We start from the raw sequence: 115,343 nt of genomic DNA, 5'->3' as shown, positions 1-115,343 counted from the left end.
CTTCACCTACCACGATATCTTCAATAAGGACAAAGCGGAAGTTGCCGAGTTAAAAGCGAGATATGAGGCAGGTTCTGTCGGTGACGTGGAGGTGAAAGAGAGCCTGGCCAAGTCCCTCAACTTGTTTCTGGATCCCATTAGAGAAAAACGAAAGCAGCTTGAGGGTGAGAAGGGGCTTGTCGAAGAGGTGATTTATAAAGGAACCCTGAAAATGCAGGAAGTGGCGGAGAAGACCGTAGAAGAGATGCGCTCTGCCATGGGGCTGACAGGCGGATGGAAAAAGATCAGCCGCATTGCCAGAGACCGTATGGAGAAGGCAAAAAAAGAGCTGCTCGCCTCTTGAAGGGGTGCTGGCGGATTCGGATTTCACCGGCTTTGGGGGCAAAATGCGTGAGCTGAATTGACCTCAAAGCCGACGAAGTACGCCGGCGATCTTCAGCACTCAATTTTTTCATTCTAATTCAGAAAGGAAGTCATCCGATTTGAGTTTTCCGTTCACTAATTGATGAGGCCGGGAGCTTTCACTCTTCTCCACCGGGCTAAAACTTGTCCAACAGAGCGCCAGTGTAGATTTTTCGAAACTACATGGCCGGCCTATGCTCTTCAATCCTTTATCCTGAGTCGGTCTGCAAGGAGTGGTGACCCGGTTTTGGAGTTCGCCGGTCAGAGCGTCTCGACCAAATGGTCACCTGCTAACCAATCGGGGAAGCAGTCTCAGTGTTGTCGATGCTGAAGGTTTTCTAGCGGCATTTCTTAGATAAATTAGTCGAGATACCGTCTTCTCCGTACTCTAGTCTTGGTTTATTAGAGTTGGGGATATCCTGCTAGGGCAGGTGCTGGCTAGCGCCGGTTTTGGATCGATAACGAGCGTATTTCAAGATTGGGGGGTGGATCTACGAAAGCTCCCAAGGCACTCTTTTAGCACCCCAAGGTTTTGAGGCGCATCCGAGCTAAAATCCTGAGCCATCGAGGCGAGTTTTTTTGTCCCCGATACACAAGCGGTATCGGGGCAGAGAAGAGTAAGATTGATATCGGCTATTTAAGCTTCAAACTCCTTGTCTTTACCGCAGCACTTTTTGTACTTTTGTCCGCTGCCGCATGGGCAGGGGTCGTTGCGGCCAGTCTTGGGTCCTATTACAACCGGCTCAAGCTTTTCCTGAGGTTGAGCTTCCTGTCTCGATTCGGAAAGGGGTTCCTCTTGCGCCTGCGGCAGCGGTGCTTCGTCGACGAAAGAGCGCTCTCTTTCCATGCGCAGAGATGCGATCAGTCTTTCGATTGCAGCGGCATCACGGGGCATCATCTCAAACCTGAAGAGGTCATGGGCGACTTGGCTTCGCAAGTTTTTCCCAAACTCGTCGAATAGTTTGAATCCTTCGTGTTTGAACTCAAGAAGAGGATCTCGCTGGCCGAATGAGCGCAGGTTGACGTCTGTTCTCAAATGATCCATAGACAAAAGATGTTCAATCCACAGCTGGTCGATTTTGCGAATCATGATGTTGCGTACAGCTTCGCTGATCTGGTCATCCTGATTGAGGATAAGCCCTTCCGCTGATTGAGGAATGACAATTTTTTGCTTCTCATGCTCAATCTTTTGGGTGAAGGCGCTGGCGATTTTTTCATTGGCGATGTTTTCGATCTCTTCGATCTCAAGTGCTACATCATCAAAATCCTTAGGATTGAATGAGAGAGGAATCTTCTCCATCAACGCATCGCAAAAACCTTTGGCATCCCATTGGGCGCTGTCGCTCCTGTTCATGAAATACTGTTCTGCTGTCTGAGTGACAACAGTATCGAGGATCTCCTTGGCCAGGTGGATCGGATTTTCGGTCTCTAAGATTTCATTGCGGAAGGCGTAAATCTCCTGCCTCTGCTTATTCATGACGTCGTCATATTCCAGAGTGTGCTTACGGATCGTATAGTTGCGCTGCTCGACCCGTTTTTGCGCCGTTTCTATTGAACGGTTGAGCATTCCGGCAGAGATCGGCTCGCCCTCGGGCGGGCGGAATTTTTGGAGCAGAGCCGTCATCCTCGGCGAGGAGAAAAGGCGCAGCAAAGGATCTTCGAATGAAATATAGAACTTGGTCGTTCCGGGGTCGCCTTGTCTTGCGCAACGTCCACGCAGCTGCCTGTCGATCCTTCTGGATTGGTGCCTTGTGGTGCCAAGAACGTGGAGACCACCTTTTGCGGCGACGCCTTCGCCTAATTTAATGTCGGTGCCTCGGCCTGCCATGTTGGTGGCGATGGTGATAGCCCCTTCTTTTCCTGCTTCTGCGACAATTTCAGCTTCTCTTTCGTGCTGTTTGGCGTTCAGTACAGTGTGCGGGAGATTGTTTTGTTTAAAGATGCGGGACAGTTTTTCCGAGGCGCTTACCGAATCGGTGCCTATCAGGATAGGGCGCCCTTTCTCGTGTACGTCTTTGACCTCTTTAAGGATGGCGTTGTATTTCTCCCTTTCGGACATATAGATTTCATCGTTGAAATCATCTCTTAGCCCTTTCTTATGGGTCGGTATTTCAAGAACGTCAAGCTTGTAGATCTGCTTAAACTCGTTCGCTTCCGTCATGGCCGTTCCTGTCATGCCCGCAATCTTCTCATACATACGGAAGAAGTTTTGCAGGGTGATGGTGGCGTATGTTTGGGTTTCGCGCTGGATGGGAACACCCTCTTTTGCCTCAATCGCCTGGTGGAGTCCATCCGAGAAACGTCTGCCGGGTTGAGGTCTGCCTGTATTTTCGTCGATGATGACGATCTTGCTTTCTTGGACGATGTAGTCGACGTCGCGTTCCATCAGTAAGTGGGCGCGGAAGAGCTGCCGCAGGTTGTGCGCTCTCTCTTTTCGCTTAAGATCCTCTTCTTGCAGTTTCAGCTTCGCTTCCACTTTGGCGTTGTCGTCAAGATCAGGATCCAGGTCAATTTTGTGGTACTCATCTCCCAGATCAAGCATCACGAAGTCGTCTGCGCTTCCTTCACCGCCAGCGAAGGAATTCCAGGCATTGATGCCTTTGTCGGTCAGTTCGAAGTCGTTGCTTTTTTCATCGATGATCAGGTACAGCTCGGAGAGAAACTCCTTGCGCTCTTCTTTATTTTGCTCGGCATAAAAATAGAGATCCCATTTATCAAGGGCAGCCCTCAAGTCGGGGTTCTCCTTGACGCGCTTGACAATCTTGTTGCGCGGTGTTCCCTTATTGACCAGCCACAAGTTCTTAAGAGCGGCGTCTTTTTCCGGAGAGCTCTCAAATTTTTTTGCGGCCTCGCTGCTCTCGTCTTCTTCCGAACCGAGATCCTCCTTGAGGATTTTGAAGGCATCGCTTGCAAGCTTGGTTAAAAAATCGCGCTGTTTGCGCACCAAGTTATGAACACCCTCTTTCAGTGTGTCATACATTTGCCGGCTTACGGGGGCCGGTCCGGAGATGATAAGGGGAGTTCTCGCTTCGTCGATCAAAATGCTGTCGACTTCATCGATGATTGCAAAGTAGAAGCCGCGCTGCACCTTTTGATCTTTGGTCGTGGCCATGGAATTGTCTCTTAAGTAGTCGAAGCCAAATTCCGAGGCGGTGCCATAGACCACATCGTTTTTATAAACCTCTTGCCTTTCGTCCATCGGGATTTCGTTTGTCAAAGCGCCCGTGGTTATCCCAAGCCACCTCAGGATAGAACCGACCCATTGGCAGTCCCTTTTGGCGAGGTAATCGTTGACTGTAACCAGATGGACAGGCTTGCCCGTCAACGCGTTTAAATAGAGGGGAAGAGTTGCTGTCAGGGTTTTTCCTTCGCCTGTCTGCATCTCTGAAATGGTGCCTTTATGCAGGGCGATGGCGCCGATCAGCTGAACGTCATAGGGCACCATGTCCCACTTCTGATCATATCCTGAAACGTGAACTTGCGTGCCTGCCAGGCGGCGGCATACGTTTTTCACGACAGCATAGGCTTCCGGCAGGATGTCATCCAAGGTTTCGCCCGCTTTAAGACGAGACTTGAATTCCTCGGTTTTAGCTTTTATTTCGCTGTCGCTTAAGTTCTTAAGCTTTTCTTCTTCGACTGCGATCTGTTCGACAATATGTCGATATTTTCTGATAAGTCTGTCGTGGGCTGAACCGAAGAGATATTTTAAAAATCCAAACATATGATGATCACGGGTGAAGTTGCTGGAAATAAATTTTATTCAATACGGGGCTTTTACAGCAACTTGTGTTTCCGTAAAAGATGAGAGAACTTCTCTTGCCTACCGCCAGCTTCCTTCATAATAGTGGATGGCAGCCGTCTCTGGATGGATATATTTCTTGTAGGCTGAATGACCCAATTTAAATTCGTTGGCTGTCAGCGGATAGAAAAAAGTGGTGGGAAAGATGATATCGTAAGTGACAGGATCCTGTTGAAGGTATTTAAAAAACTCGGAGGTAAAATAGGCAGGGCCGGAAAGATCTGTCGGTTCTCTGGAAACAGAAGATTCAAAATTCGATTTCAAATGATCGATCAGCTGCTTGATCAGCGGGTGTTTAGCCTTGGCTGCGATGAGTCCGCTGGCGATCATCGGAGGGGGCGCCAAAAGGGCCGGCTCGGTTCCAAGCAGTAAATCCACCTTTTCTGAGGCGAGCTCAAAAAATGAAGGGTTCAGGCATTCAAAATCGGTGTCGGCATAGAGACCGCCAAACTGATAGAGGATCTCATAGCGCAAAATGTCTCCCTTGACACCGAAATTCGAAGCTTTTTGGTAGAGCTCAGCGTTGCTGAGTATAATGGATTCCACTTCCTTGTCAGTCCACAGCCTGTACTCCCATCCCTGCCAATTTGTCCATGTCCGCATCCACTGAACGTATTTTTTCGGCACCGGCGATCCCACCCAAATTTGATGGATAATTTTAGGGAAACCGCTTGCCTTGTCCTGAGAACCCTCTCTGTCATAGAGTGCTTTAAGCTGCTGAAGCCTTTCGATGAAAAGCGGGCTCTCTTTTTTGTGGAGCAAACGTTGAAAGAAACGTTTGTCTAAATTGTAGCGGTGATAAGAACTTATAAAATCGGGGTTTGGCCAAGGTGCGTCCAAAGCGGAAACCGATGAGATGAGGCTAAGAAGAAGTAAGGTGAGAGCCAAAGCAGGGGCAATAAGGCGTCTTGCCCCTGCTTTTCTAAGAAGTCGGTTCATAGCAGATCGCGGCATGGATCATTCATCGACTTGATCAAAGAAGGAGAGGCCCTTAAGCCACTCTCCGGACCAATAGTGGAGCGCCACCGTCTCATCCCGGATGAGCTTGTTTTGCTCTTTTTGCTTCAGCTTGAATTCCGCTTTTGTGATGGGATAGAAATATGTCGGCGTGAATACGATGTCAATGGTGTCTTCATGACACGAATCGTAGTATTCTAAGAATTGCTTAGACAGGAATCCGGGGCCTGTCGCGTTGATGATGTCACCAAGGCTCATGGATTCTTTCAAGTTCTGAAGCTCTTGCAGCATGCGCTGCAGTAAGGGGTGTCCTGGTTTGGAGCCTATCAGGGCATTGCAGATGTGCAGCTTGGGGCATCCTTTAAGGGTTTCGATCCCGGCAAAAAAATCGTACTGCTCGGCTGCCCAGTCAAAGAAGGCAGGGCAGAAACACTCAAAATCGGTATCCACATAAACGCCTCCGAACTGATAGAGAATTTCGTAGCGGAGGATATCGGATTTGGCGCCGAGGTTTTTGACTTTTTGGTAAATGCCGGGATTGACCAATGTAATCTTGGCCACTTCGGCCTCTGTCCACAGCTTGTATTCCCATCCATGCCACTTCATCCACGTCTTCATGATCTTTTCGAATTTTTTAGGCACGGGGCTTCCCAGCCAAATTTGATGGACAACCTTGGGAATCGACAAGGCTGGATAGATGGGCGTCAGGTTATTGTTATAAAGAGTCTCTGTCAGCTTAAGCAGCTTGCCGCTTTGCGAATGGGGGGTTCTGACGTAGTGGTTGTAGATACCAACATCGATTCCATAGCGATGGATGGAAGGGACAAAATCAGCGAGATAGGGCGGGTTGGAGCACTGTTTTGCCGTAAGAAAATGGGAGGAGAAGAGGAGTAGCAGCAGGAGACAGCGGAAAGAGGATGAAATCATAATAAAATTCCTTTTTAACGCCTACTTTTAAGAAGTTTGTGAATTATTCACAACGCTAAAAAGGATCAAACGTCTTTAAGAGCCTGTGCCAATTTGGCACAGGCTCTTAGTGCATTTAGTTTTGAAGAACTAACTTCTCGATGTTTTGCAAGGAGAGGTATACCTCTCTTCCTGTTCTTCTATCCAGGTGCTGAAGCTGACGTGTTCCTTCACTCATAGGCATGCAGCGGCCAAGCTCATTCCATTTGTCAAAGATTTCCTCATGGTTTGAAGCTCCATCGCTAGCGGCGGCAAAGTTAGTTCCTAGCTCGGTCCAGAACCGGTGGATGTAGGACACCCCCCATAGTTTGGCCATTTTAAGAGAAGGCGGGGCCACAAGAGGTTGGATGTTTTCAAGGTTCTTTTTAAATACAGCGTCGTTCTCGATGCTGCGGACGATGTTTTCGAAAGCCTTTAAAAGATTGTGAGGGACTCTTTCTTTGGCCAAGCTGAGAGCGTCTTCCTTTCCTTTGAAAATTTTCCGTTCGGCGTTCATTTTAGCCCATTCATAGGTGTGCATGGCGCAGTCGTAGCCTCCGTTCGTGGTGATGAAGGGGCTGAATGCCTCCAGTTTCAGGAAAGTTGCTTTTTCGGGAGGGCTGTTTTCATTTATCCAGTCAGGTGAGTCGACAAGTCCGAAAAGAAGGTGTCCTTTGCCTGAGGGCCCAAGACCCCTGAGGAAGTCGATACCCTTGTGTAAGGAACCGGCCGCGTTCATGGGACCTCTTCCTTGAAAATGACTGGAGATTCTGTCTCCGCATTTGGAGGCGCGTTCTAAAAATTTGTAGAGGACTTGTTCTTTGTCTTCGATGACAAACGAGCCGCTGCTGTGCCCTTGTCCCATTTTAATGGCGATGCTCATTAAAAACCAAGACAGCCTGATGATCACATGATCACTTCCCAGAGGGTGTTGATCAGGAGAGTGTAATTCACCCTGAAGTACATGTTGATAGATCTCTTTTCCTTCCTGAATCATTTTCCGCACACGGCCTATAGGCAGATTGGGGCCGATCAAAACAAGATAGGCGTCCAGCCGGTTAATCGTATCTGCGTGGGTGAGGGAGGAAAAGGGTCTAATGGCGGGAATATCGGCAAGCTCTGGCGGCCTTTTCTGCAGAAGCTCTTCAAAAAAATTTCTTTGGGTCGAGACTAAAGAGGATAGTTCCATAATGGTTTCATCAACCCATACTGCATTCTCTCCATTCAATGATCTTGAGATCTCTTCTCCGCTTTCCTCAAGTCCCAAGTGGAGGTTGAATAAATTTTGAAAGCTATCGACGTATTCTGTAACCGCTTCTTGGTTTAGGTTCTCGAGGTCGATGTTTGCCTGAGTTTTGATGATTGACTCTTTAGCGGCCGAGAAGGTGAAAACGAGGGCGTCGATGACTTTCGTTGACTCTTCCGAAGTGAGTTTTGTCCCTTGCGGAGCTAAAACGAGCTGATGCTCGGTATCTGCTTTTAACGTCGCTCCCTGTTGACGCGATATCAGCTGAATGTTGTTGTGGATAATTTTTTCCACACACTCATCGCGAGATTCCTTGCCGAAGTCTACCTCTTCCAGCTTTATTGCCTCGCTGAGTTTAAAAAGAGCTTCCATATCTTCGAATTGCTTGAGGGTGCTTTCGTAGATTCGGCTCGTGATGGCGAGCTCTTTTTTCATCAGTTGATCGATTGCAGTAAAACGATGGAGAATCTCCTCTTCTTGATTGCCAAAAACAGTCGCCAATTTGGTTTTCCAGTTGTGCAGGCCGGTGATGGAGAAACTGATAGTCCTAAAGGTTTCCCTCGCCAGTTTGATGAGTGCAAGATTGGCGGGGCTTTGTCTTTGCTCGGGTGGCAGCTGCCGGTAGATGCCGATGATGTTATGATAGAGCTCTTCCGCTTTCTCGATTTCCTGGCTGTAGAAGGCGATCACCTTGTCGAAATTTTGGGTAGTGTAAGCTCCGGAAGACCATTTGTAACCGGGAATGTTTTCGACTGTTTTTTGGACGGGGGCTTCTTCGTAGCCGGTGAGCGTCCGGAGGAGAGCTCTGGCTCTGACGGTAGGTTGCAGATTTTCCCATTTTCGCAGTGTGGCAAGATCTTGAAAGTGAGCATTAATCACTTTCAGCTCATGGGTGATAGTCGCCATCGCATCGTTATAGGCTGCCGGCCTTCCTGCTGCCGTTTCAAGAAGTTGGCCACTCTCTTGAGGTTTATTGGCTGTATTAAAAAAACTAAACATAAAACACCTTTAAAATAGGATTGATTAATATATATACTGAACGATCATACAACTTTAAATTGTTTGTGTCAATTTTGTTTTGATTTTTGGTCGTTTCAGCCGGTTTTGGCGGTTGCCGGTTTTGGCGGTTTGGCAGCCGGCGGGATTTGGCAGGAAATCGGGAGAAGAGTATAGTTTTTGCAAGAATTGACCCTGAAGGAAGGAGGAATTTCATGAGATCGTCAAACCCGACCTTGCCCGATGATCTGTACTACGGATCGAGAGTGTATGGTGGCGAAAGAATGACAGTGCAGGGGGTGATCTTCAAAACGCTGATCTCACTTCTGCTCGTGATGCTCACTGCCGGTTATACATGGCTTAAATTTTCCGAGACCGGAAACCCCGCAGCGGTGACTCCCTGGATGATCGGTGGAGCGATTGTCGGATTTGTCCTGTCGCTTGCCACGGTGTTCAAAAAAGAGTGGGCTCCCATTACAGCACCTCTATACGCTTTGGCAGAAGGCCTTTTTATCGGAGGCATCTCGGCCATTTTTGAGCAATCCTATTCGGGAATTGTCTTTCAGGCTGCCTGCTTAACATTCGGAACCCTCTTTGCCATGCTCATGGCCTACCAGTCGGGACTGATCCGAGTGACTGAGACGTTTAAGATGATTGTTGTCGCAGCGACAGGAGGCATCGCCCTTGTCTATCTGATCGGCATCGTCTTGTCATTCTTTGGCGTTGGCATGCAGTTTATTTTCGGCAGCGGTCCTTTTGGAATCTTGTTCAGTATCTTTGTAGTCGGCGTCGCCGCCTTCAACTTGGTGATGGACTTTGACTTCATTGAGAAAGGGAGTGCGATGGGTGCGCCCAAATATATGGAGTGGTACGGAAGCTTTGCGCTGATGGTCACCTTGGTTTGGCTTTATATTGAGTTTTTGAGGCTCCTCGCCAAGCTGCGCGACAACCGCTAAATTTTATTCAGGGGCTGCCTTGCCAAGAGGTTGCCCCATTTTGCAGAGCACTTCAAGCCCTTCTTCAGTTCCTTGAAGAAGATCTTTTTCGATAAGCAGCGTGCCCCTTTTGAAGAGAAGGGCGACAGCAGATCCCCCAAATGAAAAATATCCTTTCTCGTCCCCTTTTTCGACGGGCTTTCCAGGAGAAAAGGTGCTGACGACTTTGCCAACAAAAGTAGCGCCGATTTCAACGAGCAGTACTTGTTGAAAAGCGGTTGTTTCAATTTTTGTGACGTAGCGTTTGTTCTCGAAGAGGATATTGATGTTTTGACGCACGGCGAAGGGGTTTACTGAAAACAACGGACCATTGATGAGCTTGGGGCTTTCGGCCACTCCCGAGACCGGAAAATGGAAACGGTGATAGTCGACGGGGCACAGCCTTCCAAGAACCAGGGCGCCCCCCTCATATTCTTTAGCCAGAGCTTCATCGTTCAGGAAACTTTTCAGGTCAAACTGCTTTCCCTTCACGATGAAATTTTTCTCTTCCGATATGTTGGAGTAGAAAAGGAAACGTCCGTCGGCCGGTATGATCGCGACATTGTCGCCTTCGCTGATGGGGCGCGCTTCTTTTTTTAGTTTTCTGGTGAAAAAATCGTTGAAGGATTGAAATTCTTGCGGTGCCTTTTCAAACTCAGTGGTGTTGACGCCGTATTTGTCGATAAACGCGGTTACCTTTCCCTTGCTCAAAGCGGAGGACTGCAAGCAGCCATAGAGTGTCGAAAAGAGGGGGATTTTGGAAACGAGGTTCTGGATGAAAGAGCCCGCCTTGGATCCTCCGTAGAGAAAAGAGATCGCTCGTTCTCCAAAAACCTCTTCCTTTTCTCTTTTTCCCGTCTCGCGGTTGATGTAGAAAATCGGCGTCATAAAATTTTGGCTTGCTTTTTAGATTTTTTAAAATGAATACCATTTGTTATATTGTTTTGTTAATAAACTTTCAATTTTTTTATGGAATTTACGCATCAAGCCTACCAACCCGGTGAAACAGTAGCCGCTATCGCGACTCCTCCTGGAGAGGGAGGAGTGGCCATGATCCGCATTTCAGGCCAGCAGGCTTTCGATGTGGCTGAAAGAGTCTTTTCTGGACCGGTCAAAAATTACCGATCTCACACCGCCCATTTTGGCTATATCAAAGACGGGGCAGGATCCCGTGTCGATGAGGTGCTGCTACTGCCTATGAAAGGTCCAAGGTCCTTTACGGGAGAGGATACTGTCGAAATTTTTTGCCACGGCGGCAGTTTAATCACCAAAAAAGTTCTTGAAGTTGTCTTGAAGGCGGGAGCCAGAGCGGCAAGCCCCGGAGAGTTCACATTCAAAGCGTTCATGAATGGTAAAGTCGACCTCACTCAGGCCGAAGCGATTCAGGAACTCATCATGGCAAAAAATGAGAGGGCTCTCAATTCCGCCGAAAACCAGCTTCAGGGCCGTCTTTCGGAACGGGTGCGCGAGTTTGAGAGAGAGTTGATCCGCGTTTATGCCATTTTGGAAGCATGGGTTGACTTTCCTGACGAGGGACTGGAATTTGCCCCGATGGAGGAAGTAATTAACGATTTGGAAACCATCGCTTCCGCGATGGACCGCCTGATCGCAACCTACCATGACGGACGGATCATCCATGAAGGGGTTTCACTCTGTCTTATCGGCAGCCCCAATGCCGGTAAATCCTCTCTTTTAAATGCCCTTCTCGGAAAGGATCGGGCGATCGTTTCCGATATTCCCGGAACGACAAGAGATGTTCTGGAAGATCATATGCGCCTTGCAGGCCTTAACATCAAGCTGGTGGATACGGCCGGTATTCGCGAAGCCGTCGAAGCGATCGAAAAAGAGGGGATTCGTCGCACCCATTCGGCAATAGACGACGCCGACGTGATTTTGTACGTACTTGACGCAACGCTTGGGCATAGCGCTTTGGATGCTGAACTGTGCAAAAAACTCTCCGGAAGGAAGGTGATCGCGGTTTGGAATAAAGTCGACCTGCCTCATCCTCCCATCGAAACAGATTGGTTTTCCCACAATGTCCGGGTCTCTGCGCAAAGGGGGGAGGGGATCGACACCCTGACGGAAATGATCGGCACAGTGGTGTTTGAGCGGGGAGCGCCGTCCAAAGAAGAGGTTGTCCTCACCTCCGTCCGGCATAAAGAGGCGCTTGACGAGGCAAGAGAGTCACTTGAGAAGGTGGTGCTGGGGCTTAAAGGCGGGGTGTCACCGGAATTCATCGCGTTTGACATGCGGCAGTCTTTAAGTTCGCTCGGCCGCATCATCGGGTTGAATGTCACCGAAGATATGCTGACGAAAATATTTTCAACGTTCTGCATCGGAAAATGATGGATAAAAAAAGAAAAGCCGCTGCCATCGCCAAGATTTTAAACCGCTGCTTTCCTGATCCTGAAATCCCTCTCAAACATAGTGATCCCTTTACTTTACTGATCGCCACCCTGCTTTCAGCTCAGGCGACAGATGCGGCGGTCAACAAAGTGACGCCCCGTCTTTTTCAGAGAGCCCCCACCCCTTTTAAGATGGCCGAGCTTGAAGAGGCGGAGGTTCGGGAGTTGATCCGCACAATCGGTCTTTTCAATACGAAAGCCAAAGCGATAGTCAAACTTTCCAGGATGCTTGTGGATGGATGGGGTGGAGAGGTCCCTTCAACTTTTGAAGAACTGGAGTCTCTGCCCGGAGTTGGTCATAAGACAGCCTCCGTGGTCATGTGTCAGGCTTTTCATAAGCCAGCCTTTCCGGTGGACACGCATATTCATCGCCTGGCCAAAAGGTGGGGGTTAAGCCGAGGAAAAGATGTTAAGGAGACAGAAGTGGACTTAAAGGCTGTTTTTCCCAAAAGTAAATGGGCGAAACTGCATTTGCAAATGATCTATTTTGGACGGACCTTTTGCAAGGCCAGAAATCATCTGGCGGAGGAGTGTCCGATTTGCACGTTTCTTAAAAGTGACTCTAATTAAACTAAAATTTTAAAAAAAGGTTTTTATGATTTGCGACTTTAATTTTTCATATGATGAAGTATCTTTCGGAACGAGAGCCTCCCTGGCGGTTTGTCATGTAGTCAACATTCCTGTACAGGTGATTATGACGATTGTCAATGTTGCGAAAGCGAGTTTTCTAGCCCTTGCCGCTACGTTGACCTTATTCCAGTCTGAAATTTTCATGGCTGAGATTAGATTGAGTACTTTTAGTTGGGTATCGAATTTGGCGAATATTCCTCTTTCGGTTTTTGGCTTTTTTGCTCCAGTGAATGCGGCCAAGTTGCAAGTTCATTCGATTTCTCTTTTTTCTAGTATCTTGTCTTAGAGACTGTCTCTTAACTCTGCCGTTTTATGAGGCCTGGCTCTATACCGAAAGTGTCTCAAAACTTGGGATTTTGGCTTTGAGAAAGCCTCGAGATTGAATGATCGTAAGCCACCTCATATTTCTAATATTAGGTGGCTTACGATCATTCAATCGCGAGAGCTTTCTCTTTGCCAAAAACCAAATTTTGAGACACTTTCGGTATATTAAATCCCTTTAAGTGAAAGGGTGATGAGTTCAGCCAGGCCTATTCCCTGATGGGTCTCCATCACCTTCTGAACTGCTTTGCTCGCCATACTCTGGTTATACCCTAAATTGATCAGTCCTGAGATGGCATCCTGGATGATGATTTCATCGGGAGATCCTTTCTTGATCTGGAAATGGGAGGGGTCTATTCCGTAGAGAGACGGGAGTTTGTCCCGAATTTCCAAAAAGAGCCTCTCCGCCGTCTTTTTGCCGATGCCCGGGACGCGGCAGATTTTTTTGATGTCTTCGTTTTTTACGGCATCGACAAATTCATGATAATTCATATGGCCGATCAGGCTGATCGCTGTTTTGGGGCCGATCCCCGAGACATTGAGCAGAACTTCAAAAAGCTCCTTCTCACCCTCTGTGACAAATCCGAAAAGCTGCTGGGACTGTTCCCTAACGATAAAGGAGGTGTAGAGCAGAGCTTCCGATCCTTTGGGGGGCAGTCTAGAGATGGCGTTTGCCGGGATATAGATCTGGTAGCCCACGCCGCCCGTTTCCAAGACAGCATAGACGGAGGAGATATGAGTGACGGTTCCTTTGATGTAGGCGTACATGAGAAGTCCTTTTTACAATAAATGGGATACAACCGTGCTTTTAAAATGCATCCGGTTGGCATGGCATATGGCGATGCTGAGCGCATCGGCGGCATCTTCCGGCGTCGGAAGTTTGTCCAGTTTTAAAATCTTCTGCGTCATACCCTGAACCTGTTCTTTGGAAGCACGCCCGGTTCCGGTAATCGATTTTTTAGCAACCGTTGGCGCGTACTCGACCACTTCGATACCTCGCATCCGTGCCGCTACAATAATAGAGCCCCTCGCCATTCCCAGCTTGAGAGCGCTTGAAGGGTTGATTTTCACAAATTGCGTCTCAATGGCCAGGGCTATAGGTTGGAACGTGTCCAGGAGATGAGAGACCCCATTGAAAATGAGAAGGTATTTATCGTGCAGGGAGAGCGAGGCTTTCGGTCTTATGCACCCAAAGTCAACAGCCTCCATTCCCCTTTCTGTAAGATGGATCACCCCATAGCCGGTGACTTGTGTCCCTGGATCTATCCCTAAGATGACGGTGCTTTTTTTTTCTCTGTTCATCTAGTACTAATCAAAGAAGTTGGACTTCATCTTGGGATGAGGAGGGTTGTAATCAAAGAGGTTTTTATAAGGATTTTGCTTCGTAGGCTCTTCTTTTGAAGGCTCTTCTTTTGCCTTATCCTGTTCGGGTTCTTTGATCTCTTCGGAAATTACGGGCTTGGCGAGATTGATCTCAAGCGGCAGGATCTCCTTTTGCGGAGGATCTTGAAGCAAGCTGGTCGGCTGGGTGATACCGACCGGGGCACCCATGACCGATCCTAAGTTTGAAAGAAGGTTTTGGAATTGGTCAAACTTCTCTTTTTGCTGTCTAAGAGTCCTGTTTTGCTCTTCCAGCTTAAGGCAAGCCTCATGCATTTTGAAATATTTTGTCTCCCACTCCTTCACACGCGATTCAAAGGAGAAGGTGATTTCCTTCAGTTTGCTTTCGATCGCCTCACGCTCATGGGTATTGGCCTCATGCTCTTTCTGCAATTTCGTGAGACGGCTTTCATAATCTTTGATTCCCGCCTGAAGTGATTCGAGCTCTTTTTTATTCGTCTCAAGCGATTCGTTCAAAAGCGTCGCCTCCCTGACTTTTTTGCCAAGGTGCTGCTGTGCGTGCTGCGCTTTTGCTTCGCTCTCGTCGTATTTTCTCTTAAGCTCGCGGAGCTCGTCGTCCTGGGCTTTTTTCTCAAGCCCCATCCTCGACAGAGAGCCTCGCAACTCTTCAATGGCCTTGATTTTTTCGAGCACCTCCGACTGCACCTGCTCCAGTTCACGCTGTTTGTCTATCAACTCTTTCTGAAGGAACGAGGTGGCTTGCGCGCTCTTTTCGAGATCACGCCCTTTGGCGTCATGTTGATATTTCATCTCCTGCAATTGCTCTTGCAGGGCGGAAATAACCTGGGTTTTTTCCCGAAGCTCGCTTTCTATGAGTTCAGCCCGTGCTTGCTCTTCTTCTTTTTGCTTGGTCTCGTGCCTTATCATTTCCTGGGCAAGCCTGAGCTCTTCGGCAAGGCAGCCCTTCTCTTTGGATAGATCTAGGCTAAAAGCCTCTTTCTCCTGCAAAGCTTCCAATGACTTGGTAAGTTCTTCTTGCAAGTTATGAAGCTCCATCGCAAGAGAAGCCTGGTTTTCGCTTCGAGAGAGGATTTCTTGCTCTAAAGACTGGATTCGATTCTCGTGAAGCTGTCTTTCCTCTAAAGTTTTATTGAGGTTATTCTCGGCCTCTTCTTTCAATTCTTTGAGAATTTTGATTTCGGAGTATACTTCCTTGTGCTGCAGCACTTCATCGCGATACGCTTCGATTTCGCTTTGCAGTTTTTCGATCAGGCGGTCTTTTTCCTGGGTCGCCGATTCAAGGTTCTCTTTCGCTGAAATCGCCTGGGCTACACGCTCCTTTAGTTCCTTGAATTGGCCCTCGAGAAGCATCCTTTCCTCTTCAGCCTCTTTGAAATCTTGAAGAGCACGCATCTGTTCTTTTGTACAACGTGTGTTTTCTTCTTGCGCTTTTGCCCATTCCGCATTGGTTCGGGAGAGCTCCTGTTTGATCTCCTCGTTTTCCCCGGCAAGCTCCAACCCCTCTTTTTTAAGGCGCTCCACTTCCTGTTGTTTGAAGTCCAGACGGTTTTTGAAATCCTCGACTTCTTTGACTAAAGAAGATTGCTGACGCGCTATTCTCTCCTTCTCATTTTTCAAGGCATCGAGTTCGCCCTGCTGAGAATGCAGCTGCGAGAGTTTTTCATCCCTCTCTTTGGTAAGAGAGTGTACTCTTTCGGCTAAGTCCCTGTTTTGATCAATAAGGGAGTTGTTTTCCTCTTTCAACGACTGGATGGAGGAGGAGGCGTGTTCCAATTCTGTTTTGACCGCTTTCATCTCTTGGGCGATCTGTTCCTTTTCCTGATGGGCCTCTTGCAGGGCATTTTTGATTTCGCTTAAGCTTGCTGAAGAGTCTCTTAAGGTTCGTCTCGTTTCGTCGAGCAGAGACTGGGAGGTCTGAAGCTCCTCTTCTAGATTTTTCGTTTCCAGTTGAGCTTCTTCGTTTCTTTCCCTTAAGAACTGGATGGCCCGCTCGAGCTGTTCGCTATGCTTTTTCTTTTCCTCAAGCGACGCTTCCTGCTTTTCGACTTGGTGTCTGGACGCTTGGAGCTCTTCGTTTAAATGCTTGAGTTCTTGTTCTAGATGCTTGATTGTGTCTTGCGCTTTCTGAAAGCTAATCTGATAATCTTTGAAAGTCAGGAGCTGCTTTTCTCTCAGCGAGAGAAGATCCAGATATTTTTCGAGCCTCTGCTTGAGCCGCTCTTCTTGGTTTTTGGCCTCTTTGAGCTGGAGGTGTAGCTGTTGATTTTCGCTTTGCGCTTGTGAGGTGTTGGTGGATGATTTAGAGGCTTCCAAAAGCTTTTCTTTCAAAAAAGCGCTATCCCTTTCCAGAATGGCGTTTTTGGATAAAGTCTCTTCCAGCCTTCTTCGTTGGGCATCGAGCTCTTCTTTGCCGGATTGGATCAAGTTTTTTAAGAATGTCTCGTGTCCGCGGAGTAAGCCGGCTTCCGCTTCCGATTCAGCCAGCTTTTTTTTCATTCTTTCAAGGCGTCTTTTAAGGTCGAGGCAGATCTCTTTTAAGGATATTTTGGTCTCGGGGCGATCGGATGTGGTTGGAGAGCTCTTTTGGTGGATGGCTTTTTCCTTGAGCAGGAGGACCTTTTGTTTTTCTTCCTCAAGATCTCTGGGAGAATGTGCGGTGGGGTTTTTGGGTTCGCCGGACAAGACAATACTCCTCTTTAATCAGCTTCTCTTGGGGACTCTGCCGAAAATTCCAGTTTAGATCAAGCAGAACCCTAAGAGGGTGTTTACAAATTCCGAATCCGGTAACAGTCTCTTAAATTGCCTGCAAAGGGCATAAAAATTTTGCGGATTTTTAGCAAGCGAATCAAGCGATTTCAGTTTTAAGACAGGCCATAAGGCGCGAAAGATATTTCTATTTCCTGAAATATCTTTCGCGCCTTATGGCCAAATCAAAAAGTGAAGCACCCCTACTTGAGTTTTAGTAAAAGCTCTTAAGGTACTTCCTTGAATCTTTCTGTAATCGGTTATCGGTTTCCGGGTATTCCGCCGCCACCTTTGTTTTTATTAAAAACAAGAGGTTTGGATTTGATGAACGTCCTTTCTAATTCGGCAAGGTCTTCGCCTTCTTGAGCCTCATGCATCACGGCAACCGCGAAGGCTTCAGGGTTCTCTCTGATGCGCTCATAAATATCACGATGAGCTTCTAGATGTTTGGGGTTGTTGATGATGTGCACATGTTGGCTGATCCGGCGGCTTATCGGCTGTGTGGTCAGTCCAATCTGGTGTTTTGTCGGGGCTGCATTAGCGCTCGCTGCCTGATTCTCTTGGTCTAACGCGGGGAGCTTGCCATCTTCGAGTATGGAGTAGATAACTCGTTTTTTGTGTTTTGTAGGGCTGCCGCCGAAGTCGACGCGCACGCCTTTGCCCGCCCTTTGAAAGCGGTATCTTTTGCTCGGTGTTTTGAAAACGGGGTTGCTTATAACGTTTGCGGCAACTTTGCTGACGCGGGATACGCCAAAGGATCCACCGCCGCCCCGATTGCTGTTGTAGCCCTTTTTAAAAGTATTCAGACGTTTGATGTGAAACTTTTCCCTATCCCCAAGTTTTACGTCCGGGCTGACAACTTCCAGTACGGATAATTTAAAATCATCAGGTTTTTTTCGGATGTCATCAAGAAAGGAGTTTGTTTTTTTTCCGCTATTGATATCGGTGTGGTATTTGTAGATGCGTTCTCTAAGGGTTGTTGTCGCCCCGATAAGCCTTTGCTCCGACTTTGTCGAGTGGAACATGTAAACTGCCCTTTTCATCTTTTTAACGCCGGGACTCATCAGGACTTTGATTCTTTGGGTGCCGTCTTTCATGGTTTCACATTGAACGGGATAGGTCCTGACAGCGTTGATCGGTTGCATAGTCTGTGTCTTCCTGCGGAGAGTGAATAGTTTGAAGAGTATTCAATAAAATGTTTGCTTGAAAAACAAGTTCGATTTTTGGTCTAATTTATAGATCAGATATATTAAAAAGGCTATAAAAAAGCGCTTAATGGAGATCAAGGTGACAGAAGAACCGCGCAACATCATTATCCGCATGCCAAACTGGATCGGCGATCTGGTGATGGCGACTCCTTTACTCAGTGACCTCCGCAATCGATTTCCTAAAGCGGAATTGACCGTGATGTGTCAGTCCAATCTCTCTCCGCTTTTAAGGCAGGACACCGATGTAGATCAGGTATTGAGCTTTACCAAAAAGCAGAAATGGGTTCATTCAGATTCAGCCGATATTTCAAGATCGCTTAAGCTGGGCGGTTTCGATGTGGGCATTTTGACGACCAATTCTTTCTCCTCTGCCTGGTGGTTTTTTCGGGGTAATGTACGCCGTCGCATAGGCTTTGGTGGAAATTTCAGATCCCTTTTGCTCACAGACAAGGTTTCAGAGCCGGTTAACAAAGAAATTGAACATCAGGTGGTGACTTATAAAAGGTTGCTTGCGCCTTTGGGCATCGGCATATCGGAGACTAAGCCACGGCTTCACTTGGATCCAGAAGAGGTGGGAGCGGCCAAAGAAAGGCTCAGAAAGTGGGGAGTGGTATTGGGGAAAACCCCTCTTATAGGCATCAATCCCGGTGCGGCCTATGGTTCGGCAAAATGCTGGCTGCCGGAGCGGTTCAGGGATGTCACGCAAAAGTTGATGGAAGATCCCGACTGTTTTGTCCTCTATTTTGGTGACAGCTCGACTTCGAAACTTGTCAACGACATATGCTCGGGGATGCCGCAGCGGGTGATCAATTTAGCCGGGAAAACTACTCTGGCGGAGCTCGTTGCCACCCTTTCTCTTTGCTCTGTTTTGCTAACCAATGACAGCGGTCCGATGCATATGGCCGCAGCCCTCAATATCCCTCTAGTGGCTCTTTTTGGATCCACCAACCCGGTAAAAACAGGTCCTTTTGGTATCGGTCAGGTGATTCATAAGCAGGTTTCTTGCTCCCCCTGTTACCGAAGGGTCTGTCCGATCGATTTTCGCTGCATGACTTCCATTGGTGTAAACGAGGTCTATGAGGCGGTGAGAAAGCAGCTCGCGGTCAAGCTTAAATGATAGAACCGATTGCAAATATGTCAGGGGAGATGGATGAAGTGGCGGATGACAGGCTGCAGAGAGCTCAAGAAAAGCTTGAAAGAATGGGGCAAACCCATCTTCTGAAGTGGTGGAGCAAGTTGCCTTCAGTGGCTCAAGACGCCCTTCTTCAGCAGGTTGAAGATATTGATATTCCACTCTTGAAGAGACAGCAGGCGCAACTTGCCGCGGTGACCCTTCCGGTGCAGAGGTCGATACAACCGCTCAAATCAGTCTTAAGAAGTGGCGATCCCAAGCTTAAACAGGAGGGTAGGAAGGCTCTATCAGAGGGTAAGGTGGGGGCTCTTATCGTGGCCGGAGGGCAGGGCACGAGGCTCGGTTTCGATCATCCCAAAGGAATGTACCAGGTGACTGCGGCAAGGAGGAAATCACTCTTCCAGCTGCTTGCCGAAAAAACAAAGGCATGCGGGATGATGGTGAATCGAGAGCTTCCTCTTTCGATTATGACCTCCAAGGAAAATGAAGCTGAAACCAAGCGTTACTTCCACAATAATCATTTATTTGAACTCTCAGAAAGTCAGATCGGTTTTTTTACCCAAAACAGTCTTCCCCTTCTTGATACCCAGGGGCGTCTTTTCCTTGAAGAGAAAGGAAGAATTGCATTCGGCCCGGACGGGAACGGATCGGCGCTTAACTGTTTTGCCAAATCGCCTCTTTACAAGGCCTGGAAGGAGAGTGGAGTGAGGTATGTCGTCTTTTCATTGATCGACAACCCCCTGGCCGATCCTTATGACATGGAGTTGGTTGGCAGGGCCATGCAGACGGGGGCCGACGTTGTCATCAAGGCGGTTGAAAGAAGCGGAACGGAAGAGAAGGTGGGCATCCTGGCCGAGGTGGACGGCAAGGTGGGGGTGATCGAGTACACTGAATTTCCTAAAGACCTATGGAATCAAAAGGGAAAGGACAGGGCTCTGCTGTACAATTTTGCCAATATCAGTCTCTTTTGCCTTAGCATGGAATTTATTAAAAAGGCGGGAGAGGATCTTTTTGAGAAAATGCCCCTCCACAAGGCGTTTAAGGCCGTTCCCTATTTGGATTCGTTTGGGGGCGTTGTGAAACCGAACCACCCGTTTGCCTGGAAATTCGAGCGCTTTATATTTGACTTTCTCCCCTTCGCAGAAAATGTAGAGATTGTCGTATACCCTCGGTCCGTTTGCTTTAGCCCTTTAAAAAATGCAGAAGGAGAGGCCAGCCCCGAGACGGTAAAACAAGATCTCACATCCCTTGATCGGAGTGTTCTTCGTAACCTTTTTGGGGAGGAGCCTCCTCAGGAAATTGTCGAGATCGCACAGGATTTTTACTATCCCACAAGCGATCTTCTCGAGCGGTTCAAGGGATCTAAACTTCCTCCCTCTCCTTACTTAGATGGTTATAAATATTTATAATTGAGTTTTTGATTATCATTTACTATAATGTATTATTTTAGTGAAGGATTCTTTGTATGAGCATAACTAACTCTTTCGATTCATTTTCCGTGCTGCGAGCTATTCCGAGCGGAAAGCCCCCCAAGCAGGAAGGTGGTCGAATCAGGGACTATAAGGGGATGAAAGGAGATGGAAACTGCCATCTGTATGCGCTCAAGTTGGCGACAGGTTTTCAGGCTGAGCTAACTGCCAGTTCCAAAGGCAACATCACAAACCATCGCCGGAAAATCACTGAACTGGACGACATATGGTGGAAGAGGCAGACAACAATCAATTTGATCAAGTTAAGCTTTCAGTTCATAGGGGGGTCATTCGATACTAAAGATCATATTCTGGATAACTCCCAGTCGCTGTTGCAGCTTCTTGTGCAGGAAGAGAGCAAACAAAAGATGCGTCAGGGCACTACCGCGGTCGCTGTCGACTTCTTCAATAAATATCGGGCAAGCTCTGTAATCAATATACTGGATTTTAAACAGGATCTAGAGAAAGAAGAGCGCATCGGCAACCACAGCCAATTCCTGTTAGCCGAGAGGCTCCCGCTAGGCGCGAAATTTGTGCAACTGAAAACAACGTATAACGCGATATGCCCGATCGACATCGGTTCCCAGAGAGGACGCTATCATGCTCTGCACAATGTCTTCACCGATCATTTAAATGACCTGTTCAAGATGCAGCCCTGTCAATGGATGCCAAACGAGTCCATCGAAAGGCTTGCAGACATTATCAGGGAGAAAGGGACTGTTGTTGTCGGTGCCATTTTGGGAGCGGAACATGCCCTGAGGCCGCCTCATTCGTTAGAAGGTATAGAGTTCGATGAGTATGCTGTGGCGGGGTGGACCGAGTCGACTTATCAGGAGCGGGAGGGTGTTTCCGGCCATTCCATTGTTCTTGTGGGAGTCTCTCAAGGCTACGTTATCTTTGTCGATCCGGCAATTCCATGCCGGGCTAATGAAAAAAGGAAGGCATATGCTATTCCTTACTCCATTTTTTGCAATAAGGTTACAAGCACTCTTGGTTTTAAGATACCGGTGGATAAAATCACAAAGTATCCCGAGCAGCACTATCTCTTAGCTCCCACACCAGCCCAAATGGTCTGATTGATGTTCCATCAAGATGCTTTTGGCATATGCCGAAAGCATCTCACAACTTAAATTTCGAGAGATTTTCCCAGGTCAATTGAGCAGCAAGGCATCCCTATTTGAGCTGAGCCTTAAGGATAGTCGGGATCTTCGACCAATGCCATATCCACCTTGACAGGCGGGACGGTGTTGACCTTGGAGTACATTTTGTTGTACATGCTCTTAGGATTGGTACTCAGATCCCAAGCGAAAACTTTATAGGTGTTGATGGCCGGGCGGGGTGCGAATGCTACCTCCTTCCCTGTTTTTAGAGCCTCTCTTGCCAATTCCGTCCTTTCCAAATCCTGAGAGTGGAGTTTTTTTGCCATCAGGGCCGCATGCGATGTGCTCATGAAGAGGGGGAGGGCGGCAAGAAGAACTAGATATGGCTGCCTCTCAAGGAGCGCCTCCAGCGCTTTTTTTCTGCCCATCAGCGAAGCGGCCAGAAAGAGGATCATAAAAAGAGAGGAGTAAAACGCGGTCCGCGGCTGCTCGAATTTGGGAAATATCAAGATGGGGAGCGCGGAGACGGCCGAGAGGCCTATCCAGATGAGAGTGCTTTCCCGTGCCCCCTCCGCCTTATCGTTGTCGAAACTTCGCAGGGCCGTCTTGAGTATGGCTAAGGCGAAGACAAAGACAAGAGTGTCTGCGCTGAAAATCTTGCTTATGAAACGGGACACGCGAAAGATAGTATCTGAAAAGCTTAATCCCTCCACCAGGCTTTGCCTCTCCGCGTTGCCGGGCGCCATGCTTAGAATGAGAAATCCAATGAAAAGACCCGCCGCAGCCGGTAGAACTTTACCAAAAAAGGCGATCTTATGCCGGATGCTGGGGATGACGGAAACGATCAGCAAAAAGGTCAGAAGGGAGAGAGCTGCCTGTTCCTGGAAATTGCCGACAATGAGCCCTAAGAAAAAGGCACTGATAGCCGCCACAAAATGCGGATCTTCATCCCTCGCCCCGGTTATGAATGGGCGTAAAATACTGTAAATCAATAAAAGTAGAAAAAACGCCGGCCAAAGGTAGACCACGGCCCCGGAAGTCCAAAAGACAGTCTGCCCGATGATGGGAAGGCAAAACCACAGCAGGGAAAGCATGATGAGATATAAGAAGAGATCCGCTCGCTTGCATTCGATCTTTTCTTTCTGTGTCAGAAGCAGGCAGAGACAGGCCAAAGAGATAAACATGAAGGCTGAAATGGATTGGAAAACAGCTCTTGGCATATCTCCTGAGAGAGCCAAGCCTCCGATGGCGTATCCTAAAACTCTTCCGGACCAGTTATTGTACCACGACATGACGTGATGAAAAAGAGAGTGGGTATCCAGGTAACTGGTCAGGATATCGTAGTCATCGGCCGCCATGGGCTGCCAGAGCGCTGTCATGAGGATGAAGAGGGCGGAAGCCATTAAAGCCAAAGAGCCAAGGATAATCCAGATTTTTTTATTTCCATCCATGTTACCGGCACCTTAATTTTTGATTGCACTCCAGCATAAAAAGAGGCTGTAATTATTTCAACGCAAGGTGCAGAGTTTCAGATCTCTCTCTGATTATTGCTGTCCAGTCACGCTTCTACGCCTGAAGCAGTAAATTCCTCCTGTTTTCTCGCGGAGTTTAAGTGAAAGAGAGTCAGTTGGATATACAAGTGCCGATGAGCGGATGCCTCTAAGATAATTGAGCAGTCGGCATCTTTCTGCTATAACAGTAACCATATATACCGAAAGCCTATCAAAATTTGGCATGGGGGCTTTGCGAAAGCCCACAAGACTGTAATTCACCTATATTCCAATCCAGGTGACTTGCAATTTATCAATCGCGAGAGCTTTCTCTTTGCCAAAACTAAAATTTCGAGACACTTTCGGTATACATCAGGGTACTTAATTTATTTCTCATGCTAAGGAATTTTTATTCATGAAGGTTGCATATCTCGGAACAGGCGCCTGGGGGTTTTGCCTGGCTTCATTAATTGCCGCTAAAGGGCACACGGTCATCTCTTGGACCACCAAGAAGGAGCTGGCCGACAGGCTTGAGCTGACAAGAGAGCATGAGTCTTTGCCGGGACACAGATCTGAGGGCGATATGCGCTTTACAGTCGATTTGGAAGAGGCGCTCGAAGGAGCTGACATTATCGTTGAATCGGTTACCTCAGGAGGAGTGCGTCCTGTGTTTGAAAAGGTACGCACCCTTGGGATGCCAAACTGCCCGGTGATCATCACCTCCAAAGGGATTGAGCAGAAGACGGGTTTGATATTGCCTGAAGTGGTGGTGGAAGTGCTGGGCGACAAAGCCCGGGATCTCATCGGGGTCATGAGCGGACCTTCCTTTGCCCACGACGTGATCCGCAAGCTTCCCACTTCAGTTGTGGGCACAGGATACAGCCCTAACGCGATCAAAGCCGTTTTGGATCTTTTTACTACGCAGAATTTTCGCGTCTATCCCAATAGCGATATCGTAGGGGTGTGCTATGGCGGAGCTCTGAAGAATATCGTGGCGATAGCTTGCGGCATATCGGAAGGTTTAGCCTTAGGTATGAGCTCAAGCGCTGCCCTGATGACAAGAGGGCTGCACGAAATCAGAAAGTTATCCCAAGCCTATGGGGCAAAGCAGGAGACTCTTTATGGTCTTTCAGGGATGGGAGATCTCTGTCTGACCTCATCCTCTTTGCTGAGCCGCAATTTTAGGTTCGGTCATATGCTGGCGCAAGGCCTTTCCGGAAAGGAGGCTAAAGAGAAAATCGGTATGGTTGTGGAAGGGGCATACTCTTGCGTGTCCGCGCTGGAGCTTAGCAAAAAGGCCGAAGTTGCCATGCCCATTACCGAAATGGTCTCTAAAATTATCTATGAAGACCTGGATCCGAAAGCGGCGGCGATGGAGCTGATGCAAAGAACGATCAAGGAAGAGCATCTATAAAATTGCAGAGAAGTTCATGAAAGTAGCGACTTCAAAAGAGATGGCACACCTGGAATCTTTGAGCTATGAACGAGGGTTCAAAGAGGATGAGTTCATGCATCGTGCCGGAGTCGGCGTGGCGGATTTGGCAGTCAAATTTTCTGCTGAATGGAGAACGGTAAAACAAATTCTTATCTTAGCAGGCAGAGGAAACAATGCCGGAGACGCCTATGTCGCCGGAAAAGTCCTTTTGCAAAAGGGATTTAAAGTGTCGGCGTGGCTTGATCGGAATGCCAAAGAGTCACCTCTCTGTCAAAAGAACAGGGAATCCTTTACCTCGGCCGGAGGTCAACTGATTGACGCCAGGGTTTGCAAGGAGCCTGATTTTGATGAAGGAATAATTATCGATGCCATTTTTGGCACCGGTTTAAATAGGGCTCCTGAAGAGCCTTACGCATCGATGATCGCTTGGGCAAATAGATCCCGTTGCCCGATTCTCTCTGTAGACATCCCTTCAGGGCTTTCAGGGGATACGGGGGAAGTGTTTGGCGAGGCGGTGAGAGCAAAAGCGACGGCGGCTCTTGGTCTTGCCAAGTTAGGCTTTTTTCTTAAAAGAGGCTGGGATCATGTAGGAGAGATCCATCTAGTGGATTTCGGCCTGCCGAAGGATGTAACGGACAGTTTCGTAACTCCCTTCACCCTTTATGAGAGAGAAAAAAGCTTGGAAGCCCTACCTTTCGTGCGCAGAGGAAGGCACAAGTATGAAGCCGGTGCTGTTTTTGGGTTTGCCGGATCGCCCGGTATGCCGGGAGCGGCAATTTTAGCGTCGCTTGCCTCGTTGAGAACCGGAGCGGGAATCGTCCGCCTCTACCATCCCCAAGAGATGGCGACGGAGCTCGCGGCGAGTCCTTATGAGTTGATTAAAGTTGCATATTCCGAGAATCCTCTGGAAGTTCTTGAAGCAGGCCTTAAGCGTGCCGACAGCGCCTTTATCGGTCCCGGAATAGGCAGGAGCCAAAAGACCGGTGAGATTATTCAGTATCTGATGGGGATTATTAATTGCCCCGCCGTTATCGATGCCGATGCGCTTTACGCTCTTGCCATGACAGATTTTTCGTTTACCACTCCCGTCGTTCTAACGCCTCACTTGGGAGAGATGAACCGACTTTTACATTCTCATGCAACGGAAGTGTCGGTTGACTTTCTCAAACAGTGCTCAGACTATGCCATGAGAAAAAATGCCGTCGTGGTGCTGAAGGGGGGGCCGAGCTTTATCATCAGTCCCGCAGGAAAAATCTGGATCAATACGACCGGAGATCCGGGAATGGCGACAGCCGGCAGCGGCGATGTGCTCTCGGGTATGATTGCCGCCTTGATGGCAGCCGGACTTCCTCCGCTTCAGTCGGCTCTTGCAGGTGTTTGCATTCACGGTTGGGCGGGAGAAATAGCTTCAAAGGAGCTGTCGCCCTATTTTATGCTGGCCAGCGATATCATAGAACGCTTCTCTTCCATTTTTCTGTTGAAGAAGGATGGTTGAGAGGTTGAAGGAAATTAGGCGGACTTGTTGTCGACTTTATTTCTTAAGAAACTTTCGTAGCCTCCGAGATAATCCTCAGGCACGGTTTCGCCCTTATTCTCCCAGGAAAAGCGGAGCTTTTTAAATGTTTTACCCTTCCAAAGGGTCTGTCCCATGTAAGTGCCGCCGATTTTTACTTCGATTCTGCTTTGGAAGTCGATTCCCTCGGTTTTTGTAAGAATGTACCCTAGGAGGGATTGCTTGACAAAGAAGTGCATGCCGCTTTCGAAGAGGATTTTCTTCTCTTTGAACCTTCCCCGGATTTCGCCTTTGACCGCATCGCCAAGCACAATGACGGCACCGCCTGTTATGCTTTTTGATGGCTGCCAGAAGCCTTGCTGCTTTCTTAGTTTGATCGTAAATTCACCGTCGTCACCGACTCTGAATTCCTCTATGGAGCCTTGTGGAAGCCTATTAAGTAACGCGGGATAGAGGATGGAGAGCTCCTGGCAGTTGGTTTTTTCCCTGATTGCCGTGATGATATTTTGCATTAGGGATTGATACGGGGAGATCGTTTCTGGCTCGGTCCTTAGGGTCGTTTCTGTGTTGTCCGGTTCCTTCAGGGGCGGTTCGAGATCTTCGACGGAGAAGTAGTTCTCAAAGCACTCGGTTTCAATTTTTTTTAATAGGTCCATGACCCGGTTAAAGGCGACTTGCACTTTTGCCGATTCACTCTCCAGCCTCTCTTCTGTTTTGAGAAGTTCACTCTCAGCGCTCCGTTTGTCTCTGCGCAACTCCCGGATGGATTGGAGAAAGGTGGTCTCACACTCTTCCCTCTCATACGATCCAAGAAACGTATCGTCAACCGTGTCGATTGGAAAATCAGGATCCATCTCAGCGATCTCCTGCACTTCCGGTCTTATAGGCTCAGGAGTCGGGGTGTAGATGAAGCTGAGAAATCTGGACATGTAAGATCTTGGCTTTGCCTGCTCAATTTTGATGCTGATCAGATCTTTGGCTTTATCGACAATCTGGTCTTTCTCGGCTTGTCTTGCATCAATCTTTTCTTGGATCGAGCTGATGCGTGCTTTCAGTTCCAAGATTCTTGATTTTGCAGCAGCTTTATGCAGAGTCGTTTCTTTAAGATTGAGTCTTGACCGTGTAAGCTCTTGGGTTACATCGGCGATACGCTGCATTTTTTTGTTGTAGGCCTCTGAAATGCGTTTGGCAGCGGCATCAAAGTTTTTTCTGTAACTTGCGGAGAAGAAATACCTGATGTTGTTCCAGATTTTGAGGGCAAAAATCCGTATTCTGTCGATCAGGTAGAAGAGGAGCCCGATTTGGTCGCTTTCATCCTTGAGAATATCGTCAGAGAGGATAAGTTCTTTTTCGGGATTCTCAATCGCTTCATGCAGGGTTTTGACCAGTTTCGGGTAGAAGAAATGGTCGTTGTTGTGAAAATAATGTTCTATCGATGTGTTCAAGTTGATCATAAAGCGTTGACTAAATTAAAAATAATCTCGCGCATTTTATATCCATTTTTTGATTTAATCAACTTAATTCAATAAAATCCAGCACCGTTTTTAGTTTTGAATAAGAGAGAGTCTGGGGCCTGAAGTCGTATGATTTGTTTGCTCCATTGGTTTATATCCTTCGAAAAATAATCAGCATATTCATCCAATTTGGTGTACCCTATGGAGCAGCAAAGTATACTGGCTTGAGTTTGTGGGCTGTCCCTAACTGTGTCCCATTGTACGGATCTCCGGCGGATGCGCGCTGACCAGCGGGGAGCAGGGGAGTAGGTTTTATTAGAATTTAAATTTTGATTTTGTCTCATCCGCCCCGGGTGAATTGATGTTTTGATGAGGGGCGGCATTTATTGAAAATTACGGAGGAAGACTGCTGTGACAACGATTATTTTGTTAACCTTGTCAAATATCTTCATGACTTTTGCATGGTATGGCCATCTTAAATACCGCAGCACTCCCCTCTTGATTGCTGTTTTAGCCAGCTGGGGAATCGCATTTTTCGAATACTGTTTTCAGGTTCCGGCCAACCGCATTGGAAGCTACGAGTTCACTACCGCCCAGCTGAAAACTATGCAAGAGATCATCACACTGGTCGTTTTTTGTTTTTTTTCCTATTTTTACCTGCACGAGCCTCTTAAGGTCAATCATTTGATCGGCTTTGTCTTCATCGTTCTGGCTGCTTTTTTCATATTCAAATCGTGAACTTGCGGCAACCCCGGTGAGGCTCCTTCCTTCCGGCTATGCAAGGCAGCAGAGATGTTGCCTTTATCTCCATGCCTGAGGCACCTTGGCATCGGCTTCGCTGAGAAAATCTCTTTCGATCAACTGCTCAGCCAAGGGGATGAATTCCACCAGTTCTTCCTCAAACCCCTGTTTTGAAAATTCTTTTTTAACTTCATCTAAAGTTTTAAATGTCGCCTGGCTGCCTGTTTTATTCTTTTTTATAAACTCGTCGTAAAATAGATCTTTCAATTCATCATCCGGCGCAATCACGGTTGCTTTGATGCGGGAGGGGAGAGCACCCCGGAGCACAAATTGGTCGTTTTCTATCGTTTTTCCTTCAAGATAAAGCGAGCGGAACTGCTGGGCGAAGGGAGCTGCTAGTTGACTGACGATTTGATCTTTATTTTCTAAGGGGATGTTCATCTGCTTTAAAGCTGCGCGGATCATGGTCTCGGCAAACTTATTCAGATTCTCCTCGGTTTTAATCTCGTTGATGCCCCCGGCTGGTAAATAATTGATATCAAGCTCGCGATAATTCAGACTGAATCCTTTATGTTTGTCGTTCTCACTCTCGGCCCTAAACACCACGGCCCGATCGCAAAGCAGTGCTAGTCTTTCCTTTAGCTCGAACTGTGCATCGGTGGATAAATCGTTGGGCATCGCCAGCGCGGAAACGACTTTTTGAACCCCTGAGTTAAAATCGGTTTGCATCGCCTGCATCTGCGGATTGATGGTGATGAATTTTTTTAAGCCTGCCCATACTTGCTGCTCATTTTTCAAGATATGTCCCGCCTTACCTTTATTGAAGATAGTTGCTGCCTGGCTTTTGAATTCCACCTCCTTGGGCAGTCCTAAAATGACGGCGCCATAGCGGAATTCCGGTTCGGTGGAGATGAAGGCCCCAAAGCCTGACTGGGCCTGCGAAGCCTCGATGCCAGTCTTGGCAATGGATGCGGCTGCGCTTGCGCCCGTGGCGTGATAGTATTGAGAAAGCACGACCGCTTCTCCTTTGTCCAAAGCCTCATTGCGTTCAATCTGCCTTTTTTTGATCGATTGCAATTTGTCCAGGCCGAGCTGGATGAGCGAATGCGCATCGAACTGATCGCCTTTCAAATTAAATTGAGGGGGCAGCTTATCAAGGCCGAGTTCTTTTAACTTACTGAGGGGCTCATCAGTGATAGAGTCCACGTCTAATGTCGCATCACCCCAGAAACCTTTCCTTACAATCTTTAGCTGACCATCTCTTAGAGCTATGTCTCCACCCATTTTGAAGTAATTTTTGATTTGTTCCTCGGTTTGATTCAAGACAACAGTGTCTTTTACCTTAGCAACCATCTCCTCGACAGCCATATCGATTAGCTGATCTTTCATATCGGGATTTTCCAAGAGAATTTTTTTTATCATGATATATTGCAGCGACGGAGGAGAGGCATTTAAAATATCTTGGAGCGAAAGGGACGACAGATCGGACGCATCGTTCAATGCTGTTAATTTCGCGATTGCACTATCGGCTGCTTTCTCTATATGATCAATTTTAGCTTTAACGATCCCTTTTTCCCCTTCGAGTTCACTGACATTCTCACCCAATTGCTGGTAGAATGTTTTGGCGGTTGCTGATTTAACATCTCCCATGTTTTCCCAATGCTCAAGAAGCTGGCTCATCGAAGACATCTGCTCAAGCCCCATATTGCCGGACACAAGGACCATCAATTCCCGAATCTCATTCTTCCACTGGCTAACCTGAGGAGAGGGATGAGTGTCGCGGTTCAATTTATTGAGCATATTCTGCAGTTTGACAAGCTGGAAGGGCTGGCTGAACAAACTTACATTGGCCTTCATTTCCGCGATGAAGTTTCCGACGGAGTAGACTGCTCCAGGAAGATCTTTCAGTGGATCTTGAGAACCTTTGTGCAAATAGTAATTTTCCCCTTCGAAATAGGCGTCCAATTCTCCACTTTGAACAGCTACGTGCCTGCCTGACTCGGTAAACCCTCCCTGAACGTAGAACATGAGGGGATTTCTTTCTTTGGTAAACGAGGGACCTTTTTGAGGTTCTAAAACTCCATTGCCTTTATCTCTCATCCCTTCGGGATGAGCGATCATGTCCGCATCCATGAATTCTTTCTCTAGCAGCTGAATTGCTTTTTGAAAATCTTCTGCGCTGTCCGGACCGTTGAAATAGAGAAGAAGTTTTGGTTCGCAAGGGTCTTGTACCACGGTCAGGTCGGATTTCCTTTTGATTGTGTCGGAAGCGACAATCTTACCGTTGATATAAGGCATCGATTCCAAGGCCTTTAAAGTACGATCTAAAGTGGACTGGAATTCATCTGCCTTAGGGTTTAAGAAAAGCTTCCACTGCTGCTTGGCGTCTTCCGGCTTAGCAATGTAGGTGCTTGGTACATCCCCTTTCTGAAAAAAGGTCCACATGCCGGAGGTGTGGGCACTCACGGCATGTTTTTCAAATGTCTGATTGGCCGCTGTCTTGAAGTCCGGATCATAGACGCCCTTTCTTTCCTCGCCAAGCCTCGTGAGGATGAGCCCTAAGTCTTTTTCTTTGGAGATGTCACTTACCCAAGCTTTGATGTCTTCTACTCCCGTGCCCAGACGGGCGGCGACTTGGCCGTCGATTTTAGCTTCGAGATTCTGTAGAAAGGAGCTCCCTTCATTCTGCTTTGCAGCCGAAACCATAAAATCTAAAAGGATATCGGCCGCCTTTTCATTGGAGACCTCCAAAGCTTTTGCCATCTCCTCTAAAGTGGGATTGGAGAGACCTGAGATTTTTTCTACAAGATGGGGATCAGCGGTTTTGTCCGCCTTCATGAGAGACACAATGTCAGGAAGATTTTCCAAAATGGCCCGAGAGTAGGCTTGGCCTAGATAGTATCCTCGTACGGACGTCATCGATTTTCCTAAATAGCTGGCAAGCTCCTGAGGGGTAGGATCATTTCCTGTCCGTACCTTCAGAGCTATTTTTGCATTGTTCATATCAGACCTATCGATCCGATCGATCGCGGTCTGGATTTTGACTTTGTCTGCGGCAGAGGCCTCGGCCAGTTTAGATTTGAGATCCAAAAGACGCGCCTGCTGATTGACGTAAAAACCAACTAATCTTGCTTTAGTGTCATCAGGATCGGTCGGCAAAATTTCCGCCGATGTTCCCGTGACAGGAACATCTCTAGGAGGTTTCTCTTCAACTTCTGCGCTTCCATCGGCAGCATGGGACACCCTTTGTTCAACCAAAAGCGCGTTTTGGTGGGAGCTGATATCGATCGGAACTTCCGGTGGTGTGTTGTCCGGTGGGGTAAGCTCAGTGCTCGTTTCGTCGGAGTCTTTATGCGAAGGCCTAGTGACAGGTGGTGTAGTGTCTGGTGTGGTAAGCGCATTACTTGCCACATTGGATACTTTGCTTGAAGATGCATTAACAGGTGCTGTTGCTTGATTAATTGCGCTGTTCTTTTCTACACAGACTCTGACTACCTGACGGCCACTGATCCAATTGCGCACTCTTTTTGAAATCAGCGCAAGTCCGCCAGAAGCTAGTGTGCAGGCAAATCCGAGCAAGATCCCTTTGATTCTCTCCCCTGAAAAAAGGGAGAGACGGCGCTCCATTTTCTCAATCGCCTTATACTCTCTTCCTTCGATAAGATACGTTTTTTGGGAAGATACCGGAGTATGTTTCCAGCCCAGATTTTCACTGTAGTCCGCTTGGTGTGAGTTGTAATAACTCTGATCGATCAGATTGCCATTTTTCGAAAAAACATCCATGTTTCCTCCAAAAAAATAAATGATTGAATATTGATTTTAGTGATTAATTAAATTATAGCAGTGGGTTTGTATAAATTATTGATAATTTATGATAAAGATGTGGCTTTTGAAAGGGTAAGGTTGTCTATAGGAATGACTAAGAGACTGCTGGGGCGGGTATCGAAATGGGGCCAAAATAATCCCCAAACCGAAGAAATCCGAGTCCGCTAGACAGTCTCTCAAAGCTTTGATGCCAAATTATGATAGGCTCTCGGCATAGACGAAAGCGATTAGCTTTCTTTGATTTTTTGCTCCAAGAATTTCTCGTAGCCGCCGGGGTAGGAGCTGTCGATGAACTGGCCGTTTTGCTCCCAGTCCTTTTTGATGACCGAGAATGTCTTGGTGTTCCACTGCGTCTGGCCGAGGTAGGTTCCTCCCATACGGATGTCTGTTCGTGAGCCGTAGAGTATCCCGTCAAAAGTCGGGGCAATGTAGCCGAGCACAGGAACTTTGACAAATGTGTTGAATCCCTTCGTGAAAAGGATACTGTTCTCCTCGAGCTTTCCGGAAATTTTTCCATCGGTTTCATAGCCCATCAGAAGAACCGCGCCTCCCTTGGGATTGTTTTCGGGCATCCACAGGGGGTAGGTTTCTTTCAATTTCAGCGTGAAATGGCCTTGATCGTCACAAGTCCATCCTTCGAGGGCATCTTCTGGCAACCTTTTCAGCAGCAATGAAAAAAGTGTTCCTAAATCTTTGCATGCGGCTTTCCCGACGATATCTTGCGTTATGGCGGCGAGCTTTATCTCTTGGGGAGTCAGCTCCTTTGCCGGCTGAGGGGTGCTATCGACAATCTCTTCTTCGATCGAAGGAATTTCCATATCTTCATCGGAGAAGAAATTTTCCAGTTTTTTTTCTTCGATTGCCTGCACTGCATCGACCAAGCTCTTCAACTCTTTCTGCAAGAGGGCGTTGATTTCGGCGAGCTTGCCTTCGGCTTTAAGAAGTTCAGCATTTTTGATCCCGATGCCCTCTTTGCCATTTTTTATGGAGGCAATCAGAGGAGAGGCGCTAAACTCTTCGTTTTCGTAAAGGGAGATGACCTCTTCATCGATGCTGTCTAGGGGGAATTCGGCATCCTGAGCTTGGATCTCGATTGCTTCAGGCTCCACTTTTTCTTGCTGGTTGATTTGGAAAAGGTTTGTAAAGAAATTCTTTATCTGTTCACCCTTCGTGGGCTGGTGTTCTTTTTTCTCTTTCAAAATCTTTGCCTGTTGAACGACGAGATTTTTGGCATCGATTTTCTCTTGCAGAGAGGTCTGGTCCCTCTCCAGCTCTTGCCTTAAGATGCTGACCCTGGGGGCCAGAGCAGCACGTTTGTTTTTGAGCGCGAGAATGTTGGCCTGCTTGGCCATAATCGTATTCGATAGAGTCGAGATCGCACCGAGTTTTTCGGAGTAGGCCTTCTGGATTTTTTGAACGGCCTGCTGGTACCCTTCACGATAGCTGGTTGAAAAAAAACATTTTACATTATTGACGAACTTCTTGAAGAGGATCTGGATTTGTTGGATGATTTTAAATAAGAAGTTGCTATCGTCAAGGGATTTGCTGATAAAATTGTCGGGAATTTCGATCGGCTGGTCCGGGTTTGCCATGACCTCATCGATCTTTTGCTTCATTTCCGGGTAGTAGTAATGGCTATTTTGCTGATAACGTTGTTCAATGATGTGGGCGTCAGAAAAGCTCATCTTTTTACCTAGTATATATCTTTAATGTACGAAATTTTAGCATGAATCTTGTTAAGGCAGAATTAAGATGTATTTAAATCATTGTAAATTTTGTAACTATGTTAATTTTAAGTGCCTTGCCGATTGACAAAAGCAGGGGGGTTTTATGCGTATTTTAATCATCAGCACCTTCTTTCCTCCGCAAAACTCCATCGCCTCCCTAAGACCCTATTCATTCGCCAAATTTTGGAGCGAAAGGGGCCATCAAGTGGAGGTTCTCACCACTGAAAAGATCAATGAACCCAAACCGCTCGATTACCCTCTCGATTTTGCCACTCTAATTGAAGCGCCTTTACCTGTTTTTTTTAACCGGTGGAAAAGGAACTATCACGACGGAATTACCGCTCCTTCCACCCCTTCTCGCGGCCTGAAATCGTTTTTGAAGAAGGGGATTGATTATCTCCGGTTTCAAAAAGGGGTCATGAACGCTTGTCGGATGCCGGATATCGCTGATCTATGGGCTATTAAAGCTTATCCTTTAGTGAAAAGGAGGGAAACCTACGACGTGGTGCTTTCGTCTTGCGGGCCCTATGCGACTCACCTGATTGCCTGGCGGTTAAAGAGGGCAGGGGCTGCGAGGTTCTGGGTTGCCGATTACAGAGACACCTGGAGCGATAACTACATCTATCCGGGTGTTTTTCCCTTCAGCAAGGTAGAGCAGGTTCTTGAGAGAAAAATGCTGCTTGATGCTGACCTTATCACCACCATCAGCGATCCTTTTGCCGACGCACTTGGCAAAAAGCACGGTAAAGAGAAGACGATTACGGTCGAAAACGGCTTTGACGGGACTGATTTGGCCAGCTTGCCGGCAGGTCCTTTCTTCCCTCAAGATGGCAAGCTCCGGATTGTGCACACCGGCTCGATTTACATGGGTAAAAGAGACCCCACCCCCCTTTTAAGAGCGATTCGCCTTGTGGCAGATGAAAACCCCGCTCTTTTAGAGAGGCTGGAAGTGCTGTTTTACGGCCAGCGAAATGCCGATCTCGCTCTCAAAATTGAGCAGTTTGGCGTGGACCGCTGGGTGCGTCTTGCGGGGTTCATCAGTAGGACAGAATCGCTAGTCGCTCAGCGTGACGCGGACTTTCTGCTCTTTCTTCCCTGGAGCGACGCTTCGGTGGAAGGGGTGCTTACGGGGAAGCTTTTTGAGTATCTCTACTCCAAAACGCCCATTATTTCTGCCGGAACCTGTCCCTTAGATTCTGCCGAGAAGAGGATACTTGCTCTGAATGCCGGGGAGGTCGTAAAAGGGGAGGCCGCCCTGGCCGCATTTTTAACCCGATCTCTTAAGAAGGAGAAAATTCCTAAAGTCGAGCTCGGCGATGAGGCCCTTAAGCGCTTTTCAAGAAAAGAGATCGCCTGTACATTGCTCTCTATCATATCCCGGAAAATGAAGGAAAAGTCATGAACGTGCGTGGCAAAACCGGTTCTGTCGCGGTCATCATCGTGACCCATAACAGCGAGCGGTTCATCTATAAAGCATGGGAGAGTCTGGAAAAACAGACGAAAAAAGCAGACAAGATCGTCATTGTCGACAGTGGCTCGAAAGACAAGCAGTACCTCGCACCTTTCGGACAAAAGGAGAATGGGCGGCTTATCCTCGCGGGGGATGATATCGGGTTTTGCAAGGGAAACAACATCGGCTACCAAGCCCTCGCACCTGAGTATGACTATATCCTCCTTTTAAACCCCGATGCTTTTCTTTTTCCGGATTTTATTGAGAAGGCTGTCTCTTTCATGGAAGAGGAGAGCAATAAAAAATGCGGGGCTGTAAGCGGGACGCTGCTCGGCTACGATATTGATCAAGACAAGCCGACAGGTAGGTATGATTCTACGGGCATTTTCCGCTCGTTGTGGGGTAGCTACGGGGATCGGGGGCAGGGCAAAAGAGTGGGTGAGAGCTCCTTGAATGGAGTGGAGGAAGTGCCTGCCATCTGCGGCGCGTTGATGTTCCTAAGGGCTGAAGCCCTTGCCGGATTAGGACAGAAGCGTGAGATATTTGACGAATCGTTTTTCATGTATAAAGAGGACATCGATTTAAGTTTTCGTCTGCGAAGGAAGGGCTGGTCGATTCTCTTTAACCCGAAGCTTTCGGCCTATCATTGCCGCGGGTGGAATCCCGACCGCAGCAAAATGCCCAGACAATTCCGGCTCTGTTCGGCCGTGAACGAGATGAGGATCAACTGGCGGATGCGCTCCCCTCTCGGAGTTGCCTATTCCTCATGCAAATATTTATTCGTTAAAATGCTGGATCTGTGATGAGCTGGTCGCAAGTCTTAGACTCTCCTTCGATGAAAGCGTGCCTATGGCTGATCGTCCCCCTTTTTTTTCTTCCCAAAGTCAATTTGATCTCTATGGGCGGTACGGAGACGGCCGGGGTGCGTGTCGATGATATTCTGCTCTTTGGCTTCTCTCTTTTCTTCCTTTTTGCTTCTTTGAGCCTGAGGAAGCCTTTACATAAAATAGAAAAGGCTCTTTTTGCACTGATTGCCCTGTCTTTGCTCTCCTTTGCCTTTAACAGGCTTTTATTGATCCTGGATGAGATTAACGTGACCTCCAGCATCCTTTACGCACTCCGTCCCCTGGAATACTTCCTCTTTTTTTATATCGGTCAGATGGCCTTTGGCCGCCTCTCGCTTTCTCTGGTCATGCTTCTGTTCCTAGGCTGGAACGCCGTGATCATGACTCTGCAGTGGTTGGGGTTGATGCCTGCTGTCTCCGTGGATGGGTTCATGTATGTTTCCGGAAGGATTCCTGGCATCGCCTCTTTTCCCTCCGAGATGGGAGCGCTTCTAAACCTGCTGTTTTGCTATTTTCTCTTCAGCGGATACATCGATGAAAGGAAAGAGGGGATCTTGAAAGAGAGCCTTCCCTACGCCCTGTTTTTTAGTATTGGAGCTTTGGTGCTTTGGACCGCTTCAAGGGCCTCTTTGGTCGCCCATGTGGTGGCCTTCATCTTTTACCTGAAATATTGTGGCAAAAGCCGGAAAATGGCCCAGGTTTCTTTAGGGATGCTCCTGCTGGCGATCGGTGGGGGGGTTTTGGTGGTTATCCTTCCTCACATCGATGAGCTCTATGAGAGGAGTTTCGCCCTATTTTCCTGGGATAACCTCGATTTGATTGAGGAGGTCTGGCACCGTATTGAAACCAGCTATAACCCTCTTGGAAACGAAACAGTCGAATATGACGATGGGTATGACATGAGCTGGTGGATGCGTATCCATAAGTGGTGCTACGCCCTCAAAGTCTTTGTCCTAAATCCCGAGTGCTACCTGCAGGGCATAGGACCGGGCTTTGCTTCTGCCGGACTCGATGGAGGGCTTCTCAGAATCTTTGTGGAGCTGGGGTTTATCGGAACTTTCCTTTACGCGATTTTCTTCAAGGAGATGATGAATCTCTCCCCTTATGTGAAATGGATGGTGGTTGTCCTCTTGATGAATATGGTCTTTTTTGATGCGCATCTGGCCTACAAGCCGATGAGTCTTATCTTTTTTTCAGCCGGCTATGCCCTCGTGGAAAAAGAGGAGAGGCTCCTTTCGCTCGCGCCTGCAGCAGTACTTTAAGATTTTTTTGCAGAGAGAATCTCTATGATTTTCCCGGCTGCCTTTCCATCACCGTAGAGGTTCTTCGACCAGTCTCTCTCTTTGCCGATCCCTCTCCTGATCGCTATCGGAATTGCTTCCCTTGACAGCGGCACGAGTTCATTGAACCCCTCCTTGATAAGCTCAACCCACTCAGTTTCGGTGCGCAGGGTGAAACAGGGCGTTTTGAGCAGGTACGCCTCTTTTTGCACGCCTCCGGAGTCAGTGGCGATGGCGATGGCATTTTTTTGCAGTGCCAGCATGTCGAGGTAGCCAACCGGATTGACGAAGCGGATTTTTCTTTGTAGAGAATCGATCAGCCCATATTGGGTGAGCAGCTTCAGTGATCTTGGATGGATCGGCATGATAACCTCCATCTCCGAAGAAAGTGAGGCGAGGCCCTCCATGATTTCTTCAAGGATGGATTGATTGTCGGTGTTTTCCTGGCGATGGACGGTGGCTAGGATGTAGTTTTTCTTTTTCAGCCCCAAAGTGGTCATGACAGAAGATTGCTCGTCGGCCTTCTTTTCATAGTGATACAAAGCATCGGCCATAATATCTCCGGTCAGAAAAAGCCGCTTGTCATCGATCCCTTCATTTTTAAGCTGTCTTAGGGAAGCCTCTGTCGGTGCGAAAAGCCATTCCGCAAGATGGTCGACAGCAACCCTGTTGATCTCTTCGGGCATGGAGCGGTTGAAAGACCGCAGTCCTGCCTCGACGTGGGCGCAAGGAATCAAAAGCTTTGAAGCGGTCAAAGCTCCGGCCAGAGTCGAATTGGTGTCTCCGAAGACCAGCACAAGGTCCGGCTTTTCAATGAGAAGGGGTTCTTCGAGCGCTTCGATCATGCGTCCCGTCATCTTGCTTGCGGAAAGTCCTCCAACGCCCAAGTTATAGTCCGGCTTTTTGATCGAAAGCTCTTCGAAAAAGATGTCCGACATATTTTTGTCAAAATGCTGCCCGGTGTGGATGATGACCTCTTCCAACGGCAGAGCGGCCTTCATTTTCTCAATCGCCAAGCTTGTCATGGCTGCTTTGATAAATTGCGGCCTTGCTCCGACAATGGTAGCGATTTTGATTTTGCTAGCGCGCATGAACCATTTCTTCCTTAGGTGCATTTTCTCGCTCTCTTAATAGTGCGCCTTCCAGTAGATACTCTTCGCCGGTGCCGGGACATTTAGCTGAGAGGGTCTCACCTTGAGGCGTTTTAAGAGGGAGGGGGAGTTTGTAGCCGGCGCGGCTCATCCATCCTGTCTGTTTTGCCGGGTTTCCCACCACGAGGGCGTAAGGGGGAACATCTTTTGTGACGACCGCTCCGGCTCCCACGAATGAGAAGCGCCCGATAGTGATTCCGCATATAATGGTGCTGTTAGCTCCGATCGTCGCCCCTTGTTTAATCACTGTCGGCTTGAACTCATTTTTTCTTGGAATGGGGCTTCTTGGGTTGATGACGTTGGTGAAGACCGCACTCGGCCCAATGAATACGTCCTCTTCAACTGTGACGCCTGTATAGATACTGACGTTATTTTGGATTTTGACTCCCGAGCCGATCGATACCGCCGGGCTGACGACGACGTTTTGTCCGATCGAGCAGCGGTCGCCGATCGTTGCACCTTTCATGATATGACTGAAGTGCCATATTTTGGTGTCGTGGCCGACTGTGGCTGTATCATCAACGCATGCGCTTTCATGGGCGAAATACGAAGGTTTGGCAAAAGAGAAGACAGGCAGTTTTTTGGGATGAAATTTCTCTCCGGAAGATTCCAGCGAAAGTTGGGCGGCTTCCAACACCTTCAAAACTCTAAGTCCTTCGATACCATCTGTTTTTGGGGAAATTCTCTCTTGGCAGCAATTTAGGAAGTGCTGGCATTCGGCCTTAAGAGGCTCTCCTAAGGCTAAGGGGATAAACTCGGGCTGGGAAGAGTTCACTTCCGGAATGGACCCCTGGCTCCAGCGGACATAGTTGCGGAACACTGCCAGCTTTTCATCAATGGGTTTTGTATCGTCGAAGACTGCCATGCCGTGGGATCCTATCACAACCAGCTTTTGCTCTTTAAATGGATGGAGCCAGCTGACATAGATATGGGCTTTGAGTTCTTGGTCGAAGGTCATGGTCGTCATCGTCGTATCGGCAACGCCTTGGGATATATAATTGCCTCCGGTGCAGCGCACCTCTTCGGGCAGTCTGTTGCCGGCAAGGGACAAAATGACAGAAATGTCGTGGGGGGCAAAATTCCACAGAGCATTCTCCTCTGTGCGGAAAGCGCCGAGGTTGAGTCTGTTGGACGCTATGTACTGCAGTTTACCGAGCTCGCCTCTTCCGACCATCTCTTCCAACTTGTGGATCGCGGGATGATATTGGAGGATATGGCCCACCATGAGGATTTTACCTCTCTCCTGAGCCAACCTGATGAGCTCCTCTCCTTCCTGGACATTCATGCAGATCGGTTTTTCGACAAAAACATCTTTTCCGCACATGAGCGCCTCTTTGGCGATCTGGAAGTGCATGAGGGCTGGGGCTGCTATGGCAACCTTGTCGATAGCCGGATCGTGCATGACAGAATGAAGACTTGCCGTCATGCGCACTCCCGGATATTGAGACTGATAGGAGTCTAGCAATTTTTCGTTGGCGTCGCAGAGTGTGTGGAGGACGCCAAGTGAGTGGAAATTGCGGAGCAGGTTTTTTCCCCAGCGACCGCCACCGATCAATGCGAGAGAGGGTTTTAGATTTTCGTTCATAATGCTGCCTTTTAGCGTAAGGACATGAAGGGGGAGACTGCTTCTTTAACGGCTGTTGTGATCAAGAGCTGGTCTTTTTCTGTGAGATAGGGATGCATTGGTATGCTAAGTACTTCCTGAGCCGCTTTTTCAGAGACGGGGAATGAGCCTTTACCATAGCCAAGGGAGGAGAACACCGGCTGTTCATGAAGGCATTTGGGATAGTAGATGGCTGTCGGAACTCCTCTTTCCTTGAGCGCTTTGGCAACTTCTTCTCTTGCCGATACCCTGAAAGTGTACTGAGCGAAGACGTGGGTGTTTCCAGGCATGATGCGCGGGGTGCTAACAAATTCTTCCAGAAGCCGGTTATACCTCTCGCCAAGCTGTTGCCTTGCCTCGACTTCCTTTTGAAAATGCGGAAATTTGGCAAGGAGGATAGCTGCCTGCATGGTGTCGAGACGCCCATTCAAGCCAAGATAAGGATGGTGGTGCCGCACCTCCCCTCCGTGTGTTCTGATCGCGCGCATTTTAGCCGCGAGTTGGTCGTCCGAAGTAAACAGGGCGCCGCCATCGCCATAGCAGCCGAAGGGTTTTGCCGGGAAAAAGCTCGTTGAGCCGATCAGGGTTGCCGAGCAGGACATCGTTTGATTATTCTTAGCTCCGAAGCTCTGGGCTGCATCTTCAATAATGGGGATGCCGTGTTCTTCGGCGATCGGATTGATGCGGCTGTAGTCGGCCATCTGGCCAAAGAGGTTAACTGTGATGATGGCTTTGGTCTTTTTCGTGATAGCTCTTTTCAGCTTTTCAGGATCGATATTGTAGCTGTCGCTTTCGATATCGACAAATACAGGTTTGGCGCCGACAAGGGGAATCACCTCCGCTGTCGAAATCCAGGTGAATGGCACCGTGATCACCTCGTCTCCCGGACCGACTCCGAGAGCCATGAGGGCAATCATCAAACTGCATGTGCCGCTGGATACGCCGATGCAGTGTTTTGCCCCTACATAGGCGGCAAGCTGCTTTTCTAATTCGGCAACTTCTTCGCCCATAATGAAAGCGCCTTTGTCCAGCACTTTGTGAATAGCCTGGTCTATTTCTTGTTTGTGGAGGCGATAGGGGGTTTTGATATCGATGAATTCCATGATGTGATCCTTATCTTTCAAGCCGGATGAACGAGCTTATGCTGGGGAAAAAAATTGCGGGTATCGACGATGGGTACGCTGAGTGAGAGAATTTCTTCTTTGGGAAAAACGCTGTGGGCGGTCGACAACAAGAAACAGTCATAATCCCTTGAGAGCTCCTGGCTTGTCCTTCCTTCGAGCTCTTTATACTCGCGGTTGGCTCCGATCGAAGGGATATACGGGTCGTGGTATTCGCAACGGGCGCCCTTGCTCTCCAAAAGCCTGATGAGCTCAAGGCTGGGGCTTTCCCTCATGTCATCGACATCGGCCTTATAGGAGAGGCCTAGCACTAAAATTTTGGATCCCTTCAGAGGCTTGCAGTAGAAGTTCAGGCAATCTTGCACTTTAGAGACCACATATTTCGGCATGGAGCGGTTGATCTCTCCTGCAAGCTCAATGAAACGGGTACGGATGCCAAACTCCTTGGCTTTCCACGTCAGGTAGAAAGGGTCGATCGGGATGCAGTGTCCGCCAAGCCCGGGGCCGGGCCAGAAGGGCATAAATCCGAAAGGTTTGGTTCCCGCTGCACGGATGACTTCAAAGACATCGATTTGCATGGGTTCGCAGATGACTTTAAGCTCGTTGACCAAGGCGATGTTGACGCTGCGGAATATATTTTCAAAAAGCTTGGCTAGCTCGGCAACTTGCGTGGAAGAGACAGGGACGACATGTTCGATAGCCTGGGAGTAGAGAGCAACGGAGAGAGACAGGCTCTCCTCGTCGACAGCGCCGACAAGCTTGGGGATGCTCTTGGTGGAATAATTTTTGTTGCCGGGGTCTTCACGCTCGGGGCTGAAACAGAGGTACAGGTCTTTGCCCACTTTCAGAGAGCTTTTTGATTCAAGGATTGGCCTGACGATCTCTTCTGTGGTGCCGGGCCAGGTGGTGCTCTCTAAAGAGACCAAAGTTCCGGGTTTCAGATGGGGGGCAATTGTTTCGGTCGTTGTCTTGATGTATTGAAGATCGGGTTCTAAGTGATGGTCCAAGGGGGTCGGAACGCAGATGATGACAGCATCGCACTCTTGGATTCTTGAAAAATCATCGGTTGCCTGGAAGGAACCGTCCCCGACGAATCGGGCTAGCCTGCCGTGATTGATGTGCTTGATGTAGCTCTGTTTTTGATTGATGGAGTGGACTTTCTTTTTGTCGATATCAAAGCCGATCACCTGAAATTTTTCTTCGGAAAAGGTGAGTGCAAGGGGAAGGCCGACATAGCCGAGGCCGATAATCCCGATGCGGGCTTTTCTTTGTTTGATGTTGTCGATTGTAAGCGGCATATCTGCTAGTCCCGTTTCAGGGGTCAGACTGTAGCAAATGGGGAGCTGTCTGACAAGAAATATCGATTGAAACTTTATACCGCGATTGAGCTCAAGCCCCTGAAGGGGTCTATTTGACCCATTTATAGAGAGTGTTGTCCCTATTGAAACGCCAGAAGATTTCCTTTTGCATTATTTAAATTCAATTTTTCATCATCTATTGACTTCGGTCTGCCCCTTTATTTGACAGCAGAGAGCTAACATGGCATTGTCGGCCTGTGTCTTATATAGACAGGAGAAGAACCATCAAAAATCTGCTTGTTTTTATCTTCTTTGCTCTCTGCTTCCCATCGGGTCTGCTGCCTCATGAGGCTACCATCTGCCTGAACATGATTGTCAAGGATGAGAAGGCGGTGATCGAGCGCTGTCTCGCCTCCGTAAAACCGTTGATTAATTACTGGGTGATCGTAGATACCGGCTCAACGGATGGAACACAGGAGCTGATCCAGAAGATCATGGCAGACATCCCGGGGGAGCTTCACGAGAGGAAATGGGTAAACTTCGGCCATAACCGCAACGAAGCCCTGCAGCTTGCCAAAGACAAGGGCGACTATGTTTTAATCATCGATGCCGATGAGACGCTCGTGTATGAATCGTCATTCAAACTCCCGTCGCTTACCAAAGATTTCTACTATATAGAGACTCGGCTGTCCGGGACAAAATATGGACGCACACAGCTGATTAGAAATAGTTTGAAGTGGGAATGGAGAGGGGTGCTTCATGAGGCCCTTTACTCGAACGAGGCCAAAAGCTCCTCGACGTTTGCGGGGCTTGCCAACATCCCAAGAAACGACGGGGCGCGCTCGAAAGATCCTGATAAATTCAAAAAAGATGCGCTCCTTCTTGAGGAAGCGCTCCAAAAAGAGCCCGGTAACACGCGCTATGCTTTCTACCTAGCTCAAAGCTACCGCGACGCCGGTGATGATGAAAAAGCGCTTGCTGCCTACGAAAATCGCCTCTTGATGGGCGGATGGAAGTCGGAGATTTTTTGGTCCCTTTTGCAGGTCGCACTCTTGAAAGAGAGGCTGAATAGACCTCCAGAAGAGGTGGTCGCTGCATTCAAAAAGGCCTATCTCTATCAACCCTCAAGAGCTGAACCACTCTACAGACTAGCTAATTATCAGCGCAGGCAGGAAAACTGGAAGGAGGCATATGAGGCGGCAGCGCTCGGCTTAAACATCAAGGAGTCGAAAGATCTGCTTTTTGTGGAGAGTTGGATTTACGATTATGGCCTTTTGCTTGAGTTTTCGATCGCCTCCTACTGGGTCGGAATGTATCACGAATCCAAACTCTCATCCGAGATGCTTCTTGCCAAGAGTTCTCTGCCGGCACATGTCCGCGACCGCATCAAGAAAAATCTCGTGTGGATTAACGGTAAATTAGACGAGCTGGTCCAACGAACTAAGCAACGCTACAGGGAAGAGTCAATCGAGTCTCCGGCAGCTTTGCGGGCTTTGCCTTAAAGTTAACTGAAAGTGTCTCAAAAATTTGGCTTTCTCAAGGCCTTCATGCCAAATTTTGAGACGCTTTCGGCATATTGCAATTAACAGGCGCCTTGCCTAGAGTTGTTGCTTATACCGAAAGTATCTCAAAATTTGGGGTTTTGACTTTGAGAAAGTCTCAGGATTGAAAGATTACAAGTCACCTCATATTTTTAATATTAGGTGACTTGTAATCTTTCAATCTTGGGGAGCTTTCTCTTTGTCAAAAACCAAATTTTGAGACGCTTTCGTTATAGAGTTTGTTGACGGATGCGGATTACGCCTGTTTTGACCGCTCTTCGTTTAGTTTCTCCGTCAGAAATAATTGTGTTTTAAGGATTGACTGCCGTGCACGTCCTTTTCATTCCCTCCTGGTACCCCCAGAAAGAAGATCCGCTCCTTGGCATCTTTTTTAAAGAACAGGCTCTTGCCATGATGAAGCTTGGAACGGAAGTGGGAGTGATCTATCCTGAAGTTAGACCTCTTAAAAACTTAAGCTTGAGACTGCTTGCCAATAACCGGTTCCAAAAAAGCGAAGGGGTGGAAGAGAGCATTCAAACAACCCGCCTCCATGGATGGAACCTCTTTCCCCGAATCGGCAAATTACAGATGTCGGCTTGGATATCCTATGCGGAATTTGCCCTCAAGAGTTATGTCAAGAGGTGGGGTAAACCCGACATCCTCCACGCCCATAGTTTTCTCTGGGGAGGGATCGCCGCGGCATCGCTTTCAAAGAGGTGGGGTATTCCGTTTGTTGTCACCGAGCACAGAAATCACTTCGTCGATAGGATTGCGCTCGATGCGGAGATTAAAGCATGCTGGACCTATTCCCCCATGAAGAGGGCATTTCATGCCGCTTCAAAAGTAGTCGGGGTCTCCACGCCCCTGACGTCTGTTCTTCAGGAATATTTGGAAGATGCGTCTCGCTTCTTGACGATTCCGAATTCGGTGGACACCGACTTTTTTAAGCCTCGTGATGAAGTGGAAAAAGAAGGCTTTCAGCTCATCACAGTCGCCCAGTTGGAAGAGAGAAAAAACCTCCCCATGCTTCTCCGCTCGTTTCATCGTTTTTTAAGCCAAGAGAAGAGAGCTCGTCTTGTCATCTTGGGCGAAGGTCCGGAAAGAGAGAGGCTCTCGGGGTTTATCAAAGATCTCAATCTCGAAGGCAAGGTCTCGATGCCGGGAAAAGTTTCCCGTGAAGCGGTGCGCAAGCATTTAATGGAGAGCCGGGCGTTTCTTTTTTCTTCTGACAGCGAATCCTTTGGTGTTGCCTTGATAGAAGCAATGGCAGCCGGACTTCCCGTTCTCTCCACAAGGTGCGGAGGCCCGGAAGACATAGTCACCGAGGAGACAGGCATTTTGGTTCCCAAAAGGGATGAAGAGAAGTTTTATGAGGGGTTGCTTCGTCTTATTCGGGGCAACTATGACCCGCAGTCGATCCACAAAATAGCAAAAAGCCGTTTTCATTCCGCAGCAATAGCCTCACGCTACCTTGCTTTGTACCGGGAGGTTTTGGCGCGATGACACCCTCTCCTTCAAAGGGACTTCTCAAAGATACCGTGCTCTATAGCATGGGACAAATCCTTCCCCGTATGATCGCCTTTTTGCTTCTTCCGATCCTTTCAAGGTACTTGACGGCGGAAGATTACGGCGCGCTCGGTATGCTGGCCATTTTGAGCTTGGTTGCAACTTCGATTGCAACGCTGGGGCTTAACTGGTCATTGGCCAAGGGGTACTTCAGCACGAATGACAGGTCGGTTCGCGACGGACTCATCTGGTCTTCTTTCTTAACGATTATGGCCTATAACGCCGCTCTTTTTCTCGCTGTCTATCTAGGAAGAGAGACGCTCTCCTATCTTCTCTTGGGAAAGCCGGAGTATGGTCTGCTGGTGGTTGTCGCTTTCCTTTCTGTTTCTCTCTCCGGTCTCTTGATTCCCTTTACTTCGTATCTTAAATTTGAACAGAAAGCCGGAACCGTAGTCCTTTTGGCTGTCTTTGAAGTTTTGTCCTCCTCGTTTTTGACTCTCTATTTTGTGATCGGCAAAGGTCTGGGCCCTTTAGGACCTCTTCTTGGCCAGCTTTTTGCGCAGGCGCTGCTCCTGCCTCTGTTTTTGGCTATTGCACTTGCAAGAGTTCAGCTCACTCTCTCCTTTGGGACAGAATTTAGAGCCTCGCTTGCTGCCGGTCTTCCTTTCATGATGTCTTTTGTTGGCTCATTTCTCCTGCAGTCAGGAACTAGGCTTTCACTCGTCGAGACGAGAGGGTTTGAAGAGGGCGGAATCTTCTTTGTCAGCCAAAATTGCTCGAAGATTCTAGAGCTACTCGTCATGGGTATGATGACCGCATGGTTTCCTGCCATCGCCCGAATTATCCAGAATGATCAGGAGACTGTGCAGGCAGTTCGCAAGATGACAAGAGCTTACCTGACCATCATTTCCATCCCCGTCGCTGCGGCCTGTTTTTTTGCCAAGCCCCTGATGACTGTTTTGGTGCCAAGCCCGCTATCAGAAGGGTGGAGAGCGATCGGTTTGTTGACTCTTGCGCAAGCGGTATATGGCTTTTATGCCATCCACCAACCTCTTTTTGTTCTTAAGAAAAAAAGCGTTTGGCAAGTCTCTCTCGAGGCTATTTTTGGAGTGGTCGCGCTCTTTATGGCCTACCCATTATCCTATTTTTTAGGATTTGTCGGAGCGGCGGCAGCGCAGTTTCTGGCCTGTCTTTTCCTCTCAAGCGGAGCCGTTGTTTTTCTGAGGCGTCGGCTGCATCTTCAGTATGAGACGGGTCGTCTTTTTAAGGTGTTGACAGCTCTTTGCTTTGTCTTTGTGCTTTCTCTTTTTCAACCGGACTATCTTCCCTACCAGTTTTTCAATGCCTTCATTGGAGTGATTCTCTATCTGATCTATTTGTGGCACCGTATCTTAGAGACCGATGAAAAAGAGCAGGTGAAAAACATGATGGCTCGCTTTGTCACTAGAGAAGCTTAGAGCCTGCCCACAAATTCAAATCACTATTTGCTATAGTGTGCCTTGGCTTCTTTACGTTGAGTTGGAGAGGGGAGACTTTTTCAATGAGATGAGCTGCTCGCTTTTTTCAAAGCTCGAATCAGGCTGCGCGCAAAAAGGGCGGGATCTTTCTGCTTGATTCCTTTGATCGCCTGGGAAAGACTTTTCCTGTAGGACGGAGTTTTAACCAAGCGAATAGGCTTCATGAAAGAGGGGCTGAGGAGCGGGCCTTCCCACTCAAAGAGGCAGTTGAGCAGGTCTTGGGAAAAGTGGGCATCGGCCCCATAAATCACCGGCTTTTGATGCCGCTGAGCAAGTTCTTTGGAGAGAACGTCGTGTTCGGGCCTGGAACGAGAGTTGAAGATCTCGATGCAATCGATGCAGGTAAAATCGATCTTTTCCAGATGATGACCGTCTAGGGGATGGGGCAAGACCGTGAACCCTCCCGCTTTTTTGGCGCGCTTGCAAAGGTCTTTGTGGTCAAAAGAGGGGGCAAAATCAACAGGTACGTCGGCGACGATGATATCCCCGACATCGGTGAAGAATTCCCCTGCGATCGGCACTTGCAGATTAGGGTTTTTCTCTCGGGCGATCTCTTTTGCTTCTATGGAACCGGCCAAAGTGTCGTGATCTGCAATCAGCAGAAGATCAAGTTTGTTTTTGATCGCCACATCCACGATTTTGGCAGGTGAAGTCATTGAGTCAAAGGAGTGGCGGGTGTGTAAGTGAAAGATCCCTCTCATCGCAATTTCCTTTTGATGTCCGCAGCCAGCCTGAGGAAGCTGAGTGTCATCCCGTTCGTTTTGATATTTGTCTGATACCCCTTTTGAAAATAGTCTGCAAGGCAAGAGAAATTGGCCCCTGCAAAAATGCCAAAGAGGTCCCCCTCAAAAGGCCAATAGAAGTGTAAATCAGGATAGCTCTTTTGGAGTTGGGGATGAAGCTCTTCTCCTCGAAATGCCCTGACAAGATATTCTCCAAAATTCAGACCGGCCGCAAGGCCAAGCTCAAGCGATCCCCACAGTTTAGGATTGATCTCGATCAATTTGATCTCGTCCGTCTTCTCATCGTGCTTGAACTCCACCATGCAAGGACCGTTCCACTGAAGGGTGTCGAGAAGCTTCTTTCCCGCGTCAAACGCTTTTTGATGATAATAGGTCTTGGCCGCTGTTGCAGAACCTCCGGTCAGGGGGTATTCGCGGATGCGCCGGTGCATGTAGAACCGTTTCAACTCTCCTGATTGATAAAAAGCAAAAAAGCCAAGCCCTGCTCCTTGCACGAGCTCTTGAACAAGAGGCGGTGCCATCTTCTGGGAGGGATCGTTTTGCACCGAGAGATAGGCTTTTTTTAGGTTTTCCAAGTCATCGACATAATGAACAATATTCCTTCCCGCCTCCAGGCTTGCCTTCACGACCACCGGAAAGGGTCCGCTATAGGATTTTAATTCCTCGGCACTTTGAAAGGGGTAAGTTTTGGGTGCGGGGATACCTAAAGATTCGGCAAGCTTCATCGACTCTCTCTTTGAGAGGGCGATGGCAAGCGATTCCTTGGGTGGCAAGATAGCCTGTTTGCATTCAAGATCGGAGAGCAGTTTTACTGATGCGTCGCCGACAGGGATAATCAGATCGAATGAGTCCATTTCAAGCAGATCTTTCAAATCAGCGACAAGGAGTTGGTCGTAGACACCGGAGTAGAGCGAAGAGAAGCGCGGGAGCGACCGAGTGATTCCTGTAACCTTGAAAGAGGGATCGAAACGCCTCAGGTAATGTGCGAGAGCCATCGCATGTTTGTAGGAGGCATCCGTTACGGCAATTCGCATAGTCAATGCCTTCCTTCAAGCTTTTTAAGACGTTTTTCCCAGTGGCTGCTGACGCTCTTCAAGTCCGTAACCCATGCTCCTTTCTGAAGGGCGTAGCGGATGATGTTTTCATAGAGATCTTCCATCCCGGATTTCAAGAAGATATCGGGATGGAAAAGAAGGGTTAAGCATCCCTCCAAACTTTCCGCGTCATCGATGAAGCGCTTTACGATTTCTAACGATCCCTTAGGAGAGTACTCAAGAGCGTTGCTGCCGATCAAAGCTCCATCTTGCAAGATCATCGGCACTTCAAGCAGGGAAATCTTCTTTTGCCTCTCGTAATCATAAAAGAAAAACGGGTAGCCTGTTCCAGCGCGATAGCCGACGTTTCTGTTGTACCCCAATGTAGTGTCGGCGGTGATGCCGGCATCCGCGATCAAAGAGGGAGTGAGGGGCATTTTAAAGTGCAGCCAGTGCTGGCGGGCTGTGACGATGGGCATTTTGAGTTCATGCTCGAGCCGCTCTTTCTGCTCTTTCAGGAGGTGCGGTTCCACTGCCGAAAAATAGCTGCCGTGCAGGCCAATGTCAAATCCTGCATCTTTCAATTTGCAGATGACATCGGATAGCTTCGCGGATTTTCCTTCAAAGAATACCCTGTCTTTTGTCTGGTAAAGGCAGTCGTAGCGGCTGACTTTGGTCAACGGGAAGACGGTAAAGAAGTAGGAAGATTTCACTCCGAATTTATTTTCGATGCGGACCGAAGCCTCAAGCGTTCCGGTCATGTCGTGCACCCTTTTCGGCTTTCTTAAGAGGCCCTTGGCGGCACTCTTCGCTATGAGTTTCAGCCGCGAGGTTGAATCGAGATCTTCTGCCAGCGCCGCTTTTTTTAAGGAGCGAAACAGCAAGGGAGTGGTTTCTCTGATGTCTAAATGATCGACATCGTGTGTGAGAACCAGGGCGAAGCGGAATCCTTTTGGCCAAAGAGGCTCCAGTTTTACTCCCTCGTTTGTAAGACGAACCCTCTCTTCCTTGGCAAATCGGTCCACTTCCGCAGACCACAGGAGACCCTTTTTTGCGTTTTGCGAGTAGGCATATTCAAAGTTGCCCCACTGATCGACTTCCTGCGGCTGAAACTCCTCTTTTCTAAACAGCATCTCCCGCAGTGTGACGGGTATGGGTCTTAAAAGGTGTTTCAGGTCGGCGGATAGTCCGACGAAGGAGCAGAAGGCTTCCAGCGCCAGAGCCTCTTCCAAAGTGAGGGCTTTTTGATCTTCAGTTAACAGCATTGTGCTCTCGGCTAGTGATCGATTTTAAGCAGGGTCCATTTGGCGTTCTCAAAAGCCACTTCCCCCTCATTCCGATAGCGCTTAAGGAGTAGACGCTCCACGGGGTCTGTTTTGTCAAATCCCATCAGTCGGATAGGGTACTCTTCTATGTTCTCTTGGCTATGGCGGCCGCCGATGAAGGTTTGATACGCCTGTTCCATCTTGCGGGAGGTCACCGGGTCTTGGAAATAGTAGCTTCCGTTTCTGTTCCCGACAAGTGAATAAAAGGGGGTGAGAGTGACGAGGGAGCGGTAAGAGCTATCGGTGAATAAGATCCTCTCTTTTTCACCTGCCGGCAACTTCCTGATGTAGAGCGCCGTTTCCTGATCTTCCGGCAGGTGAAACTCTCTCTTTCCGATGGTTAGTGGATTGTGCAGGACATGCCAGAGAGTGAAAAAGCAGGCTAAAAATGCTAGGGTTTTTACCCCTTGTCTGAGCGCTTTAATGGGAACTTCCATAGAGGATATGGCTCCGATCAGCAGCAAGAGTGCAAGAGCGCCGGTGTAGAGTTGGACGCGGTAGAGGTGGGCGGTGTTGCCTTTGAAAAGAAGCAGGATTGAAAACAGGAGCGGCAGCAGAAAAAGAAGAAATAACGGGATGGCGATCTTCTTTCGTAGGGTCAGGTAGCAGGCGGCGAGCGGAATAAATAGGGAAGAGGGCAGAGATAGGAGGAAAAAAAATACAAAGTTGACAGCATCCCTGCCGGTTTTCATCCAGGAGGTGTGAGGGTCGTAGTGCCATTTCCAGGGAGGCAGTGTTTCAAGGTAGTCTCCTTGCCCTTTTAAAAGGAGGGTAGAAACGAAGGGGCGGAGGAGCTCTCTTGTCGCTTTCTCTCCTTCTTGTAAATAGTTGGGAAGGGTGTGACGGATGAGGTAGAGTTGGCAAAGAGTGGCAAAGAAAGGCAGAAGAAAGCAGAGGATTGTTCTAAAAACAACCTTTTTTGTCAGAAAACCCCTCTCTGCCGTGAGGGCGGTTGCGAGGAAGGGAGCGGCAAGAAACAGGTTAAACCACCATATCTGGCATCCGACAGCCAGTAAGAAGGCCCCTGTGTAGAGCCATCTCGCATTTTTTGTATTCCTGAAATGAAAATACGCTCCCATCCCCAAGAAGATGAAGGGGTGGGAGAAGGTAGCCGGTCCTTGAAGAAGCAGGTATTTTGTGGACGGGGCGTAATGGACGAAGGAGAAAAAGAGGCAAAAAAGAGAGGCCAGACGGGTGTCTTGAAGTAAGGAATAGGCAAAAAAGAATAGAGAGAGTGCCAAGAAGATGTAGGTTGCCATACCCAAAAAATGGATTGTTTCTTCGCCGGTAAGATGAAAAACGGACGCCAAGCCCGCTCCCATCAGATGGAAAAAAGGAGGGTAGACAGTTTCTGTTCCTGAAAAGGGATCGATAAGCGGCTGGCCAAGAAGTGTCCTGTCAATGCGCGCTGCGTGGTAGACTGTATCGGCAGAGCGCATATCGTGAAAGAAGAAGGGGGCTTGCATTAGAAGAAGGAGAGAGGAAAGCAAGAAGGTGAAGAGGGCGGCTTTCGTCCATCGATGAGAGAGGCAAGGAGTTTGGTGCATCAGGAGATCTTTCGTTTGAGACACATTCGGTATATATCTTTCGGTATAAAATCTTCAATTTTTAACCATCGTCAAATTTTACGGTTTTCTTCTATTATTCCGGTAATATTACGAATGGATGAGATTAGAAACTAGATGTGTGGAATAGCGGCACTGTTCAGCCAAAAAGAGAAACGATGTTTAAAGGCGATCGTTCCAATGACGCGCGTCGTTGCCCATAGGGGCCCTGACGGGGAAGGGTATGCCTTTTTTCCTGATTTCGAAAGTGGGACGGCAAAAGAGACTCCCTCCTTGATCGCCCTGGGGCACCGCCGTCTTTCCATTCTCGATCTCTCCTCCGCCGGCAACCAGCCTATGGCTAATGAAGAGGGGAAGATCTGGATTACCTATAACGGCGAGATCTATAACTACCTCGAAATTAGGAGAGAGTTGGAAGCGGAGGGAGTTTGCTTCACTACTAAAACCGACACCGAAGTCCTCCTGAAGGCATACGATCACTATGGCATCGACTTTCTCCATAAACTCAATGGCATGTTTTCCTTTGTCTTGGTCGATTTGAAAAGAAAAAAGGCCTATGCCTGCCGTGATCGCTTTGGAGTGAAGCCGCTCTATTACTATGTTACAAGCGAAGGATTATTGGCCTTCGCGTCGGAGATCAAGCAGTTTCACTCCTTGCCCGGCTGGAAAGCCAACCTCAACCACCAGCGGGCTTTTGATTTTCTGAGCTTCGCTCTCTTTGACCATACCGGAGAGACTCTTTTCAACGGGGTGCATCAGGTGCGGGGAGGCCATTTTGCAGAGATTTCCTTGAGTGAAGGAAGTCGATTGGAGATAAGGCGCTGGTACCGCCTTCCACACGAGCCGCTTCACATCAGTTATGAGGATGCCAAGCAGCGCTGCTTTGAAATTTTGCAGGATGCGGTCCGCATCCGGCTGCGGTCTGATGTGGAAGTCGGGGCTTGCCTCTCCGGGGGAATAGATTCTTCCGCGATTGTTTGCCTTGCAGCGAAGCTGCTGAAAGAAGTGGGCCCTTTGCGTCCGAAAACCTTTTCAGCCAGGTCAGTCGACCCGTTGCTCGATGAGTATCCCTTCATGGGCGCCGTTGAGAAGGAGGCTGGGTCGGAGGGTTTTTATGTCACACCTGACGAAGACGGCCTTTTGCGTGAATTTGACAAGCTGCTTTGGCATCAGGACGAACCCTTCGGAACGAGCAGCGTCTTTGCCCAGTGGAAGCTTTTTTCTAAGGTGAAAGACGAAAAAGTTAAGGTCATGCTAGATGGTCAGGGTGCCGATGAGCAGTTGGGTGGGTATTTTGAGTTCTATGGCATTTTTTTAAGGCAGCTGGCTTCTGAGGGAAAACTTTTGCAGTTGATGCAAGAAATTCAGCGGGCAAGAGCTGTCAATCCCTCTCTCAACCCCATCAAGTCGCTGATTAAGAATTTTATTCCCGCCAAGTTAAAAAATCAGCTCTATTATGCGATGAATAAACCCTCTTTAAAAGCCCCCTGGATCGATTTTAAGAGATTGCATTGCGAGTTGGTGAACCCGCTTGATCCAAGAGCAAAGAGGTCATTTCGATCCTACGCTGAGGAGATGCTTCTTTCAGCCAATCTTCCTATGCTTTTGCACTACGAAGACAGAAATTCCATGGCCCACTCGGTTGAATCGAGGACTCCCTTTCTGGATTACCGCTTCGTCGAGTTCATCATCAATCTGCCGCCGGCATTCCTCATCCGCGGTGGCTTGACGAAAGCTATTCTCAGGGATGCCATGGGGGGAGTGGTACCGAAGAAAATTTTGGAGAGAAAAGATAAGATCGCCTTTGCGACCGACGAGAAGAGGTGGCTTGGCGGGCGCCATAAAGGGCTATTCATGAAGGCCATCAAGGAATCGGTCTTTGAAACACGCCTTTTTAACGCCTCCTTGATCCCTAAGGCTGAGAGAATCTTGGAGGGAAAGGAGCGTTTTAGCTTTCTTCCCTTCCGGGTGATTGCGTTTAGTCAATGGCTCAAGGCTAATCGTTTGTCTGTGTAGAAGCTGTAAACTATTTTGTCACAAAATGAGCGGCGATTGATCCTACAGCAATCGACAGCCACAGTGTGAGCAGACGGATCAAAATCGTCGCTAAAGAGGCGGCCGATTCGACGGCTCCAAAATGGGTGAGGATTTCGTAGAGGGAGGCTTCCGTTCCGCCCACACCTCCCGGAAGCAGAGTGACTGCGCCGATCAGAAGGCTGAAGGAAAAGGCGAATACCGATTGTAAGAGGGAGATGCCCTCACCTAAAGATTGAAGGATAACAAAGAGAGAAACCCCTTCCACTCCCCAGGCGACACATCCGAGAATCAACCCCCCGAGAAATATTTTAAAGTCGAGCAGCTTCTTGGTACAAGCCTGAAATGAGCTTTTGTCTTGTTCTTTGTTCTCAGATTCAGCGCTTCTGTAAAAGAAGTGGATAAAAAGGCGATCGAGGCGAAAGCGCAAGAGAAGAAACACAAGCGCTAAAAAGAGGACTATAATGGCAACCGCTTCCTTGGCCTTGGGAAATAGAAAGAGGCCTGAGAGTGCGAGGAAGGCTAGCGAGGCAAAGTCCGAGAAGCGTTCAGCGACAAGCACTGCCAGGCTCTCCTTATAGGAGATGCCGTGCTTGGCAAGAAACAAAGAACGGACAGCCTCTCCTGACTTGGCAGGAGTCATCGTCATGGAAAATCCGGCAAAGTAGATCGCAAGATCATCCCGCATGGGAACAGAGAGTTCCAAATGGCTAAAAAACATGCGCCATCGCCCAAAACGGACGAACCACGAGAGGAAGGAGAGAGCGGAGAGGAGCAAAATATTGGTGATGCCCACCTCCCTGATGCCTTCTGTCAAGGCATCCATCCCGTTGGAGAGGGCCAGCGCCAAGTAGCCAACGGCCGTCAGAGTCATTAAAAGCCCCATGCAGAGGCGGCTCATCAGAAATCTTTTGATGAGAGCAGTCGTTTTATAGAGAAATTCCATGATCAATGCACTAGGTAGAATGTCAATAGAGTGAATAAACCGACCGATGCCATGATCTGTTTGTCTGAGATTAAGTCGTTGGTTGGGTCTCCACCGCTCTGTTTACTGTTGATCAGGTAGAGGTAGCGGAACAGGGCAAAAACGACGAAGGGTACCGTGTAGATTAAGTTTTCGGTGTGGTGGATGCGGATCGTCTCGTCATTCATGGTATAGAGACTGTAGGCGATGATGACGGAGGCGGCTGTGATACCGATCAGTTCATCTAGGAAAATGGAGTCGTAAGACATCAATACCTTGCGGTGCTCGCGCATGGCGCTTTTAAGCTGCAAGATTTCCGCTTTCCTTTTGGTGAATCCGAGAAAGAGGGTGATCATCATGCCGCAGAGCAGAAGCCATTTTGAAGGGGGAATGCCAATGCCGGCGGTACCGGCAAGGATGCGTAGCATGAATCCGGAGGCAATGCAGAACACATCCAAGATGACGACGTTTTTTAAGTAGAGCGTATAGAGGATGTTGATGAAGGCATAGGACACTAGCAAAGTTAAGGTAAGAGAGGAGACTATCGACCCGATAGTGAAGCTTAAAGTGGTCAGAGCCGCGATCAGGAGAGCGGCTTCGCTGTTTGTAACCTCTCCGCTAGCTAGCGGTCTCAATTTCTTTTTGGGGTGGCGCTTATCTTGCTCTTTGTCGATCAGGTCGTTGAAGGTGTAGACAGCGCTTGATATGAGGCAAAAAGAGAGGGCGGCAAGCAATGCCAAAAGAAGAGTCTCCTCCATCCGGTGCACTTCACCAAACAGCACTCCGGTGAAGACAAAGATGTTTTTCACCCATTGCTTGGGTCTGATGAGGCGGATTAGGGCATGAATTTTTTTTTGCATCTTACTGAAAGGTCCTGTAGTAGGGATGGTCGGCAGATTCCAGAAGCTCCTTGTCGCCCCGGCTGTCGCCGTAGGCATAGATCTCAAAGCGCTCTAAATCTCCCAAAAGATTCTTCAGTCTCGCTACTTTCTCCTCCGCCCGGCAATTTTTACCGACCAGATTGCCGGTCACAGCGCCTTCTTTGAATTCAAGTCTTGATGAAAGCAGGCAATCGAATCCGGCAGCATCAGCCCAGGGCTTCAGATAGGCGTCGATGGACGCTGAAATTAAAATAAGCCGGTCGCCTCGCGCTTTATGCTTGCTGATTGCCTCCAACGCCTCTTTTTTGACCTGCTTTGGAAGCTCATTGTGAGCATAGTCGCGGCACATGCCGAGCATCTTCTCTTCAGGTATGCCTCTGAAAAAGCGTCTGAGCACTGCTTCTTTGACCTGTTGCCTGTCATACATTTTAAAGGCGTACCCCATTAGAGCGGGAAGCTCGAGTAGGAGGTATCCGATTGTTTTTGCGATCCCTGAGGAGAAAATGAGAAAAGGGAGAAGAGAGTCGGAGCGGGTGATCGTGCCGTCAAAATCAAAGCAGGCGATGGTTTCTTTCTTCATCCTCTCTAGAGCCTCATCCTTTTGAATATACGCTCCGGTACCGCTTTGATGACTGCCATGATCGCTTTCCAGAAACCGGGGATATAGACCACATTTTTTTTCTTATCCAAGGCACGAACAATTTTTTTGCCTACTTCTTTTGGATTGGCGACAAGAAAAAGACCGGGCAGGCCGAAGGTCATGGCAGTGTCGACAAAACCCGGCTTTACAGTCATGACATGGACGCCTTCAGGATAAAGTTTATTTCTTAGCCCGTCCAGATAGATGGAAAGGGCGCCCTTGGCAGATCCATAGATGAAATTGCTTTGTCTTCCCCGGTCGCCGGCAACCGATGTGATGCCGATGAGGAACCCCTCCTTTTTTTGGGCGAGGCGTGCAGCTATCAGCGATAGCGCGGAGGCGGCTCCGATGAAGTTAATACGGATGGTCTTCTCCTGGTCGGCGAAATTCATCAGATCGATCTTACCTCCCAGATCTCCAAAGGCGATCACCGCTCCTTGAATTGCCTTCTCTTTAAAAAACAGGGAATCGAAAAACGCGGGATGGCTGCTTGTGTTTTCCGCTTGGAAGGGGAGTGTTGTCACGGGTACGTTGTAGCGAATCTGCAGGTCGCTGGCTATGCGGGAGAGTTCTTTTAAGTCCCTGGACGCTAAAACAAGGGGGTGTTTTCTTTTGGCGAACTCTTCGGCAGCCCCTCTGGCTATCGCGGAAGTGGCACCCAAGATCAAGACGGTTCCTTGGCTCATTGCTCACCGATCCTAAGACGTCTGGCGAGGTCTGTTTGAATCAGATTTGCCGGGTCCACTTTTCTTTTAACGGCTAAAAAGCGCGTGTAATCGGGATACATGGCGCGGAAAACGTCAGGAGTGACGTGGAAATCTTTAGCCAGGTAGACTCTTCCGTGGTTTTTCATGACGATGAGATCGAGCTGGCAGAGTAAATGGAACAGATCAGGCTGATTTCCCGGTATGTCCATGGCGAGGGTAAACCCTTCCATGGGGAAGGAAAGATAGCCAGGGTTTTTCTTGCCAAATTTTTTGAGAACGGCCAGATAGACGGGGCAGCGTGCAGCTGTCAGATGCGCTAAAATGTCTCTCAGTGCCTCTTCTGCGTTCGCTTCAGGCACAACAAACTGGTACTGGTAAAAACCTCTTGAACCATACATCCGGTTCCAGTTTCCAATCCGGTCGAGAGGATAGAAAAAGGGGTTGTAGTGGCAGAAAAATGGAGCGCCCTTTTTCTTCTGCTGATAAAAATAGATTTTGTTGAAGAGCTTCTGTGTTGTTCTGTTCAGAGCGAGCGAGGGGAATGAAAAGGGAATGGATATGGGCTTGGCTTCTTTGCTCTTCAGTTTGTCCGGAAGTTCGCCACGTTTTGCGTGATCGCCTTCGATCAGGATGCTGTTTACCTTGTCATTCTTAAAAGACAGAAGATCTAGCCAGGCAACAGAATAGCGGGCTGCATCGGATGATTCGTTTAATTTTTTGATTAGGCAAGTGAGTGATTCAAAAGGAGTGTTGAGCACTTTGATGAAAGGGGTTTCGACAGGCAAAAGCTTAAGGGTCACTTCCGTGATAACGCCCGTCAGCCCCATGCCGCCTGCTGTCGCGTAAAAAAGTTCCTCATCCTGGCGCCGGACCCTTCTTTTGGTGCCGTCCGGCAGCATCAGCTCAAACTCTAAAACATGGTCGGAGAAAGATCCGTCGGCGTGATGATTTTTTCCGTGGGCATCCGCGGCAAGGCACCCTCCGAGGGTCGCTTCCTTAGTTCCCGGGGTGACCGGCACAAAGTAGCCTTTTGTGCTAAAAGTCTCTACGATATCGCGGATGGTTGCGCCCGCCTCCGCCTTCAAAACGTGATTTTCGGCGTTAAAGCTTAATAAGCGGTTCAGGCGCTCCATGAGGATGACCTCTCCTCCGGTATTCAAGGAGGCATCGCCATAGCTCCTGCCAAGTCCTCTTGCCGAGAACAGGGGGGAGCCGCGGAGGATGTGCTCGATCTTTTCCGGGCGGAAGAGGCAGGTCTCCCCTTTAGCCATGCCGCCCCAGCCGGCTATCTCTTTCTTCAGTTTTCCCATTGTGTCAGCGGAGTTTGGTTTCATCTTTATACCGAAAGCGTCTCAAAATCCCGGATTTTGAGACGCGTTCGGTATAAGCCGCACTTATACGGCGGCTCTTTACGGGAAAGAACATACAGGGGATTTCGCTTAGGAAACAAGAGCAAATTTAAGCGGGTTAGGTTCTTTTTCCTGATCTTCTTCTCTCCCTTTTGGTATGCTTTCGGTATATTCTCCCTAACTTTTCATTGGATGATGCTTATGGCAAACAGACGTGTTTTAATTACCGGCATGGCAGGATTTATCGGATACCACCTGGCCAAAAAGTTGAAGGAGCTTGGTGATTCCTTGATGGGAATCGACAATTTTAACGACTACTACGACTCGAACCTGAAAAGGGCGAGAATAGCGGATCTTCAAGATATCCGCTGCGTGGAAGGAGATATACAGGATGTCACCCTTCTGACAGCTTTAATCAAAGAGTTTAGGCCGACACACATTCTGCACATGGCAGCTCAGGCCGGTGTCCGCTTTTCCCTGCTCAATCCCAAAGCTTACATCGACGCGAACATTAACGGTTTTTTATCGATTCTGGAGGTGTTGAAGGATCATCCTGAGATTAAATTGCTATTTGCCTCATCCTCTTCCGTTTACGGTTTGAATACGAAAGTGCCCTTTGATGAAACGGACGCAACTGACCAACAGGCCAGTTTCTACGGGGTGACAAAAAAGTGCAACGAGCTGATGGCAAGAACGTATCATCACCTCTATGGCATTTCGGCCATCGGCCTCCGCTTTTTCACTGTATACGGTCCCTTTGGCAGACCCGACATGGCCTACTACTCTTTTACCGATAAGATTGTCAAAGGCATTCCTATCGACGTGTTTGGCGAAGACCAGATGCGCGATTTCACCTACATCGACGACATCATCGAAGGAGTGATTAAAGCCATGGATCTTCCGGGCGGGTTTGAAATTTTTAATCTCGGAAACCACAGGCCTGTCGCTCTAATGCGCTTTATTCAAATTTTAGAGAGTGCTGTTGGACAAAAAGCAAAGATCCGCGTTACTTCCCCGCAAAAGGGGGATGTTAAAGAGACATATGCCTCCATCGAAAAAAGCCATCAGTTGCTACAGTTTGAGCCCAAAACCAATTTGGAAGAGGGAATTCCGCTGTTTGTGGATTGGTACAGAAAGTACAATGCATTCAAGAGCCTGTAGCAAAACGCCAATATCCACCTCCTGCTGAATTAGGTTTTTGGCAAAGAGAAAGCTCCCCAGGGTTGATAAGCGGCAAGTCGCCTCATGTTTCTAATATTAGGTGACTTGCCAGCGTTCAATCCTGGGGAGCTTTCTCTTTGTCAAAAAATTAAATTTTAAGACGCGTTCGATATAACCTTGGCGAGGTGGTTCGTAATCAAATTATCCTTTGGGGGTAAATGTTTCTGTTTGATATATACACAGTTTCTTAACCTTAGAAGTATGGATTTCTCAATGAAAAGGTTCATCGCACTGTCGCTTTTTGTCATTACAGCGCTTTCTTTGACAAGCTGCCGCCCCACAAGACAGCATCAGCAGAGATTGGGCGGTCCCTGGGATAAAGTTTGTCAAGATAGAGTCGATAATGAGGAAATGACAAAAATTGTCCTGACATACGCGAGAGACTTAAAGAAGCAGTACAAGCTGAAGCTGCACGACTCCCGCATGTATTACAACGACAGTATCTACAAGCTCAGGCTCGATTTTACCAGCCAGCAAATCTCGGATCTTTGCGAAGCCAGGTTCGTTCTTGTGGATATCGTGGAAGGGTATTTGAAGAGGATTAACGAAAATTCCATCCTGCGCGGACAGATAGCGAACAGACCTTTTTCTGCCAATAACATAGAAGTCCATGTGACCTTCACCAGTTTCTATGTCAAATTGGATGATCCGATGTATGTCCAGTCCATGATCTTAGAAGATGGGACAGCCTTCTTCTTCAATGCCGAACTGGGACAACGAACATCGGAATACTGGCATAAGCGCATTGAGCCTTACAGCAAGACATTGCAGATTGTCAATATCGAACGTGAGATCGGACCTGAAGAGGACGTCAATATGTTCGATGAAGAGATCGGCAAGTACTTCGAATCGGGAGTGGATGAATAAGGGACTGTTTCCCATAGCCAAACTCAGCAGCGACGCATGCTGAATTTGTGTCTCTTGGAATCTTTCAAAAAGATCTTCATTGAATGCAGTTTCTGTCGGTTTGTAGCGTATCCGAAAGTATCTCAAATTTTGAGACACTTTCGGTATATACCCATCTCCTCCTGTGATTGCTAAGACTAGAGTTGGAGATGGGTCAAGTCCTGACAGAATTGAGAGGACTCTTTCGGCAACAGGCTCTAAAGTGTCAGCTCTTCTTCCATATGCTGGGCGATCTGCTTTTGCAGTTCAGCAATTTTACCTTCTACTAGCTTATCCACTGCATCCACTGTCGCTTTGCAGAGAAGCTCCTTTTGAGGGCTTATGTGACCCTGTTCCTGCGCCATTTTCTGAAAAAGACCGGAGATGATGGCTCCGTCATCCAAGCTGACAAGATCCTTAATTTTTTTGGAAAGAACTCTCTGCGGCACTACAGGGTCTTTTGGATGCGACAGTGCGGTATCGATCATATCTTTACAGCTATCCGCAAACGACTCCACCAGACTGCCGGCATAAGTGACAGACAGGCTATCCAATCCCATTTTGGCAGCCAGGAAAATGGGTCTTAGCCGCGCATGTTCTTCTATGCCCGGTTGGTACCATTCGATGGCCCGGCGGAAATCTTCTTTCAGTTGCGCCAGATACTCCTTACCCGCCCCTTTTTTAGGGTCGAAGTAGTAGTTCCATGTTCTTGTGGCTGTGGTAAGAACGCCAGGATCTTGAAGCGCAATTGCATTGGGGATGAACTGAACTTTGGTTCCTTTTGGCTTATATTGAAGCAGGCCGAATGAAATGACGGTGAGAAGAGGATTTCTCAGTTTAAACGTGTCGGGGGGAGGCACCTCATCTTCTTTCTCTTTGGCCGCGAAGTATCCCGAGACCGTTTCATAGGTGTTCCAGGCTAAACTTCCTATTAGGCTCCACGTTCCTGTTCCTTGCATATTTCCTCCTAAAATAACTATTTGAGTCGACTCACTTCAGTTCACGAGACTGTTAACGGATGCGGATTTCGTCGATTTTGGGGATTATTTTGATCCCTAAAAAAGAATCGAAAATTGGTTCAAAAAAACCGGGAATCCCGAGTAAGCGAATCTGTCAACAGTCTCTAAGATGCTTGTGCGAGGGGAATTGCCCCTTTTTTATCTATAAGATCCTGACTGTGAATCATATAGTCTGTTCTTCTCTATTTGGCAGCAGGGAAATGCTGCGTTTGATTGATGCCACGGAACCGCATCTCAACATCAATTCTCAGCGAAATACTGCCTCCAATTCGGTGGAAATTGATATAGGGACAGATTCTTCAAAACCACTCTTCATTTGTCAGAACAAAGTTTTGTTTTGAGATGGGACGCTATACCGAAAGTGCTTCACATTATGGTTTTAGGCTTTCTCAAAGCTCCCACGATAGATGGATTGTAAGTTACCTAATATTAGAAAGATGAGGTAGCTTGTGCTCTGTCGATCCCAAAGCTTTTTTTGAAGCCCCATGCCAATTTTTTGAGGCACGCTCCGTTTAGTGTTAATCGGGATTTGTAATAATGAGTTCCCTATTTATTCGTCTACCACTTTGCTGTAGGAGGCATGGAGCAGAGGATCGCTTCAGGGTTGCCGCCCGATTGAAAACCGAATTTTGTTCCCCGGTCATAAATAAGGTTGAATTCGACATAGTGGGCTCGAAGAGAGGCTTGTATATCTCGATCTTCCTCGCTAAAAGGTGTTTTGCTTCTTTTTTGGTAAATGGGCATCACTGCATCGGTGAAGGTTTTTCCCACGTTTCTCCACATGGAGAAATCTCTTTCAAAATCACCTGTATTGAAGTGATCGAAAAAAATTCCTCCGACGCCCCGCTCTTTTTTGCGATGGGGAATATAGAAATATTGCTTTGCCTTCTCTGAAAAGGAGGGATACAGATCCGCTCCATAGGGATCTAAGGCGCCTTTGGCAGTGTCATGGAAATGCCTGGCGTCCTCTTCATAGGGAAAACCCATCGGGGTTAGGTCATAACCACCTCCAAACCAGTGTCGATCTTCCGTCTCTATATACCGGATATTCATGTGAACGGTAGGAGCGTGGGGGTTTTTCATGTGTGTGATCAGACTGACGCCGGTGGCAAAGAAGGGGCCTTTGCCATCCGGTCCCGGAAAGACAGGGCCGTGGACGGCAGAGAAGTTGACTGCCGCTTTTTCAAATACATCGCCTCGCAAAAGACCGATCTCTCCACCGCCGCCGCCGGAGTGCTCCCAGGCTTTTTTCTCGAACCGTGCCTTCGGCTCGAGTGTCTCAAAAGTTTGGATGATCTGTTCCCGGAGCTCTTTTAAGAAAGTAATCAGGAAAGCATGGCGTTCTGTGGCGGCAGTCATGATAGTCTCCTTTTGTTCAGAGTGGGATGTTACCCATAGGTTCCCTTCCACACTCCAGCGATTTTTCATGACGTCTGGTTATTATTCAAGCAGTTAGAGCCTGTGTTAAAACTGAAATGAGGTGATTTGACTTCTGTAGGGACTCACGCGGAACTGTTAATGAATTCCGTATTCTTTGGTATATACCGAAAGCCTATCAAAATTGGGCATGAGAGCTTTCTCTTGGCCAAAAGCCAACTTTTGAGACACTTTCGGTATAATCAAAAAACGACAAAACTTTAATTAAGAGACCGTCTCTAACAATATTCCTGAATTTTAAGAGACTAAAGCTCTATAATTCTCTGCTTTTTTTATGTGTTTATGGACAGCCTCTAAGAGATTGTAAAAGAATCGATTTTGGTTCAAAAGAGCGTCCATAACAGATGGAGACAAAATCCGTTAACCGTTTCGCAAACAAACAATAGACTGAAAAATTAGCTTCGATTTTGTTTCGGTATACACAAGTTTTATTAATAAAATTTTGATCGATAAGGAAGATTATGAACAGCCTCTCAGAATGCTTAGTGGATGGCAGACCCAAGGGGTTTTACCTCCCGGAGCGTCCTACGGATCCGGTTGCGATACCTGAGTTAAGTCTTGATGCAGGGGAGAAGCCTCAGCAATATCCGGCGAACATCTTCTTCAAGCTGAGATCCAAAGGACACATTGATGCGCAAGGACTGGCTAATCCCTCCTTGATCGAATTGAAACTCCCCCTGCCGCCGCCCAGCTCCAGCAAAAGGTTGAACGAAATGGCAAAGACCGTCTTGGTCTTCCCGGACAAGAAGCTGGCAGAGATCCCTGAGAAAAAACGGGAGTTGGTCGAGCGCTCGCTTGCAGAGTTGAGGAAAGGGTGGAATTTATCCGGTATGAAGAGAAAATTTCCTTTTACCCTCAATAAGGAGCGCACCCATCTTTCAATCCATGTTTCCTTTTGCTACCGGGAATTATTGGAGTTTATTGAGGAGCTGCCCTTTGTCAAGAGTATCGAGTGCTATGGAGGGGCGCTTCCCTATATTTTGGGCGAGCAGTACTTCGATACTGTCTGTTCTTCCCTTGCCGAGGAGCGAGACGAGATGTCTTGTTTAAGAGCGGACAATTGGCTTTTACATCCCGATGATTTGGATTTGGCAGTCGAGTGTTCGAGTAACGATTTCGACCCTTATATGGCGGAAGAACGCATTCTATCTTTTCTTGCGGGGAAAATACCTCACACAGAAGAAGAGGGCGCGTTACTTAACATTATATTAAGAGAGACAGCCTTTAAGAATATTTTTATCTCCCACGCTGATTTCAAAAACCCTCAGACGTTGATCAGTTTCCATAATAAGTGTGGAATCGATATCGATTTGACATTTTCCACTAAAATTATTCGGACGCCCTTCACGCTATGTCATGGCCTAAGAGCATTCCTTTCCTTCAAAAGAAGGGGCGAAGAGCTGGCCCGTCCTTTTTGCGAAGGAGTCAATCCCTATCAGTGTCTTTTTGATAAAATGGCAGGCGTGTACCGCGTTTTTGAAAAGGCGGAGCGTGCCTCATTTGAACGAAGAATCCCCTGGCTGCTGCAGGCGATGAGCAAAGGGGGCACACTTGTTTTGGGTGAGAAAAGAGAGTGGATGAAAGAGGGGCTATGCTCGGCCTTGGCTTCCCATGAAATCTGCAGAATGCATCGCAAATTCGATAGCGATGAAGCGCGTGATTTTGGAGCCTTGATAGATGCGCTGAACGGATTGTCGTTTCTGATGGAGGATGGATGCGTTGAGCCCGGCTGTCGGTTGCTGGAGTTGACTTGTCGCGAGATAGAACAGAATTTTTCAGAAAAGGTAAAAGAAGAGGAGTGGCCTCTGAAGATAATAAGGGGAGTTGCTTTGAAGGGAAATGAGGCAGGTAATGCTCTTCTGTCCCTTCAGGGAGCTCTTTTATATCTGCTACCCTTTTTTCAATCCGGCAGACCCTCATTGCTTTATGAGGAAAATGCACTGAACGGAAAGACCCTTTTGATTCTGCATATTCCTTATAACAGAAAAAATAGGGGGCTTCAATTACCGATAAGTTTGAACGCAAGCTTTTCAAGGCAGGCCGATGAATGGCTTTCTCTCTTACTTCAGGACGCAACACTGGCAGAAGAGGGTGCAGAGCGATGCCACCTTGAGGCAGTTAAAAAATCGTCCAATAATGAAATAGAGGGAGATTTAAAAGGGGCTGAAAGCAGGATTGGACATGCTTACGCCTGTGAAATCGCTCTCTTGGATGTTCAAGGTGTGAACTGGAGAGGCTTTCTTGAAACAAGAGCGTTGACCTATCTCCTGGCAAATCCCTCGTTTGAAGAAAGAATAGTGTTTGTCAGGCGTATCGGAGAAAGGCTTCAAGCAGACTCTGGAAATAGATTATCCGGCTTGGAGAACGCCCTCAAGGAGAAGAAATCAAAGAAGGATGTGGCAAAGCGGTTTCTTTGCGATGTAGCGGAAGTTTCGGAAACAGCGACTCATGCCATGAAAGAGGGGTTGCTCGATGAACTTTGGAGTGAGTTGAAAGCACCTGAGCGAGAAGAAGTTTTAGAGGCATTCATCGGTCATCTGATGATAAGAAACAGACCTCTTGCCGCTTCCTTTCTTAAAAGTGGAGAGGAAAGGGGATTTCCTTTTTCGAAAACAGCTCCTTTTCACCAGGCAATTGTCAAGAGTCAAGAAATTGCGCTTGAGCCCTTTAGGGTATACTCCGCCCGTCAAATTGTCCGGAGGATGATAGATGAAACGGCAAAGCTTCCATTGATTGCGACCGCCGATCTTCTTTTCACTGCCATTCGATGTCTTCATGGCGAAGACAAATCAGAGTTGGCGCCTCTTTTGCTCAAGGCTGCCATCAAGGGATATCGGTGCCCGGTGGAAGAAGGAGTGATCGCTTGTGTTGCCGCCGAAATGGATAAAGCTTCAAACGAGTTGGACGAGGCACTGATCTCCCTGCTAGAAAAAGGGAGCCCTGATTTAATCCGGGCTCTGTTTCTTCAATTCAGGGACAGCACCGTCAATTTTTTAAGCCGTCTGTTTCACAATGGATCCAAGCTTCAGGCTTATCAAATTCTGAGAAGAATGAACGACTCTTCGTGGCTTGGCGAGATAGATCTTTTAAGGGAGATTTTTCTTTTCGGCCTCGATTACGATGTCATACATGGCAAAGGTATGGAGGTTTTGAATGATCTTGAGAAGGGGTCCCTAGCGGGGCTGGCTCCCTCCTTGAAAATGCAGACGACCATCCAGGCCGCAGAATGCTCTTTCTCTCAGGGGAATGCAAAGGAAGCCGCCTATGCCCTCTCTTCTCTGCTGAGAGGAGTCTCTGTTGCTCAAAGCGATAGTCGGAAAGTGACAGAACTGATTGAGAAGCTGATTAAGCACAGTATTGAAATCCACAAAGGCGAACAACCCGTCCAGGAATATATCAAAGAGATTCTCTTTCATCCCCGTCTAGTAGACTTCATCGGGAAGAGAGCAGTCTGCTCCCTCTTTTTTCAAGTCGCTGAATGTGGGCTTGGCATAGGCAAGGAAGGGTATTTTGATCTCTTCGACCGCCTGCTTCCTCTCATGGCAGCCTTAGTGTGGGATCAGAGTGAGCCTGCCTCATCGGGACAGAAGTTCTTGCATCTTGTTCACTCAGTCCTTTCACATCCCCAGAAAAGAGTGTTCGCCAAAAAGAAGCCATCGCAGCAGCTGTTAAATTATCTTTATCAGGTATTGCCGAGGGAAATGAAGCGCCCGGAGAGAGCCGAGCTTCTGTTTGAATACATCGAATTGATCTTGGACTGCGAGCGGTTTCCGGCGCGGGATATGCTAAGCATCGCTCTCGCTGCATTATCCTTTGCTGAGGGTGACTCGTTTCAAAAGGGTGTTCAGGTTGTCTTGAAGATCTGTCCGCCCCAGCTTAATAAATTGGAGCTGCAAGACGATACCCAAGAAGTTGCGGCAGGTCTCAGAAGGCTCGCTTCTTCTTCTCTTTGCCAATTAAGTGCAGCCCACCTGATCGTTGCTTGTAAATTGGGTCTACCCCTCTTTTCTTTTGAAGAACAACGGGCGGAGAGGAGCGAGTTTTTGCAAAACCTGAAGAGTGCCGGGCTGTCGCATTTTAAAGAGATCAAGGATGTGCTTGCCCAAAGTGGCTTTTTGCCTTCGAGCGAAGAGGTCGTTGATTTGATATCAGGACTTCTTCTTAAGGCAACCGACGAGGAGATCGTCAAGAGTGTCGATCTTCTCTTTCCTTACATCGAGCAATCCCCCCGTTTGCTCGATTGTATGAAAAAGGAACTTTCCTTCAGTGGTGAACACCTTCTTGATTGTGCGATCCGGCTTGAGATAAGTGATGCTTTTGCCGACCTTGTCACCCTTTTTGATCTGCACTCTTTCTCCGCTTGGAAAGCGGCGATTTCCCTTCTCGACAGACAGTCCAAAAAAATGGCGGCAGCTTTTATCGGTTTCTTCACCGCTTCTTGTGGACAAGTGAATGCGGACAACGCAAGGGATTACCTGAAGCTTCTTGGCAAACTGACTTCCCAAAACAAAATCGCCCGTCACACCTTCTCCCTCAATTTTTTAGAAGAGGCCATGAACGCCTCCTCTTTTCTCGAAGGAGATGAAGCCCTGAGCGCAAAAGTCATGGCTCTCGATGCCTATTTTCTCTCCATTCAGAAAAGTCAGAGTGTGGAACAAATGACCGCTTTTTGGAAATGGAGGGAGACGCTGATTGAAGACGATGTGAGAGTTTACGCTCTTGATGTCCAATTTCTTATGTTAACAGCGTCTCCAGTGAGGACGGAATGTGTCACTTCCTGGCTCAATGCGGCTCTTCGACTCTATAGGAAGGATATGGTAACGCGTACCTTGTCTCTGAAGGCGCTCGCCTTTTTAGAGTCATTGAATCCTTCCGAGGAGTGGAATGACCTGGCTTATGCCCTGTCGAGGCATCTGCTTGAAGATTGCCATCTTAAAAAGGAAGAGAGGGTTCGGGTGATGAAAGCTGTAAACCCCTTTCTAATTCTTTTTCAAGACGCTCTTTCCCTTTATAAGTCGGTTTACACTGTTTTGGAGGCGGTGGAAAATCGCGAATTTGTGCCGAAAGGGGCTTCCGCCGAGATTCCCCTCTCTGAAACTCTTGCTTTAATGCCTCTTGATTTTGCGTCACAAGTGCTCGAACACCGGCAGCTGACTTGTATTTTTTCATCGGCCAAAATCAAAGAAGCAACAGGCAGCTTTCTCTTTGAGACCATATCATCGGCACTCATCCACCAAAATAGGGAAGAGGTGCTCAGAGCATTGCTTGAATATCAAAATTACTTTTTTAGATTGGAGATCGGCTCGGTCAGGGAGCGTGAAATTACAACACTGATCTTGCAGCTCTATGCATTTCTGATCGGTGTGGATAAATCCAACAAGATTTGCATCGGCCATTTCACAAAACTTGCGACAGAGACTATGAAGCGGGCTAATTTACCGCAATTTGCGGATATCGCTCTCGATGTTATTCTGTGGTGCCCTGACAGACCAGTGAAAAGAGAAGGTACTAAGGAGAGTATAAAGAGCCATATCAGTCATAAACAACTCCAGAAATACAAAGAGCGTTTTTTTGAAATAGCAAAGGAGATGGTTAATGTTTTTCTTTCGATACCCTCCAATGGAGAGGAACAAGACAGCGCGATTTTGAAGGCATGCGTATCTCTAGTCAGCCATATCATGATGGGAAACGCAGACAGGGGGGAGCGGCTTCTTCCTGAGTTTGAGAAATTGATGTTCACGCCTCTCAGTATGGGCAGTTACTCTCTTTTTGTAGGTCATTTGCGCGAATGCAGAAGAATTCTGACGTTCTGTATTGAAAGAGGGTATCTGAAAGCGAATGCCGAACTCTTTTATACCTCTCTTTTGCTCCTAGAGAACAAAGAGTGGATGAACAATCCTCTGACCAAGGAGAAAAAGAAAGAATCGATCAATAATGTGTTCGACTTTCTCTTCAACTCGGGGAAATATTACGTTGTCCACCAGGCCGTATGCATCATGCAGACATCGTCGCTTCTTCTATTCCAACAAGATGATACCTGGCGGGCATCGATATTTTTAAGGCTCATCGAAGAGGCGTTCAATTATCCCCGATCGCGCGTCGTGGTCGTCTCGTTTGATGGAGGCGAACCCTATGGAAAAATGGGTAGAGAGGCTCCTCATTTGCAAATCGATGACTTCTTCACACCCAAAGAGCAGGTAGCTCTAAAAAAGGAGGGTGGTGTGTTGCTCGAAGAGTTTCTTGTGACAACTGTTGCCGAGTGCATGGTCAACGACGAGCGACAGATCATTCATGTCCAGAAAGGCAGCTCGGTGGATACCGCGTTTTCGCTGATTAGCAACTTCTCGCAGAAAATGAAAGCTCTTATCCAGGCATCGTTAGAGGAAGGAAACGATCCTGAAGAGCTTCTGAGAGTTCTTTTCAAGTTCCTGACCCGCTGTCGCAAGTTTCAACTCTTCCCCAGTGACGAGGCTTTTTTTGCGTTAGTCGAAGAGTGCTCAGCGGGCGCCATCTTCGATTGCATCACAAGTTCCAAAGCTCTTCTGGAGAGTTTCGGGGCGCTTATCCGTTCGTTAATCAACGATCCAGATGTCCGTCTGCGCCGGCTTGAGCTCTACCACAGAATAGTCAAGGTGATACTGCGCTATGAAGACATCAATCGGGCCGTTCAGGGAAAAATGTTTTTGGAAGAGGGGATCAAGGCAAACGTTTATCAAGGACGCATCCAAACTATTAGTGGTGATCATGAATTAAAGGAATTGTTAGATAAATTGATTAAATAGGAGGGGATGTGTTTAAATGGCGCACCGAATTTTATAATCATAGTTAATAATCATGCAGCCATTAGTCACAAAAAAGCCTCCTTCTTTTACCATCAAGTCAACTTTCTCGGAGCCTATTAATGCCTCTCCCTCTTCGTCAGAGGAGGGTGAGCGCTTATCCGCCTCTACTTCCACTTCCCGACACTCGTGCTTTCTTAAGGACGATCTTTCAGCCGCCGGCAAAGACCCGCTTTTTAAATTTCTTGTGCGGAAGGACTGGATCGACGGCAAGGCAAATCCTACGGCTAAGCTGAAAAACAGCAAGGCTTTGAACCAGATCATGAAAAAGATCATGCCGACTGTCAGGGAGAGTATGCAGGAGTTTTTCAATGACAGGGGCACTTATATCTTTCGGGATGGAAGAGAGCTCTCCAGTCAGCATGCCCTGATGTTTCAATATATCTACGCGTGCGCCAACGGAGCGATCCCGTTCTTTCAACTGGTGGGCGGAGGCGTGCGCTTTTTTTTTGGCGAGCAGCTTTTCGTTGAATCGATTAAGTCCTTGGGAGGAGTAATCTCCCCGGAACTGCTTGAGCTTTTAAAGCAGGAGTGTCAAGGCTATCCCAACGATTTTGACTTCCGCTTCCAAATTCAGAGCGTTCGCGGAAAGAAGTATAACGAAAGAGCGGCCGTGGTGCAGGCGATGACTAGCGCTGCGACCTACTTCCTTGGCCAGACTCTTTTTTTCAGTAATCCAAAATCCTTGGCCCCGCAATCTACCCAGCAGCCTTCTGTGCTTGTGATACCGCCGGAATACATGCAAGATGTCCATGCGTCCGCCTATAGGAAATACAATTACATCGACTTTAAAAAAACCAAAGACGGTTCCCACTTTGGGATCTTTTCCATCGATTTCACCGACTCCCAAAAGAGAAAGAGCACTCTCGAAGCGCTGTTTGTCGATCAGCTGGCCAGGAACCACCTTTTTGGGCTTGACGATCTAAGGTTATCGGTTCCTCTTTCGTTTGTCTTTTCTAAAGATAATGCCAATATCGTATGCCTCAATGACAGCGGGACGATGTGGGTTCCCATACTCCACCGGGTTTTAAGAGTTGTTGGAGATGACAAACCGGAAACCATCAATTACAAGGGTTTTTTGCTTGTCATATCCTACATCACGAGAGGTTACAGCTGTCTTGATGAAGATTTTTTAAATACGGTGTTTTCCACCTTCAAAAATTATCAGCCATGGAATGAAAATCCGTTTCTCCTGCTCGATGAGATCAACCAAATCGTGGCAGAGCATCACAAGGAGGAGGTAGCAACGGCTCTTCCCTTTACCTTTAACCTTCTGATGCACTTAAAGAAACAAGGGGGGATGGACGGGGTTAAATTCACCTCGTCGTTAGTGGCGCAATCAGCCAAAGCAGGAGGGCTTAGCCACCCTGCAATCCCATTTCTCACGGCCCTTAAGGACGACTCTTTAGCGTTCGATCGATTCTCTCAGCTCTTTAGCCTCTATTACCATCTTCAGGAGGCGCTTGGCATCGACGGTGTGAATAGAGTTCGGCTTAAGGAAAACGCCGACGGAGCCTGGCTCTATGTTCCCAATGCTCAGGAGAAGAAGCTGCGCTATTTTGCCGCCCCCTACTCCCACCGCGCAATGCTGGATTTAATCGAGAAGAATCAGGAGAGAGGGGCTTCATCGGAAGCGATTGACGATTGGCTGTTTGAGAGCGCGGAAGCGTGCGGCCTTTTCAGAGACCTGCCGGGTGGTAAGAACCCCTCAGAGATTTCATTCCTCGCAAAAGAGCTGGCCTCTGTTGGCTCGACGTTTTTTAAAGCAGCCTCATTTTATCTCCAATTCATGAATGGAGATGCAGACACCCTCGTGCTTCTTGAAGAGGCGCTTGAACTTTTCAAAGAACCTGTCCATCCGGTATTCTTCGACTGGTTCAACCGGGTCGCGATCGCCCTTTTGCTTAAGAAATTCCCCGTTGATTGTCCTTTTAAGGAGCTGTTTTCCTCTAAAAACGGCGCGGAGTTAATAGAAGAAGTGGCAGGCTATCTCTCTCGGCAGCCGGATAAAAAGTCTCTTCGTATGGGGCTTGAGCTGTTTCGAACATTTGCAATGTCTCCTTCTCCCGGCCTGATTAATGCGCTGCTCAAGTTTCATCTAGAAGAAGGGGTTTCCCTGCTTTGTCAAAGCGAGGAGCTGCCCTCTCCGTTGTGGATCCCTCCCCTGACAACTGCCCTTCTCAAAATTGTCGAGAGGGGATTTGCCGTCCAAGACCTTTCTTTGGCTCTTCGGCTGATGCCGCCTGTGAAAAAGATGATTACCCTTGAATGGGACGGTAGATTGGATGACTCGACCCTTTTGAAGAGATTCCTTCAAGGATTTATCCCTGCAGCAATGCAGTCGGGAATGGAAGATGCCGCTTTTGATGCCGCGCTTACACTTGGCAAGCAGATCGCCGCCCCGAAAATCGGTTACCCTGCAGCGCTCATCGAGCTCTTTAAATGGGCTCTTAAGAAGGAGGATGAAAGGGTTTTTGTCTTATGGGAGCAGGGATCTGAAAGTGCTTTTGATGGACCGATGCAAAACGAGGCGTTGAATATCTTAGAGACGTTAGTTACCCGCCTGATCAAAGAAGGGCGTTTGCCGGAGGCTAAGTCGCTGGCAGCAGGAGTTATCCACAAAAGAAAAGTTGATTCTAAAAGTCCTCTGGCAGCTCTTATTAGGGAGATGATGGAGGAGAATTTAAATCTTGGTAAGATAAGCGTTGCTGAATCCATGCTGAATGGTATCTTGGATTCTGATTTAACAGATTTTAAGCATCTGTCTCTCAAGGCAAAGCTTTTAGTGGCCAAACATCGGGGAGCTCTACTGAAACAGGAGCCCTTCCGAAATTTCAAGGCAATTGCCAGGGAAATGATCCGCTTCCCCGGTCATGTCGAACTGGCCGTCTTTGCCAAGACTCTGCTGACGGACCTTCTTCAGGAAACTCTCCTCGTGAAGGGTTCTTTAACTAAGACATCAATTCCAATTTCGACCTACTTTTTAGATGAAGACATCTTCCGTCTACTTCAGCACGCCGAAGAGAGTTGTTTCGAGGCGGCGATTCAGCTGCATGATTCAGGCTCATCGGGACCGCAGCATCTGTCGGAAGTTGCGAAGATCACTGAAGCGGTATTTCCCCTGGTGTGCAAGAAGATCGTGCTTTCTGATAGGGCCAAAAGATTCATCGCAGGCCCGGTGCTTGCCAAAATCAACGACATGACGATGCGGGAGGCCATTTCTCCGACTCCTTTCTTCAGGCTGCTGAGGGAAAATATGCAGCGGCTCGTGATCGATCTGGCTGCCGATTCGGCAACAAGGGAAGCTGCTGTGCGGATTATTTCCCGAATGAAAACATTGAACATCGGAGAAATTAATGCGGACGATTTCATTGAAGAATTTCTTCAATCCTTATCGACCTCGCTCCTTGACGTTTATCCGTTGAAGGTCAGGGTTTTGCTGCAGAAAGAAATTCACTGGATGGTCAAAAGCGGCAGTGCATGCGCTCTTTTATTTGTAACGAAGATGATCTCCGACAACGTCAAAGAGGACAATAGCGAAGGTGCCCTCCACTTAATCGAAAGCTGGCAAATGGCAAAAGAGCTCCATCCCCGCTCTCGGACGGCAAAGGAAGAGTTGGTCAGCTGGATTTTGGCCTTTGTGCGTTGGAATCAATTGGCTCTGGCCGAAAGTGTTTTCAATACGCTATCGCAAGAGAATAAAGGCGAAGAGAGAGAGGCGTGGCTCAGTGCCATCGGGTCGATGCTGGAGGAGAAGAGAAATGATGATCCGTTGTTTTGCTGCGGGCTGCTGCAAGTGCTGTCCACAGTCGGGCTCACTAGAAAAGAGAAGAGTTCCTTTCTTCTCCCTGCCGCAAAAGCTGCCGAAGCGCTTCTTGACTGCAAGTCCGAAAGAAAAAGAGCGTTCCTCGCTTTTGATGTGATCAAGGCCTATGGTCTCTATGGCAGAAGTTATGGAGAGAGGATCATTTCTAAAACAGTCCTGATGGAGGAGAGCAGGCCGCGTGATCTGGCCATGGAGCTCTATCAGTCTCTTAGAATCAGACAAAAAAATCACTATCCGTTCGACGTTAACTTCTGTCTGGACGTCCTCAAACTCTTTTTGACGAGCGTTAAAAAAGTGACTCTAGACGAGGTGAAAATATTTATCGAAGACTTCGATCAGCTCTTCCAAAACGGTGCTCATCCACAGATGGAGGCCGCTGTTTTTGAGATGATCGGTTTACTTCTGAGATACTCCAAACAGACTGATAAAGAGCAAAGAGTCGCTTTTCTTCTTAAAGCGTGCAGCTACCTTGAAACAGGAGCTCACCCACCGGAGTTTTCGGCGAGAGGCCCCTTTGCCTCAGCAGAATCTTTAAGCATGGCTCTCATGGAAGAGGGATCTGATTCCCTGTTTGAAAAAGCTGTCTGGTTGGTCTCCCTCTTGGTCGATGCGGCAAATGGACAAGAGAGCCGAAAGAATGCGCTTGTCAATGCCTTGATCCATTCATTGGCAAGAAAATCGACTGTTGACTGGCTAATCATCGATCGCATTCTTTTGTCCCTCCAATCGAGGATTTCGGCAAAGCAGCCGCTCTCCAACTTCTCCTCCGCCCTGGAAGCGGCGTGTGAAAAATGTTGTGTTTTTGCCGAAGGAGTAAGCCATTTAATGCCCCCCTTCCTTTCCGGTAAGCATGGGCAAGGAGAGGCTAAGTTGGCCGTCCGGCTGATTAAGGCCATCATGGGATCTTTAGCCAAGTCGGGAAGCTGGAGAGCTCTTGCTCCTCTAAGAAGCCACCCTGATGTCAGAGGCAATTTCGCAAAAGAGTTTTCGCAGCTGGAAGCAGGCAGCTTCTCCCTCTACTTGAGTAATTGCCGATCAAAAGGCATCACGGCAAGCGAAGCGTTTTCAGAGGCCATAAAAGAGGTCACGATTTTCAGGCACTCTCAGCATCCAGAATTGCTCTTTCGGGAGCTCTCCATTTTGTGGACTGCTATGTTGGAAGAGAGCGGATCTGAGCGGCTCTTTGTCTCATCGATGTATCGGTTCATTGTTTCTCTTGGAAAAGAATATTTTGACGATCAATCAAAGTACCAGTCCCCCATGGTCGTTCACGTGGCACTCGATGGCGATCCCGCTGTTCCTCTTTTCTATATGCATCAACCCAGGGGACTTGAGGAAGGACGGGCTAAACTTTTCCTGACGTGCTATGAGAAGCTTTTGCAACAACTCTCCAGGAGATTGGTTGAATTTTTAAAAGACAGCGAACAAAAGAAGCAGAAGCACATTTGCCTAGAGGCCTTTGCAGGTGTTGTCTACTCCTATATCAACGTCCTCCCGCAAAGCAAACGCGACATCTCCAAATGCGTCTACGATTATCTGGAATTGATCGGAGAGATGGGAGACGATCTTTATCTTCAATACATGAATGTCGCAAATACTATTTTGGAGGCGGCGAACATCGCTGGAACCTTCAGCGAAAGCGAGGAGACTCTCTACCGTCTTATTTTATTTGTCAGCCCTTCTACCCAATTTAAACCGGTGACGCCGAGGATTTATCATGAGTCGGTTTTGGATGTGGCCGAAGGTTTGCTTAAGATACAAGGGCCCTCTTCTTCAGCAAGGGCAACAGCCATTATCCAGCACCATTTCCCCAATCTGATCCATTTTGCCCCTAAAAAGACAAAAGCGCTTTTTTGCCAGTATGTGGATCGAGTGACGGAAGCACCCTTTTTTGTTAATGACGGCAGCTATGTTCTGAGATGGGTTATCCAGGCGGGAATTCAACTATTCAATCCCAGTAGCACGCCGAGAAAGAAATCAGCTGAGGAGTTAGCCGCGATCTTAGATTGCCACCTCCATTTGGGAAAAGCTTTGATACGAAGGGCGTCGAATCCTGAGCTTTTGATCGAAGATGAAAGGGCTCCTTTGATCTCATGCCTAAAATTCTATTTTGATTTTCTGAAAAACATCTTTACCGAACAAGACAGAAGAAGGGAGTTGATTGCCCTGATCAAACCGGCGGCGGACGCGATCATTGCCCTGATTGGCACAAGAGAGTCCAACCTTGATCTTCTGTCGGCCTTCAGCGCCCTTTGTGAGGCGATCTTCCCCGAAAAGAGACAGAATGACAAAAAGCACGATGACAGAGGTCTTCAGTCTGTTGTTGCCGTCATGCAGATCTTTCTCTTTCGCCTGCTGGATGCAGACAAAGACCTTTTGCCGGAGGTGAAGAATTTCATCAAAAAAATGGCAGGGCGCCATCGTCTGCTGGAACCATTGGAAGAGGCAGTTAAAAGGTATGCCGGGTTAGTCTGATGCGGAAATAATAAGAATGATAAGGGTTTGTTTGAGGAGCTGTCGGCAAAATCGCTTTGAAGGATGGAGTGATTCTTGACTTGCAAAGCATAAAACTGTACCTAAGATAGGGGGTAGTGAGTTAAACCGAGAGTGTCTTAAATTTTGGCGTTTGACAAAGAGAGAGCCCCCTAAGACTGCCCACAACCTAAAATGGTATGACTTGTTTGCGTCATAGGGTTATAAGCATACTGATTTAAGTTTGTGGACAGTCGATACGATTGCATGTTGCCCAAATTTCTAATATTAGGCGACTTGCAATCTTGAGGCATAAATTCAAAATTTTGAGGCACTTTCGGTATCAGCTTATGCTCAAGCCATCGAAATTTATAAATCTAGGTCCCATTCGTTATTGGAATCTTTGATGATTCACTAACTGAAAGCGTTTACCTTATGAAGATCGTAATCCTCTTTTTTGTTCTGTTGATTCTAATTCTCTGGATCTGGTTCTCAGTGATCTTGTGGAGTTTACGAAATGGCATATCTCCGATGCCGACGACTGATAAAGCCAGGAAAAAAGTACTCTCTTCCATCCCTCATGAGACTCAAGGAGTGGTTGTCGATCTGGGGTCTGGCTGGGGGAATATGGTCACACAGCTTGCCAAGCTGCTTCCGCACTGCCAGGTTGTTGGATATGAAACGTCACCCATCCCTTTCTTCCTTTCCAAGTGCTGGAAAAAATTCGAAAGGCTGTCCAACTTGCAATTGAAGAGGATGAATTTTTTCGAGGCTTCCCTAAAAGATGTATCCCTCGTCTACTGTTATCTCTATCCGGCTGCCATGGAAAGACTTAAGAAGAAGTTTGAAGAAGAGCTTAAACCTGGTACGGTCGTTATCTCCAATACTTTCGCGGTTCCAGGGTGGGAACCGGTACAGATCCTCCAGCTGGCAGATATTTACCACACGCGTATCTATGTATATGTCAAAAACAACAGTAACGTCGCTGCGCTCCATGCCAAAGCTGAAGACGAAGAGATCAAGATCCCTCTTACCATGGCTAAAAAATGAAATTACCGGCTGGAAAGTATGAAATTTTCCTTGAAAATCTTCAGTTGCATTTTGCCCTCAAGATAGGTGTTGCGGCTACCTTGGGCCTTTTTTTGGGGGTTGGATTCAGCCAAATCCTGGATCGCCCGGACAGCCTGGTGAGCGGCATGTGGGCCGTCGTCACAGCGATTGTTGTTGTCCAGGGAAACCTTGGAAGCACCTACATGGCGGCATGGGTTCGATTTTTGGGAACCCTGATCGGAACGATGATGGCCGGAATTTGTACGACTCTTTTCGGATCCAATGCCATCTCCCTTGGATTTAGCAATTTTATCACTGTCGCCCTCTGCTCTGTCTTTCAGATCAAAGATAGCGTCAGGATAGCTTCCCTTACCGTTACGGTCTTGATGGTTCTTTGGAGGCTTAGGCCGGAGATCAGCCCGTGGGCTTTCGGTTTTTTCAGGCTGATGGACTCGTGCCTCGGCATTTTGGTCGCGGTCGTTGTGACACACACACTTTTTCCCCTGCAGGCGACCAGCAAGCTTAAAGAGTGTCTTTCCCTTGCTCTGGCTAAAATCCGCCTTCTTTATCGCGAGTGTTTGTACAAAGAAGATCTTCCTTCCGCAGAGAGGGAGGAGCAGATGTCCCTTTTGATCGGCCAGATCGAAGAGCATCTCAAAGAGGCGCGGCAGACGCTGGAGGATTCCAAGACGGAGATCAGAACGCGCTCTTCGGTAGAAGACTGGAGTTTTTTCCTGGATCACACAGAAAGGGCGCATGAGGCCGTGCTTGACCTTTTGGAGATCAAAAAAAGCCCATTAAGCCATTTCCTGAATAGAGAGTTCAGGGAGAAAATCAGCAAGGTGGTGGGCGAGATAGACCTCTCCATCGAAGAGATTGTCTCTTCCCTCGAAGAGGGTAATGAGCAGCTTAAGAGCGACTTGCCCGCAGCTCTCCTGACTATCAATGATGAACTTTTTCGGTTCAAAGAAGGCAGCTTCAACGAGTCAAAGAAGATTGCGGAGCTGCAGAATCTGTTTGTTTTCATCTACAGCCTCCGTTCTCTTGGTGAAGAGCTGAACAAGTTGAAGGGACGATTAAATGTGATCATCCGCTAATCGGTTTGCTCTCACATCTTCTCTTCGATAAGTGCCATCAGCCTGCGCAAGACGTTATCATAATCGTTTATTGCACCGTGCCTAAAAGCAGCACTAAAGATCATTCTTCCGATAAACTGATGAGCAGCCTTCTTTTTCTCGGGCAAACTATTGATCAGTGTTATGCACAATTTGCTGGTCGCCTCAAAAATCTTAGGAGAAGTCGATGAGGCCAGACAGTCAAAATAGGCATCGAATAGCGGCTCTAGGGCTGTGTACAATTTTTCCTCCGATCCGTTGAACATTTCTACCCCTGCAGCAGCTTCGATCAAAAGCGATGTGTGGATCTGGATAAGGATTGCGGAGTTGTCGCTCGCGTCGCGCTTCAACTCTTCTGTCACCGAGGTGATAAGCAGTTTGAAAAGGGGATAGTCTTCCTGGGGTCTATACCGCCTTGTCTGATGGATGTGCTCCCACATTTTTCCCGTATGAATCATGACGTCAAGGAAATTAAAGTCTAATTCTGTCTCTTGATTGCCTACAATTTGGTGTACTGCCTTCATCGGGAATTTTTTTGCCGACTGCAGAACTTTGCTGAAGAGAGGCAATGCCGATTGCAGATGCCTCCTGAGGTACATGTCATAAGTCCATAACATTGTCATTACGGCTTGCTCGGTAAAATCGGGGGTTTCCTGGGAACAGTAGTGAGTGATCAACCAATCGAGGGCTTCCAAAGCTTTCTTTTCAAGATCCTCGTCGGAGTTGGGGCAAATAAGCGCGATCGGCAGCTGCAGAGCGAACGCTACGATCATCATCTTTTGCAATCCGCCTTGGCCGATGAAGACCATTTGATTGCTGGCTAAACGGGCGAATTTGCTCGGAAAATTATCCAATATCTCGCTGACGGCCTCCCTTTCTTCTTTGGGGAAGTTAAAGAGAAGATCGAACAGGGTATTGTACACTTGTCCGTTCTGGGAATGATGATTGAGAGCCCCAAGTACAATATTAATCAGGGCTTCGATCAGTACGGTGCGGCTGCCTTCCGCGTGCGGATACATACCTCTCAGCGGTATGGTAAAGGCGACTCCCCCCTCTCTGAGACAATTAGCCCTCAGGGCTTCTTTGATCCCGTGGCAGACTAGGGCGAAGTGGTTGTCTCTGTTGATTTGACTAGCAGGGGTGGGGCACTGGATCAATTCCTGGATAAGGTTTTCAGCGATTTGGTGAGGGATATTCCTGTGGAAAAACTTGTCTAGGTGGACTCTTAGCACACACTGAAGGTAGAAAGGGTTTTCCATGGAAGGAAACGCCTGGATGAGGCCGGTGAGATATGTCTTGTACAAATTCAGGGAAAGGGCCAAGTGTCCACTCCCGTTAGAGAATCTGCCAAACCTTGTCAGCGGAATTTTGGCCACGCCCATGACAACTTGCTCACATTCGGAGAACTGAGTTTCATCGCCTGTTTCCTCTAGGAGTGAAACAGCCAACTTTGTCAGGCACTCGACAAGCTTTTCTAGAGAAGGATCTCCAAGCTCGATCCACTCCTGACACGTCTTGAGTGTGCTAAAGGCCAATAATTTATCACGAGGTGTAGTCGATTGAAACAGCTTCAGGCTGCTCACGACCAATGCATTTCGTTTCTTTTGCAAAGTGGTCGAATTGAGAATATGCCCGATATTATTTAGCTGCAGCAGAGGAAAGAGAGTGGTGAAAGATCTCTCCGAGAGATTTTCGATGGCTTTATCTAACAGATCGGGAGCGATTCTCTTGAGCTCCCGGCTAAGATCACTTCGGGGGGCAAGACCTTTTCTGATCTCCCGATCCAAAATTGATAATCCTGCCTCGACGGCATCTTGACTGCCCATTTCGATTAAGGACTTAGAAAGGGGGAGCAATTTCAATTTACAGTTCTGATTGGTGATCAAAATCGGGATGGCGGTGAGAAATAGGGTGCGGGCTTCATCATCCACACTGATTTTTTTCCAATGGGCAATGCAATTTTCATAATGGCTCTCAAGTTTCCTCACATCCCATTGCGGGGCAATGGAGAGCCTATAGCAACAGGCGAGTATTACGAAAGCGTAAGCTATGCAAAGGGGGTCTTGCAGACGATTCGAAAGGGCTAGGAGCGGATAAATGTCCTTCTCGAAAGCGATTTTAGGAAATTGTAGGTTCCCGGTTTGGACATGCTCTTCCAAAAGAGATGCCATTTCTTTAAGAATAAGGCGCCCCTTCTTTTTGCGATCTTCTTTAGAGACAGAGTGATGGCTGAGAGCATGGGCGATTTTGTTCAAGAGCTCTATCTTGCTTCTTCTACGCTCTTGAGAGTTATCACTGCCTTGGAGAAAGACGGGACAGTATTGCAAGGAGGCAATAGTGCCGAGGCTCTCTTCGGTCAACGAGCTGACTTGTCTTAGGCAGTTGCTGAATGCCTCCTCAAGGATCAGTCCGTCCTTTTTCTCCGGAGGTGCTTTTTGCTGAAACAGGAAGAGGACAATCTCTTCGGCAGAATCAGAGATTTGGACTTTTGCGAGCCAGCTGTAGGGTATTTTGCCAAGCCAAGGCGCTAGGAGCCGGCCACTTTGCAGCAGTTGAATGAACCTTCCTCTTTGGTGAGGTTGATTTGCCTTTAAAAGGGATTGAAAAAGAGTTGCCGCTACCGCTTCAATCCCTTTTTGAATGGTCTCTGATTGGATGTGCCGTAAGGCAACAGCGGCAAAACCGGCCTCCAGGAGCTCATCCATAGGCAGATTGCTCAATACGCGCATGAAGAGAGAGTGGGATTCACTCTCTGGCTGATAAAGGGCGGGCTGCTCCTTGATCAAGGAGAGGATCACCTGAAGGGTGTTATTTTCCCCCTTTTTGTCTCCCGGCCAACCGATGATTGTTTTCAGTAAGACGATAATGAGATCTGGAGTCTGTCTTACCGCGGCATGGAATTCACGGCTTTTTGATGCTGAGTAAAGCAGATTCTTGGACAATTCGGGATGGGAGGATGAGAGCTCTGCCGCTCTTTGAACTAGGGCAGGCACCATCGAGGAGGGGATTTCGGTCGATCTGCCCACCTCTTTGCTCTCTTGGTAGAGAGCAAGAAGCTGCCGGTCGTCAATATACGCTTCTTGCTCTCTGTCTTTCATCAAATGCCGACAGAGGGTGGAAACATCCGGCTTGTTCTCTTTCATTTTCACTAAATCAGCGATGGAATCGACGAATATTTGCCTAGCTTCCGGATGGCTCTTCAGAAAATCCCATGAGATGGCGGCTCTCTCGAAGTTTTCATTAAACTCAGGTCCTGCCACCTTCAATTCATAGGCGAGCACTAAGATCCTGAAGGCTAAAGCTCTACTTTTTTGGCAGTTCAGACGAAGGGCAAAACGAACGAGGGGGATGATGCCCGTTTTGCAATCGATGGGGGCTCTTTGCTCAGTCGGTTTGTTCCTTTCCGCCTCAAGAAAATCCACCATCTCGGCAATCAAGGGACGGCCTATTCTCAATTTTATCTCATCGGTAGTTTCCGGCTTAACCAGAGTCGACAGAGTTTTGGAAAAAATACGTAGGAGGGCGTTATGTTTAACTGTTTTCAGAGCCTCCCGCTTTAGGAAAGGAGGTAAGAAACCGGCCTCTTTCATAGACTCAAGAACTTCTTCTGATACAGGATCTCGCAGCTGTTCGAGCGCTTTTAAAAAAAGAGCCGTCCTCTTTGTGCCGCTCCCTTCAGGAACAGCCTTTTGCAAAAGGTGAAGAATGAAGTTTTCGCCTATTGCCGCAATATCGGCAGAATCCAGCCAGTCGAGTGGAACTCTATCGATCAGGATGGGGAAATGCCCCGTCTCGCTGATGAAACGAAGAAAGCGCTCGATTTGAGCCGAGGATCGATCTGGCTCCAGGGCAGCTAGCATCGTCTCTTCGATGAAAATTACGCCTTGATGCGCCTCTACACGCTCGGAGAGAGGGCCGCTGATGAGAGCTCTGCCCACTCTTTCCAGCGCCTCATAGGGCATTTCCTTCAAAATTTTTAAAACGAGGTCGCAGAAGGGGGTGTCCCTCTCAAATAAACCGGGTTGTGTTCTTGCAAGAGAGGCGATCAGCTCACAAACCGGCTCTTTGCACCTTCTTGCAAGAGGCCATCTAGCCACTGTCTCAAGGAGGGGAAGAAGAAGTTGTGGGCAACGTTCAACAGCCCCGGTCAGTGCGGGAGATAAAACAGCCGGTATAAGCAGTTTCTCAGATATTTCGCTTAAAGACTCAGGCAAATTGGCAGCCATGCCGATGAGAGCGGGCAGGAGCTGCTCTGGGAAGCTGGCGTCAGGCCGGGATCCTTCCATTTCCCAGTAAAGGGAAAGAAGGATTTGCGTATCGGCAAATGAGTTGCTTTCCATGGAGTGCTGAAGGAGCTCATTGAAAACGACAAGCCTGGTCTCCCTGTCGAGATTTTCCATCAGCAGCTTTGATCTTATGGCATTATCTCTCAGGACGTATTTTTCAATCAGAGGTGTCGTCTCTTTGCCAAAGACAAAAAGAAAAGGGGAGGTGTTGTTGTAGAGCCCTTTTTTTCTGCTCAGGGCAATTGCCAGCTCAAAGAGAGGAAAATGGATCAGAGGATCAAATGAACAGTTGTCGCCTTCAATTTCATCCCATATCGAGAAGAGAAGTCTTTTGGCATCTATGGGGTCGATATATGTCTTCTCTATTTCCCTTGCGAGTTCGACGCAAAGCCTGGCTTTCTCGAGGAGGGCTCTTTCGTCTTCGGGAGAGGAATTTTGCAAAAGAGCCGCCGTGATGATCTTGAAGGCGTTTGCTGTATCAATTTCGATGAATTTGGCGGGCAGTTTCGCGAAGGCCTCCAATAGAGGGTTCGGTTCTTCGTCGTCCGTACTCAGCAGGGAGAGGTTTTCTAGGCAGTTGAAAAGAGTGATCAAGCGGTTTAAATCACCTTCCCTTTTCATTTCCATATCGATCGTGTTTTGCATGACCGACACAAATAAGGGGTCGCGATGAAGGGGAAGTTCCTTGCCGCTCCACTCTTTTAGCACGCGTATGACATAGCATATCTGATACATATGTGCTTCGTAGTCTTCGCTAAGATTGGAAAGGACAAGCAACGCTTGCCTTCTGAAAAGTTTTTGGGAGATAAACCCTTTTCCCGAAAGGATGGTTAATACAAAGAGGACCGAATCGCTCATCCCTTTTCGACACTCTTTCAAAATTTGCAAGACGCAATTGGCTGCAACACTTCCTTCCTGTCCGTCCATCCTTTTCAAGATGGAACCGATTTGGATGAGAACTTCTACCTGCTCTCTTTTTTTAAGCCCTTGAAACTTGTGTGTAGATTGGGTGATTTCGATAAGCGCTCGGTAGTTGTATGAGAATGTGGCAAGAGGAGGGTCTTTGTGAGTTAAGGGGGCGCTTTCAAATCGCTGGCTCGGGCTTAACAGGGAGGGGGTCGTTTCTGTCTCTTGTCGAGCTTCCGCTTGGGGGAGCAGTGTTTGGGTGGCGGAGCCGATCGACTTGCCTTTTGTGTCCTTTTTCTTCCACTTTCGACCGATCTGGATAAACTTTGATGATTGCGATTGGGCATTGGAAGAGGAGGAGTTGTCGATCGTGGATTGAGCTAAGTTGTTCACCTTACGGGGAGCCGTTTTTTTACCGGAGGATTGCTTTTTGGTCTCTTCGCTGTGATTTCTTGCTCGACTGGTGGCTGAGGTATTTTCTGTTGGATTCATGTAATGTATCTTTATTTTTGAATAGTTGTGAAAAATAGAATTAAAAGAATTTAATCAAAGCGAGGATCTTATCCCAAATACTGCTTTTTTTAGAATCAAGTTATATACATGACCAGTTTCAAGTTTTGATTGGCTTTGGTATATACCGAAAATGTCTCAAAATTTGGGATTTTGGCTTTGAGAAAGCCTCGGGATTGAATGATCACAAGCCACCTTATATTTCTAATATTAGGTGGCTTGTGATCATTCAATCGCGAGAGCTTTCTCTTTGCCAAAAACCAAATTTTGAGACATTTTCGGTATAAATCCGCTTAACAGTCTTTGATGTTTTTTTAGTGGGATTCGATCACGCGGGTTCCTCTCCGCTGTAAAAAAAGAGAGGAGTTTGCGATAATCATTTCAAAAATATCGCTTGCAAAGCGCCAGTGTTTGACCTTTGGCCTGACACTGGCGGTATAAAAATAGATTGATCTCGATATTTTGATAATTAGAGTTACAACATGAAGTGCCCCTTCTGTCAGCATCATGAACACAAAGTTACAGACTCCAGGGAAACCCCGGAGATGAACACGATCCGGCGTCGCCGAGAGTGTCAGAGGTGCCAGCGTCGCTTCACGACATTTGAGAGCGTCGAACTGACCATCCAGGTTCTTAAAAGAGACGGACGCTATGAGGAGTTCAGCCAGCAAAAATTGATCAAAGGGCTCGATGCGGCATGCCGGCACACAACCATTAGCCACGAACAAGTGCTCGAGATAGCCTCCAAGATCACTCATGAGCTGATGCAGCGGCAGGTCAGGGAAATCCCTACCCGGCAGATAGGCGAACTTGTGATGGAAAAGCTACAGGGTTTAGACCCAATAGCTTATATTCGATTTGCTTGTGTGTATCGCCGTTTCACCGATATTGGTGAGCTGATGGACGCCATCCATACTTTCCAGTGCAAAACCCCTTTGCCAAAGCAAGAGTGAGATACTTTCGGTATCATCTGGAATGGCGGGAAATGAGGGTTTGGCAAAGCCAGGGCTGTCCAAGATGAGCCTCATCTTGGGATCTCATGAATTCAATCCACTGTTTTCCTGCTGGAATTTGGCCAGGGGCGGAATGCTCGGTTTCAAGGAATTGAGGGATAAAAATATTGGACATAAATTGAGCGGTTTAGCTTAATAAGACTCTCCCAAACTTGGCTGGGGATAAAGAGACGGTTCTTCCTTGTTTTTTAAGAACGCATCACTTAGCAAGTTGGACAGTAGTTATATATATCGGGAGCTTTCTCAAAGCCAAAATCTCAAATTTTGATAGGCTTTCGGTATCGGGATAAAGAAGACGACGCATCAGCAATTCAAAGAAGATAAAGGAGTGCGCCATGCCGCTCAAGAAAAAAGAGCTAGAGATCTTTAAGAAGCGTTTGGAAGAGTTGCGCAGCAATATTTTAAAGCAGCTTAAGGGAACTTCTGAAGAAGTAAAGCGACCGACGGAAGCGACAGGTTACTCTCAGCATCAGGCCGATCAGGGAACCGATGATTTTGACAGGACGATCAGCCTGGAAGTGACCAATCAGGAGTGGGGAATCTTAAAGCAGATCGAACGCGCTCTGCAAAAGATTGACGAGAACACCTACGGCGTTTGCGATATTTCCGGAGAGGAGATTCCAAGAGCGAGACTGGACGCTGTTCCCTATGCAACCATGACCGTAAAAGCTCAGGAAAAGGTGGAAAAAGGGCTTATCTGATCGACTCTTAGTGACTTAACCTCAAGAGCCCAGTAACGAATTTAAATTTTGGCGATTTCGGCTAAGTAGAGCCTCGGTCAAACCGATTGTAAATCGCTAAATTTTATAAGCATAAAGTAGCTCATGTTCGTTCGGTCGCAAGGGTTTTCCCAAAGCAACAAAACCAAATTTCGAGACGCTTTCGGTATTAATCAGCAGGGGTGTAGGACTAATGTTCAGATGTATTCTATGCTTTTTGCTGATAGCGATAGATCAGATTGTCAAATTCGCCACGGTTCTTAACCTTCCTTTGGTATCCATGAGAACTGGGTATCCCTATGGCGGGATTGGTGTTTTTCAGAATGTGATGGGGGTCGAATTCTCCCTTGTCCATGCGACAAACACCGGAGCTGCCTGGAGCATGTTTCAGGACTATCCTTCAATATTGCTCTTTGCCAGAATTGTTCTGATTTCACTGTTGGTGATTTATCTTTTTTTTGCTTATCGGGACAAAATCCCTCTTCCCTGGGTGTTGATACTATCAGGGGCTATCTCCAACGTCATCGACCATTTTCTCTACGGACACGTCATCGACATGTTCCACTTCATTCTTTGGGGATATGATTATCCTGTCTTCAACGTTGCCGATTCGCTGATTGTGATCGGTGCTTTCATTTTGATTTTCAGCAATACCTTTTCCGCAAGAGAACATGCCGAACAGAGAAAAAATTAAACAGGCTGCTCCGGGCGATATGCCTCTTGAGGCTGCTAAATGGCACTCCCTTCCCATGATGCTCGATCCGCAAGAGCTGAGAGAGCTCTTCGATGCACTCGGAGACATCCATCTGGTTCGAACCTTGTCCCGGGTTGAAGAGGGAAGGGAGGAGATTTCCAAAGAGGAGTTTGCCGCGCTTTATGAGGAATACGCCTTAACCCTAAAGGCCGGGGATATTCCGGATGCAAAGCGGTATAAAAGCTTTTTCTCTTCGGTCATCACCCTGGATTTGGACGCCCTTTTCAGCGTACCTCTGGATGGAGGGCATCATGTGATCAAAGTCAAGAGCCCGATCGTGCAGATGCAATATCATACGATGAAGTGGTCGGAAGAAGAGGGAAAGTTTCGCTCGCAGCTTTTTGGAATGGGCAGCCTTCCTTGGGGAATCCAGTTTTCCTACCCCCAGATTATTCTCCATCAGGACACTAAGGAGATCATAAAGGCGGACAGTGCAGGCTTTGTCAACCATCGCCTTTTTAAAGAGATTCAGAAGTGGCAGCGGCAAATGACTGTCCCGACGCCCTTTTTGTTTGAGGGTAAACGGATCAATGCCTCACAGCGCCTGGGCAGGCTTTGCCTTCCCTGGATCGAGCAGCACCCCCTGTTCAAACTACATGATTTAAGAATTTGGCGAGGAAGCAATGAAAGCGGAGATCATAGCGATCGGTGACGAGCTGCTGTCGGGTTTTGTTTTAAACACAAACATGCAGCATATTGCCAAAGCTCTTTTAATAGAGGGTTGCTTTGTTCAAAGGGGATGGATTGTGAGGGATAAGCTCTCCGACATCAAGGATGCCGTCGAAGCGGCGATGGAGCGAAGCGATCTTGTCATAGCGACAGGTGGGCTTGGGCCGACCATTGACGATCTGACCAGGGAAGCGGCGTGTCAGCTGTTTGACACAACTCTTGTTTTGAACCCCTATCTGCAAGAGGCCCTTGTCAGGAAATATGGTGCGTTGACCGATCCTGTCCGCAATCAGGCAACACAACCGAAAGAGGCTAAAATCCTATCCAATCCTGTCGGTTCAGCCCCCGGGCTTTTGTTTGAAAGAAAAGGAAAAATGATTTTTTTCCTACCCGGACCTCCGATAGAAATGACCGCGGTGTTTGACGAAGGGGTGATACCCCTCATCCGCGCGCGCGTCGACAGCAAAGGCAAATGGCAAGCACGCTGGCTCTACTTCAGTTTGATGAAGGAGTCCGATATCGACCCTCTTCTCCATGAGGTTCAGAAAGAGTATCCCGAATTATGTCTGGGCATCTATCCGGCGCCGGGTCTTGTTTCTGTTTCTATCAAAGGGCTTAATGAAGAAGAAATTTCCAGGGCGATGGAAAAGTTCCAAGCCGCGTTTCCCCAAAATGTCATCACTCTGGAAAAGGGTTCTCTCTCGTTGACATGTAAAAAAATATTTGATGAAAGAGGGATGACTTTGGCGGCTGCGGAGTCTTTAACCGGCGGCCTTCTCGGAGAGATCGTTACCCGAACACCCGGAGCATCGAGCTATTTCCTTGGGTCGGTCGTCGCTTATTCCAACCAGTTGAAGAAAGCTCTTCTAGAGGTCAACGAAGACACGCTCGCCAGCCACGGAGCCGTCAGCGAGGCTGTCGCAAAAGAGATGGCTGAAGGGGTCAGAAAGATTGCCGGAAGCTCCATCGGTGTTTCACTGACAGGAATTGCCGGACCCTCAGGCGGATCTTCTGAAAAACCCGTGGGAACCTATTTTGCTGCGATCACCGACGGCACGCGGACGAAGGTGTGGAAAAGAAGAGCGCCAGGAACGCGCCAGATCATTACCGAGTGGGCGGTCAATGACATGCTTGCCTCACTCTACCATTGGATTATCGGTTCTCATGAATAAAATGTGATACCGAAAGCGCCTCACAATTCTAAATTTTAAGACACTTTCGGTATATTGGCGATTCGGGCATAATTAATTAATTATTTTTTTTCATTTTTGAGGTTTATGGATTACCGATTTTTGGACAGTGGCAATGGATATAAGTTAGAGCGTTTTGGCAAATACACGCTGGCCCGTCCAAGCGGCATTGCCATTTGGAAAAGAACCCTTTCCGATAAAGAGTGGAAGGAGGCAGATGCCGGCTTCTCGAGAGAAAGGGAGAACCGCTGGGATTGGAGAGGAAAATCTCCTTTGGAGTGGCAAGTGGAGCTTTCCGGTATCAAGATGAAATGCCAGGCGACCGATTTCGGGCACCTGGGCGTCTTCCCCGAGCACGCCTCTTTCTGGGCTTGGATGCAGGAGCGGGCCGCGGCATTTGAAAAGAGGGTGAAAAGACCCCTTAATGCACTCAATCTTTTTGCCTATTCGGGAGGAGCGACCCTCGCCCTTGCCAAGGCGGGCTGCAGTGTCTGCCATGTAGATAGCTCCAAAGGAATGGTCGACTGGGCACGCGAGAACGCGCATATCAATGACCTGGGAGCGGCTTCGATTCGCTGGATTGTCGAAGATGCCCTTAAGTTTATGCAGCGTGAGGTTCGACGTGGCAAGTTTTATGACGCCATTATTTTAGATCCTCCCTCCTTCGGCCGTGGATCCAAGGGAGAGGTCTTTAAAATCGAAGAGCACGTGATGCCCCTTTTGGAGGCGGCAAAAAGCCTGATGAGCAAAGAGGCTGATTTTATCCTGTTCTCCTGCCACACCCCCGGCTTTACACCCATCGTTATGGATAATCTCTTGCAAGACGCCTTGAAGAGCAAAAAAGGGCTAATTGACTCAGGAGAGATGATCCTCCAGTCAGACAAAGGAATGCCGCTGCCTTCAGGATCCTTCGGGAGGTGGCGCTTTGATTGAGATTTCGAGTGTTCAGAACCCGAAGATTAAAAAGACGCTCAAGCTTCTAAACAGAAAAGAGCGCGATGAGACGGGACTTTTTCTGATCGAGGGAGAAAGAGAAATCCGGAGAGCATTCGAGACGGGCTTTCCGATAGAGGCCCTCTATTTTTCCCGTTCTTTTTTTCACTCGGGAGAAAGAGAGGCTCTCGTCGACTCTTTTCAGTCGAAAGGAATCGAGCTCTATTCGCTGACAGAGGCAGTGTTCCGGAAGCTCTCCTACAGGGAAAATCCCGATGGACTCCTAGCCGTTGCAAGACAAGTCCGCAAGGGGCTTTCTGATCTGGATGCCCTTCTGAAGACAACGGATAAACCCCTGCTGCTGGTCGCTGAATCCCTCGAGAAGCCGGGAAATTTGGGAACGATTCTGCGCTCTTGCGACGGGTGCGGAGTGCACGCGCTGATCTTGGCCGATCAGCTTACAGACATATTCAACCCTAATGTGGTCAGGGCAAGCATGGGAACCCTGTTTTCCATTCCCATCATCGAGGCCGAAGGCAAAGATGTTCTTGAGTACTTAAACCGGCATCAGATAGCTGTCTTTGCGGCAACGCCCGAAGGTGCCAGCGAATACACCCGATGCGACTACACACAAGGATCGGCCTTTGTAGTCGGGTCGGAGCATGCCGGACTATCCAAACTCTTCAGAGAGCAGGCGGACAAGAGAGTCTTCATCCCGATGCATGGCATAGCCGACTCTCTCAATGTCTCTGTGGCCGCGACCCTGCTTATCTATGAAGCAGTCAGGCAGAGAAGTGAAGCGACGTGATGAACATTCTTTACGAAGACAACCATCTGCTTGTCTTGAACAAAGATGCGGGGAGAGTGATGCAGGAGGCCCCTGGGAGTGCAGACGACCTTACCTCTTGTGCCAAGGCCTTCATCAAGGAAAGGGATCAAAAACCGGGCGGCGTTTTCCTCCATGCCGTGCATCGTTTGGATAAGCCCGTCAGCGGTATTGCCGTTTTTGCCAAGACACAGAAGGCGCTGGAGAGGATGAACAGATTCATTCGCGAAGGCAGATTCAACAAAATCTATTTTGCCTTGGTGGAAGGAGAAATTCCGGCTTCAGGGCATCTTAAGGATTATCTCTTTCATGGCGATCACAAAGCAGTGTTAAGGAACTCGCCGCAGGAGGGGTACAAAAGGGCAGAGCTGACTTTCAGGCGGTTGCGCCAAGGACACGGTTTCTCCCTCGTCGAGATCAACCTTTTGACGGGACGCTACCACCAGATCCGCGCCCAGCTTTCCAATTTTGGCTATCCAATCGTCAATGACGACAAGTATGGGAGCCGCATCAAGAAAGCAGCTCCGGGTATTTGTTTGCACCACGGCAAGGTTTCATTTCCCCACCCTGTTAAAGAGGAGACTCTCCTTTTGGAGTGTCAAGTGCCTGCTTACTTCGACTCCTGAGTAATATCTGTCAGAGGCGGTATCGTTTTCATTACTAGCTGTAGCTGTTCAAATTCATTGATGACGCGGTTGATGTCGGCGACGATCACCGGGCTGTCTTGATGCTGCGAGAGCTTCTCATCTTCAAAAAGGCCTTTCAGCTGTTTGAAAGGTTGGATGAGAATAGCGATGTTGATCTCTCTGTTGTTTCTGAATATCTCTTTGGAAAGCTCTTCCATCCTTCCCGTCATTGTGAAAAACGGCTCCTGCAGCTCCAGGTATTTCAGGTCGATATCGCGGACGATGACTTTTGCCACTTCAAGATAGGTCACAATAGCTTTGTCGCCCACTTCGGCAAGCCCTCCCCTCTGGGCCTTGGCTGCCAAAAAACCAAGGTAGTGGATAGGATAGGTAGCCATCGAGATATCGTATTTGGCGCTGTCGACAATCATTTTGCCAAGGGAGGTGATGATCGTGGTGATGACAGGCTCAAGCTTGTGCTCAAGGGCTTTGTTGAAGATGATCTCAAACCGTTGAAAAATGAAAAAGAGGGTAAAGCTGACAGGATCTCCTTTTTCACCCTCAGCTTTTTTGTCTACGTGGTGGGCGAAGCTCTTTGACGCTTTCAGATAGTCTCTCGATATTATTTGCAAATCGATCACGGCTTGGTTGCAAAGAGAGGGAAGCGATCTTGAAGCGCTGTTGATGCCCACTTCGGAAACAGCCTCTATCCAGTTGCAAAGCTCCAGGTCATTGCCGTTGAGCGTTGCATTTTTGGCATGGGCCGTGCATTGAGAGGCGATGGCGAAAGGGTTAATATAGCTTGTCATGCGGCTGATGATGTGATGGACGATATCGATGCTGATGCCGAGAAGAACAAAATAGATGGCGGTAAAGGGTCGATCGCCGACTTTTTTGGCGATCGTGCCGTCCACAGCCAGGTAGAGGGAAAAAATGGCAAGGAGAGCCAAGAATGCTCCGCCGAGGCGGATCACATTGTCTTTCTTGTAAATTTCAAGCAGCCTGGGTGTCAGGTTCTGCTGCACCTTTTGTATGGGAGCCCATGCAAATATCTGCGTTAAAATGAAGGAGAAGAGAAGAAAGAATGAAGTGGCAACCAGGAGATACCAACTGGCGAACGGTTTTTCGGCGGGTGTGAAAAACGGGGTGAATAATATCAGGGCGGCAATCAGGGTCGAGAATAGGGTTGCAATCATTGACCTTCTCCATATTGAAAGATGACGGTTTCGACTAAAGCGTGCAGCGTTTTTGCTAAAACTCAAATCGTGTGATTTCAATTTGAGCACAGTCTCTTAAGCGCACTCTACCGAAAGTGTCTCAAAATTTGTTTTTTGGGGGCTTTGAGTCACTTTGGTATATACACTTTTTTTCTTTTTGTTGCATTGCCCCCTTCTTTTTGAAATGATGGATGCAAGGCGATATTCGAGACAGCGGGAATAGAGGTTTGGTATGCAAGAGGAGCTAAGCTCTGAGAATGAAGGGGTAAAGATCTATTCTTCCATCAGCCCGGAATATTACCGGAAAAAGATGTTCCGGGGTACTGCGATCGCTCTTTGCGGCGTCTTAGGGATTGTCTATTTTGGTTCCTTTGTCAAACCGGAAAATCTTCACTATATTGGATTGCCTGTCCTTTTTCTGGGAGGATTATTAATCGCTGTGGGGTTGATTCCCTTGAGGCGCCTCACTAAGTTGGATCAAAATCCTGATGAAGTTGCCTTGACGGCCAAGTACTTCCATTACCTGCAAGGTGGAAATCCTATCCTGACAATTCCTGTCAGGGATATCGAATCGATCCGCTTTGAAGAGACTAGTGCGCGTTATGGCATCGCGGTCACCCTGAAGCAGAAAAGCGGGGCGGAAGTGATCGTGCATGCCGCGCGTTTTAACCTGCAGCGTTTTATGGAGAGAAGCCGCAAAAGAGCGAAGGCGGATCTCTTCTTCCCCTACTTCGCGAGACGCTCCTTCTCAAGACTGGGTTTTATCCCGGAGTGATTAAAAGAACGCATCTTTGCTTAAGATTTCATTGGTAAATGGATGTCGTCTTTTTGATTTTTACACGAAAGTGTTTGAAGTCTCTGAATTTTTCGACACTTCTGCTGCAAGCTGAAGAGACGTTGGATTTTTTTACTTCTTAGGTGTGAATGAAATAGCTGACCGTGAATTATATCATATTTCCTAGCGACTTGGGGAACTTCAGTTATCGTATTGCTAGGTTTCCCGGATGATTTGACGCTTCTCATCGAGAGCCCATCGCCTTCTTCTTTCTACCGAGGTAATAAGTTTAAATTCAGTCAAACGCTTAAGTCTTACTACTATGTCTTAAGAGCAAGTTAGGTGGTTCGGTCTAAATGGGGAGGACTCTAAGTATCTTGGTTAAAATCAAGTTTTTAAAGTACCTTGACACCTGTTGCTGACCATCTATCAGGACATCCTGGTCTTACAATTTTAAAAAGCCTTCCTTCAGGTTTTTCACCAAATAACTCTTGGTATTGCGAGGATGTATAGGAATTAAAAAAATCCATGCCGCCATCGTTAATGCCCCATGAGCCTCGTGTTCCATACCCTTGACCAGAGAAAAAGATATAGATATTACGTAAGAAATCTCTAAAAACACAAAAAATTTTTGTTAAAAAATTTGTGTCTCTGGAGTAATTACTATCATATAGTTTACTAATTAGAGGAATGGTTTTTCTTCCAATCTTCCGCTCTTCTTCATCAGGTTCGAAATGTGTTTTTTGTAGGGTCATAAAACGCTCAGCTATTGCATCTATTTCTACAGATCCTTCATATCCTTCAGCATATATGTATCTGCCTCCGAAGAATGAAATATCTTCTTTGGAATTCCTTACAATAGAAGCTATCTCTATAAAGTTAGTTGCGTTGTTTAGAGCTGTTTGTAGATCTATGGCCATGGTAAAATTTTGCCTTATATTTTTGGATACTCAGGATGTAGCAGGTAATATTCAGGATTTTGAGTATATGATTTTGTTTGAGTAAAAAAGAAGCCAAAGACAGCCCTTCCTAAATCAATCCCAACTTCCTTAAAGTATGAGTGAGCCCATGTAAAGCAATTATGGCCACCTCCACTGAATGCTGAGTCAGATCCTAAAATGCTAAATGGGGTATTTTTTTCATCTCTTTCTTTTTCCATCGCGCTAAGCATCTTTTTTATTTTTCTACTTGTTAGCAACCATATTTGGGTTCTTTCAATGAATCTCAATTTACTTTCTTCGATAGGTTTGATCTCTATTTCGTTTTCTGATTTTAGATGGGAGATAATCGTGAATCTCTCTCCTATGTTTATAGGTTTATGATTAATCATAAGACTTAAAGACCCATCATTGATTCCTTGAATAAAGACTAAAGCGTGTTGTCCTGAAGAAGCGTTCGTGTCATCGCAAATTAACGAAATAGCCCACCTAAGCTTACTAACGCGAACATTTTCATCTAACGTGCATGGAAGTGTTTTTGGTTCTATGATAATATAGAAGGGAAAGAATGTTTCTACTATAGGTTTGATTTTTTCTGAAACAATCAGATTTTTTTGGGGAACCAAAGATGAAAAGAACGAAGAAAATAACATAGAGATAATTTCAAGTGCAGGAATAGCACTTGGTATTAGACTTTTTTGTCTATACCCCAAAACCTGGGAGCGCGAATCACTAATTATTGAATTGTGCCTAACTATCGTGTTGTAAATAGCAAATCTACTTTCATTTTCCTCAAAACGAGCGCGTTTTTGAGTTCCTCCAAAAACAAAGAGATAACCGGGATCTTCATCACTTATTATCTCATCGGGATAGGATTGAATGTTATTCACGCGCAATGGCAGTGGAATAAATCCATCTGAATATTTTTGTACATGGTCTATGCGGGTCTCTGTACTCGCTTTCTCCCAGGCCCTTGCTTTTTTTAGATCGTACGCTTTTTTTTCTTCTCCTTTGGCTAGTGATTCTAAATCAATATCAAATGGGAGGGGCTGGGGCGTTTCTACTTTTTCAAAAAGAACGATATCCTTTATCAGGAAATCATCCTCAAAATACTTAAGGGCTCTGATATCTTCTTGCACCTCATTCTTGTATTTTTCGAACATATCCCATGTTTTGCGATGACAAGCATCTGAAACAAATGTGGCTGAAAATCTTTGCCATCTAGTTTCTCTGGTATTTCTATCGTACAATTGCCAAAGCGGGCCAAATCGAGAGTACAAGATACTTACTTTTAATTGTTTAAATTTTTTTTTAAACAAAACCGCGCAAAAGTCAAAATTTTCATGGTTATTCAAGGTGTGAATATATATTTGACTAGTTGCACGGATTCTTCGAGCCTCGTCGTTAGTTAAATCTACACGTTTAATTAAATTATTGTTTTCATAAACTGTAAAGTAAGATTCGACCCTTAAGAATAATTTTATTTCCTTGTTGTTGACCACCCAGCTATAGGAGGGAATTTCAATGAAATCATTTAAAGGAGCATTTACTTGATGCATTGGGCTATTTATATTCAAAATTATGACCTATGTTTTTCAAATAGCAAGCCGATCTTAATCGGAGTCGGAATCGGAATCGGGGAAATACGGTCTATTATGAACACGTACTAAAGTTGTAGTTCCATCAGGATTTTGTTTGGTTTCACATCTCATAGCGAATTTAAAAGATTCTACGGCGAGCATACCTGTACAATTTAGACTCGCTGCTGATGTGAGTACAGATGCGTGGCTGACTTTCTTAGAAACGCTAGCCATCTTATCCACACTCGAATTAGTTGAGGTGAAATTACAAAATGATTTTTTTGAGCATGAAGCTGTTTTATCAACGCAATGATTGATGGGAGCTGTTGTTTTATCAACGCAATCGCCATTAAAGGTGTTTTCAAGGCAAGTTTGTGCCTTTTTTATATCATTTTCGCAATTTAAAGTTTTTTTGTAACCAATAGTGCAGCGATCATCGTCAATGTCAGGAGAAATCCAAACTGTGTTTATCGAAACAGGTGTAATCATAATAACCTCATATTTAATCAAGCAATGTTAGATGTGTTTGTGATTTGAATCAAGTTTAAATATTAAAATGGATTGATGATATGTTATATAATAATTTAGAAACTATGTTTCTATGACGTTGGTCGTGTAGAATTTTCCTTGATAAGATGGGTAATATCAAAATCCGTAACGTGCTTTGTGGTCGAATTCTGCACTGACCTCCAATACAATTTGCTCTGAATTTTCATGCTCAAACGATCAATGGACTTGCCGGCAATTCAGAGGTGTACCAAGAGGGTTAGATGGCCTTTGCGCCTTCCATTTTAATAGTGACTTCGTTGATCCAATGACAAAGATTAATGCGACTTTTAAGTAATTGGCTCTACTATGACCAGTTGGTACTTTGTACTGGGACACTGTAATCTCTGTTTGACGTGACCGGCCATGGAGCTTACATTTTTTTTTGACTTAATCCAAATAACCTTTTAATTTAACACTCTTCTTGCCAGTTACTTACCTACAGAGCACCTCATTGAGTGAGTGTCCACAAACTCAAATCATACGATTTTAGTTTTAGTACAGGCTCTTGTGGGTGGCGTGCTTCCTTATTATGGGGGACGTGCTGCTCCTGCGGAGTCTGTTTTCGGTTCTAAAGTATAGGACCGGCTATCTCGCCGCTTTTAAAAAAGGTGGGGTTATATGCCGGTCTGGATCAAGTCGTGCAGCTTGATGAGGCCGACAAGAGTCCCATCTTCTTCCAGCACAGGAAGGACAGAGACTTCGTTGTTGCCGCTTCCTTCCATGATCTTGATGGCTTCAACAGCCATGGCGTTGGGGCCAATTTTTCTTGGGGAGCGCGTCATCAGGTTCTGCAGTGTATTTTCAAGCGCCTTTGACCCCTCTTTTTGAAGCGAGCGGCGCAGGTCTCCGTCGGTGAAGATACCGAGCAGTTTCCCTTGTTGGCTTGTGACGAGGATACAGCCGCAGCGCTTATCGGACAGCTCCACTAAAATATCGACGATTTTTTTATCCTGCGTAGCCACCGGTAGGTTATCGCCTTTGATCATCAAATCTTTTACTCTGAAGGAGGTGCGTTTGCCGATGCGCCCGGCGGGATGGTTCATCGCCATGTCTTCGATTGAAAATTTCTTGAGGTTCATCAGCGCGATGGCGAGGACATCTCCAAAAATCAGTTGAATCAGGCAGGAGGTGGTGGGGGCTAAGTCAAACGGGCAAAGCTCCCGTTCGAGGGGCAGGTGCATGAAGGCATCGGCTGCTTTTGCGAGGCGCGAGGCGGGATTGGAGACGATGGCGATCGTTTTAACACCTTTGTTGCGCAAGGAGGGCATCAGCGACAGAAGCTCCTCGGATTCTCCGCTTTTAGAGAAAAGCAGGCAGATGTCGCCTTGGGCGGCAATTCCGATGTCGCCATGGAGCGCATCGACCGGAGAGAGAAAAAATGCCCTGGTGTTAGTGGAGATCATGGTCGCGGCGATTTTTTTGGCGATGAAACCGCTTTTTCCAACACCTGTGCAGATGACCATGCCTTTGCAGGCGGCAATCTCGTGGTAGAGTTTTTCAAACGAGTGGATATCAAGATTCCGGAAAAAAAACTCAAGCTGCTTACGCTCTTCGTCTAATAATTTCTGGATCATATGTTTCAACCAGTTTGAAGTGTCGATAGTAAAGGTGATTTTAATTCAGTCGATCCTTTAAGGTAAAGCTTTACGGGGAACGGACGCTTTATACCGCAAGTATTTCAAAATCTCAATTTTTGAGATGTTTCCGGTATTGTTGAAGGAAGTGCCTGCCCGGCTAAAATAGCGAGGTGATTATGAAGAAAGTGCCAATAGCGGTCGCGTATGGAGATGGAATCGGACCGGAAATCATGGAAGCGACGCTAGCTATATTAGAAGCTTCGGGAGCTGCGTTGGAGATCAACCGGATTGAAATCGGAGAAAAGGAATACATGAAGGGCTTCTCGGCGGGGATTGATCCCTCTTCCTGGGATATCATCAGAAAGAGCCGGGCCTTTTTGAAAGCGCCGATCACCACACCTCAGGGCGGTGGTTTTAAAAGTTTGAATGTCACCATTCGCACCACTTTGGGCCTCTTTGCCAACGTCCGCCCCTGTGTTGCCTACGCACCTTTCGTAAAAACAAAGCATCCCGGCATGGATGTGGTTGTAGTCAGAGAAAACGAAGAAGATCTCTATACGGGAATCGAGTACAGGCAGAGTCAAGACACCTATCATGCCTTGAAAATCATCTCAAGGCCGGGTTGTGAGAAAATTATCCGCTACGCGTTCGATTTTGCGAAAGCCAACCAACGCAAGAAAGTGACCTGTTTCACCAAAGACAATATCCTCAAGCTGAGCGATGGTCTTTTCCACAAAGTGTTCGATGAGATAGCCAAAGAGTATCCTGAGATAGAAAATGAACATTGGATCATCGATATCGGCGCCGCTAAACTGGCAGACACCCCGAACGCGTTTGATGTGATCGTGATGCCGAATCTCTACGGCGATATCCTCTCGGATGTGGCGGCGCAGATTGCCGGATCCGTCGGGCTTGCCGGCTCGGCCAATATCGGCGAGAAGCACGCGATGTTCGAGGCTATCCACGGGTCAGCGCCAAGAAGGGCGGGGCAGAACCTGGCCAATCCGTCGGGTCTGCTCCTCTCCGCGGTGATGATGCTTGTGCACATCGGAGATTCGAAAGCGGCCTCGCTTGTGCATAACGCATGGCTCAAAACGATAGAGGAGGGCATCCATACCTACGACATCTACACCGATGCCATCAGCAAGGTCAAAGTCGGTACGTCCGAATTTGCAAAAGCTGTCATCGAACGCCTTGGCAAGGAGCCGGATCAGCTTAAAGCCGTCAAGTACTCCGGAACGTCAAAGCATGTGCTGCAAGGACGTCAAGAGACCGCAGAGAAAAAAATGGATTCAAAAGAGATTGTGGGTGTCGATGTGTTTGTCGACCATCATGGAGATGTCGATAAGCTGCACGAAAAGTTGATGAGGCTTAGTCTGGGTGGCCTTAAGCTCACGATGATCGCCAACAGAGGGGTCAAAGTGTGGCCTGATAAGCATCCTGAGACGAGCTGCGTTGACAACTACCGCCTCCGTTTCATGGCGCTTGCCAGAGGAGGATCGGTGTCGCGGCGCGAGATTTCGGGTCTTATCCAGAAACTTGCGGATGCAGAAATCGATTTCGTGCAGACGGAAAACCTCTGCACGTTTGAAGGACTTCCGGGCTACACTGTCTCACAAGATGAGCAGTAGCCATCCGTTCATCCTTTCTGTGGAAGAGACGCCTTTTACTGCAGGGCCATGCGTGACATGTGCTCGTAGGGTGAAACCGGTGCACATAGCAGTGCACCGCTAAGAAGCAATGAAGCGGCAAACACATAAGGGTAGACGGGCGAATCGGGCAATAGTGCTCTCACGGCAAAAAACGCGGCAGCGATGGCGATGGTGCCTCCGATTATAACAACGGCTTTTATAATGGAGTTCCTGTCGCCTCCCTCTGAGGCGGTATTGTCCAAAATTTGTTCCCCGACATCGGAGGTGACGCCTGCAACCGCCTGATAGTGTGGATATGTTAAGGGTTGAGAGGGGGCCGAAGCCTCTTGCTGGATTAAAGAGCCGGAATCGAAACACACTATCGTTGCCATGATTACCTCAAACTGTTGGCTTAAAACAGCAGATGGTATTGATAGCAGAATTTATTTACCAAATATTTGCCTCACTTTGAAAGAGTGTGCCAGCCTACTTGAGCTTTTCTCAAGCAGGCCTGGAGGCTGTGGGAGGAGGGACTACTTCTCTTCGCCGATCATTTTATCCATTTCGACTAAATCTTCATGGTAGTATTGCCTTTCGTCGAACTCATCCTCTTGCTTGGCGATGTAGACAGAGCAGACGGCATCTCCGGTGACGTTAAGGATTGCCGACATCATCTCACGCAGTCTGTCGATGCCCGCTAAGATGGCAAGTCCCTCGATGGGAAGGCCAGCTGAGGCAATTACTGCCGAGAGCATGATGAATCCCGTTCCGGGTATCCCGGCAGCTCCTATCGCTGATAGTGTGGCTGTGACGATGATTGTGAGCAATTGAATCAGCGTGAGGTCGATGCCGTAGGCATTGGCAATGAAGATGACGGCCATCCCCTGAAAGAGGGCGGCTCCATTCATATTCACAGTCGATCCAAGCGGCAGCACAAAGCTAGCGATATTTTTGGAAACTCCCAGGTTTTCCTGAACGCAGTGCATGGATACAGGCAGGGTCGCTGAGCTTGAACAGGTGGAGAAGGCCATCATGATCGCATCGCCCATTCCCCTGAAGAATGGCCACGGGCTTACTTTAACTAAAAAGCGCAGGATGCCGCAAAAAACAACAACGATGTGGATAGCGCAGGCAATGTAGTAGGCCGTCAGAAATTTGGATAGTTGCAGGATTGTTTTCAGTCCAAACGATCCGGTCACCCAGGCCATGATGGCGAACACTCCTATTGGAGAGAACTCCATGACGATCGATGTCAGGCGGTACATGACGTCGGCAAGAGACTCTAAAAACTCTTTGAGTGGCCTGCCTCTTTCGCCGGCAAAATTAATGGACATACCGAGAAATACCGCGAATACGATGATCTGTAAGACGTTCCCTTCTACGAGAGATTGGATGGGGTTTGCGGGTATCGTCTCCAGTATGATTTGAGAGATTGGCGGAGGTTCTTGAATATTTAGGGTTTGAATGGCAGTAAGCTCAAGCCCTTGTCCGACTCCTGTGAGCCAGCCTATTGAAATGCCGATCAGGATCGAGATGCCGGTCGTTGTCAGGAAGAGGAGTATGGACTTGAGTCCTACCCTGCCGAGCTTTTCCGGATCATGGATGCTGGTGATCCCCACTGTCATCGATGCGAGAACTAGGAGCACGATGATCATGTTGATGAGGCGTAAGAAGATATCTCCGAAGATGCGCAGATATTCGGCGTAGGGGCCCAGCGCAAGCCCGGCTAACACGCCCAGGAATAGAGCGATTAGGATTTTAACCCAAAGTTTCATTTACCTCTCCCGATTTCAGGTTATTTTCGCGTCAAAAACACCTATTGCCTAACTTCAAAGGCAAAGGCGCGGGCGGTTAGCTTATGAGGTATTCGCAAAACTAAAAAAACTAAAGAGCTTTAGCTAAGGCTCTTGTCTGGCAAATCTAAAACTCTCTTTAGCGGAGTTTATTTAGTCTATACCGAGGCACAATGAAACCGGTTGTCGGAGACTGTCCACAAATCCAGTAAATATATCATCCTATCTCAGCTTGTGGGTCGCCTGTTAACCTCGTATCATTCAAGGTGTCGATCGGCTTTCAATCTATTTCGATATGAATCGGATCTCCTGTCCGCGTTTAAGTTTGCCTGAATGTAGTTTTGCAAATACCCTGCTTAAACATTTCGAAAAACAGCGTGGTCGAGAAGCGACTTTCCGGTGGGTTACACTCTTCCTAAAAAATTAAGATTTTTTAAGTGAAACCCGAAAGTTGTCCCGACAACTCCTGCAGCGTTCTTTCTTGTCTGTCGGCTTATTTTCCGGCTCTTCAAGATGATAGAGTTTCAAAGACACCCGTCTTTCGTGGAATCTAAACCGGCAAAAAAGGCCGCATTCGTATTGACTGTTTTCTAAATAGCTTTCTTGCAAAGCACAGTATACACAGCAATCGGACTCAAAAAGGGTATTTTTAAAGCTTGCCTATCTGCCTTCGCTCTACGGTGAGGCGAAGGAGGCCCTGAAGGTTTTTCAAACTTCTTCCGGCATCCCCCTTGGGGGATGAGCACTATAAAAATTCAATTTTTGAATTCTATTGGGTATTAATTTAGAGACTGTCGCCCTAAGAGACTGTTACGAGTGTCTTAGTCAAATTCAGCAGCAAAGCATACCGATTTGAATTTGCGGATCGTCTCTTAACGACGGGCTGTCTTCGAGTTTTGATCAATCAAAACCCTCTGTCTCAGCGATGACGTCGTAAGTTGTACCGAAAGTATCTCAAAATTTGGAATTTTGGCTTTGAGAAAGCCTCGCGTTTGAATGATCGCAAGCCACCTCATATTTCTAATATCAGGTGGCTTGCGATCATTCAATCGCGAGAGCTTTCTCTTTGCCAAAAACCAAATTTTGAGACACTTTCGGTATAAGTAATTCTCCGTCCCAGTAAAGAGTTCCAGCTAATTCTCAGGTTCTTTTGGGCCGTTTTCCGTTGAAAATTTGAGGGGCAATACACTCTTCTAGAGTTTCCCCCTGAAATTTTCATCGCAAAGCGGCCAAAACAATCCCGACAATCAACGGGGAATTTTATTGGCACTAGGTTGAAAGTATAAAACCAAAGAGTAATTTGTTTTTTAGATTTATCTCAACCAAAGAACCGCCCCTATAAAAAGTTTCATGCAGTCATCTATGAAAAATTTTACAGGAATAGATTTAGAAACATTCTACTCCATTGGCAAATAAATGAGAAGTTGCAATGCCTCAAGGCTTTAAAGAAGAGGATTCAGAGGATGGGAAAAGAGCTGCCAAGCTTCTTTCTAACGCTTCAGAGCCCGAAGTGATCTGAAGCTCTGCTTTCGTGTAGAAAACAGGCAGTTCACAAGAGAGCTGATGAGCAATTTTTACGAAGTCTTTTTCGGTGCAGAGGATTTTTTTTGCGCCCAGCCGGGCGGCTTGTATCGATAAGGCGGCAAGCTCTTTGGCGCTCATGGGGCGGTGGTCGTCTGCGATCGCTGTTTGGACAATGTCAAATCCGTGATTTTCAAGAGTTTCAAAAAAGAGTTTAGGGTTGCCAATTCCGCAGAAGGCAGCGATTTTCTCTTCGGTCTTAAGAGGGAAATCGGTTACGCCATCGCAGAGTGCGTGGATCATCCACTCGGTTTCAATCAGGGGAGCTTGGCTGTAGCGTCTGATTTGAGACTTTTGCTCCTCGGCAAGCGGTTTTTTAGGATTTTTTGTGATGACGATCAGGTCGGCCCGCTTCAAACCGCTCATCGCCTCGCGCAGGGGACCTGCGGGGAAGCCCAGCCGATTGCCGACAAACTGCGAGCTAAGCGTGATGATTTCCAGATCTCTCGGTATGGATCGCCTTTGCATCCCGTCATCGAGAATCACCCATTTGGCATTCAGGCTTTCGGCGACCAGAAGAGATCTCTCTCTTCTCTTGTTGATCACCACGAAAGCATCCGCTTCTTTAGCGATTAGCCGTGGCTCATCTCCGCTCGTTTTCGACGTATAGAGGTGGCAGTTTTCTTTAGTGAGGATGAGCGGGGGCATGGCAGATTCGGCACTTGAGCGGTACCCCCGGGTCAGAACAGCCCCTTTACCTACTGCCGAGAGCTTTTTTGCAAGGAGTATCGTCAAGGGAGTTTTTCCGGTTCCACCGACAGTGATGTTTCCTATGCTGATGAGAGGGACTGCAGGTTTAGCTACGGGTTTAAAGATCTTTTTGTCGTAGGCGAAGTTCTTCATGGAAACGAAGGCGAGATAGAGGTATCCCAGGGGGGCGAGCAGGATTTTCGCTGTTTTATGCAGCAAGCCCGGAGCATCGTTTTGATAGGCAAAAGAGGACCAAACCTGTTCTAGGGATCGTCGTTGATGAGGGTTCATCAATTGAGAGCGAATGAACGGGTTTCTGTTTCCTCTTCTTTCATGAACAGTTCCAGCTCGATCATTTCGATGAGGATATGGATGGCAGCCATGTGCGCTTCCTGTATGCGATCGGATGTCCCAAAGCCCGGGATGATAAGCTCAAGATCGGCCTGACCTTTGAGTTTTCCTCCACTTTTGCCAAGGAAGGCGATGGTTTTGAGCTTATTGTTTTTGGCGATTTCGATCGCTTTGACGATGTTGGGCGAGTTGCCCGAAGTGGTCAGTCCAATGAAGATGTCGCCTTCTTTGCCAAAGGCTTCTACCCCTCTTGCGAAAACCCACTCAAAGCCGAGATCATTCGAGACGCATGTCAGGTGCCCGCTTTCGGAGAGCGCGATGGCCGGCAGCGCTTTTCTGAATTTTCGGAAAAAGCCGGTCAGCTCTTCAGCGAAATGGTTGGCGTCGCATAAGCTGCCTCCATTCCCTGCGATCAGAATTTTTCCACCTTTCCTGAACGTGTCCGCGATCATGAGTGCGGCATCTTTGATAAATTGGATGGAATCGGGATGTTCTAAAAATTCAATGGCTTGTACTGCCTGCTTAACGGAACTTAAGATTTTATGGTCCATAGCGATGTATCTATATAATAAGGTTGAAAAGATAGGTTACCTTAATCTTTATACCGAAACAACTTAAAAATGTTTTCTTCGTTGCTGGTAAAATTTATTCTTGTAACCGCTCTGGCGGGAGAGTTCACTTCGGCGCAATCAGGTCTTGATAGGGCACATACCGAAGATAGGACTTCACTTCACGATACCCTTTCGGGAACCGTTCTTTAAGTTCTTTGGGATCGGTGATGCTGGGCAAGATGATGCACTCATCGCCCGGCCTCCAGTCCGCGGGGGTGGCAACTTTTTTTTGATCGCTTAGCTGCAAGGCATCAATAACTCTCAAGATCTCTATGAAGTTTCTTCCGGTGGAGGTGGGATAGGCCATCGTCAGCCGGATTTTTTTTTGCGGATCGATGATGAAGACGGTTCTGACCGTTGCGGTATCACTGGCAGAGAGGTGAATCATTCCGTAGAGGGTGGCGATTCTCTTTTCCGGGTCGGCAATCATAGGGAAGTTTAGCTCAACTTTTTGAGTCTCTTTGATATCTTTGATCCACCCTTTGTGCTCATGGATCCCATTGACGCTGAGAGAGACCATCTTGATGCCGCGCCTGTCAAACTCCGGCTTTAATTTCGCTGCCGCACCCAGTTCCGTTGTGCAGACGGGGGTGAAATCTTTGGGGTGGGAGAAAAAGACGCACCAAGAGTCTTTGAGCCAGTCGTGGAAACGAATGGGGCCCAGAGTTGTTTCCGCTTTAAAATCGGGAGCCAAGTCGCCTATCTTCAAATTTGCGATTTCACTCATCTTTTCACTCCCGGTTGTAGGGGGTTGCTGACTTTTAAAATGTTTTGGGCTGGGAGATTGGGGCTGTTCAATACATTGAAACTGCACGCTTCGGGGTTTATCACCGGTGGCTAAGAGCTTCCTTCTGCGCTCCCGTAGAAATCCTTTAGCGGGATGATGATCCTGTCCCTTGTCTCTAACGCATCCTTTGTGTAACAAATTTTTTTTGAATATGCAACAGCCGATTTTTTCATCGCCTAAGTGTCTCAAAGTCTCTTAAACTTTGATTTTTAGCAAAGAGAACGCTCTCATGCCAAAATTTGATAGGCTTTCGCTATAACCCCGATGAGCTGTTACCAATCCAGAGTGGACCCCAGGATAAATTGCGGGTGCCAGCCTGTGGGAGAGTCTCTCCAGCGAATCATGGTATAGAGCTTATACCGATGATCCTTTTGCAGAGGAAATGCCAGATCCAGGGGAATGAGGCGATACTCATCTACCTTGTTGATCGTGATGTTGTAAAAGATTTCGTTGCTGAGGGCGACGCTCTTCAGCCATTTGATACCCGGCTTATAGGCAATTTCCTGCCTTTGCCTGAATTTTTGAATGAGTTTTGCCTCTCTCTCCTCTTTGATCAGTTCGTAGCGGTTACGGAATTTAAACTCGATATTTTCACAGATTTTAAAACGGGGGTTTAGTTCCAACTCAAGCCGGTGCCTATGCTGGAACAGGGTTTCAGCAGGTGCCCTTGAATTGATCCACATGTAGTGGATCTCCGCATCCCACGTCTCGTCCAGGCTTTTTTTCGCGAGGATGCCGAAGCGGGCATCTACAGTTTTGAAGTCGCTCATTTCAAAGCGGTACTGCTGCAAAAAGGAAAACTTTACGCTGTTCCAATCGAAAAGCGATTGCTGCATTGTTTGCCAAAGCTGCGGTTTTTGCGCAAAGGCAGGGACAGTCATGGTCATCATGAGGAGGGCCAGGCGAAAAAATTTAATCATCGAAAGACCTGAAACGGAGAGGTTTAATCCAAAGCGTATCCCCATAAGTGAATTGGAAGGATTCAAAGGCTCCTTTTTCCATGTCGACTTGGTAGAATATCCCCTGATCCCCTTCAAGCTCGACCTTGATGAAGGGGCCTGCCTGGTTGATGAAAGAGACCCGCGCAGCGAGCGACTCGGCGGGCGTTGATGGAGTGCGTTCTAAAATCACTTCGTGGGGCCTTGAGAAAGCCTTGATTGGTTTTGCCCCGGTTGGGGGAGCGAAGGAGGGGTTGATCACCAGTTTGTTTTCACTGTTTAAAAAGCCATAGAAGGTGTTGTAGTTGCCTATGAAGTCGAAGACGAAGGAGTTGATCGGCTTTTCCCAAAGATCAAGAGGCGCTCCAATCTGCACCAGGCTTCCTTTATCCAATATCCCTACTTTGTCTGCGACCTCCATGGCCTCTTCCTGATCGTGCGTGACAAAAATGGTTGTCAGCCCGGTGTCATCGTGCAATTTCCGCAGCCAGCGTCTTAATTCTTTGCGTACTTTTGAATCCAAAGCCCCGAAAGGTTCATCGAGAAGCATGTATTTCGGCTCTATTGCCAAAACTCGTGCGAGCGCCACCCTCTGTCTTTGGCCGCCTGAGAGCTCCGAGGGGTGTTTACTGCCCGAACCGGAAAGGTGCACCAGCTGCAGCAGGCTTTCGACCCTCTCCCTGATGAATTCTTCAGTGTACTTAGGCCTTTTGAGGCGGAGTCCAAAGGCGATATTTTCAAACACACTCATATGCTTGAAGAGGGCGAAGTGCTGAAAGACGAAACCGATTTTTCTCTCACGTGTGGGTTTACCCGCAGCGTCGACACCCTCCAGGTACACTTCACCTTCGTCCGGCCACTCAAGGCCCGCTATGATGCGCAAGAGTGTTGTTTTTCCAGAGCCTGAAGGACCGAGCAACGCGACGAACTCTCCTTCATGAACCTGAAGTGAGACGTCGTTCAAGGCTTTGAATGCCCCGAACCCTTTTTTTAAATTTTTGATGATGATGCTCATGGTTTTTCTTTCTCGGTGCTAAATGATTTCTGCCAGTCGATCCAGGATTTTAGAAATAGTGTGAAAATGGCGAGCAGGGTCAGGAGGGAGGCGACCGCAAAACTTTCGGTGAAGTTGTACTCGTTGTAGAGGATTTCGACTTGGAGCGTCAGTGTATCGGTCTTGCCGCGCAGATGCCCTGAAACGACCGATACTGCGCCGAATTCACCCATCGCCCTCGCGTTTGTGATCAAAAGACCATAGATGACACCCCACTTGATTTTGGGTAGCGTAACGCGGAAAAATGTGTAGAGGCCCCCGGCTCCGAGCAAAAGGGCTGCTTCCTCCTCTTCGGTTCCCGTTTCTTGCATCAGCGGGATAACCTCCCGGGCTATATAGGGAAGGGTGACAAACATCGTCGCGATGATCACACCGGGTACAGCGTAGATGATATCGATTCCGTGACGGTCTAAGAATCCTCCGAACAGAGAGTATTTTCCAAGGAACAGGATGAAGATTAGGCCGGCGGTCACGGGCGAGAGCGAGAGGGGCAGCTCTATGAGCCCAATGATGGCGCGGCTGCCGAAAACATGGAATTTCCCGAGCGCCCATCCGATGGAAAGACCGAAAATAAGGTTGAACAGAACCGAGCAAAACGCTGCCAGAATGGTCAATTTAAGCGACGAGATCGTTGTGGGATCTGTGACGGCTTTGATGTAGGAAGAAAAACCGTTGGCAAGGGCCTGATAGAGAACGTAGGCGATCGGTAAGACAATGATCACTATCAGGGAGATAACGGTAAAGGCGATCAGTAGCCGCTGGATACTCTTCGATTCTCTTGAGGACATGGGGGTCACCTGTACCTCCTTCTAATGACGCTGCCTAGAAAGCCCAGGGTTACCAGTAAAATAAACGAAAGGCTTAGCATGGCGACGGCCAAAACAGAAGCGGCATCATAGTTGAACTCTTCCAGCTCGATGACGATCAGCAATGGCAAAATCTCGGACACAAAGGGGATATTTCCTGCGATGAAGATCACGGAGCCATACTCTCCAAGCCCCCTTGCCAATGACATTGTAAAGCCGGTGATGATGGAAGGCAGCAGCTGGGGAAAGATAACCCTTCTTACGATAGCGATTCTCGAAGCTCCCAGGGATGCGGCGGCCTCTTCCATCTCCAGATCCAGCGCTTCCACGGCAGGTTGTATCGACCGGACCACAAAGGGGAGTCCAACAAAGACCAAGGCGATCAAAATGCCGACCGGAGTGTAGGAAACTTTGATGTTTACCGCCTCCAGAAGGCTTCCGATCCATCCCTTGTCGGAATAGATTGTGGCCAGCGCGATTCCCGAAACTGCCGTTGGCATAGCGAATGGAAGATCGACAATCGAGTCAAAAAACCGCTTTCCGAAAAACCGGTATTTGACAAGCACCCAGGCAATGATGATTCCGATGAAAAGGTCAATTAATGCCGCAGCGATAGAGGTGGTAAATGAGACTCTGAGCGCCTGCAGTGTTCTTCTGGAAAACAAAATGGCGTAAGCGTCCTCGAAGGTGACATGTTGGATGGACAAGATGAGAAAACCCAAAGGGAACAGCACCAGCAGTGACAGATAGGCGATAGAGAAGATCAGGTTGATGTTCTTTCCCGGAAGTGTGGAGTGTCGTCTGGGTGAGAATACCATAAAATTGCCTACTCGCTCATCGAGAGATGGACATCGTCAAATTGTCCTCCATCTTTAAAAAACATCTGCTGAACTTTCTCCCAGCCTCCGAAGTCTTTGATGCTGATCATTTCGATGGCGGGGTATCTCTCCTGGAAGCGATCCATCACGGTTTTGTCAATGGGACGGAAATGGTTTTTAGCGATCAGCTCCTGTGCCTTTTCTGAATAGAGATACTTTAAATAGAATTCCGCTGCGTCCTCTGTCTTTTTCTCCTGAACAATTTTTTCAAGCCATGCTACGGGCGGGTCTGCCTGGATGCTGATCGATGGGTAGACAATTTCAAATTCCTGTTTGCCGTCTTTTTCCATGGTTAGATAGGCCTCATTTTCCCAAGTGAGGAGAACATCGCCCATCCTTCTTTGGATGAATGTGGTCGTTGCACCCCGTGCTCCTGTGTCCAGAACCGGGGCATTTTTAAAAAGGTCTTTCATATAGTCGAGTGCCCGGATCGTATTTCCGGAATTGCTTTTCACCGCGTATGCCCAAGCAGCCATGTAGGTCCATCTGGCACCGCCCGATGTTTTAGGATTGGGCATGACGACAGCGATTCCCGGTTTGATCAAGTCGCCCCAGTCCTTGATGCCTTGGGGATTTCCTTTTCTGACAAGAAAAACGATAGTGGAGTAGTAGGGCGAACTCTCATGGGGCAGCCTTGTTTGCCAGTTTTTTCCGACAAGGCCGGTCATGTTTTCGATGGCGTCGATGTCGAAGGCGAGTGCAAGCGACACCACATCCGCCTCCAGTCCAGAAATGACCGAACGCGCTTGTTTGGCAGATCCGCCGTGCGATTGAACGACCTTTAACTCTTGCGCAGTGCGCTCTTTCCACCATGCGGCGAACAGCTTGTTGTACTCCTCATAAAACTCTCGCGTCGGGTCATAGGAGACATTCAAAATTTCCAAAGATTTTTTTGTGGAGGAGGTTCCCTTTTTCGATGCGATTTCAGAACGGATCTGCTCTAGTGTGGGGGGGGCTGCAGAGGCTGCCAGCGGAAGAAAAAGCAGGAATAGGGTGGGAACGAATCGTATGAGCATGGGTTTTTCCTAAATAAAGGGGCCGTCACTAATCTTTGTCTGGTCAGCTGCCGTTTACGTTACATAATAAATGCCAGATGGTTGGGCAGAGGCCGGCTCTTAAGAGATACATTTTTTTAAAATATCGAGATACCGAAATGAATTCAAAATTTGTTTTTCGAGAGTTGGCGAGTGCTTTTGTTGTTGGTAATGAGCGAGATGGGTTTTAAGCGGGAGTGAAAATAACTTTTGAGGTCGGCCGCTAGCTAAAATCGGTATACCTTGCCGCTTAAATTGGCTTCATGCCGAAAGGGGCTCGAAAAGCAATTTTCGAGACATTTTTCGACTTCATTTAAGGACTTTTCGACGCTGCCACGGTGCCGATTGCAAAATGGATACAATCTGCGAGCGCGGTGGAGTGTTTTTGTGCCCAGTCTTCGATCGTTTTGGCAACAGCCCATTTTTTGTTTGAAAGCAGGCTTTTGCCAAACAGATTAAGGAGAAGTTCGCTGTGGCTTGGAACAGCCCCTGGCGAAGAGTGGTGGGACAAGTATTGGTTAAGCGCTATCAGTTGTCTATGATTGCGATGTGTTGCCGAAATGGCCCTGGCGATATACTCTGCCTTCTTGAAATTTTCGGGATATGCCTTGCAGAGTTCAGTATATAGGATCGCGAGCTCAAGAGACGAGAAGCTTGTGACAGGACAATTATTTGCTATTTGCTGGTGCTGGGATAGAATCATGATGGAGTCATTCTTGATGAAGAGCGATCTCTCCGGGAAGTGTCTGCCTATGATTTCGAGAAGGTTTTTTCCCGAGGTGAGGTCGAAGATGAGGCGCGCTTTTTTGTTAGGATTGGGGAAGGGGTGCTCGGATATGCCGTGCTGGAGGGATCCAAATCCTTTATTGCAAAGATAGACAGTGCTGTCTTTGAACAGAAGCCCGATGTCGTGATAATTTTCTTTGTCGACAGCTAAAGTGGCTACAAAACCGACTGTAGAGGGGGAATTGATCGCCTCGAGCAGGGGACCTCTTCCATGACGCCCTAAAGTAAAAGCGGTGGAAAGCACTCTTTGCGCCTCCATTAGCGCCTCTTTAATTTCCTCGAAAAGGGCACTTGATTCGGAAATTGGACATGAATCATCTGCCAAAGAGCGAACCTCTTCGCAAAAGGCTCCGTAGAGAGGAGAGGTTGAATCCGGGAGCGTCCGATAGAAGTCGCTCGCTTCCCTCTCCAACCAAGCGCTGATTTGTCTTTCGTAAATGGATAGTCCGATGATCGTTGTCGAAAATCCGTCGAGCTCCCATTGAACGTCGCATCCGAACAGGTTTCCAAGAAGAGAGAGATGAAAGTATTCCGAATAATAATCTTTGCCGGTTAAGAGTACGGATAAGCAGGAGAGTTCGTCTTTCGATTCTGTCGCGAGCGACTTTTTAAATAGGCCGGAAAAAGCAGGTTCTGTTGTACCTTGGAAAACAACATGTTGTTTCGCTCCCATTTGCAAAAGGGCCTCGGCCAGATATTTCTTATCTTTGAAAGGAATTGGCATTTTCATCGAGAGGAGTAGGGGAAAGCGTCCTTTGATGTCTGTGTGGTTGATGTCTGCGCCGTGGAAGACGAGGGAGCGGATGGCATCATATTTGGATATTGCATCGGATGTGTCGTCGAGCAGAACCCTATGGATGAGATTTCGACCGATATGATCTTGATAGTCGTTGATTTTAAATTGGTTGATCAGATTTCTCTTTAAAAGGATATCGAAAGCGATCTGGATGGAGAACCCGATGTTCCTTTTGTGTGTGCAGAAGAGCGAGCGGAATACCGCATCAATTAAACCGCAGGTTATTTTGTCGGAGGTGAGAGAGCAAATCAAGGCGGCCAATTCATGTTTTTGACTCTGGGCGTAGGCAGGACTTTCCACAAGCAGGTGATAAATGGGTAAAAAACTTTCCGGAAGCAAGGTGTGCCAGCCGAGTATTTCCCGGATAATTCCAAAGAGGGCGTGCACCGGCAGGGTCCCCTGGATTAGAAGCAGGCAGACATAGTCGAAGCCCTCCTGATTTTTTATGAATGGGTCGTAGCCAATTTTCAGCAAGTGGGTGGAGAGTACCATGATTTGTTCCACCGAAAACGGTGAATTTGCCAGGGCGTGTAAAGGGTTTTTACTTCCTAAATTACGCAGCCAAATTAGATGGGAATCGGTTTCGATCAGTGCAAGGGCCGATTCAAAGTCTCGTGATTCTATTGCCGCAGTCAGTCTGACGGAAATATCTTCGGAAGGCGGATATCTGCGGAAAACAGGGCAAACGGGCATGCTGCCTGTCGCTTCAGTTGGCGCGATGAGGGAAGAGTAGGGATAGCACATCTTAATACACCGAAAATTTTCAATTCATAATGGTTAGAGCTTTTACCAAAACTGAAATCGTCTGCTTTGCCGTTGAACTGGCTTATACACTCCGAAAAATTTTCCGAATATCGGATTGATATGATGAAAAATATTTCGGAATTTAAAGGCTAATTCAGCGGCAAAGCACACTGATTTGTGTGTGGGTACAGGCTCTTAGCCCCTTCCGACATTGAAATCGTCTTGATTTTAAGGTCGTGGGCAGTCGCTAATTCATTTCCCAGAGGTTCTCTTGAGTGCCTGGAGCCTTGTTCTTCAGAGAGGCTATATAAGCTGATAGCGCTGGGAAGACACTTTGTGTCTTATCGATGATGATATCCGCGATGGGCCATCTGGAGGGGTCTTTCACCGCATCTCTGCCGATTGCGATCAACATGTGGCTGTTGATGGGAATTTCTCTTTGCACCGCGTGGTAGGTTAAATAGATTCCAAGCGCGTGCTCTTTTCTGCTCTCGCGATGAAGATCTTTGATTGTTTTTACAATTTCGGCGGCCACTTGCCCGTTTTGCTTGAAAAGATCTTTCAGGGCCGCATGAAGAATTGCCATTTCGAGGGAAGTATAGCTGGCGATGGGGCAATTGCCTACTTTTTGCCGCTTTTGAGAATAGACGAGATGCGTTTTATGCTGAGTTCTGAATGATCTGCCTGGAAAATATCTATCGATCAAGGCGATGACACTCATTCCGCGGTCAATTTCGCTTTTCATTTGTTGGATTTCGTGCCTGGATAGGGGGTGGGCAGAAATTCCGCTCTCCGGAGTTCCGTAACCTTTGTTGCAAAGATAAGCGGTGTTGTTTTGGAAAGCGATGCCGATATCGTGGTAGCTTTCGTCGTTTGTCTTTAGAGTGGCAACAAACGCCACCGGATTCTCGTCGCCCGTGATTTGAAGGATATTGCTTCGATCCCGCCCGCTATGGAAAGCCCGTGACAAAGCGCCCTGTACTTTCAAAAGGGCGGGATATAGATAGATCCATCCCACCTCGGTGAGCGCCTTGGCTGATTCCGGAGATAGCTTATCCATCATCTTCTTCCAAAGGAAGTTGTAGTGTGGATGACTGGGTGTTATGAGAGAAGAGTAGAATCCCCACGCTTCGATTTCGAGCCATGACTCGATCTGTGTCTCGTTTTTGGGAAGTCCGGCGGTCGAGATTGAAAATCCGTCTTGGTTCCATTGAAATTCAATAGAAAAGAGATTGGAAAGGAGGGTGAGGTAGAAATACTCCTGATAATAGCAGCGCCCTGTCAAGAGCTGTGTTAATTCCGCGAGCTCGTTAGTGGACTTATATTCTACATTATTTTCCAGAAGCTTCCGGAAGGCCGGCGTGGTCGTTCCAGGGTGGAGGGCGTGTCTTTCTGCATTTAACTCGATAAACCTTTCGGCGAGCCACTTTTTCTGAGCAAAGGGGAGGAGGGATTGCAAAACTAAAAGAAGGGGATAGCATCTGTTTTGGCTTTGATGGTTGATGTCGCAACCGGCATTGACCAGGGCTGTGACAGCCAGGTGGATCTCGTCGACTGATGCACTGCTGTCGAGGAGTACGATATGAATCAAGTTGCGTCCGGCGCCATCTTGATACCAGTTCATCCGGAAATGACAAAGGCTCTGCCTCGCTTCCAGCAGATTCATGATAATGCGCAATTTAACAGCGGCGAAGGGCGGATGGCGGTTTGTGATCTTCACGAGGCAGTCGTTGAAACAACGGCATCCCTCCTCTTCAGTCAGAAGCCCGGTGATGGATACGATCAAGCAGCGTTTTTCTTCATAGGAGTAGGCGGAGCTCTCCGTGATTCTTTGAAAAATTTGGGTGAAGAGACGCGGAAGTAAAATATCTCGATTGATTGACCAGGCTCTAAGGATGATTAGGAATAGGCGTGCCGCGGGAATATTCTGTCTTTCGATCAGGAGGGTAAGATAAGTGTTGCCCAACTCATCGACGATGAGCGGATTGTATCCTCTTTGAAGGAGCAGGTCGTTTAGGGTGTGGATCTCTTCGGGGGTAAGGGGCGCTCCGGCGAGCGTATGCAGAGGTGTGCTTCCTGTCTGCTTAAGTATCCAGAGAGGTCTCGTGTCTTGTTCAATCATCGACACAGCGGTTTCGTAATTGCCGCAGGCAATTTCTCCTGCGAGCAGGGTACACGGATCTTGCTCTATCGCCCACGAGGAGAGCGGTGTCAGCATCTCCGGCGGAATGTCCTGAAGAAGAGAGGGGCCCTCTCTTCTTGGCGCCACTTCAAAAAAACTTTGGAAGAGAGGCCACGATGAGTTCTGATTTGTGGGGTTCATGGGACTGTCGTTTTGTCCATTTGGATTACTGGTGATTTTTTTCGGATTAAACGATAACAGGTTACGGCAAAAAAAACATTCCAGAAAAAATAGAGCGAGAGAGTTGCTTTATCCATTCTTTCCACAGGTTTTACACTGAGGAGATAGTTTTTTTGAGACAGGGCTCGCAGAGTCAGGAACCGGTAGTTGGCCTCCTCTTTTTGGAGGGAAAAAATTTCAGGGTCTGAAGAAGGGGCCACGTTAAGATGCTTTTGTATCATCCAGAGATCAAGAGCCAGCGGCAGGGAAAAGGAGGTGCTCTCTCCTCCCATCACCTCCAAAAAAGTTTCTTTGAGATCGCTCTCTTCCGGGAACAGACGCTCTTCTTCTGTTTTTTGCTTAACGGGGGAAAACAGAAGATTGTCGTAGGCGAAGAGGGCGGCCGTAAGCGGTAGGAAGAGGAGGGCGCCGGCAGCAGCCTGTTTCCTGAGCAAAATCATTAGGGGGACGGTAATCGAGAAGAGGACATAAAGGAGAGTGTAGGGATTGGCAAAAAAAGCAGTCGCTGTTTCATGAAACAGTGTTCCGAGAGTTCTCTGCTCTTGCCGCTCGACAAGCGCCCTTTTCAGGGCCGTCAAGGTCTCCTTCTCATCACTCGTGAGGGAAAGGGAGAGAATCTGGTTTCGCTCGAGGATCTGCTTTTCCTTGTCATTGGCTAATTTAAAGGCGGCGCCCTGTGTGTCGCCGAGGGCGCTTTCAATCAGGAGCAGCTTCTTCTTATCGTCATAGGTTTTGCCAAGGGTGGGGGAAAGAAGCATCCAGAGCAGGAGGGTAAATCCGATACAAAGTTGGATAATCGAAAGGAAGCGAAGTTTAAAAGGGAGCATGGTGGCGCCTGTTGATCGTGTCGTTTGCGAAGCCAGCGCTCTTAATGATGGGTTTTGCTTCAATGGCGAAAACATATCAGATAGAGCACCGAACCGAAGGTATCGTAAATTTTGCGATTCTTTCGGTATATAACTGAATAGGGGCTTTTCGGGGATCATAAGCGGATCGCCTGCAAAGTGACAAGGAATATGCAATTGGCGGGAAATCGCACGGCTACGAGGCTCTCCCTCCTTGTGAGAATGGGGTTTATCCTTCTCATTTTGATGAAATTACGAAAAAAGTGAGAAAGGGGCTTGCGCAAATAAAGCGGG

81 protein-coding genes and 1 pseudogene (1 of these 82 running past the window's edge) are annotated in these 115,343 nt (G+C 47.7%); 34 read left to right on the top strand and 48 right to left on the bottom strand.

Annotation, left to right across the window (positions count from 1 at the left end; genetic code table 11):
* Positions 1–343, top strand: partial view of a tryptophan--tRNA ligase gene (gene trpS, locus ELAC_RS07430; RefSeq protein ID WP_098038657.1) — the final stretch only. It extends 731 nt beyond the left edge of the window; the window shows 343 of its 1,074 coding nt (coding positions 732–1,074); its start codon lies beyond the left edge, outside the window; its stop codon occupies positions 341–343.
* A 696-nt stretch (positions 344–1,039) separates the two neighbouring features.
* On the opposite strand, the gene secA is transcribed toward trpS, so the two are convergent.
* The 4 genes from secA to ELAC_RS07410 form a co-directional block, all read right to left on the bottom strand.
* Positions 1,040–4,123, bottom strand: a complete 3,084-nt coding sequence (gene secA, locus ELAC_RS07425; RefSeq protein WP_098038656.1) for a preprotein translocase subunit SecA — start codon at positions 4,121–4,123, stop codon at positions 1,040–1,042.
* Between the two features lie 99 nt (positions 4,124–4,222).
* Positions 4,223–5,155, bottom strand: a complete 933-nt coding sequence (locus tag ELAC_RS07420; RefSeq protein WP_098038655.1) for a glycosyltransferase family 32 protein — start codon at positions 5,153–5,155, stop codon at positions 4,223–4,225.
* A gap of 3 nt (positions 5,156–5,158) precedes the next feature.
* Positions 5,159–6,085 carry a glycosyltransferase family 32 protein gene (locus ELAC_RS07415; protein WP_098038654.1) on the bottom strand — a complete coding sequence of 309 codons (927 nt, stop codon included), beginning with the start codon at positions 6,083–6,085 and terminating at the stop codon, positions 5,159–5,161.
* Between the two features lie 115 nt (positions 6,086–6,200).
* Positions 6,201–8,348 (bottom strand): hypothetical protein, encoded by a 2,148-nt coding sequence (locus ELAC_RS07410; RefSeq protein WP_098038653.1) that lies wholly within the window; start codon positions 8,346–8,348, stop codon positions 6,201–6,203.
* A gap of 212 nt (positions 8,349–8,560) precedes the next feature.
* Here ELAC_RS07410 and ELAC_RS07405 point away from each other — a divergent pair, with 212 nt between their 5' ends.
* Positions 8,561–9,301 (top strand): Bax inhibitor-1/YccA family protein, encoded by a 741-nt coding sequence (locus ELAC_RS07405; protein WP_098038652.1) that lies wholly within the window; start codon positions 8,561–8,563, stop codon positions 9,299–9,301.
* 3 nt (positions 9,302–9,304) lie between these two features.
* Here ELAC_RS07405 and asd read toward each other — a convergent pair whose 3' ends face one another.
* Entirely contained in the window at positions 9,305–10,207 is a 903-nt protein-coding gene (gene asd / locus ELAC_RS07400) for an archaetidylserine decarboxylase (protein ID WP_098038651.1), read from the bottom strand.
* An 81-nt stretch (positions 10,208–10,288) separates the two neighbouring features.
* On the opposite strand from asd, the gene mnmE reads away from it, so the two are divergent.
* The 3 genes from mnmE to ELAC_RS07385 are packed head-to-tail and all read left to right on the top strand — an operon-like array spanning position 10,289 to position 12,640.
* The gene (gene mnmE, locus ELAC_RS07395) at positions 10,289–11,665 is read left to right on the top strand and encodes a tRNA uridine-5-carboxymethylaminomethyl(34) synthesis GTPase MnmE (protein ID WP_098038650.1); all 1,377 of its coding nucleotides are present in this window, start codon (positions 10,289–10,291) and stop codon (positions 11,663–11,665) included.
* The gene (gene nth / locus ELAC_RS07390) at positions 11,665–12,294 is read left to right on the top strand and encodes an endonuclease III (protein ID WP_098038649.1); all 630 of its coding nucleotides are present in this window, start codon (positions 11,665–11,667) and stop codon (positions 12,292–12,294) included. Before mnmE ends, nth begins: the two co-directional genes overlap by 1 nt.
* Positions 12,295–12,319: 25 nt before the next feature.
* Positions 12,320–12,640 carry a hypothetical protein gene (locus tag ELAC_RS07385; protein WP_098038648.1) on the top strand — a complete coding sequence of 107 codons (321 nt, stop codon included), beginning with the start codon at positions 12,320–12,322 and terminating at the stop codon, positions 12,638–12,640.
* A gap of 203 nt (positions 12,641–12,843) precedes the next feature.
* Here ELAC_RS07385 and ruvA read toward each other — a convergent pair whose 3' ends face one another.
* The 4 genes from ruvA to ELAC_RS07365 form a co-directional block, all read right to left on the bottom strand.
* Positions 12,844–13,443: a Holliday junction branch migration protein RuvA gene (gene ruvA, locus ELAC_RS07380; protein WP_098038647.1), complete on the bottom strand. Its 600-nt coding sequence runs from the start codon at positions 13,441–13,443 to the stop codon at positions 12,844–12,846.
* 12 nt (positions 13,444–13,455) lie between these two features.
* On the bottom strand, positions 13,456–13,977 hold the full coding sequence (ruvC, locus tag ELAC_RS07375) for a crossover junction endodeoxyribonuclease RuvC (protein WP_098038646.1): 522 nt from the start codon (positions 13,975–13,977) through the stop codon (positions 13,456–13,458).
* Positions 13,978–13,983: 6 nt separating this feature from the next.
* Positions 13,984–16,719 carry a hypothetical protein gene (locus ELAC_RS07370; RefSeq protein ID WP_098038645.1) on the bottom strand — a complete coding sequence of 912 codons (2,736 nt, stop codon included), beginning with the start codon at positions 16,717–16,719 and terminating at the stop codon, positions 13,984–13,986.
* Positions 16,720–17,042: 323 nt separating this feature from the next.
* Positions 17,043–17,927, bottom strand: coding sequence for a GIY-YIG nuclease family protein (locus ELAC_RS07365; RefSeq protein WP_098038644.1), 885 nt, complete (start codon positions 17,925–17,927; stop codon positions 17,043–17,045).
* 142 nt (positions 17,928–18,069) lie between these two features.
* Between ELAC_RS07365 and waaF the strand changes: the two genes are divergently transcribed.
* The 3 genes from waaF to ELAC_RS07350 are packed head-to-tail and all read left to right on the top strand — an operon-like array spanning position 18,070 to position 21,667.
* Positions 18,070–19,107, top strand: coding sequence for a lipopolysaccharide heptosyltransferase II (waaF, locus tag ELAC_RS07360; protein ID WP_239414434.1), 1,038 nt, complete (start codon positions 18,070–18,072; stop codon positions 19,105–19,107).
* A 29-nt stretch (positions 19,108–19,136) separates the two neighbouring features.
* Positions 19,137–20,531 (top strand): UTP--glucose-1-phosphate uridylyltransferase, encoded by a 1,395-nt coding sequence (locus ELAC_RS07355; protein WP_158227835.1) that lies wholly within the window; start codon positions 19,137–19,139, stop codon positions 20,529–20,531.
* A gap of 56 nt (positions 20,532–20,587) precedes the next feature.
* Entirely contained in the window at positions 20,588–21,667 is a 1,080-nt protein-coding gene (locus ELAC_RS07350; RefSeq protein ID WP_098038641.1) for a hypothetical protein, read from the top strand.
* Positions 21,668–21,780: 113 nt separating this feature from the next.
* Here ELAC_RS07350 and ELAC_RS07345 read toward each other — a convergent pair whose 3' ends face one another.
* Complete coding sequence (locus ELAC_RS07345) at positions 21,781–23,142, bottom strand: DUF6056 family protein (protein WP_098038640.1); 1,362 nt, start codon at positions 23,140–23,142, stop codon at positions 21,781–21,783.
* A 454-nt stretch (positions 23,143–23,596) separates the two neighbouring features.
* Here ELAC_RS07345 and ELAC_RS07340 point away from each other — a divergent pair, with 454 nt between their 5' ends.
* Positions 23,597–24,595 (top strand): NAD(P)H-dependent glycerol-3-phosphate dehydrogenase, encoded by a 999-nt coding sequence (locus ELAC_RS07340; RefSeq protein ID WP_098038639.1) that lies wholly within the window; start codon positions 23,597–23,599, stop codon positions 24,593–24,595.
* 16 nt (positions 24,596–24,611) lie between these two features.
* Entirely contained in the window at positions 24,612–26,111 is a 1,500-nt protein-coding gene (locus tag ELAC_RS07335) for an NAD(P)H-hydrate dehydratase (RefSeq protein ID WP_098038638.1), read from the top strand.
* Between the two features lie 14 nt (positions 26,112–26,125).
* On the opposite strand, the gene ELAC_RS07330 is transcribed toward ELAC_RS07335, so the two are convergent.
* Positions 26,126–27,583, bottom strand: coding sequence for a hypothetical protein (locus ELAC_RS07330; protein ID WP_098038637.1), 1,458 nt, complete (start codon positions 27,581–27,583; stop codon positions 26,126–26,128).
* A 411-nt stretch (positions 27,584–27,994) separates the two neighbouring features.
* On the opposite strand from ELAC_RS07330, the gene ELAC_RS07325 reads away from it, so the two are divergent.
* Positions 27,995–28,321 carry a DMT family protein gene (locus tag ELAC_RS07325; protein ID WP_162288483.1) on the top strand — a complete coding sequence of 109 codons (327 nt, stop codon included), beginning with the start codon at positions 27,995–27,997 and terminating at the stop codon, positions 28,319–28,321.
* 63 nt (positions 28,322–28,384) lie between these two features.
* Here the strand turns inward: ELAC_RS07325 and ELAC_RS07320 are convergent, their stop codons facing one another.
* Both ELAC_RS07320 and ELAC_RS07315 read right to left on the bottom strand, forming a co-directional pair.
* Positions 28,385–32,107, bottom strand: a complete 3,723-nt coding sequence (locus ELAC_RS07320; protein WP_098038636.1) for a hypothetical protein — start codon at positions 32,105–32,107, stop codon at positions 28,385–28,387.
* A gap of 269 nt (positions 32,108–32,376) precedes the next feature.
* Positions 32,377–33,834: a hypothetical protein gene (locus ELAC_RS07315; RefSeq protein ID WP_098038635.1), complete on the bottom strand. Its 1,458-nt coding sequence runs from the start codon at positions 33,832–33,834 to the stop codon at positions 32,377–32,379.
* A gap of 145 nt (positions 33,835–33,979) precedes the next feature.
* Between ELAC_RS07315 and ELAC_RS07310 the strand changes: the two genes are divergently transcribed.
* Genes ELAC_RS07310 through ELAC_RS07300 form a run of 3 tightly spaced genes read left to right on the top strand, consistent with a single transcriptional unit; the run spans position 33,980 to position 37,433 of the window.
* Complete coding sequence (locus ELAC_RS07310; RefSeq protein WP_098038634.1) at positions 33,980–35,278, top strand: glycosyltransferase family protein; 1,299 nt, start codon at positions 33,980–33,982, stop codon at positions 35,276–35,278.
* Positions 35,275–36,129, top strand: a complete 855-nt coding sequence (locus ELAC_RS07305; RefSeq protein WP_098038633.1) for a glycosyltransferase family 2 protein — start codon at positions 35,275–35,277, stop codon at positions 36,127–36,129. The genes ELAC_RS07310 and ELAC_RS07305 overlap by 4 nt, the downstream gene beginning before the upstream one ends.
* Complete coding sequence (locus ELAC_RS07300) at positions 36,129–37,433, top strand: hypothetical protein (protein WP_098038632.1); 1,305 nt, start codon at positions 36,129–36,131, stop codon at positions 37,431–37,433. Before ELAC_RS07305 ends, ELAC_RS07300 begins: the two co-directional genes overlap by 1 nt.
* Here ELAC_RS07300 and wecB read toward each other — a convergent pair.
* The 4 genes from wecB to ELAC_RS07280 are packed head-to-tail and all read right to left on the bottom strand — an operon-like array spanning position 37,430 to position 42,624.
* Positions 37,430–38,542 carry a non-hydrolyzing UDP-N-acetylglucosamine 2-epimerase gene (wecB, locus tag ELAC_RS07295; RefSeq protein ID WP_239414432.1) on the bottom strand — a complete coding sequence of 371 codons (1,113 nt, stop codon included), beginning with the start codon at positions 38,540–38,542 and terminating at the stop codon, positions 37,430–37,432. The two genes, ELAC_RS07300 and wecB, sit on opposite strands and share 4 nt — an antisense overlap.
* The gene (locus ELAC_RS12015) at positions 38,532–40,187 is read right to left on the bottom strand and encodes a Gfo/Idh/MocA family oxidoreductase (protein WP_098038631.1); all 1,656 of its coding nucleotides are present in this window, start codon (positions 40,185–40,187) and stop codon (positions 38,532–38,534) included. The genes wecB and ELAC_RS12015 overlap by 11 nt, the downstream gene beginning before the upstream one ends.
* A gap of 11 nt (positions 40,188–40,198) precedes the next feature.
* On the bottom strand, positions 40,199–41,308 hold the full coding sequence (locus ELAC_RS07285) for a DegT/DnrJ/EryC1/StrS family aminotransferase (RefSeq protein WP_098038630.1): 1,110 nt from the start codon (positions 41,306–41,308) through the stop codon (positions 40,199–40,201).
* Positions 41,309–41,325: 17 nt separating this feature from the next.
* On the bottom strand, positions 41,326–42,624 hold the full coding sequence (locus tag ELAC_RS07280; RefSeq protein WP_098038629.1) for a nucleotide sugar dehydrogenase: 1,299 nt from the start codon (positions 42,622–42,624) through the stop codon (positions 41,326–41,328).
* A gap of 257 nt (positions 42,625–42,881) precedes the next feature.
* Here ELAC_RS07280 and ELAC_RS07275 point away from each other — a divergent pair, with 257 nt between their 5' ends.
* The 3 genes from ELAC_RS07275 (at position 42,882) to ELAC_RS07265 (ending at position 47,128) form a co-directional block, all read left to right on the top strand.
* A complete protein-coding gene (locus tag ELAC_RS07275; protein ID WP_098038628.1) occupies positions 42,882–44,126 on the top strand; it encodes a glycosyltransferase in 1,245 nt (414 codons plus the stop codon).
* Between the two features lie 366 nt (positions 44,127–44,492).
* The gene (locus ELAC_RS07270; RefSeq protein WP_098038627.1) at positions 44,493–45,668 is read left to right on the top strand and encodes a glycosyltransferase; all 1,176 of its coding nucleotides are present in this window, start codon (positions 44,493–44,495) and stop codon (positions 45,666–45,668) included.
* Positions 45,665–47,128, top strand: a complete 1,464-nt coding sequence (locus tag ELAC_RS07265) for a lipopolysaccharide biosynthesis protein (protein ID WP_098038626.1) — start codon at positions 45,665–45,667, stop codon at positions 47,126–47,128. Before ELAC_RS07270 ends, ELAC_RS07265 begins: the two co-directional genes overlap by 4 nt.
* A gap of 80 nt (positions 47,129–47,208) precedes the next feature.
* Here ELAC_RS07265 and ELAC_RS07260 read toward each other — a convergent pair whose 3' ends face one another.
* From ELAC_RS07260 to ELAC_RS07245, 4 genes are read right to left on the bottom strand one after another with little or no spacing between them, the layout of a single operon-like run.
* Positions 47,209–47,889: a PHP domain-containing protein gene (locus ELAC_RS07260; RefSeq protein WP_098038625.1), complete on the bottom strand. Its 681-nt coding sequence runs from the start codon at positions 47,887–47,889 to the stop codon at positions 47,209–47,211.
* Entirely contained in the window at positions 47,886–48,965 is a 1,080-nt protein-coding gene (locus tag ELAC_RS07255; protein WP_098038624.1) for an ATP-grasp domain-containing protein, read from the bottom strand. The genes ELAC_RS07260 and ELAC_RS07255 overlap by 4 nt, the downstream gene beginning before the upstream one ends.
* A 2-nt stretch (positions 48,966–48,967) precedes the next feature.
* Positions 48,968–50,230: a polysaccharide deacetylase family protein gene (locus tag ELAC_RS07250; protein WP_098038623.1), complete on the bottom strand. Its 1,263-nt coding sequence runs from the start codon at positions 50,228–50,230 to the stop codon at positions 48,968–48,970.
* An 11-nt stretch (positions 50,231–50,241) separates the two neighbouring features.
* On the bottom strand, positions 50,242–51,837 hold the full coding sequence (locus tag ELAC_RS07245) for a hypothetical protein (RefSeq protein WP_098038622.1): 1,596 nt from the start codon (positions 51,835–51,837) through the stop codon (positions 50,242–50,244).
* Positions 51,838–51,972: 135 nt separating this feature from the next.
* On the opposite strand from ELAC_RS07245, the gene asnB reads away from it, so the two are divergent.
* Positions 51,973–53,871, top strand: a complete 1,899-nt coding sequence (gene asnB, locus ELAC_RS07240; protein WP_098038621.1) for an asparagine synthase (glutamine-hydrolyzing) — start codon at positions 51,973–51,975, stop codon at positions 53,869–53,871.
* A gap of 10 nt (positions 53,872–53,881) precedes the next feature.
* Here the strand turns inward: asnB and ELAC_RS07235 are convergent, their stop codons facing one another.
* Genes ELAC_RS07235 through ELAC_RS07215 form a run of 5 tightly spaced genes read right to left on the bottom strand, consistent with a single transcriptional unit; the run spans position 53,882 to position 58,415 of the window.
* Entirely contained in the window at positions 53,882–54,835 is a 954-nt protein-coding gene (locus tag ELAC_RS07235) for a lysylphosphatidylglycerol synthase transmembrane domain-containing protein (RefSeq protein ID WP_098038620.1), read from the bottom strand.
* 2 nt (positions 54,836–54,837) lie between these two features.
* Positions 54,838–55,713, bottom strand: a complete 876-nt coding sequence (locus ELAC_RS07230) for a decaprenyl-phosphate phosphoribosyltransferase (protein WP_098038619.1) — start codon at positions 55,711–55,713, stop codon at positions 54,838–54,840.
* Between the two features lies 1 nt (position 55,714).
* Positions 55,715–56,314, bottom strand: coding sequence for an HAD family hydrolase (locus tag ELAC_RS07225; protein ID WP_098038618.1), 600 nt, complete (start codon positions 56,312–56,314; stop codon positions 55,715–55,717).
* Positions 56,315–56,319: 5 nt separating this feature from the next.
* Positions 56,320–57,060: an SDR family oxidoreductase gene (locus ELAC_RS07220; protein ID WP_098038617.1), complete on the bottom strand. Its 741-nt coding sequence runs from the start codon at positions 57,058–57,060 to the stop codon at positions 56,320–56,322.
* Positions 57,057–58,415 carry an FAD-binding oxidoreductase gene (locus tag ELAC_RS07215; RefSeq protein ID WP_098038616.1) on the bottom strand — a complete coding sequence of 453 codons (1,359 nt, stop codon included), beginning with the start codon at positions 58,413–58,415 and terminating at the stop codon, positions 57,057–57,059. The genes ELAC_RS07220 and ELAC_RS07215 overlap by 4 nt, the downstream gene beginning before the upstream one ends.
* A 216-nt stretch (positions 58,416–58,631) precedes the next feature.
* On the opposite strand from ELAC_RS07215, the gene ELAC_RS07210 reads away from it, so the two are divergent.
* Both ELAC_RS07210 and ELAC_RS07205 read left to right on the top strand, forming a co-directional pair.
* Positions 58,632–59,591 carry an NAD-dependent epimerase/dehydratase family protein gene (locus ELAC_RS07210; RefSeq protein WP_239414430.1) on the top strand — a complete coding sequence of 320 codons (960 nt, stop codon included), beginning with the start codon at positions 58,632–58,634 and terminating at the stop codon, positions 59,589–59,591.
* 273 nt (positions 59,592–59,864) lie between these two features.
* Positions 59,865–60,518 carry a hypothetical protein gene (locus tag ELAC_RS07205; RefSeq protein WP_098038614.1) on the top strand — a complete coding sequence of 218 codons (654 nt, stop codon included), beginning with the start codon at positions 59,865–59,867 and terminating at the stop codon, positions 60,516–60,518.
* Between the two features lie 236 nt (positions 60,519–60,754).
* Here the strand turns inward: ELAC_RS07205 and ELAC_RS07200 are convergent, their stop codons facing one another.
* Both ELAC_RS07200 and hemF read right to left on the bottom strand, forming a co-directional pair.
* Positions 60,755–61,495, bottom strand: a complete 741-nt coding sequence (locus tag ELAC_RS07200; RefSeq protein WP_098038613.1) for a hypothetical protein — start codon at positions 61,493–61,495, stop codon at positions 60,755–60,757.
* A gap of 618 nt (positions 61,496–62,113) precedes the next feature.
* Positions 62,114–62,914 carry an oxygen-dependent coproporphyrinogen oxidase gene (gene hemF, locus ELAC_RS07195; protein ID WP_098038612.1) on the bottom strand — a complete coding sequence of 267 codons (801 nt, stop codon included), beginning with the start codon at positions 62,912–62,914 and terminating at the stop codon, positions 62,114–62,116.
* Between the two features lie 539 nt (positions 62,915–63,453).
* On the opposite strand from hemF, the gene ELAC_RS07190 reads away from it, so the two are divergent.
* The 4 genes from ELAC_RS07190 to ELAC_RS07175 all read left to right on the top strand — a co-directional run bounded on the left by ELAC_RS07190 (position 63,454) and on the right by ELAC_RS07175 (position 78,276).
* A complete protein-coding gene (locus ELAC_RS07190) occupies positions 63,454–69,774 on the top strand; it encodes a DUF1311 domain-containing protein (RefSeq protein ID WP_098038611.1) in 6,321 nt (2,106 codons plus the stop codon).
* Between the two features lie 52 nt (positions 69,775–69,826).
* A complete protein-coding gene (locus tag ELAC_RS07185) occupies positions 69,827–76,132 on the top strand; it encodes a hypothetical protein (protein ID WP_098038610.1) in 6,306 nt (2,101 codons plus the stop codon).
* A 528-nt stretch (positions 76,133–76,660) separates the two neighbouring features.
* Entirely contained in the window at positions 76,661–77,179 is a 519-nt protein-coding gene (locus tag ELAC_RS07180) for a class I SAM-dependent methyltransferase (protein ID WP_158227834.1), read from the top strand.
* On the top strand, positions 77,176–78,276 hold the full coding sequence (locus ELAC_RS07175; RefSeq protein WP_098038608.1) for an FUSC family protein: 1,101 nt from the start codon (positions 77,176–77,178) through the stop codon (positions 78,274–78,276). The genes ELAC_RS07180 and ELAC_RS07175 overlap by 4 nt, the downstream gene beginning before the upstream one ends.
* A gap of 11 nt (positions 78,277–78,287) precedes the next feature.
* Here ELAC_RS07175 and ELAC_RS07170 read toward each other — a convergent pair whose 3' ends face one another.
* The gene (locus ELAC_RS07170) at positions 78,288–83,978 is read right to left on the bottom strand and encodes a hypothetical protein (protein ID WP_098038607.1); all 5,691 of its coding nucleotides are present in this window, start codon (positions 83,976–83,978) and stop codon (positions 78,288–78,290) included.
* A gap of 500 nt (positions 83,979–84,478) precedes the next feature.
* On the opposite strand from ELAC_RS07170, the gene nrdR reads away from it, so the two are divergent.
* From nrdR to ELAC_RS07125, 8 genes are all read left to right on the top strand, one after another.
* Positions 84,479–84,949, top strand: a complete 471-nt coding sequence (gene nrdR, locus ELAC_RS07160) for a transcriptional regulator NrdR (RefSeq protein ID WP_098038605.1) — start codon at positions 84,479–84,481, stop codon at positions 84,947–84,949.
* Positions 84,950–85,344: 395 nt separating this feature from the next.
* Positions 85,345–85,710 carry a TraR/DksA family transcriptional regulator gene (locus ELAC_RS07155; RefSeq protein ID WP_098038604.1) on the top strand — a complete coding sequence of 122 codons (366 nt, stop codon included), beginning with the start codon at positions 85,345–85,347 and terminating at the stop codon, positions 85,708–85,710.
* Positions 85,711–85,921: 211 nt separating this feature from the next.
* Positions 85,922–86,422 carry a signal peptidase II gene (gene lspA, locus ELAC_RS07150; protein ID WP_098038603.1) on the top strand — a complete coding sequence of 167 codons (501 nt, stop codon included), beginning with the start codon at positions 85,922–85,924 and terminating at the stop codon, positions 86,420–86,422.
* Positions 86,400–87,134 carry a hypothetical protein gene (locus ELAC_RS07145; protein WP_098038602.1) on the top strand — a complete coding sequence of 245 codons (735 nt, stop codon included), beginning with the start codon at positions 86,400–86,402 and terminating at the stop codon, positions 87,132–87,134. The genes lspA and ELAC_RS07145 overlap by 23 nt, the downstream gene beginning before the upstream one ends.
* Positions 87,106–88,323: a CinA family nicotinamide mononucleotide deamidase-related protein gene (locus ELAC_RS07140; protein WP_098038601.1), complete on the top strand. Its 1,218-nt coding sequence runs from the start codon at positions 87,106–87,108 to the stop codon at positions 88,321–88,323. Before ELAC_RS07145 ends, ELAC_RS07140 begins: the two co-directional genes overlap by 29 nt.
* A 105-nt stretch (positions 88,324–88,428) precedes the next feature.
* Complete coding sequence (locus tag ELAC_RS07135; RefSeq protein ID WP_098038600.1) at positions 88,429–89,274, top strand: class I SAM-dependent methyltransferase; 846 nt, start codon at positions 88,429–88,431, stop codon at positions 89,272–89,274.
* Positions 89,267–90,082, top strand: coding sequence for a TrmH family RNA methyltransferase (locus ELAC_RS07130; RefSeq protein WP_098038599.1), 816 nt, complete (start codon positions 89,267–89,269; stop codon positions 90,080–90,082). The genes ELAC_RS07135 and ELAC_RS07130 overlap by 8 nt, the downstream gene beginning before the upstream one ends.
* Positions 90,082–90,726, top strand: coding sequence for an RluA family pseudouridine synthase (locus ELAC_RS07125; RefSeq protein WP_098038598.1), 645 nt, complete (start codon positions 90,082–90,084; stop codon positions 90,724–90,726). The genes ELAC_RS07130 and ELAC_RS07125 overlap by 1 nt, the downstream gene beginning before the upstream one ends.
* On the opposite strand, the gene ELAC_RS07120 is transcribed toward ELAC_RS07125, so the two are convergent.
* Positions 90,711–91,922, bottom strand: coding sequence for a hypothetical protein (locus tag ELAC_RS07120; RefSeq protein ID WP_098038597.1), 1,212 nt, complete (start codon positions 91,920–91,922; stop codon positions 90,711–90,713). The two genes, ELAC_RS07125 and ELAC_RS07120, sit on opposite strands and share 16 nt — an antisense overlap.
* A 253-nt stretch (positions 91,923–92,175) precedes the next feature.
* On the opposite strand from ELAC_RS07120, the gene ELAC_RS07115 reads away from it, so the two are divergent.
* A complete protein-coding gene (locus ELAC_RS07115; RefSeq protein WP_098038596.1) occupies positions 92,176–92,718 on the top strand; it encodes a hypothetical protein in 543 nt (180 codons plus the stop codon).
* A 152-nt stretch (positions 92,719–92,870) separates the two neighbouring features.
* Here ELAC_RS07115 and ELAC_RS11925 read toward each other — a convergent pair.
* The 5 genes and pseudogenes from ELAC_RS11925 to ELAC_RS07100 form a co-directional block, all read right to left on the bottom strand.
* Positions 92,871–93,021 (bottom strand): annotated as a pseudogene (locus ELAC_RS11925) (transposase); the annotation flags it as partial.
* Between the two features lie 92 nt (positions 93,022–93,113).
* The gene (locus tag ELAC_RS07110; protein WP_098038595.1) at positions 93,114–93,638 is read right to left on the bottom strand and encodes a hypothetical protein; all 525 of its coding nucleotides are present in this window, start codon (positions 93,636–93,638) and stop codon (positions 93,114–93,116) included.
* Between the two features lie 14 nt (positions 93,639–93,652).
* Entirely contained in the window at positions 93,653–95,233 is a 1,581-nt protein-coding gene (locus tag ELAC_RS07105; protein ID WP_143406470.1) for a hypothetical protein, read from the bottom strand.
* Positions 95,234–95,269: 36 nt separating this feature from the next.
* The gene (locus ELAC_RS11635) at positions 95,270–95,725 is read right to left on the bottom strand and encodes a hypothetical protein (protein WP_143406469.1); all 456 of its coding nucleotides are present in this window, start codon (positions 95,723–95,725) and stop codon (positions 95,270–95,272) included.
* A 674-nt stretch (positions 95,726–96,399) separates the two neighbouring features.
* Entirely contained in the window at positions 96,400–97,359 is a 960-nt protein-coding gene (locus tag ELAC_RS07100) for a KpsF/GutQ family sugar-phosphate isomerase (RefSeq protein ID WP_098038593.1), read from the bottom strand.
* A 179-nt stretch (positions 97,360–97,538) separates the two neighbouring features.
* On the opposite strand from ELAC_RS07100, the gene ELAC_RS07095 reads away from it, so the two are divergent.
* Positions 97,539–98,993 carry an NADP-dependent isocitrate dehydrogenase gene (locus ELAC_RS07095; protein ID WP_098038592.1) on the top strand — a complete coding sequence of 485 codons (1,455 nt, stop codon included), beginning with the start codon at positions 97,539–97,541 and terminating at the stop codon, positions 98,991–98,993.
* 35 nt (positions 98,994–99,028) lie between these two features.
* On the opposite strand, the gene ELAC_RS07090 is transcribed toward ELAC_RS07095, so the two are convergent.
* The 13 genes from ELAC_RS07090 to ELAC_RS07030 all read right to left on the bottom strand — a co-directional run bounded on the left by ELAC_RS07090 (position 99,029) and on the right by ELAC_RS07030 (position 115,031).
* Positions 99,029–99,385: a hypothetical protein gene (locus ELAC_RS07090; protein WP_098038591.1), complete on the bottom strand. Its 357-nt coding sequence runs from the start codon at positions 99,383–99,385 to the stop codon at positions 99,029–99,031.
* 141 nt (positions 99,386–99,526) lie between these two features.
* Positions 99,527–100,768 (bottom strand): dicarboxylate/amino acid:cation symporter, encoded by a 1,242-nt coding sequence (locus ELAC_RS07085; RefSeq protein WP_098038590.1) that lies wholly within the window; start codon positions 100,766–100,768, stop codon positions 99,527–99,529.
* Positions 100,769–102,220: 1,452 nt separating this feature from the next.
* On the bottom strand, positions 102,221–103,276 hold the full coding sequence (gene lpxK, locus ELAC_RS07080; protein WP_158227833.1) for a tetraacyldisaccharide 4'-kinase: 1,056 nt from the start codon (positions 103,274–103,276) through the stop codon (positions 102,221–102,223).
* A 71-nt stretch (positions 103,277–103,347) separates the two neighbouring features.
* On the bottom strand, positions 103,348–103,959 hold the full coding sequence (locus ELAC_RS07075; RefSeq protein ID WP_098038588.1) for a D-sedoheptulose-7-phosphate isomerase: 612 nt from the start codon (positions 103,957–103,959) through the stop codon (positions 103,348–103,350).
* A 124-nt stretch (positions 103,960–104,083) separates the two neighbouring features.
* Positions 104,084–104,746: a peroxiredoxin gene (locus ELAC_RS07070; protein ID WP_098038587.1), complete on the bottom strand. Its 663-nt coding sequence runs from the start codon at positions 104,744–104,746 to the stop codon at positions 104,084–104,086.
* 332 nt (positions 104,747–105,078) lie between these two features.
* Positions 105,079–105,726, bottom strand: a complete 648-nt coding sequence (locus tag ELAC_RS07065; protein WP_158227832.1) for a porin family protein — start codon at positions 105,724–105,726, stop codon at positions 105,079–105,081.
* Positions 105,719–106,759, bottom strand: a complete 1,041-nt coding sequence (locus ELAC_RS07060) for a sulfate/molybdate ABC transporter ATP-binding protein (RefSeq protein WP_098038585.1) — start codon at positions 106,757–106,759, stop codon at positions 105,719–105,721. Before ELAC_RS07060 ends, ELAC_RS07065 begins: the two co-directional genes overlap by 8 nt.
* Positions 106,756–107,586 (bottom strand): sulfate ABC transporter permease, encoded by an 831-nt coding sequence (locus ELAC_RS07055; RefSeq protein WP_098038668.1) that lies wholly within the window; start codon positions 107,584–107,586, stop codon positions 106,756–106,758. The genes ELAC_RS07060 and ELAC_RS07055 overlap by 4 nt, the downstream gene beginning before the upstream one ends.
* Positions 107,587–107,591: 5 nt before the next feature.
* The gene (gene cysT, locus ELAC_RS07050; RefSeq protein WP_098038584.1) at positions 107,592–108,422 is read right to left on the bottom strand and encodes a sulfate ABC transporter permease subunit CysT; all 831 of its coding nucleotides are present in this window, start codon (positions 108,420–108,422) and stop codon (positions 107,592–107,594) included.
* Between the two features lie 8 nt (positions 108,423–108,430).
* Positions 108,431–109,498, bottom strand: coding sequence for a sulfate ABC transporter substrate-binding protein (locus ELAC_RS07045; protein ID WP_098038583.1), 1,068 nt, complete (start codon positions 109,496–109,498; stop codon positions 108,431–108,433).
* A gap of 331 nt (positions 109,499–109,829) precedes the next feature.
* Complete coding sequence (locus tag ELAC_RS07040; RefSeq protein ID WP_098038582.1) at positions 109,830–111,842, bottom strand: hypothetical protein; 2,013 nt, start codon at positions 111,840–111,842, stop codon at positions 109,830–109,832.
* Positions 111,843–112,089: 247 nt separating this feature from the next.
* The gene (locus ELAC_RS07035) at positions 112,090–114,165 is read right to left on the bottom strand and encodes a hypothetical protein (protein ID WP_098038581.1); all 2,076 of its coding nucleotides are present in this window, start codon (positions 114,163–114,165) and stop codon (positions 112,090–112,092) included.
* Positions 114,162–115,031, bottom strand: coding sequence for a hypothetical protein (locus ELAC_RS07030; protein ID WP_098038580.1), 870 nt, complete (start codon positions 115,029–115,031; stop codon positions 114,162–114,164). Before ELAC_RS07030 ends, ELAC_RS07035 begins: the two co-directional genes overlap by 4 nt.
* Between the last annotated feature and the right edge of the window lie 312 nt (positions 115,032–115,343).

The organism is Estrella lausannensis (assembly GCF_900000175.1).
GTDB classification, from domain to species: Bacteria; Chlamydiota; Chlamydiia; order Chlamydiales; family Criblamydiaceae; genus Estrella; species Estrella lausannensis.
This window is presented reverse-complemented; position numbering and strand designations above follow the sequence as displayed.

Bases quoted from the DNA above. Each gene is read 5' to 3' on its own strand.
- ELAC_RS07200 (WP_098038613.1), bottom strand. From the start codon at position 61,495: ATGCAAGGAACAGGAACGTGGAGCCTAATAGGAAGTTTAGCCTGGAAC.
- asd (WP_098038651.1), bottom strand. From the start codon at position 10,207: ATGACGCCGATTTTCTACATCAACCGCGAGACGGGAAAAAGAGAAAAG.
- ELAC_RS07155 (WP_098038604.1), top strand. From the start codon at position 85,345: ATGCCGCTCAAGAAAAAAGAGCTAGAGATCTTTAAGAAGCGTTTGGAA.
- hemF (WP_098038612.1), bottom strand. From the start codon at position 62,914: ATGACTGCCGCCACAGAACGCCATGCTTTCCTGATTACTTTCTTAAAA.
- ELAC_RS07330 (WP_098038637.1), bottom strand. From the start codon at position 27,583: ATGATCAACTTGAACACATCGATAGAACATTATTTTCACAACAACGAC.
- ELAC_RS07265 (WP_098038626.1), top strand. From the start codon at position 45,665: ATGACACCCTCTCCTTCAAAGGGACTTCTCAAAGATACCGTGCTCTAT.
- ELAC_RS07300 (WP_098038632.1), top strand. From the start codon at position 36,129: ATGAGCTGGTCGCAAGTCTTAGACTCTCCTTCGATGAAAGCGTGCCTA.
- ELAC_RS07260 (WP_098038625.1), bottom strand. From the start codon at position 47,889: ATGAGAGGGATCTTTCACTTACACACCCGCCACTCCTTTGACTCAATG.
- ELAC_RS07095 (WP_098038592.1), top strand. From the start codon at position 97,539: ATGAAGAAAGTGCCAATAGCGGTCGCGTATGGAGATGGAATCGGACCG.
- ELAC_RS07245 (WP_098038622.1), bottom strand. From the start codon at position 51,837: ATGCACCAAACTCCTTGCCTCTCTCATCGATGGACGAAAGCCGCCCTC.
- ELAC_RS07030 (WP_098038580.1), bottom strand. From the start codon at position 115,031: ATGCTCCCTTTTAAACTTCGCTTCCTTTCGATTATCCAACTTTGTATC.
- ELAC_RS07210 (WP_239414430.1), top strand. From the start codon at position 58,632: ATGGCAAACAGACGTGTTTTAATTACCGGCATGGCAGGATTTATCGGA.
- ELAC_RS07405 (WP_098038652.1), top strand. From the start codon at position 8,561: ATGAGATCGTCAAACCCGACCTTGCCCGATGATCTGTACTACGGATCG.
- nth (WP_098038649.1), top strand. From the start codon at position 11,665: ATGGATAAAAAAAGAAAAGCCGCTGCCATCGCCAAGATTTTAAACCGC.
- ELAC_RS07415 (WP_098038654.1), bottom strand. From the start codon at position 6,085: ATGATTTCATCCTCTTTCCGCTGTCTCCTGCTGCTACTCCTCTTCTCC.
- ELAC_RS07410 (WP_098038653.1), bottom strand. From the start codon at position 8,348: ATGTTTAGTTTTTTTAATACAGCCAATAAACCTCAAGAGAGTGGCCAA.
- ELAC_RS07085 (WP_098038590.1), bottom strand. From the start codon at position 100,768: ATGAAACTTTGGGTTAAAATCCTAATCGCTCTATTCCTGGGCGTGTTA.
- ELAC_RS07225 (WP_098038618.1), bottom strand. From the start codon at position 56,314: ATGAAGAAAGAAACCATCGCCTGCTTTGATTTTGACGGCACGATCACC.
- ELAC_RS07305 (WP_098038633.1), top strand. From the start codon at position 35,275: ATGAACGTGCGTGGCAAAACCGGTTCTGTCGCGGTCATCATCGTGACC.
- ELAC_RS07170 (WP_098038607.1), bottom strand. From the start codon at position 83,978: ATGAATCCAACAGAAAATACCTCAGCCACCAGTCGAGCAAGAAATCAC.
- ELAC_RS07255 (WP_098038624.1), bottom strand. From the start codon at position 48,965: ATGCGAATTGCCGTAACGGATGCCTCCTACAAACATGCGATGGCTCTC.
- ELAC_RS07320 (WP_098038636.1), bottom strand. From the start codon at position 32,107: ATGGATGTTTTTTCGAAAAATGGCAATCTGATCGATCAGAGTTATTAC.
- ELAC_RS07125 (WP_098038598.1), top strand. From the start codon at position 90,082: ATGAACATTCTTTACGAAGACAACCATCTGCTTGTCTTGAACAAAGAT.
- ELAC_RS07345 (WP_098038640.1), bottom strand. From the start codon at position 23,142: ATGGATGGAAATAAAAAAATCTGGATTATCCTTGGCTCTTTGGCTTTA.
- ELAC_RS07070 (WP_098038587.1), bottom strand. From the start codon at position 104,746: ATGAGTGAAATCGCAAATTTGAAGATAGGCGACTTGGCTCCCGATTTT.
- ELAC_RS07385 (WP_098038648.1), top strand. From the start codon at position 12,320: ATGATTTGCGACTTTAATTTTTCATATGATGAAGTATCTTTCGGAACG.
- ELAC_RS07310 (WP_098038634.1), top strand. From the start codon at position 33,980: ATGCGTATTTTAATCATCAGCACCTTCTTTCCTCCGCAAAACTCCATC.
- asnB (WP_098038621.1), top strand. From the start codon at position 51,973: ATGTGTGGAATAGCGGCACTGTTCAGCCAAAAAGAGAAACGATGTTTA.
- ELAC_RS12015 (WP_098038631.1), bottom strand. From the start codon at position 40,187: ATGAACGAAAATCTAAAACCCTCTCTCGCATTGATCGGTGGCGGTCGC.
- ELAC_RS07285 (WP_098038630.1), bottom strand. From the start codon at position 41,308: ATGGAATTCATCGATATCAAAACCCCCTATCGCCTCCACAAACAAGAA.
- ELAC_RS07230 (WP_098038619.1), bottom strand. From the start codon at position 55,713: ATGCAAAAAAAAATTCATGCCCTAATCCGCCTCATCAGACCCAAGCAA.
- ELAC_RS07335 (WP_098038638.1), top strand. From the start codon at position 24,612: ATGAAAGTAGCGACTTCAAAAGAGATGGCACACCTGGAATCTTTGAGC.
- ELAC_RS07280 (WP_098038629.1), bottom strand. From the start codon at position 42,624: ATGCCGCTTACAATCGACAACATCAAACAAAGAAAAGCCCGCATCGGG.
- ELAC_RS07420 (WP_098038655.1), bottom strand. From the start codon at position 5,155: ATGCCGCGATCTGCTATGAACCGACTTCTTAGAAAAGCAGGGGCAAGA.
- secA (WP_098038656.1), bottom strand. From the start codon at position 4,123: ATGTTTGGATTTTTAAAATATCTCTTCGGTTCAGCCCACGACAGACTT.
- ELAC_RS07065 (WP_158227832.1), bottom strand. From the start codon at position 105,726: ATGATTAAATTTTTTCGCCTGGCCCTCCTCATGATGACCATGACTGTC.
- ELAC_RS07315 (WP_098038635.1), bottom strand. From the start codon at position 33,834: ATGAGCTTTTCTGACGCCCACATCATTGAACAACGTTATCAGCAAAAT.
- ELAC_RS07235 (WP_098038620.1), bottom strand. From the start codon at position 54,835: ATGGAATTTCTCTATAAAACGACTGCTCTCATCAAAAGATTTCTGATG.
- ELAC_RS07145 (WP_098038602.1), top strand. From the start codon at position 86,400: ATGCCGAACAGAGAAAAAATTAAACAGGCTGCTCCGGGCGATATGCCT.
- cysT (WP_098038584.1), bottom strand. From the start codon at position 108,422: ATGGTATTCTCACCCAGACGACACTCCACACTTCCGGGAAAGAACATC.
- wecB (WP_239414432.1), bottom strand. From the start codon at position 38,542: ATGCGCGCTAGCAAAATCAAAATCGCTACCATTGTCGGAGCAAGGCCG.
- ELAC_RS07340 (WP_098038639.1), top strand. From the start codon at position 23,597: ATGAAGGTTGCATATCTCGGAACAGGCGCCTGGGGGTTTTGCCTGGCT.
- ELAC_RS07365 (WP_098038644.1), bottom strand. From the start codon at position 17,927: ATGCAACCGATCAACGCTGTCAGGACCTATCCCGTTCAATGTGAAACC.
- ELAC_RS07120 (WP_098038597.1), bottom strand. From the start codon at position 91,922: ATGATTGCAACCCTATTCTCGACCCTGATTGCCGCCCTGATATTATTC.
- ruvA (WP_098038647.1), bottom strand. From the start codon at position 13,443: ATGTACGCCTACATCAAAGGAACCGTCACTCATATCTCCTCCGTCTAT.
- ruvC (WP_098038646.1), bottom strand. From the start codon at position 13,977: ATGAACAGAGAAAAAAAAAGCACCGTCATCTTAGGGATAGATCCAGGG.
- ELAC_RS07215 (WP_098038616.1), bottom strand. From the start codon at position 58,415: ATGAAACCAAACTCCGCTGACACAATGGGAAAACTGAAGAAAGAGATA.
- ELAC_RS07115 (WP_098038596.1), top strand. From the start codon at position 92,176: ATGCAAGAGGAGCTAAGCTCTGAGAATGAAGGGGTAAAGATCTATTCT.
- ELAC_RS07045 (WP_098038583.1), bottom strand. From the start codon at position 109,498: ATGCTCATACGATTCGTTCCCACCCTATTCCTGCTTTTTCTTCCGCTG.
- ELAC_RS07060 (WP_098038585.1), bottom strand. From the start codon at position 106,759: ATGAGCATCATCATCAAAAATTTAAAAAAAGGGTTCGGGGCATTCAAA.
- nrdR (WP_098038605.1), top strand. From the start codon at position 84,479: ATGAAGTGCCCCTTCTGTCAGCATCATGAACACAAAGTTACAGACTCC.
- ELAC_RS07175 (WP_098038608.1), top strand. From the start codon at position 77,176: ATGAAATTACCGGCTGGAAAGTATGAAATTTTCCTTGAAAATCTTCAG.
- ELAC_RS07140 (WP_098038601.1), top strand. From the start codon at position 87,106: ATGAAAGCGGAGATCATAGCGATCGGTGACGAGCTGCTGTCGGGTTTT.
- lspA (WP_098038603.1), top strand. From the start codon at position 85,922: ATGTTCAGATGTATTCTATGCTTTTTGCTGATAGCGATAGATCAGATT.
- ELAC_RS07110 (WP_098038595.1), bottom strand. From the start codon at position 93,638: ATGGCCATAGATCTACAAACAGCTCTAAACAACGCAACTAACTTTATA.
- ELAC_RS07250 (WP_098038623.1), bottom strand. From the start codon at position 50,230: ATGCTGTTAACTGAAGATCAAAAAGCCCTCACTTTGGAAGAGGCTCTG.
- ELAC_RS11635 (WP_143406469.1), bottom strand. From the start codon at position 95,725: ATGATTACACCTGTTTCGATAAACACAGTTTGGATTTCTCCTGACATT.
- ELAC_RS07180 (WP_158227834.1), top strand. From the start codon at position 76,661: ATGCCGACGACTGATAAAGCCAGGAAAAAAGTACTCTCTTCCATCCCT.
- ELAC_RS07090 (WP_098038591.1), bottom strand. From the start codon at position 99,385: ATGGCAACGATAGTGTGTTTCGATTCCGGCTCTTTAATCCAGCAAGAG.
- ELAC_RS07190 (WP_098038611.1), top strand. From the start codon at position 63,454: ATGAACAGCCTCTCAGAATGCTTAGTGGATGGCAGACCCAAGGGGTTT.
- ELAC_RS07350 (WP_098038641.1), top strand. From the start codon at position 20,588: ATGAGCATAACTAACTCTTTCGATTCATTTTCCGTGCTGCGAGCTATT.
- ELAC_RS07135 (WP_098038600.1), top strand. From the start codon at position 88,429: ATGGATTACCGATTTTTGGACAGTGGCAATGGATATAAGTTAGAGCGT.
- ELAC_RS07220 (WP_098038617.1), bottom strand. From the start codon at position 57,060: ATGAGCCAAGGAACCGTCTTGATCTTGGGTGCCACTTCCGCGATAGCC.
- ELAC_RS07040 (WP_098038582.1), bottom strand. From the start codon at position 111,842: ATGTGCTATCCCTACTCTTCCCTCATCGCGCCAACTGAAGCGACAGGC.
- ELAC_RS07355 (WP_158227835.1), top strand. From the start codon at position 19,137: ATGGATGAAGTGGCGGATGACAGGCTGCAGAGAGCTCAAGAAAAGCTT.
- ELAC_RS07055 (WP_098038668.1), bottom strand. From the start codon at position 107,586: ATGTCCTCAAGAGAATCGAAGAGTATCCAGCGGCTACTGATCGCCTTT.
- mnmE (WP_098038650.1), top strand. From the start codon at position 10,289: ATGGAATTTACGCATCAAGCCTACCAACCCGGTGAAACAGTAGCCGCT.
- ELAC_RS07075 (WP_098038588.1), bottom strand. From the start codon at position 103,959: ATGGACCATAAAATCTTAAGTTCCGTTAAGCAGGCAGTACAAGCCATT.
- ELAC_RS07185 (WP_098038610.1), top strand. From the start codon at position 69,827: ATGCAGCCATTAGTCACAAAAAAGCCTCCTTCTTTTACCATCAAGTCA.
- ELAC_RS07035 (WP_098038581.1), bottom strand. From the start codon at position 114,165: ATGAACCCCACAAATCAGAACTCATCGTGGCCTCTCTTCCAAAGTTTT.
- ELAC_RS07205 (WP_098038614.1), top strand. From the start codon at position 59,865: ATGAAAAGGTTCATCGCACTGTCGCTTTTTGTCATTACAGCGCTTTCT.
- ELAC_RS07100 (WP_098038593.1), bottom strand. From the start codon at position 97,359: ATGATCCAGAAATTATTAGACGAAGAGCGTAAGCAGCTTGAGTTTTTT.